This window comes from Pedobacter ginsengisoli (genome assembly GCF_002736205.1).
Classification (GTDB): domain Bacteria; phylum Bacteroidota; class Bacteroidia; order Sphingobacteriales; family Sphingobacteriaceae; genus Pedobacter; species Pedobacter ginsengisoli_A.
In genome coordinates this window covers 1,384,116-1,499,458 of the sequence record NZ_CP024091.1, presented here as the reverse complement: position 1 = coordinate 1,499,458, position 115,343 = coordinate 1,384,116, and the positions used below count along the sequence as shown (strand labels likewise).

97 protein-coding genes, 2 rRNA genes and 1 pseudogene (2 of these 100 cut by a window edge) are annotated in these 115,343 nt (G+C 37.3%); 37 read left to right on the top strand and 63 right to left on the bottom strand.

What is annotated here, in order from left to right:
- A pseudogene (locus CPT03_RS06130) lies at window positions 1-184 on the bottom strand (DUF4488 domain-containing protein) (its annotated part extends 161 nt beyond the left edge of the window); the annotation flags it as partial.
- 269 nt (window positions 185-453) lie between these two features.
- Here CPT03_RS06130 and CPT03_RS06125 point away from each other — a divergent pair.
- Both CPT03_RS06125 and CPT03_RS06120 read left to right on the top strand, forming a co-directional pair.
- Complete coding sequence (locus CPT03_RS06125; RefSeq protein WP_099438008.1) at window positions 454-1,296, top strand: hypothetical protein; 843 nt, start codon at window positions 454-456, stop codon at window positions 1,294-1,296.
- 96 nt (window positions 1,297-1,392) lie between these two features.
- Window positions 1,393-2,331 carry an alpha/beta fold hydrolase gene (locus CPT03_RS06120; RefSeq protein ID WP_099438007.1) on the top strand — a complete coding sequence of 313 codons (939 nt, stop codon included), beginning with the start codon at window positions 1,393-1,395 and terminating at the stop codon, window positions 2,329-2,331.
- Between the two features lie 7 nt (window positions 2,332-2,338).
- On the opposite strand, the gene CPT03_RS06115 is transcribed toward CPT03_RS06120, so the two are convergent.
- Window positions 2,339-4,027, bottom strand: a complete 1,689-nt coding sequence (locus CPT03_RS06115; RefSeq protein WP_099438006.1) for a serine hydrolase domain-containing protein — start codon at window positions 4,025-4,027, stop codon at window positions 2,339-2,341.
- 78 nt (window positions 4,028-4,105) lie between these two features.
- On the opposite strand from CPT03_RS06115, the gene CPT03_RS06110 reads away from it, so the two are divergent.
- Window positions 4,106-4,612: a GNAT family N-acetyltransferase gene (locus tag CPT03_RS06110; RefSeq protein ID WP_099438005.1), complete on the top strand. Its 507-nt coding sequence runs from the start codon at window positions 4,106-4,108 to the stop codon at window positions 4,610-4,612.
- A gap of 30 nt (window positions 4,613-4,642) precedes the next feature.
- Here the strand turns inward: CPT03_RS06110 and CPT03_RS06105 are convergent, their stop codons facing one another.
- Window positions 4,643-4,852, bottom strand: coding sequence for a hypothetical protein (locus CPT03_RS06105; RefSeq protein WP_157766367.1), 210 nt, complete (start codon window positions 4,850-4,852; stop codon window positions 4,643-4,645).
- Between the two features lie 215 nt (window positions 4,853-5,067).
- Here CPT03_RS06105 and CPT03_RS06100 point away from each other — a divergent pair, with 215 nt between their 5' ends.
- Window positions 5,068-11,229 (top strand): MG2 domain-containing protein, encoded by a 6,162-nt coding sequence (locus CPT03_RS06100; protein ID WP_172954143.1) that lies wholly within the window; start codon window positions 5,068-5,070, stop codon window positions 11,227-11,229.
- Between the two features lie 376 nt (window positions 11,230-11,605).
- Window positions 11,606-11,938: a TfoX/Sxy family protein gene (locus CPT03_RS06095; protein WP_099438002.1), complete on the top strand. Its 333-nt coding sequence runs from the start codon at window positions 11,606-11,608 to the stop codon at window positions 11,936-11,938.
- A 30-nt stretch (window positions 11,939-11,968) separates the two neighbouring features.
- Here CPT03_RS06095 and CPT03_RS06090 read toward each other — a convergent pair whose 3' ends face one another.
- Together CPT03_RS06090 and CPT03_RS06085 are read right to left on the bottom strand one after the other, a co-directional pair.
- Complete coding sequence (locus CPT03_RS06090) at window positions 11,969-12,376, bottom strand: VOC family protein (RefSeq protein ID WP_099438001.1); 408 nt, start codon at window positions 12,374-12,376, stop codon at window positions 11,969-11,971.
- 475 nt (window positions 12,377-12,851) lie between these two features.
- Window positions 12,852-13,172 carry a hypothetical protein gene (locus CPT03_RS06085; protein ID WP_099438000.1) on the bottom strand — a complete coding sequence of 107 codons (321 nt, stop codon included), beginning with the start codon at window positions 13,170-13,172 and terminating at the stop codon, window positions 12,852-12,854.
- Window positions 13,173-13,535: 363 nt separating this feature from the next.
- Between CPT03_RS06085 and CPT03_RS06080 the strand changes: the two genes are divergently transcribed.
- Both CPT03_RS06080 and CPT03_RS06075 read left to right on the top strand, forming a co-directional pair.
- On the top strand, window positions 13,536-14,342 hold the full coding sequence (locus tag CPT03_RS06080) for a sigma factor-like helix-turn-helix DNA-binding protein (protein ID WP_099437999.1): 807 nt from the start codon (window positions 13,536-13,538) through the stop codon (window positions 14,340-14,342).
- Window positions 14,342-15,439, top strand: a complete 1,098-nt coding sequence (locus CPT03_RS06075) for a hypothetical protein (protein WP_099441029.1) — start codon at window positions 14,342-14,344, stop codon at window positions 15,437-15,439. The genes CPT03_RS06080 and CPT03_RS06075 overlap by 1 nt, the downstream gene beginning before the upstream one ends.
- Window positions 15,440-16,334: 895 nt before the next feature.
- Here CPT03_RS06075 and CPT03_RS06070 read toward each other — a convergent pair.
- The 5 genes from CPT03_RS06070 to CPT03_RS06050 form a co-directional block, all read right to left on the bottom strand.
- Window positions 16,335-16,763, bottom strand: coding sequence for a hypothetical protein (locus CPT03_RS06070; RefSeq protein ID WP_099437998.1), 429 nt, complete (start codon window positions 16,761-16,763; stop codon window positions 16,335-16,337).
- Between the two features lie 10 nt (window positions 16,764-16,773).
- Window positions 16,774-17,628, bottom strand: coding sequence for a relaxase/mobilization nuclease domain-containing protein (locus CPT03_RS06065; RefSeq protein ID WP_099437997.1), 855 nt, complete (start codon window positions 17,626-17,628; stop codon window positions 16,774-16,776).
- Entirely contained in the window at window positions 17,625-18,002 is a 378-nt protein-coding gene (locus tag CPT03_RS06060) for a plasmid mobilization protein (protein WP_099437996.1), read from the bottom strand. Before CPT03_RS06060 ends, CPT03_RS06065 begins: the two co-directional genes overlap by 4 nt.
- 38 nt (window positions 18,003-18,040) lie before the next feature.
- Window positions 18,041-18,289 (bottom strand): DNA-binding protein, encoded by a 249-nt coding sequence (locus CPT03_RS06055; RefSeq protein WP_099437995.1) that lies wholly within the window; start codon window positions 18,287-18,289, stop codon window positions 18,041-18,043.
- A 102-nt stretch (window positions 18,290-18,391) separates the two neighbouring features.
- Entirely contained in the window at window positions 18,392-19,150 is a 759-nt protein-coding gene (locus CPT03_RS06050; protein WP_157766366.1) for a hypothetical protein, read from the bottom strand.
- Window positions 19,151-19,549: 399 nt separating this feature from the next.
- On the opposite strand from CPT03_RS06050, the gene CPT03_RS06045 reads away from it, so the two are divergent.
- A complete protein-coding gene (locus CPT03_RS06045) occupies window positions 19,550-20,002 on the top strand; it encodes a hypothetical protein (RefSeq protein WP_157766365.1) in 453 nt (150 codons plus the stop codon).
- On the opposite strand, the gene CPT03_RS06040 is transcribed toward CPT03_RS06045, so the two are convergent.
- The 3 genes from CPT03_RS06040 to CPT03_RS06030 all read right to left on the bottom strand — a co-directional run bounded on the left by CPT03_RS06040 (window position 19,995) and on the right by CPT03_RS06030 (window position 22,167).
- Window positions 19,995-20,426 (bottom strand): secondary thiamine-phosphate synthase enzyme YjbQ, encoded by a 432-nt coding sequence (locus CPT03_RS06040; RefSeq protein ID WP_099437992.1) that lies wholly within the window; start codon window positions 20,424-20,426, stop codon window positions 19,995-19,997. The genes CPT03_RS06045 and CPT03_RS06040 overlap by 8 nt on opposite strands.
- 92 nt (window positions 20,427-20,518) lie before the next feature.
- The gene (locus CPT03_RS06035; protein WP_099437991.1) at window positions 20,519-21,766 is read right to left on the bottom strand and encodes a hypothetical protein; all 1,248 of its coding nucleotides are present in this window, start codon (window positions 21,764-21,766) and stop codon (window positions 20,519-20,521) included.
- Between the two features lie 2 nt (window positions 21,767-21,768).
- Entirely contained in the window at window positions 21,769-22,167 is a 399-nt protein-coding gene (locus CPT03_RS06030; protein WP_099437990.1) for a hypothetical protein, read from the bottom strand.
- 329 nt (window positions 22,168-22,496) lie between these two features.
- Here CPT03_RS06030 and CPT03_RS06025 point away from each other — a divergent pair, with 329 nt between their 5' ends.
- Window positions 22,497-22,961 (top strand): DinB family protein, encoded by a 465-nt coding sequence (locus CPT03_RS06025; protein ID WP_157766364.1) that lies wholly within the window; start codon window positions 22,497-22,499, stop codon window positions 22,959-22,961.
- Window positions 22,962-23,068: 107 nt separating this feature from the next.
- On the opposite strand, the gene CPT03_RS06020 is transcribed toward CPT03_RS06025, so the two are convergent.
- Window positions 23,069-24,418: a sensor histidine kinase gene (locus tag CPT03_RS06020; protein ID WP_099437988.1), complete on the bottom strand. Its 1,350-nt coding sequence runs from the start codon at window positions 24,416-24,418 to the stop codon at window positions 23,069-23,071.
- Between the two features lie 257 nt (window positions 24,419-24,675).
- Between CPT03_RS06020 and CPT03_RS06015 the strand changes: the two genes are divergently transcribed.
- The gene (locus CPT03_RS06015) at window positions 24,676-25,263 is read left to right on the top strand and encodes a hypothetical protein (protein WP_099437987.1); all 588 of its coding nucleotides are present in this window, start codon (window positions 24,676-24,678) and stop codon (window positions 25,261-25,263) included.
- 41 nt (window positions 25,264-25,304) lie between these two features.
- Here the strand turns inward: CPT03_RS06015 and CPT03_RS06010 are convergent, their stop codons facing one another.
- Window positions 25,305-25,949 (bottom strand): hypothetical protein, encoded by a 645-nt coding sequence (locus CPT03_RS06010; RefSeq protein WP_099437986.1) that lies wholly within the window; start codon window positions 25,947-25,949, stop codon window positions 25,305-25,307.
- Between the two features lie 157 nt (window positions 25,950-26,106).
- Between CPT03_RS06010 and CPT03_RS06005 the strand changes: the two genes are divergently transcribed.
- On the top strand, window positions 26,107-28,959 hold the full coding sequence (locus CPT03_RS06005; protein WP_099437985.1) for a leucine-rich repeat domain-containing protein: 2,853 nt from the start codon (window positions 26,107-26,109) through the stop codon (window positions 28,957-28,959).
- Window positions 28,960-28,974: 15 nt separating this feature from the next.
- Here CPT03_RS06005 and CPT03_RS06000 read toward each other — a convergent pair whose 3' ends face one another.
- Window positions 28,975-29,475, bottom strand: a complete 501-nt coding sequence (locus tag CPT03_RS06000) for a hypothetical protein (protein ID WP_099437984.1) — start codon at window positions 29,473-29,475, stop codon at window positions 28,975-28,977.
- A 104-nt stretch (window positions 29,476-29,579) separates the two neighbouring features.
- Between CPT03_RS06000 and CPT03_RS05995 the strand changes: the two genes are divergently transcribed.
- On the top strand, window positions 29,580-30,080 hold the full coding sequence (locus tag CPT03_RS05995) for an RICIN domain-containing protein (RefSeq protein ID WP_099437983.1): 501 nt from the start codon (window positions 29,580-29,582) through the stop codon (window positions 30,078-30,080).
- A 34-nt stretch (window positions 30,081-30,114) separates the two neighbouring features.
- Here CPT03_RS05995 and CPT03_RS05990 read toward each other — a convergent pair whose 3' ends face one another.
- The 4 genes from CPT03_RS05990 to CPT03_RS05980 form a co-directional block, all read right to left on the bottom strand.
- Complete coding sequence (locus CPT03_RS05990) at window positions 30,115-30,720, bottom strand: helix-turn-helix domain-containing protein (RefSeq protein WP_099437982.1); 606 nt, start codon at window positions 30,718-30,720, stop codon at window positions 30,115-30,117.
- 141 nt (window positions 30,721-30,861) lie between these two features.
- Window positions 30,862-31,095 carry an SRPBCC family protein gene (locus CPT03_RS23045; RefSeq protein WP_245869987.1) on the bottom strand — a complete coding sequence of 78 codons (234 nt, stop codon included), beginning with the start codon at window positions 31,093-31,095 and terminating at the stop codon, window positions 30,862-30,864.
- A 16-nt stretch (window positions 31,096-31,111) separates the two neighbouring features.
- Window positions 31,112-31,312, bottom strand: a complete 201-nt coding sequence (locus CPT03_RS23040; protein ID WP_245869986.1) for a hypothetical protein — start codon at window positions 31,310-31,312, stop codon at window positions 31,112-31,114.
- A 213-nt stretch (window positions 31,313-31,525) separates the two neighbouring features.
- Complete coding sequence (locus tag CPT03_RS05980; RefSeq protein ID WP_099437981.1) at window positions 31,526-33,607, bottom strand: hypothetical protein; 2,082 nt, start codon at window positions 33,605-33,607, stop codon at window positions 31,526-31,528.
- A 177-nt stretch (window positions 33,608-33,784) separates the two neighbouring features.
- On the opposite strand from CPT03_RS05980, the gene CPT03_RS05975 reads away from it, so the two are divergent.
- Window positions 33,785-35,002, top strand: coding sequence for an FG-GAP repeat domain-containing protein (locus CPT03_RS05975; protein ID WP_099437980.1), 1,218 nt, complete (start codon window positions 33,785-33,787; stop codon window positions 35,000-35,002).
- 25 nt (window positions 35,003-35,027) lie between these two features.
- Window positions 35,028-35,387, top strand: a complete 360-nt coding sequence (locus tag CPT03_RS05970; protein WP_099437979.1) for a hypothetical protein — start codon at window positions 35,028-35,030, stop codon at window positions 35,385-35,387.
- Between the two features lie 17 nt (window positions 35,388-35,404).
- Here the strand turns inward: CPT03_RS05970 and CPT03_RS05965 are convergent, their stop codons facing one another.
- Window positions 35,405-38,671, bottom strand: a complete 3,267-nt coding sequence (locus CPT03_RS05965) for a glycosyl hydrolase (RefSeq protein ID WP_099437978.1) — start codon at window positions 38,669-38,671, stop codon at window positions 35,405-35,407.
- A 366-nt stretch (window positions 38,672-39,037) separates the two neighbouring features.
- Between CPT03_RS05965 and CPT03_RS05960 the strand changes: the two genes are divergently transcribed.
- Window positions 39,038-40,645 (top strand): discoidin domain-containing protein, encoded by a 1,608-nt coding sequence (locus CPT03_RS05960; RefSeq protein ID WP_099437977.1) that lies wholly within the window; start codon window positions 39,038-39,040, stop codon window positions 40,643-40,645.
- Between the two features lie 62 nt (window positions 40,646-40,707).
- Here the strand turns inward: CPT03_RS05960 and CPT03_RS05955 are convergent, their stop codons facing one another.
- Window positions 40,708-45,192: a beta-L-arabinofuranosidase domain-containing protein gene (locus CPT03_RS05955; RefSeq protein WP_099437976.1), complete on the bottom strand. Its 4,485-nt coding sequence runs from the start codon at window positions 45,190-45,192 to the stop codon at window positions 40,708-40,710.
- 129 nt (window positions 45,193-45,321) lie between these two features.
- On the opposite strand from CPT03_RS05955, the gene CPT03_RS05950 reads away from it, so the two are divergent.
- The 5 genes from CPT03_RS05950 to CPT03_RS05930 all read left to right on the top strand — a co-directional run bounded on the left by CPT03_RS05950 (window position 45,322) and on the right by CPT03_RS05930 (window position 48,919).
- Window positions 45,322-46,299: a GntR family transcriptional regulator gene (locus CPT03_RS05950; RefSeq protein WP_099437975.1), complete on the top strand. Its 978-nt coding sequence runs from the start codon at window positions 45,322-45,324 to the stop codon at window positions 46,297-46,299.
- Between the two features lie 59 nt (window positions 46,300-46,358).
- Window positions 46,359-46,712, top strand: coding sequence for a DUF6152 family protein (locus tag CPT03_RS05945; protein ID WP_099437974.1), 354 nt, complete (start codon window positions 46,359-46,361; stop codon window positions 46,710-46,712).
- A 2-nt stretch (window positions 46,713-46,714) separates the two neighbouring features.
- Window positions 46,715-47,200, top strand: a complete 486-nt coding sequence (locus CPT03_RS05940; protein ID WP_216641612.1) for a DUF6644 family protein — start codon at window positions 46,715-46,717, stop codon at window positions 47,198-47,200.
- A 117-nt stretch (window positions 47,201-47,317) separates the two neighbouring features.
- Window positions 47,318-47,905, top strand: a complete 588-nt coding sequence (locus CPT03_RS05935; protein WP_172954142.1) for a hypothetical protein — start codon at window positions 47,318-47,320, stop codon at window positions 47,903-47,905.
- 36 nt (window positions 47,906-47,941) lie between these two features.
- Entirely contained in the window at window positions 47,942-48,919 is a 978-nt protein-coding gene (locus tag CPT03_RS05930; protein ID WP_099437972.1) for a GlxA family transcriptional regulator, read from the top strand.
- A gap of 9 nt (window positions 48,920-48,928) precedes the next feature.
- Here CPT03_RS05930 and CPT03_RS05925 read toward each other — a convergent pair whose 3' ends face one another.
- From CPT03_RS05925 to CPT03_RS05915, 3 genes are all read right to left on the bottom strand, one after another.
- Window positions 48,929-49,990: a glycoside hydrolase family 5 protein gene (locus CPT03_RS05925; RefSeq protein ID WP_099437971.1), complete on the bottom strand. Its 1,062-nt coding sequence runs from the start codon at window positions 49,988-49,990 to the stop codon at window positions 48,929-48,931.
- A gap of 76 nt (window positions 49,991-50,066) precedes the next feature.
- Window positions 50,067-50,237: a PLDc N-terminal domain-containing protein gene (locus CPT03_RS23350; RefSeq protein WP_099437970.1), complete on the bottom strand. Its 171-nt coding sequence runs from the start codon at window positions 50,235-50,237 to the stop codon at window positions 50,067-50,069.
- A gap of 7 nt (window positions 50,238-50,244) precedes the next feature.
- The gene (locus CPT03_RS05915) at window positions 50,245-52,665 is read right to left on the bottom strand and encodes a DUF5916 domain-containing protein (RefSeq protein ID WP_099437969.1); all 2,421 of its coding nucleotides are present in this window, start codon (window positions 52,663-52,665) and stop codon (window positions 50,245-50,247) included.
- Between the two features lie 98 nt (window positions 52,666-52,763).
- Between CPT03_RS05915 and CPT03_RS05910 the strand changes: the two genes are divergently transcribed.
- Entirely contained in the window at window positions 52,764-53,525 is a 762-nt protein-coding gene (locus CPT03_RS05910; protein ID WP_099437968.1) for an alpha/beta hydrolase, read from the top strand.
- Between the two features lie 12 nt (window positions 53,526-53,537).
- Here CPT03_RS05910 and CPT03_RS05905 read toward each other — a convergent pair whose 3' ends face one another.
- A complete protein-coding gene (locus tag CPT03_RS05905) occupies window positions 53,538-54,566 on the bottom strand; it encodes a glycoside hydrolase family 18 protein (protein ID WP_099437967.1) in 1,029 nt (342 codons plus the stop codon).
- A gap of 46 nt (window positions 54,567-54,612) precedes the next feature.
- Window positions 54,613-55,338: a tetratricopeptide repeat protein gene (locus CPT03_RS05900; RefSeq protein WP_157766362.1), complete on the bottom strand. Its 726-nt coding sequence runs from the start codon at window positions 55,336-55,338 to the stop codon at window positions 54,613-54,615.
- Window positions 55,339-55,450: 112 nt separating this feature from the next.
- On the opposite strand from CPT03_RS05900, the gene CPT03_RS05895 reads away from it, so the two are divergent.
- Window positions 55,451-57,361 carry an ATP-dependent RecD-like DNA helicase gene (locus CPT03_RS05895; RefSeq protein WP_099437965.1) on the top strand — a complete coding sequence of 637 codons (1,911 nt, stop codon included), beginning with the start codon at window positions 55,451-55,453 and terminating at the stop codon, window positions 57,359-57,361.
- Between the two features lie 15 nt (window positions 57,362-57,376).
- Window positions 57,377-58,096: a DUF92 domain-containing protein gene (locus CPT03_RS05890; protein ID WP_099437964.1), complete on the top strand. Its 720-nt coding sequence runs from the start codon at window positions 57,377-57,379 to the stop codon at window positions 58,094-58,096.
- 5 nt (window positions 58,097-58,101) lie between these two features.
- On the opposite strand, the gene CPT03_RS05885 is transcribed toward CPT03_RS05890, so the two are convergent.
- Entirely contained in the window at window positions 58,102-59,469 is a 1,368-nt protein-coding gene (locus tag CPT03_RS05885; RefSeq protein ID WP_099437963.1) for a PhoPQ-activated pathogenicity-related family protein, read from the bottom strand.
- An 80-nt stretch (window positions 59,470-59,549) separates the two neighbouring features.
- On the opposite strand from CPT03_RS05885, the gene CPT03_RS05880 reads away from it, so the two are divergent.
- The gene (locus CPT03_RS05880) at window positions 59,550-59,930 is read left to right on the top strand and encodes an iron chaperone (protein ID WP_099441027.1); all 381 of its coding nucleotides are present in this window, start codon (window positions 59,550-59,552) and stop codon (window positions 59,928-59,930) included.
- Between the two features lie 7 nt (window positions 59,931-59,937).
- On the opposite strand, the gene CPT03_RS05875 is transcribed toward CPT03_RS05880, so the two are convergent.
- Entirely contained in the window at window positions 59,938-60,405 is a 468-nt protein-coding gene (locus tag CPT03_RS05875; RefSeq protein WP_099437962.1) for a hypothetical protein, read from the bottom strand.
- A gap of 173 nt (window positions 60,406-60,578) precedes the next feature.
- Between CPT03_RS05875 and CPT03_RS05870 the strand changes: the two genes are divergently transcribed.
- Window positions 60,579-60,788, top strand: coding sequence for a hypothetical protein (locus CPT03_RS05870; protein ID WP_099437961.1), 210 nt, complete (start codon window positions 60,579-60,581; stop codon window positions 60,786-60,788).
- A gap of 98 nt (window positions 60,789-60,886) precedes the next feature.
- Window positions 60,887-61,078: a cold-shock protein gene (locus tag CPT03_RS05865; protein WP_099437960.1), complete on the top strand. Its 192-nt coding sequence runs from the start codon at window positions 60,887-60,889 to the stop codon at window positions 61,076-61,078.
- A gap of 105 nt (window positions 61,079-61,183) precedes the next feature.
- Here the strand turns inward: CPT03_RS05865 and CPT03_RS05860 are convergent, their stop codons facing one another.
- The 9 genes from CPT03_RS05860 to CPT03_RS05820 form a co-directional block, all read right to left on the bottom strand.
- Complete coding sequence (locus tag CPT03_RS05860) at window positions 61,184-61,741, bottom strand: hypothetical protein (protein ID WP_099437959.1); 558 nt, start codon at window positions 61,739-61,741, stop codon at window positions 61,184-61,186.
- Between the two features lie 2 nt (window positions 61,742-61,743).
- Window positions 61,744-62,220: an RNA polymerase sigma factor gene (locus tag CPT03_RS05855; RefSeq protein WP_099437958.1), complete on the bottom strand. Its 477-nt coding sequence runs from the start codon at window positions 62,218-62,220 to the stop codon at window positions 61,744-61,746.
- A 72-nt stretch (window positions 62,221-62,292) separates the two neighbouring features.
- The gene (locus tag CPT03_RS05850; protein ID WP_099437957.1) at window positions 62,293-63,525 is read right to left on the bottom strand and encodes a glycosyl hydrolase family 8; all 1,233 of its coding nucleotides are present in this window, start codon (window positions 63,523-63,525) and stop codon (window positions 62,293-62,295) included.
- Between the two features lie 5 nt (window positions 63,526-63,530).
- Window positions 63,531-64,307: a hypothetical protein gene (locus CPT03_RS05845; RefSeq protein ID WP_099437956.1), complete on the bottom strand. Its 777-nt coding sequence runs from the start codon at window positions 64,305-64,307 to the stop codon at window positions 63,531-63,533.
- Between the two features lie 38 nt (window positions 64,308-64,345).
- The gene (locus CPT03_RS05840; RefSeq protein ID WP_099437955.1) at window positions 64,346-65,536 is read right to left on the bottom strand and encodes an FG-GAP repeat domain-containing protein; all 1,191 of its coding nucleotides are present in this window, start codon (window positions 65,534-65,536) and stop codon (window positions 64,346-64,348) included.
- A 31-nt stretch (window positions 65,537-65,567) separates the two neighbouring features.
- Entirely contained in the window at window positions 65,568-69,113 is a 3,546-nt protein-coding gene (locus tag CPT03_RS05835; RefSeq protein ID WP_099437954.1) for a PVC-type heme-binding CxxCH protein, read from the bottom strand.
- A 115-nt stretch (window positions 69,114-69,228) separates the two neighbouring features.
- Window positions 69,229-70,323, bottom strand: coding sequence for a hypothetical protein (locus CPT03_RS05830; protein WP_099437953.1), 1,095 nt, complete (start codon window positions 70,321-70,323; stop codon window positions 69,229-69,231).
- Window positions 70,324-70,369: 46 nt separating this feature from the next.
- Window positions 70,370-71,692, bottom strand: a complete 1,323-nt coding sequence (locus CPT03_RS05825; protein WP_099437952.1) for a vanadium-dependent haloperoxidase — start codon at window positions 71,690-71,692, stop codon at window positions 70,370-70,372.
- A gap of 16 nt (window positions 71,693-71,708) precedes the next feature.
- On the bottom strand, window positions 71,709-75,029 hold the full coding sequence (locus tag CPT03_RS05820) for a VCBS repeat-containing protein (RefSeq protein WP_099441026.1): 3,321 nt from the start codon (window positions 75,027-75,029) through the stop codon (window positions 71,709-71,711).
- 414 nt (window positions 75,030-75,443) lie between these two features.
- On the opposite strand from CPT03_RS05820, the gene CPT03_RS05815 reads away from it, so the two are divergent.
- Entirely contained in the window at window positions 75,444-76,499 is a 1,056-nt protein-coding gene (locus CPT03_RS05815; RefSeq protein ID WP_099441025.1) for an alpha-L-fucosidase, read from the top strand.
- 59 nt (window positions 76,500-76,558) lie between these two features.
- Here the strand turns inward: CPT03_RS05815 and CPT03_RS05810 are convergent, their stop codons facing one another.
- Complete coding sequence (locus CPT03_RS05810; protein ID WP_099437951.1) at window positions 76,559-77,572, bottom strand: zinc-binding alcohol dehydrogenase family protein; 1,014 nt, start codon at window positions 77,570-77,572, stop codon at window positions 76,559-76,561.
- Window positions 77,569-78,612: an aldo/keto reductase gene (locus CPT03_RS05805; protein ID WP_099437950.1), complete on the bottom strand. Its 1,044-nt coding sequence runs from the start codon at window positions 78,610-78,612 to the stop codon at window positions 77,569-77,571. The genes CPT03_RS05810 and CPT03_RS05805 overlap by 4 nt, the downstream gene beginning before the upstream one ends.
- Window positions 78,613-78,754: 142 nt before the next feature.
- Between CPT03_RS05805 and CPT03_RS05800 the strand changes: the two genes are divergently transcribed.
- Together CPT03_RS05800 and CPT03_RS05795 are read left to right on the top strand one after the other, a co-directional pair.
- On the top strand, window positions 78,755-79,624 hold the full coding sequence (locus CPT03_RS05800) for an AraC family transcriptional regulator (protein ID WP_099437949.1): 870 nt from the start codon (window positions 78,755-78,757) through the stop codon (window positions 79,622-79,624).
- 147 nt (window positions 79,625-79,771) lie between these two features.
- A complete protein-coding gene (locus tag CPT03_RS05795) occupies window positions 79,772-81,433 on the top strand; it encodes an alpha-L-fucosidase (protein WP_099437948.1) in 1,662 nt (553 codons plus the stop codon).
- Window positions 81,434-81,442: 9 nt separating this feature from the next.
- Here the strand turns inward: CPT03_RS05795 and CPT03_RS05790 are convergent, their stop codons facing one another.
- Complete coding sequence (locus tag CPT03_RS05790) at window positions 81,443-81,754, bottom strand: hypothetical protein (RefSeq protein WP_099437947.1); 312 nt, start codon at window positions 81,752-81,754, stop codon at window positions 81,443-81,445.
- Between the two features lie 124 nt (window positions 81,755-81,878).
- Between CPT03_RS05790 and CPT03_RS05785 the strand changes: the two genes are divergently transcribed.
- Window positions 81,879-83,783, top strand: coding sequence for a glycoside hydrolase family 172 protein (locus CPT03_RS05785; RefSeq protein ID WP_099437946.1), 1,905 nt, complete (start codon window positions 81,879-81,881; stop codon window positions 83,781-83,783).
- 74 nt (window positions 83,784-83,857) lie between these two features.
- Window positions 83,858-84,766 (top strand): SMP-30/gluconolactonase/LRE family protein, encoded by a 909-nt coding sequence (locus tag CPT03_RS05780; RefSeq protein WP_245869985.1) that lies wholly within the window; start codon window positions 83,858-83,860, stop codon window positions 84,764-84,766.
- Window positions 84,767-84,774: 8 nt separating this feature from the next.
- Here CPT03_RS05780 and CPT03_RS05775 read toward each other — a convergent pair whose 3' ends face one another.
- Window positions 84,775-85,536 (bottom strand): phosphatase PAP2 family protein, encoded by a 762-nt coding sequence (locus CPT03_RS05775; RefSeq protein WP_245869984.1) that lies wholly within the window; start codon window positions 85,534-85,536, stop codon window positions 84,775-84,777.
- Window positions 85,537-85,673: 137 nt separating this feature from the next.
- Here CPT03_RS05775 and CPT03_RS05770 point away from each other — a divergent pair, with 137 nt between their 5' ends.
- Window positions 85,674-86,384, top strand: coding sequence for a membrane or secreted protein (locus CPT03_RS05770; protein ID WP_099437944.1), 711 nt, complete (start codon window positions 85,674-85,676; stop codon window positions 86,382-86,384).
- A 1-nt stretch (window position 86,385) separates the two neighbouring features.
- Here CPT03_RS05770 and CPT03_RS05765 read toward each other — a convergent pair whose 3' ends face one another.
- Window positions 86,386-88,221: a PQQ-binding-like beta-propeller repeat protein gene (locus CPT03_RS05765; RefSeq protein ID WP_099437943.1), complete on the bottom strand. Its 1,836-nt coding sequence runs from the start codon at window positions 88,219-88,221 to the stop codon at window positions 86,386-86,388.
- A 137-nt stretch (window positions 88,222-88,358) separates the two neighbouring features.
- Between CPT03_RS05765 and CPT03_RS05760 the strand changes: the two genes are divergently transcribed.
- Window positions 88,359-89,441 carry a Gfo/Idh/MocA family protein gene (locus tag CPT03_RS05760; protein WP_099437942.1) on the top strand — a complete coding sequence of 361 codons (1,083 nt, stop codon included), beginning with the start codon at window positions 88,359-88,361 and terminating at the stop codon, window positions 89,439-89,441.
- A gap of 27 nt (window positions 89,442-89,468) precedes the next feature.
- Here CPT03_RS05760 and CPT03_RS05755 read toward each other — a convergent pair whose 3' ends face one another.
- Window positions 89,469-90,977 (bottom strand): bifunctional GNAT family N-acetyltransferase/carbon-nitrogen hydrolase family protein, encoded by a 1,509-nt coding sequence (locus CPT03_RS05755; protein WP_099437941.1) that lies wholly within the window; start codon window positions 90,975-90,977, stop codon window positions 89,469-89,471.
- A gap of 175 nt (window positions 90,978-91,152) precedes the next feature.
- Between CPT03_RS05755 and CPT03_RS05750 the strand changes: the two genes are divergently transcribed.
- Window positions 91,153-91,458 (top strand): hypothetical protein, encoded by a 306-nt coding sequence (locus CPT03_RS05750; protein ID WP_099437940.1) that lies wholly within the window; start codon window positions 91,153-91,155, stop codon window positions 91,456-91,458.
- On the top strand, window positions 91,455-92,111 hold the full coding sequence (locus CPT03_RS05745) for an ATP-binding cassette domain-containing protein (RefSeq protein WP_099437939.1): 657 nt from the start codon (window positions 91,455-91,457) through the stop codon (window positions 92,109-92,111). Before CPT03_RS05750 ends, CPT03_RS05745 begins: the two co-directional genes overlap by 4 nt.
- Window positions 92,112-92,132: 21 nt before the next feature.
- Here the strand turns inward: CPT03_RS05745 and CPT03_RS05740 are convergent, their stop codons facing one another.
- The 12 genes from CPT03_RS05740 to CPT03_RS05690 all read right to left on the bottom strand — a co-directional run bounded on the left by CPT03_RS05740 (window position 92,133) and on the right by CPT03_RS05690 (window position 104,985).
- The gene (locus CPT03_RS05740; protein ID WP_099437938.1) at window positions 92,133-94,691 is read right to left on the bottom strand and encodes a DUF5686 and carboxypeptidase-like regulatory domain-containing protein; all 2,559 of its coding nucleotides are present in this window, start codon (window positions 94,689-94,691) and stop codon (window positions 92,133-92,135) included.
- Window positions 94,692-94,874: 183 nt separating this feature from the next.
- The gene (locus CPT03_RS05735; RefSeq protein ID WP_099437937.1) at window positions 94,875-96,140 is read right to left on the bottom strand and encodes a sensor histidine kinase; all 1,266 of its coding nucleotides are present in this window, start codon (window positions 96,138-96,140) and stop codon (window positions 94,875-94,877) included.
- 5 nt (window positions 96,141-96,145) lie between these two features.
- Window positions 96,146-97,519 carry a sigma-54-dependent transcriptional regulator gene (locus tag CPT03_RS05730; protein ID WP_099437936.1) on the bottom strand — a complete coding sequence of 458 codons (1,374 nt, stop codon included), beginning with the start codon at window positions 97,517-97,519 and terminating at the stop codon, window positions 96,146-96,148.
- Window positions 97,520-97,539: 20 nt separating this feature from the next.
- On the bottom strand, window positions 97,540-98,724 hold the full coding sequence (locus CPT03_RS05725) for an ABC transporter permease (RefSeq protein ID WP_099437935.1): 1,185 nt from the start codon (window positions 98,722-98,724) through the stop codon (window positions 97,540-97,542).
- A gap of 32 nt (window positions 98,725-98,756) precedes the next feature.
- Window positions 98,757-99,992 (bottom strand): ABC transporter permease, encoded by a 1,236-nt coding sequence (locus tag CPT03_RS05720; protein WP_099437934.1) that lies wholly within the window; start codon window positions 99,990-99,992, stop codon window positions 98,757-98,759.
- Between the two features lie 20 nt (window positions 99,993-100,012).
- Window positions 100,013-100,678 (bottom strand): ABC transporter ATP-binding protein, encoded by a 666-nt coding sequence (locus tag CPT03_RS05715; protein WP_099437933.1) that lies wholly within the window; start codon window positions 100,676-100,678, stop codon window positions 100,013-100,015.
- Between the two features lie 23 nt (window positions 100,679-100,701).
- Window positions 100,702-102,192 (bottom strand): TolC family protein, encoded by a 1,491-nt coding sequence (locus tag CPT03_RS05710; RefSeq protein ID WP_216641611.1) that lies wholly within the window; start codon window positions 102,190-102,192, stop codon window positions 100,702-100,704.
- 10 nt (window positions 102,193-102,202) lie between these two features.
- Window positions 102,203-102,889: an efflux RND transporter periplasmic adaptor subunit gene (locus CPT03_RS22940; RefSeq protein WP_216641610.1), complete on the bottom strand. Its 687-nt coding sequence runs from the start codon at window positions 102,887-102,889 to the stop codon at window positions 102,203-102,205.
- 17 nt (window positions 102,890-102,906) lie between these two features.
- Window positions 102,907-103,449, bottom strand: coding sequence for an HlyD family efflux transporter periplasmic adaptor subunit (locus CPT03_RS22935; protein WP_216641609.1), 543 nt, complete (start codon window positions 103,447-103,449; stop codon window positions 102,907-102,909).
- Between the two features lie 143 nt (window positions 103,450-103,592).
- Complete coding sequence (locus CPT03_RS05700) at window positions 103,593-103,988, bottom strand: (deoxy)nucleoside triphosphate pyrophosphohydrolase (protein WP_099437932.1); 396 nt, start codon at window positions 103,986-103,988, stop codon at window positions 103,593-103,595.
- A 9-nt stretch (window positions 103,989-103,997) separates the two neighbouring features.
- Window positions 103,998-104,675 carry a pseudouridine synthase gene (locus tag CPT03_RS05695; protein WP_099437931.1) on the bottom strand — a complete coding sequence of 226 codons (678 nt, stop codon included), beginning with the start codon at window positions 104,673-104,675 and terminating at the stop codon, window positions 103,998-104,000.
- Between the two features lie 43 nt (window positions 104,676-104,718).
- Window positions 104,719-104,985: a hypothetical protein gene (locus tag CPT03_RS05690; RefSeq protein ID WP_099437930.1), complete on the bottom strand. Its 267-nt coding sequence runs from the start codon at window positions 104,983-104,985 to the stop codon at window positions 104,719-104,721.
- Window positions 104,986-105,280: 295 nt separating this feature from the next.
- On the opposite strand from CPT03_RS05690, the gene CPT03_RS05685 reads away from it, so the two are divergent.
- Window positions 105,281-106,141, top strand: a complete 861-nt coding sequence (locus tag CPT03_RS05685; protein WP_099437929.1) for an EamA family transporter — start codon at window positions 105,281-105,283, stop codon at window positions 106,139-106,141.
- Here CPT03_RS05685 and CPT03_RS05680 read toward each other — a convergent pair.
- On the bottom strand, window positions 106,138-106,383 hold the full coding sequence (locus CPT03_RS05680; RefSeq protein WP_099437928.1) for a hypothetical protein: 246 nt from the start codon (window positions 106,381-106,383) through the stop codon (window positions 106,138-106,140). The genes CPT03_RS05685 and CPT03_RS05680 overlap by 4 nt on opposite strands.
- Window positions 106,384-106,578: 195 nt before the next feature.
- Between CPT03_RS05680 and CPT03_RS05675 the strand changes: the two genes are divergently transcribed.
- Window positions 106,579-106,947: a glyoxalase superfamily protein gene (locus tag CPT03_RS05675; protein WP_099437927.1), complete on the top strand. Its 369-nt coding sequence runs from the start codon at window positions 106,579-106,581 to the stop codon at window positions 106,945-106,947.
- Window positions 106,948-106,949: 2 nt separating this feature from the next.
- Here the strand turns inward: CPT03_RS05675 and CPT03_RS05670 are convergent, their stop codons facing one another.
- The 6 genes from CPT03_RS05670 to CPT03_RS05645 form a co-directional block, all read right to left on the bottom strand.
- On the bottom strand, window positions 106,950-108,839 hold the full coding sequence (locus CPT03_RS05670; protein WP_245869983.1) for a M1 family metallopeptidase: 1,890 nt from the start codon (window positions 108,837-108,839) through the stop codon (window positions 106,950-106,952).
- Between the two features lie 22 nt (window positions 108,840-108,861).
- Entirely contained in the window at window positions 108,862-110,211 is a 1,350-nt protein-coding gene (locus tag CPT03_RS05665) for a PhoH family protein (protein WP_099437926.1), read from the bottom strand.
- Between the two features lie 221 nt (window positions 110,212-110,432).
- Complete coding sequence (locus tag CPT03_RS05660; RefSeq protein WP_099437925.1) at window positions 110,433-111,968, bottom strand: IS1182 family transposase; 1,536 nt, start codon at window positions 111,966-111,968, stop codon at window positions 110,433-110,435.
- 138 nt (window positions 111,969-112,106) lie between these two features.
- The gene (locus tag CPT03_RS05655; RefSeq protein WP_099437924.1) at window positions 112,107-112,748 is read right to left on the bottom strand and encodes an outer membrane beta-barrel protein; all 642 of its coding nucleotides are present in this window, start codon (window positions 112,746-112,748) and stop codon (window positions 112,107-112,109) included.
- Between the two features lie 293 nt (window positions 112,749-113,041).
- A 5S ribosomal RNA gene (rrf, locus tag CPT03_RS05650) occupies window positions 113,042-113,153 on the bottom strand.
- Between the two features lie 176 nt (window positions 113,154-113,329).
- Window positions 113,330-115,343: ribosomal RNA gene (locus CPT03_RS05645) — 23S ribosomal RNA — on the bottom strand; it runs 863 nt beyond the window's last position.

The following is a 115,343-nucleotide window of genomic DNA, read 5'->3' as shown; positions in this document are numbered from 1 at the left end:
CTTCGTTTTTAATTATTTCAGAATAGGTATCAGCATCGTTAACTACATAGTTACCCTTATGGTTTATTAAAGATCCAGATTGAGTAACACGCAGATTAAAAAACTTACCGCCAGCCTCAAAAACTTTTAATATTCCCGGAACTACTCCACGGGTTTCGGAATTGTTTGATGCCAATTGAGTTAGTTCCCAAACACCTTAAAACGAAGTAGAATTTGTGTTTTGCGCAGAAAGTTTGGTAAAAGAGAGAAATAGCAGTAAAGCAACTGTAAGGATCCTGAGCGTTAACTTTTTCATGATTAGTTGGTTACAACTCTAATATAACGAAATATAACCGAAGTTTAATGAATTGATTTTATAGCTACTTAAAATCAGCAAAAACAATATGAATCCTAATACTATATACTTAATTTTAATGAGGGTTATTTTTAAAAACATCCCTTACGCTTTGCGCTATGAAACTTAAAAACAAGCTATTCTTAAGTGCGTTATTGTATTTGCTTCTATTTCTCTCCTTTTCTAGTCATGCTCAAAATTTCAACATTTTGGTTAATCGGGCTGATTCGTTAAAGGCGCTAAAAGAAAATGAAAAGGCAATATTATTTTATAATCAAGCTATTGACTTGATTTTAAATAATAAAGAAGAAGTACACGATTATAAGTGGCATAATGTTTTAATAAACGCAGGGAATACCGCTTGGGAAATTGACAAAAAAACAAATAACCGGAGTTTCTTACCTCAAAAATATTGGGGAATGGCGTATGGGTCGCACGGCGAAAAATTAGCCGATAAAATTATTTTTTTAAAAGATTACGGTATAAAAGATATGATTATCTATTACTCATATGGAGGTATGATGAGTAATTATAACATCGGTGGTTGCTCCGATAACATTACCAAATACCTATTATGGCTAAAAGACAAAACAACTTACATACAACAATTTAGCGAATGTGACAGCTATAAGCCAATAGCAATTAAGGCATCTCCTATTCAAGAATTTTACTTAGTCAATAAAAACAAAATGGCTGTCGAAAAATTAAGCCGGGTACATGAGATGACAGATATGCCTATCTACGATCTGGATTTTGTAACTGATACCGGAACCTTTTTTAGAACTACTTTTCATCAATTTGACCTCGATATACCTGATAGTCCTGCTGGCTCTATCGAGAATTATCAAAGGAACATGACTACTCAACTAAGTAAGTTTATACCTATGATATGGCAAGCCGTTAGAAATTACAATAACACAATGCATTCTGGCAAAGAGCGAGGTTTAGTTGGAAGATTTTAACCTTAACTGTCGTATTTTGCCCCTATTATTGTCGTATATATACAGCAGTTGAAAAACATCTGGTTTCTAGATTTGTATTGTAAAAAACCTTACGATATGAAAAAGCACATAATAACTTATCTCGCAATTGCTACAATTATAGTGGCAGTTGCATCTTGCCAACCCTCCAGTAAAGACGGGCAAACCATTTCAAAAGAAGTAAAAGAAAATGGTGCCGACCAAAAAATTAAACCAGATGACAGCGGCTATGCAGATGTAAACGGATTAAAAATGTATTACGAAGTCTACGGAAGTGGTAAACCACTGGTATTGCTACATGGCTCATTTATGAATATCCCTTTAAACTGGTCGCACATTATACCCCAGTTTGCCAAAAACAGGAAAGTAATTGTGGCAGAAATGCAAGGTCATGGTCGTACAAAGGATATACCGAGAGAGTTTAGCTACGAAAATATGGCGGATGATGTTTCTGGCTTACTTAAGCACCTCAAAATAGATAGTGTAGACATTTTAGGATACAGCATGGGTGGCGGAGTGGCCTTTCAGGTTGCTGTGCGCCATCCTGAGCAGGTTCGACGACTTATAATTTTGTCGGGCACATATAAACATGATGGATGGTGGCCAGATGTAGAGGCAAGTTTTGCTACTATGACTGCAGATATGTTCAAAGGTTCTCCTATTGAAAAACAATATGACAGTCTGGGCAACGACCCTAAACTTTTTCCGCAGTATGTAAAAAAGGTTCTCAGTATAGATCTTAAGCCTTATGACTGGTCAAAAGAAGTAAAAAATATAAAAGCTCCAATATTTATGGCTATTGGTGATGCTGATGGAGTTCGACATGAACACGCATTAGAGCTATTTCGCGCCAAAGGCGGAGGCAAAATGGGTGATATACATGGGGTGCCTAAATCCCGACTAGCCATTATACCAGGCACAACCCATATTGGCATGATGCAACACATGAATTGGATAATACCAATGATCAATGACTTTCTTGATTCTGACCTTAAACCAACACCTCCAACATTTTAGGGGGGTGTTATATTTTATTAAACCTCAAATGCATTACCCTGCCATCATTGACTTCAAAACCTGCGATCTGATTTTTATTGTCACGTAATACCTTCAAATGACCCATCCACCAGAAATTACTGCGCAGATGATCCATTCCAATAAGCTGTAGCTTAGTATCCTCATACTTGCTATTGGTCAGTATCAAATCTTTACCTTTTAGCACAATACCATATTTACAATCCAGCTCAGGGCAATAATAAGTACCTGCGTAGGCTTGCAATTGCTTATCTGTAAGGTTGGCAGTTGGTGAATACTTTAACAAAGAACGTTTTCCGTCTGGCCACCATTGTTTTACCTGGGTTTCTTTGCTGCTTGCTATATCAAACAGAAACTTAACATTGGGCGCATCAGCTACCATAAAAGTATCTTTTCCCGCTTTTAACAAAAGATCGGTATGCCCATACCTTTCCCAATATAGTTTCTGATAGTCTAATTTAAAATTAAACTGGGTGCCATCATCAGCAATATAATTACCAGAGAATTTTGCAGCCCTTGCTACATCGTCTAAAACCGCCTTACTGGTGTCAATTACCAATGCAACAGTGTTATTTACTTTTTTGGTGATATCTTTAACAAAAAGACTAACTAATTCATCACCCTTTCGGCCGATATCAAAATCTCCAACATTGCTAAAAATAATAAAGCCCATTTTCAGATCAGGAAAGCTAGTCGCGAATGTTCTGTAGCCTGCATCGGCACCATTATGGGTGTACTGCCTCCAGCCTTTAAATTCTTTTACAACAATTCCCAATGCGTATGATGATTCTACACCATTGTTCAGCTTACCTTTTTGCGTCAATAATTTAATATCTTCTGCTGTACCCGCCTTAGGATTGTAAAAGTTTATCAACCATTTCGACAAATCATTCACATTGGTAAATAAACTGGTTGCTCCTACATTAGAATAAGATAAAACACTATTACCAAAACCACCACCCTCACGAGGAAAATATGAGTATGATCGGTTTTTCACCACCTCCGTGTAATCATCATGAAAGTGGGTATTGCTCATACCCAGAGGCTTAAAAATGAGAGAATCCGTAAACTGTCTAAGTGTTTTGCCCGTAACAGATTTTACAATTTCTGCCAGCATGGTAAAACCACTGTTTGAGTAAGTATAATGATCTCCAGGTTTAAAGTTTAACGCCCTTTGCTTACTAAGCAATTTAACAATATGCTCCTGTTTAATTACATCGTCAAGTCTGGTGCCCGATATCGCCAGCAATTGCCACTGATCTCTGACACCACTGGTATGATTTAGCAGGTGCCTGATCGTTATTTTTTCTTTCAGATCCGGGAACCAGGAAAGATACTTACGAACATCATCATCTAACTTTAGTTTTCCCTGTTGAGCCAGCAAAACAATTGCATAAGCAGTAAATTGCTTGGAAATAGATGCCATATGATAAATCGTTTCGGGCGTATTTGGTATTCCATACTCCATATTGGCCAAACCATAGCCTTTTGCATAAATCAGCGAATCATTACGCACAATTCCAATCACGCAACCTGGCGTGTTTGGTGTATTCCATTTCGCAAATAAACCGTCTACTTTTTTCATGACAGAATCTGGCAGTACCTGGGCACATACCCCTATTGAGGGTATCAGCGAGCATAAAAGCAAGACAATAAACTTCTTTTTGGAGATTTTCATGAGAGTTTGTAATTGGTAAGTCTAATATAAAATTTTCTGCACTTACATCTGGATATATTTAGTAAACTTTGCACCAATATGGAATACATTTTTAGAAAAGCAACGTTAAATGATTTACCGCAAATATGGGTGATCTTACAAAATGCAATTCAACGCAGAAAAGAAGATGGAAGTAACCAATGGCAGGACGGTTATCCAAATCCTCAAATTGTTGAAAAAGATATAGAACAAGATGCTGGATTTGTACTAGCCGATGGTGATAGCATAGCAGGATATTGCGCAATTCTAATCAATGATGAACCTGCATATGCAGAAATAAAAGGAAAATGGTTAACTGATGATAATTTTGTAGTTTTTCACAGAGTCGCAATTTCCGAAGATCATCTTAGGAAAGGACTGTCGGGTAAGATGCTGAACTATATAGAGGATTTTGCACGAAACAACAACATAAATAGCGTTAAAGCCGACACTAACTTTGATAATGGCGCAATGAAACATGTTTTTGAGAAAGCAGGATATGTGTATTGTGGCGAAGTATTTTTCAGAGGCAGTTCCAGATTGGCGTATGAAAAACTATTGACCTAACAGATTTTATTATCATTGAAAGATTATAGATTATAATTTTTCAATCTCCTCTATGGGAAGACCTGTTATTTCATCAATCTTCTCAATAGGAATATTGATGGAAATAAGTTTTATAGGAGTTTCACGCTTTTCTTCCAGTTTTCCTTCTAGCTTCCCCTTCAGCTCTCCCTCTTTCCTAATCGTTTCATCGTGACTATAATTATCCCTTGCAATTTTCAAACTTGCTTCATAAGCAGCCATTTCATCTGGGTTTAAATTGCTCACCCCTGTTAATTCAAATATGTTTCTGCAAAGCTAGCAAGAGCATTTATTTAATTATTAATTAAAACACAAATCAGTAAAATTAACTGTTTTGCTGACTTTTACATTTATAAAATATGGTAAAGGCGACCAGAATCTGCTCTCGCAAAATGCAATTCTGTACATTACCATCTTCTTGATTTTAAGTATGAAAAGTGAATTTCAAATTACTAAATTGCATAATACCAATTACCGTTTCTCATATGCGCCTTATCCTTGCCTGCACACTATTCACTTTTTTTAACACTTCAATTGCATTTGCGCAAACCAACCCTACCGATTCTGTTTGGACAAAAATTGAAACCTCAATAAAAACAAAAAATCAGCTGGAAGAAACACTAAATACTGTCAATAAGAAAAAGGAAGAGTCAATCCGAACCGGTAATAATATCGATTTAGCGCGATGCTGGTATTACACCATGCTTATTAAGGACTTAAAGACCGAGGATAGCTTGTACTTCAGGAATAGTGCTTTTATAGATAGTTTACTTTTCGACAAAAAATCATCGCCCTTGCTAAAAACTACTATGCACCTGATACAGGCACGTAGAATATTTTTATTTGAGCGCAGATACTTAAAATTTCGACCTAGTACTTTCGAAACAAAGAATCTTCAGGCCAATTACGGTGCTATGAATGTACCCCAACGCGACAGTTTAGTTAAATATCATTTCAAAGAAGCATTTCGGCTTAGCAGCTCAGCCATACCGAGTAAAAACACAGATATGTCGTGGCTCTCATCCAATGCCGAGAAATTACTATTCAAAGCCGATCTTCCAGACATAGCTCTTGCTGAGCGTATCGGGTTCGAAGCTGGAAAACCCAATACCCTTAAGCTGTCCGATCAAGATATTCATACACTCATAACATCTGAACCCAAAAGCTTCCAGTCTGCATTGCAATCTTCATTAGACACCGCCAAAATCCATTCAAATTTGATGGATATTTATGCACTTTGGATGCGTAAACACAACTCAAAACCTGAAGAACTGCAATATATTCAGATGCTGGCCAAATATTATCTCTATTCCAGGATGCCCAACTTGTTGTCAAACTCCTGGACAGCTTATCTTCAAAAAAACTTATCCTCTCCTTTCAATAGTATAAAGGCTACAGCAGCCTTTTATTTATTTCAGCAACAATACTATAATGGTATCAAATACGGACAAAAATTTGATATTCAATACAAAGGCAAGCTTAAGCAGGCAGTCCAATTGTATGAGCAACATCAAAACGTTTTAAATGAGGTTCCTCTCTATAAAAAAACATTAGAAAACTTACTTAAAAAGATTAAAAACCCAGAGATCAGGATTCAAGTTACAAATCTGCAGATGACTACTACACCAATCTTGCTCACTGTAAAATACCGGAGTGTACAAAAAATCCATTACCGTATCGTTAAAATTGGCGTCAAAGAAGAAATTTCAAGCTTAAAAAGAGAACGAATGGAGGTTCTGCTAAACCGTCCTGCAATCCGTGATTCCAGCTTCCTCTTACCTGCCGGAGCTGATGATTTCGACAAACATGCCCTTTACCTAAAGCTGGACAGTTTACCTCTGGGGCGCTATAATCTAGTTTTTTCACCTACTAAAATTAAAGACACAGCTAATCTGAGCCAGATGGAATACATTCAGTTTCAGATTTCTGACATTGCTGTTGTTAACACTAGGGATCAATTTATATTGTTAAACAGAAAAACGGGTTTCCCGATGAGCGGGGTGAAAGCAACAGAGCTTCTCCCTACTCACACAACTGAGCAAATTAGCTCTAATGCTAAAGGCTTTATACCCATAAAGTCGCGACCTGATTCTAAAGAATTTATGTTCATTTCTGGCAAAGATACCCTAATACATAACTTTAATAAAACGAAAGACAGATTGCCTCGTGAGATATATAATACGGAAGATTACGATGATCTGGAAGAGTTCTATGACAATCAGGCAAGATTACAAATTTATACCGACAGGGGAATTTATCGGCCGGGGCAGCGTTTACAATACAAAATCGTTATGCTTAGCAGAGATCCTTCAACAGGTGAAAACATCATCTTCAGTAAAGCAAACAAATATTTCAAGAACTGGCTGGCCCAAAATAAACCCATATTAAAATTAAAGGATCCTAATTACAGAACAGTTGATTCTGTAAAGCTTATCCCTGATAATTATGGTAGCTTTTCTGGTTCTTTCCTTATTCCAAAAAACGGAATGACCGGAAGATGGTTTATTGGTGGTGATGTAATAGATGGTGATAATGGTGATTTTAAGGTTGAGGAATACAAACGGCCTACAATGGAAATAACAATGGAAAAGCCTGCGGATGCCCCATTGCCAGGCGAGCCTTTTGAGGTAAAGATTAAAGTGAAATCACTGAGCGGTGCAGATCTTAACCATGTAAAAATTGCGTATCAGGTAATAAGAGAGTCTAATTACTTTGGAAATAATATATATATTAATCCCATAGTAACAGATACCCTTGGTTATACTGATGAAAAAGGCATGTTAGTGATAAAAGTAATTGATGTAAACCTACCAAAGAAAAACCTTAATAACCCTGATAAGGAATTGGTTATCAGCTACAGATTATCGGCAACGGCTACAGAAGCCACTGGCGAAAGCACCAGCCAGGAAAATACATTCTACACGTCTTCATGGCCTATTAATATTCAAATTCCTGCAGCAAATCAGTACGATAGAAAAAACCTACCAAAGCTAAACATCACTGCAAAAACAGAAAACAGCAAATTCAAAGTCAAGGAGGTTCATATCAGCATTTTTCAAAATATTGTTGTTCCCGATACCACTCGTAGCGAAACTATAGATCAATGGCTATATACTAAAGATCAATTAAAAGCATGGTTTCCAAATGAAGAATCCCTTCAAAAGACAAGATTGGAAAAGAAATTAGTTCTTGAAAAAACTATACCAATAGATAGTACAGTTCAATTTCAATTAGACAAAACATTACTCAAAGCTGGCGAGTATGAGTTCATAGCAACCTCAAGCCATTCCGGAGAATTATCAGGCCTTTATAGTTTCCGTTTTGACGTATTTGATACCGAACAAAGGGAAAATCCAGGTTATGCTGATGACTTTAATTACCTATCCCTCAATACAGCCAAACCGGGGGATAAACTGGATTACCAAACTGCTACTATAGACAGCGCTTATGTCATATACGGGCTAACATACTATGTTCGCCAGAAACAGAGTATTGTAGTAAAAACCACCTATCACACACAGTATCAAGCCAAGGGAATGCAGGTGTATAGTTTCACAGTACCAAAAGATGCATTAGAGTCAGTTGTTATAACAAAGGCTTATGTACTAAACAATAAATTGTACCGCGACGACCAAAACATCTATCTTGTTCCCCCTCCTTCAGCAAAACCCGAAATCATTATAGAAAAATACAGAAAAGTACTGGCTCCAGGTACAAAGGAAACTTTTATGGTATCGGTAAAAACAGACAAACAAAATATTGCAGCACAAATTATGACGGGCATGTATGATGCTGCATTAGACAAGCTTGCTGCTCATCAGTGGATCATACCTGGCAACCGTTATTTTAGCGGGCATCTACGTGATGGCTGGAGCCGAAGAATTAACGATGTCAACCACAATTATTACCCTTGGACACCTAATAAAGGTTTCAATAATCAAAACGAATTCATTGATGAATATGAAGCTGATGCTATGTTGCAACAACTAAGTGGCCGTGTAGCAGGATTGCCTATAACACCGATGAGCGATCTAGATTTTGAAGAAAAGCTGCTGCAAGGTAAAGTAGCTGGACTTAACATAGCTGATGTACCAAGATACGTTACTACCGGGAGTACAATTGTCGTAAAGGGCATAAACTCACTTGTTGAGAATGCGCAGCCTCTCATCATACTAGATGGTGTTCCGTATGCAGGCTCATTAAAGGATTTTGATGCGGCTTCAGCAACCGATGCTATGGTATTAAAAGGTGCCGATGCCACTGCTATCTATGGTTCAAAAGCTGCAAATGGCCTATTAATCATTAGCACCAAAGGGAAGATCGTACTTCCAGCTTCCCCGGAGCCACATCCAATGGTACGTAAAGATTTCAATGAAACGGCGTTCTTTTATCCAAAGCTATACGCTGATAAAAACGGACTGTACACCTTTAGCTTTACCATGCCTCAAACAGCCACTGCATGGAACTGGAAGCTTCTGGCACACACAAAAAGTGGCCTATTCGCCTATGCAGAGCGAAAACTAAATACGCGGTTAGACCTGATGGTTCAACCTAACATGCCACGACTATTATACCAGGGCGATGAAATAGTTCTAAAAAGCAGGATCAGTAATCTGGATAGTGCTGCAATGGATGTCAAATTTAGCTGTAAAATAGAGGATGCAGTTAGCGGTGAAGACTTAACAGCAAAAATACTCAAAGAGCCTGCCCTTAAAGTTATTAAAGTAGCGGGAAAGATAACTGAAACAGCAGGTTTTGCATTTAAAGTACCCGAAGATCAGTTGAACCCGTTGACAATTATAACTAATGTAAGCGGAGGCTCACTGGCCGATGCTGAAGAGCACACTTTACCGATACTACCTAAAAAGGTATTTATGCGCAAGCAGGTGCCCCTTGTGTTTTCAAGGAAAGACACTTTGGTGCAGGCACCCAAGCTACCAGATGATGCAGATTTGTATGGCCTTAGTCTCTATGTAGATAGTAAACCGCAGGCAGCATTAATCAACTCTTTACCATTTTTAGCTAATTATTCATTCAACTGTTCTGAACAGGTATTTAATAAGCTATACGCCCGGATAACCGCAAACCAGCTAATGCGTACTCAGCCTGAGCTTTCAAAATCATTTAAAATAGGTGCACAGCAGGTTTCAGACACTACTGAACGTAAACTTCCAGACGAACTGACTGAAGCGGCAATGCCTTGGTTGAATCTGGCAAATCAAACCACTAAACAGCAAAAGCAACTGTATCAGGTTCTTGATACCATCAGTAACAAGTCTATAATTTCCAGCCATTTAGAAAAGCTGTATGCTATGCAAGATTTCTATGGAGCGCTTCCGTGGTTTGAAGGTGGAAAAAGCAATATCTGGATATCCAATTATGTATTAAGGGGATTTGGTAAATTAAATCAGCAAGGATGGGAATCGAATGATTATCAAAAGCATTCAAATTTTATACGACGATTAATTTCATATATCGATTCGTCGTACATTACAAACAATACATATGATAACCTTTTTTGTACCTACTCGCGGTCATTCTGGAAAAAGCAATACCCCCTTAGTCCTGCTGTCATCAAAAAAATAAACGCGACTCTTGAACTTGCCGAAAAAGACATAAACAAGAGACGTTTATATGACCAGGCCTTATGGATCATTGTGTCATTAAAATATTCGACTCCAGATAATCAGATTTATAAAAAGGCTCTTGCTCAGCTTAGTAACATACAACAACGGGCAATAAACGACGAACGAAATGGAATGCGCTGGAAAGAAATTTCGGATGGTGATGATTTGAGCCATTCAAAAGAAGAAACCATTGCAATGCTTTATGAGGCCTTTACTGAGGCCGGGCAAAATACAAGGGTTGCTGATGGGTTAAGTAAATGGATGCTGTCGGCCAAGCAGGATTATAGTTGGCGCACAACCACAGGTACTGCGGCAGCTATCGATATGCTTAAGGAGTCCGCAATGATTAAAGCCAGTTTTGTATCCGATTCTGTTTCTGCTCATATTGCCGGCAAGCAGATGAGCAGCTCAAATGGTCTTTTAGCCGGACAACGCAACCAATTCATTAGCCTGAACAAAGTATCTCCAGTTACATTATCTGCAAACAATGCCGTTAGTGGCGGTATTACATGGCATTACTTCAGTACTGAAGCGCCAGCAGATGAGGCTAATAATAAGGTAAAACTGAAGAAAACTTTGTTTAGTTATGATAAGCAGAAGAACACCTGGACTCCACTTTCAGATAAACCTATCTTAAAATTAGGCGAAAGGATTAAAATTGTATTGACTATAGAAACAGCTGTGAACCTGCGCTTTGTACAACTGGAAGATAAGCGTGCAGGTGTATTTGAACCAGTAGATGCAAATAGTGGTCAACAATATCAAGACCGGATGCAATATTACCGGTCAGTAAGGGACACAGGTCAGCAGCTGTTTATGGATTTTTTACCTTCAGGAAGGTCCGACGTAAGCTATGAAGTAACTGTAACACAAGAAGGAACTTTTGAAAACGGAGCCGCTATGTTGCAATGCCTTTATAATCCGGGTGTAACTGCTTACAGTAACGCAATAACGGTTATTTCAAAACCTTAAGTTTTTTCATTTGAACAGAAGAGATTGTAAAGTTTATAATTTTTCGATCTCTTCTTTAGATAGACCTGTAGCCTTTTGTAATAAGTGTTATGGCAATTTCCAAATCTCCCTCATGCCTACTCTCTTTCCTAATCGTTTCATCGTGGCTATAATTATCCCTTGCGATTTTCAAACTTGCTTCATAAGCTGCCATCTCATATGGTTTTAAATTGCTCACCTCTTCTATTTTAAATATGTTTCAGCAAAGCTAGTATGAGCATATTTTTACTTTGATAAAATATGGTAATTCGTATACATATGATACATTGCAAAATGTAATTTCGTCCAAATGTTCATAAAAGAAACTATCTTCATATCAGCAAGTATGATATAAACCATGGCATCAGATCAGAAATTTGTTGACTTTATTGTTGACCAAATACAAGGAGCAGGAACAATCACCAGCAAGAAAATGTTTGGAGAATACGGCCTGTATGCAGATCAAAAAATCTTTGCATTGGTTTGCGACAACAAGCTATTTATTAAACCTACAGAAGCCGGAAGGCAATTTATAGGAAATGTTGTAGAAGCTCCACCCTATCCTGGAGCAAAACCCAGCTTTCTGATCGAAGAACAGCTGGAAGACAGAGAATGGTTGAGCGAACTGGTAAAAATTACTGCAGTAGCACTTCCAGAGCCTAAGCCTAAAACGGCTAAAACAAAAAAATAGCGCTGCCCACAATCGAGCAGCGATTATATATTATTTCATAGAATGAAAACCAATATGGTTACCCTCTGTATCTTCGGCAGCACAGCAAAAACCATATTCACCAAGCGACATTTTTTCAAAAACCACCTTGCCTCCTGCAGCCTCAACTCTTGAAAGCTCCACCGCGCAATCGTCGGCATGGAAATAAACAAATGTACCCCCTGGTCCCGGTTTGCTCATGTTAGATTTAACCAGAGTACCACTACTTCCAGTACCCATCATATCTGCCGGAAATGCCAGCATTTCAAAAAAGCAAGGGTCGTCTTTATCTACTTTCATAATATCAGGTGGAGGCAGTTCAACTAGTTCAACCTGCAATACCGTTTCGTAAAATTTCTTAGCTCTGGCCAAATCGTTTACACTGATTTCTGTCCAGACAAATGGATTTTTAGCTGTCATGATTCTAAGTTTTAAGAATGGATAATTTCCATTAACACTAAGTTCCTAAAATACCGCTTAGGTAATGAGGGGTAACTATGACAAATATCAGGGCAATTGTGCCAATATTTCAAAAATTTTGGGTTCGGTCAGGCCATTTCATATTAGGGAAATTATTAGAACACTGATTCTCGAACATACTATATCTCATGTGGTCCAGCCTGAGTCAAAGTACTAATTCCACAACTATCTTAAGACCATCGTCTTCCTTCCGTATTGGTCTTCTTTCGTTAACCAAATGGGACCACTAGGATAATACAAAATCAAATAGTTTTATTAATTGCATTGATATAAATTACACAACCGTTTTCCGCAAAAACTAGTATCAGGCTTTGGGAATCGTTCAGTCTAGGTTTAACAAGAACAGGTTTATTACTGGTGTTGTAACTTGTGTAGACACATAAGCGACTCCAGTTTAGAGAGACTTTACCCTATTTTAAGATTTATATCTATTTTTTTGAAACTCGATCTTAGAAATTATTTGCTTTTCTACCTCAGGTTGTATAACATTCAGAATGAGGTTCGGATCAATGTTAAAAATATAAGCCAATCTAAGAACTTCGGAAATAGTGAATTTTTCTGGATTAGAAAGCTTTATAGAATACCGTTCAGAATTAATTCCGAGCAACTTTATAATTTTGGTTGGATATAACTCAGAAATGTCGTACATCCTTTTTATTTTGCCAGTTTCGAATAATGCACCTACAGACGAAAGATCTTTTTCGGGTTCGTCCTTAACATTTTTCCATTCAGCCATATTATTATTTTGAATAGCTAAAATCGTTAATCGGAAACGCTAGGTTTTAAAAAAAGAACGATTAGTAATTAAAAAAGAATTAATCGTTTGTAATTTTATCCAATTTTAATTAAATTTGAGTAATGATTAAATAAAAAAATTATTTTTAGCGTTTACTTCAAAATATTAGAAGCATTCGCACTTTGAGTCTCGTCTTAGAAACCTGAGAATTTCATAGGATACGAGAGGTAAGTGTAGTGCTCACGTCATAGGCGTGGGCCTGCTTATCCGTATCCAAGGCTTCTCAGGGCCTCTAAGACGGCAAGTGGGTTTCACGCCTTGTATTTTCGTGATCTACAGACAGACTCGTATACTATACGAGATATGAGAAACAATAAGCTAACTAATGAACACCATTATTTCCACAAATTTAGCCAGGGTGATGAAAAAGGGTTGGAGTACTTTTATAATCGCCTCTATCCATCATTATTTCGCAAAAGACAGCGGTACATTAAGGATGAGGTCAACGCAGACTGCATCGTTAGCGAGGCCTTCCTTCGTCTTTGGCTAGTTAGGAACAGTATCCTCAACCCAACCCACATCGAAACCTTCTTGACTGAAACTACCATCCAAGCTTGCAAGGCCTACTACAAAACATCCAGTCACAATTTCCAGCGGAACATGCTCCGGCTTGATGAAATCGAAAACTACCAGGAATTCATAGGAGGTTATGATCCCGAAGAAGAATTGGATCCCGATGCCGTCATCTATCAGGAAGAACTTGATGAGCGCCTGAGGCTGCAATGGCAGCAAGTTGAAGCAGTCATTCCCAACCTCACCGAAAATCAGCAATTGTTTATCAAACTCTGCCTGAAATACGCCTTCAACTATGAGCGCATCGCCTGGCATATTGGTGGCATCTCTGACTATCAGGTAGCCAGAACGGTAGAAAAAACGCTGGAAACCTTAAAGTCCATTCTGACCAGTTCAGAAAAGCTGCAGGTCACGGGAAAAACCAGCAAGTTCAAATTCGAAGGTGACCTCTGCGAAGAGCAGTTCAGGATCCTGCACATGCGCTATGAACTCCAGTACAGCTTTGAAGAGATCGCCAGACAATTAAATTTAAGTCAGCAGCACATTCAGCAAAGCTTTGCACAGGCTTGTACCAAAATCAAAAGGCTAAAAAACTAATGGAAAAACAGACCATGATCCTAACCCGTAAGATTCAGCTGCTGATTGACTCCCAGGACAAGGAAGTCATCAAAGCAGCAAAAGATCAGCTCTATAGCTGGCAGCGGATATGTTTCCGTGCAGCCAATATGATCATGAGCCATCATTTCGTGCAGGAACAGGTTAAAGATTTCTTTTATTTAACCGAGGAAATCCAGCTTAAAATTGCTGACCAGAAGAAAGAAGAGAACGGAATTTTAAAATCCTCCAGGCAAAACACCACCTACAGGCTGTTATCTAACCACTTTAAGGGACAGATTCCAACAAACATGCTAAGTTACCTAAACAACACGCTGATTTCCACTTTCAACAAAGAAAAGCTGGCCTATTGGAAGGGTGAAAAGTCACTGAGGAATTATAAAAAGAATATTCCTTTACCTTTCGGGGCTGAAGTGATTTCAAAGCTTAGTCATGCGCCAGATGGACGGAACTTTTGCTTTAGGCTCTTTCAGATTCCCTTCAAAACCTATCTGGGTAAAGACAGATCAGATAAAAAGATCATGCTGAACAGGGTACTAAATGGCACCCTAAAACTCCGGTCTAGTCATATTCAGCTGGATCAGGGTAAAATCTACCTGCTGGCTGCCATTGAGACCGAAAAGGAACAGCATCATTTGGATACCTCTGTCATTGCCGAAGCTTCCTTATCTATTGGGCATCCCGTTACCGTTAAAATCGGCAGCCATGAACATACCATTGGCAACAAGGAAGAGTTCCTGCATCGCAGACTGGCCATACAAGCAGCGATCTACCGGGTAAAGAAAGCCGTTACCTTTAACCGGGGTGGTCATGGCAAAAAGCGAAAAAAGAAAAGTCTGGAAGATTATCAGCATCAGGAAAGAAAGTATATTGATTATAAGCTCCATGTATATAGCCGCATGCTGATAGACCTGTGTGTCAAGCATGAGGCAGCAACACTTATCCTGGTTAATCAGGAACTAAAAGAAGAAATCGCCAAGGATGATCCATTCTTGCTGCAGAACTGGAGTTATTATAGCCTCAAAGAAAAAATTGCGTATAAAGCGGACAGGGCAGGGATTCAACTGGTAGTGGAATAAGAGATATTTAGACAGGATCGTTCTTTGATAAGATTTAATGTTGGAGGCTGCTTGTACAGCCGTAGGGTGGGGCAATACTGCACCCACTGAATTGTTTTTCATTTCATTTTGAAAGCAATATACAATGCTCTATTGTAATTCCGTTACGTCAGGTAGGTGTTAAACATAAGACACTGAGGTCAGTCCTCTCATATTATCAGGGCTAGAATGGTAGGTTTGGTTTGAGAGATACGTCATCTGGGATGGCTTATCTTTTTGCGAATACCTCGGAATAACAGGCTGTTTGTATAGAAATAATGAGGCTGCTTTTACAGCCATAGGGTGAGGCAAAATGCACTCACTAAGTCTGTCCAGACGATACGATCGATGGCTCACTTGTATTATTAGAAATAGAATAGCAGGCTTCGCTTAAACTATATACCAATATGGGCGGCTTGTTATTTTTGAATAAAACGAAATAACATATTACTAATTCTAAAACAAGAGATTGCCGACCAATCTCTTGGTGGTCAAAACATATACACAAAATCCAACCGATGGTATCACCCCCCGGCTTACGTTAATGTGATTATTGAATTATAGATAAAGTAATTGAGGCCGCTTCTATAGCTATAGAGTAATGTAGAAATATACCCGCTAATATTCACAGCCTGACTAACATGAAAACTAAAATTGGTTGTATGAGTAGAGAGAACCGAGGCTGCCAGAATTGGCCTCATTTCAACTGCCCCCTAAATAAGTCGTAGATCGACAGCACGATAAACGGACAACTAACCCCTTAAACACCAAAGCAAAAGCCTCCGGTTTTTGCAGGCTGCAAATGCGGGCTGGTATTATCTCATATTTTCCATTTAATTTTCCACTTTCTGCAATTATATAATTCGTCTGCCCCTATTTAAATGCATCTGTTGATGAGCAGGTAAGTAAGTATCATAAACAGTGATCCCAATATTATCCAGACCAGCCCCCGCATCATCGCATGATAATATTCAGGTGCTCGTACCTGTTCCGGAAATAAAGTAAACCTGATCTGTCTGATGATTGGCTTTGGCCCTTTTTCTATCGCCTGATTAATCCCAACAAACCCTTTGATAATGGCGAGATTAACTTGAGAAAGATCTACTGGTGGTGCTTTGACTTCTATCGTTTCGTACTTATGCTCAAAACTGGCGATTAATTCTCTATTACCCTCGATTAAGGTTTTGAGCTGATTTTCATTTTCTGCCAAGTGCTCTTCCAGATCGCCTATTACTTTTTGCATTGTCTTGCCATTCTCCAGCAGCTCTTGCAAAATTTCCTTTAATGAAGTTTCATCTAAGTCCATAAGAATTGATTTAAATTGATCTCCCTTTAGTTTTTTTACCTGTTAATTTTTCTGATTTCGTCTGCTCCCTTAATCTCATTTGCTGCTGTTTTTCCTGCTGGGCAATCCTTCGCTGACGAATAAGTTGAGCATTGATATCTGCCAGGCTATACCCGACCTGGCTCCCATTGAACCTTACTTGTTGCTTGTCCGTGAAGGTGATGCCCCTGCCCAGATGTACGTGGTAGCCCCGTTCTTGCATTCTGATCTTTACCGTCTCGATGGTCCCGGATTCGCTGATCGCCCATACTAAGGTTTTCTTGAGCAATTCCTTTCTATGGTCTACCCTTTTACCTATAGCCATCCGCTCCCCGGATGCTAAAAAGCGGTTAGGACTTAAAACAGGAGTCAGTTTGTACCTCTTTTCCATATCGCGGCAAAATTGCGCCATTCGCTTATAGCTGTTGCTATCGTTGACCGTCTTACCATCATAACCAACCCGGTTCACCAAAATATGGATGTGCTCATGTACAGTATCCGCATGGGTAATGACGATAAACTGATTTTGATCAAATCCAAACTCTTCCGACATTGCTATGGCGATATCTACTTTTTGCTGTTTGGTCAGCAATGCAGCATCCGCATAGGCAAAGCTAAATGAAGCATGAAGCACAGGCTTTAACAGCTTTGGATTAAGACCCTGCACTTCTACCAGTTGCTTGGCGACCTGTTCCCTAGTGCCAAAGCACTTGTTATAATGAATCACTTCAGCCTGTTTTCTTGCCATTTCTTCCAGCTGAAGTTCCTCGCTCTCCTGTAAACGGCCCTCATGCAGGTAGCGAAGGCAACCCCGAAAATTTCTTCCTGTGGATATTTTCCCTATCATTTCAAATAAGCTTTTATTTCTTCTACCACCTGTTGAATTGCCCTCATTTCCTGATTGATCAAAACCCTGTCTATCAAGTTCAGATCTTCGGCTGAATTGCGTTTGCGGGCAATCGGGCTGAGGATGGCAGCGATGTGATAAAGTGTTCCGGTAAATTGAAGAACCTCTTTAGGAAGGGTCTTCAATTTTATCCTGACTGTTCCTTTTAAACCAAGCTCCCTGAGGTAGACTGAAACACTGGTGTTCACTTTTCTGGCGCAATCCTGAATCAGTTTCTTTTCAATGATATTACAGCTCACTGTTATATTAACATTCTTTTTTTGAGTTGCTTTGGGTCGTCCACTCTTCTTCCTATTATCACTTTGATTGATCATGGTAACTTCTATAATTGTTCAAGGATTTATGAATTCACTCATCTAATACATGGTGAGGCCTGCCAATAGAATATTTCACCTATCTTTTCATAGGCAAGCACACCTTTAATATGCAGATCCTGCAGCGTACCTGATAAAATCCTTAGCAGCTTTCTGACTTCTGAACTCAGAAGCCGAAGCCATTGTGTGCGGGTTACATCATCTGATTTGATGGTGTTTTTGATCTTCTCTATAAGCCCAGTCTTGAACGTTAAGGGCCGCTCTTCTGTTAAGGTTTTAATCTGCATAATTGCCGCTGCTTTTAAATTTACAGGGCAAATTTGAATAACAAAATGGCGAAACCAATGACCATCTGTTTAGTATGGTCATATGCAACTGATGAACCGTAGCTATTTTTTGTTTGGATCTACGGGTACGATTTTGAAAAATTTCTGTCCGGGCTTAATCTCGGTGCCTTTAGAGGTAACATCATCATTCTTACGCACGTAATAATTCCGGAGTGTTTCAACAGGGATATCGTCACCAGCATCAGAAAAATACTTCCCGATCATTCTTGGATAAACGATCTGATGATCACTCATTATTAACTTTCTGCCTGAGGGCAGTTCCAGTTTTTCAATCTGTTTGAGCAGATCGATGAAAGTAGCGACATAGCCCTCCTCGATCCTAATCTTTTCGCTGACTTCGAAGACCTTTAATTCATTCAGGCGAGCCTGAAGTTCTTCAATCAATTCCTTTTGTTTTTGTATTCTAATTTCTTTTTCTTCAATAACAAGATGGAATGGCCTTGCATCCCAGACATCTATACTCTTCAGGTACTTTTGAAACTGTTGAAGTTTTTCAATATTATTTCTGTGAATTGCGTGGCTCTGAGAAAAAGGATTCTGTATTTCATAATGTTTGATCCTATTCTGGACGATCTGCCATACGTGGCGAAAGAAATTCTCTTCGCTAGTGAGATCATTTTTTAGTGCATAGTTTAGGTGATAGCTGTAATAATCGACAAACTTCTTTTCATCCATACTGTAAATCTTCAGCACAAAGTGGTTGTCGTCATAATTGTGAGATAAGCCCATGAAAGTGCCCAGATCATATGGATTAGATGAAAATGAAAATGGTCTGCGAACTTTGAAGTAACTAGTTTTCATAAGTAAGATTCTGGTTAAGGCTAAAATAAGTTTTTTTAGAAAAAATCACTATTCGTCATGCCAATACCGACTTAGAGCATTCCTAATCCAGTGTCTAGCCAGATAAGATTAATCGGTTAGATGTCTTGCTATATCCTGTCATTAAAACAGCACATGGCCTAGGAGCCGCACCAATCATTACGAATCCCAAGCTTAAATTTTGATCAATAGCACGTTTTCCTGAACATCTGCATATTCAAAATTTTCTTTTAAATAAACACATCTAACCTAAACAATCCATACATTACGCCAATGCACTCGATAAAATTAAACTATAATAACAATTAATAAAATACCCCCTTGTGCTGTTTATTAAATAAGTACGCCGACAAGCATCCATTAGTGACTGGGGGCTAAGCCATGCCAAATTCAAAAAACTGTACAAAACACAATGCCTGCTGCAGGAGGGGAATTATTTATCTTATGTTTGTAATCTCCAATTCCAAAAAAAGGAGCTTACCCATGCGTCCAATTCATAAAAACTACAAAATAGCCGCCTACTTAATATTTGCAGCATCAGCAGTTACATTAGTAAATCATTTTCTTCATTATACTGAAAATATTACCGCAGGTACTCTAGCATTAGAAACAACGCTTTTAATTGCGGTTCTGGGGTATTTTGCAACTCTAGGCAAGGACTGGCTGAAGTGGTTTCTAACTTTTATTACCGTAATTAGTGCATTTGCATTACAGCCTATTTTAAATAATTTTGATACTTACCCTGTCTATGGTATACTAAGTGTTATTGCTTGTGCTCTACAGATTATAGCGATGCCTTTTTTGTTTTTGGCACCTAAGGAGGGTGCTAAATAAGCTTCTCGCCCCAAGCAGTTATAACCAGGGTTCTTTCACCTCCATAATCGCGATGCTCGCAAAGATATATGCCCTGCCAAATACCTAATGCAAACCTTGAGTTACGAATGGGTATAGTTACTGAGCTACCCAAAATTGAGGATTTTAAATGAGCAGGCATATCGTCAGAACCTTCATAGTCATGCTCATAATCCGGATCATCTTCCTGAACCGCCTTATTAAAGAAAGTTTCAAAATCTTTCCGGACTGTCGGATCCGCATTTTCATTAATAGTAAGGGAAGCAGAAGTATGTTGAATAAATACTTGGCAAATCCCGGTTTTTAATAATTTAATTTCTGGCAAGGCCCTTTCTACTTCATCAGTAATCAGATGAAACTCTCTTTTTCTTGCCCGAAGCTTTAATGTTGTTTGGAAGATTTCCATAAATTATGATTGCAAGTTAGCGCTAATATCACTATGTACAACAAATTTCAAATTGCTCTTGCAAGAAACTAATTCAATAATCGATAACAAAATCAATTGGAGGAAATTTTCTTTGCAGAACCAAATGAGCTAATAAAGTTCAAAGCTGCAATAAGATTACCTCCCTTACTGATAGCACCATCAAAGTTTCTTCCAAATGCGAAAGTTAACTTCTTATTCTTTCCAATATCATATTCCGTGTTAAAAACCAATCGCCATGAAGGATCTATGGTGCTACTGGTAAGGATACTTCTGTAAATTACTTCGGTGCTCAAAGCAAATCGTCCGTTAAAACCATTAAACAGAAGCTTACCACCTGCATCAAACGTCGAAACATCTTTGGTCTGGACAACATTACTGTCATCGGCAAATATTTTATCCGGCTGAAACAGATACCTGGCAATCCCCATTACGGTTATACCATGGTTTCCACTTTCAAAACCACCAGTAAGCCAGGCTCCCCCCTTGGTAACTGAGCTGTTGTTGAACCTGTCATCAGGAAAATCAAGCGTTAAACCTGCTGCAAAATCCAGAAAAGGTCCAACACGTTCAATTTTAAAGTCAGCAGCTATTTTCTTTGCCGCCTGAAATGCTTCTGTTCCTTCTAATTCCACATTTGCATCTTCGTTAATTTTGGTATTTAACTCAGCCAATCTAGCAATCAAACGAGTTCTTTCAATAGCTATGCGCTCATCTCCGGGTGGAAAAATCGTTGTTAGTTTACGCAAAGAATCCTGCACAAGCTTAACATTTTTTGTGAGCTCATGTTTTCCCTCGGCACTTAAATAGTTTTGCAACATTATTCTTTGTTGAATAACCAAATTATCATAAACACTCTGCGTCTGTTCAGAAAACTTAGGCCTTATAATAGAGAATTTGAAGCCCAGGCCAACTTTCGACTGGCGAAGACTATCTACATCTTCTTTCCCCTCTGGCCCCATATGAGTATACCCCATTGAGAAAGTAAAGCTTTGCCAAAAAACATGCTTAAAATCAGTTGCCTTAAACTGATCTAAAGTGATGAGCTTTTTCTGGAATAAATATACTGGCGCCAGTTCTACCGCATAACTATTGGGTAGAGCGGTAAAATTTTTGATTGAATTCTGTAATGAAAGCGCAAAAGCATTTACATCTGTCGGCCTGTCTATATCACTAGGGCTCAACCCCAATAAATTAAAGGCCGGCGAAGATGGTGCTTTTAGTACATCAAGATTCACCTTAGAGGTATCAATTTGCTCACTTTGCGCAAATAACCTGGAGGCACAGCCAAGGACAAGGAAAATGAATATTCTTGTTTTCATAACTATTTATAAAAAAAGATCTCGATTTTATAACCTACTGAATCACCCTGATTAATAACTTGTTTACTCAGCACATAGTGGTATGGATTTACACCACCTGTAATGGAGAAATCAATTCCTGTTCTGTCATGCTCTGTATTGACATCGGTAACAATAGTTGTGATGTTCAGGAACCTATTTACAATGGACTTGTTTCTGCCCACTGAAAAATCGGTTAAGGTACCTAAGTGCTCACTTATAAGTACCTCATCGTCAATTTTTATTGTTGAAATGGAGGCCTGACCAATATCACCGATAATTAAATCTATTTTTACCAATTTACTGGTATTGTTTACCTGATAAACATCAGTTAGTGATGTTTGAGACACTGCTTCTTTGAAGAGTAATTTGATATTTGCCATATAAAATTGCTTTAGTTATTTACCTGAAATTGCAGCTGATTGATCGATATTTACAGTTGGAGCTGGTTGTGGAGTGGCGCCGTGATACATTCTACTAAGAATTGGAGTAATGAGAATTATAACCAATACCGTCATTATGTAAATATTAGTTAAATATACTTTCTAATTAACTATAAAACAATACCCTTTAGTAGGTATTTCACTTCAAAAATTAACCAATAAAACATAATTTAACATAACACTTAAATTTGTGAGAAATTAATTTCACACATCCAGTATGTGATGAATTGAAATTGAAAACTTTTCAAAAAGATGATGGTTACCTTATTATGGAAGTAATAATCTCGTCATTACTGGAACTGCTTGATGAACTTTATGTTGGTCCGGCAAGTAACTACACCTGGGTGATAGATAGGTACCCTGGTCATGGTTTTACTAAAGCAATTGAGCAGATCGACGCCGAACAGGCTTCAATCCCTATTGTTGAAGGTGGATCAACCATTGCAGCACACACTGAACATTTAAGATGGAGTATTCGGGTTGCACTGGAGTTTTTTGATGGCAAAATGCCCGCTCCTGATTGGGCTGATAGCTGGAGAATCCACAAGGTAAATGATCAGGAATGGCAAAAGTTACAGCAAGACCTGTTTAGCGCCTATCAAGATCTGAGAACTGCAATTGAGGAAAGGAAAGACTGGACGGATCAGAAGTTTAGACAAGGTACATTGGCTTTGATTCCACATGCTGCATACCATCTGGGTGCGATTAAGCAGTTGATTATTGCAACGAGTTAGATGATAGCAACTCATCCCTCTGTGGTTCTCTACTGTGCTATTGCTGATGCCATTTAATTAGTTGTGAAGAGTTCAATTTCATAAGTGCAAACCTCTGAATTTTAAACCTAATTAACGGGAAGGAGGACTTTTATTTCTGTTGTAATATTTTCTATTGAGCTGATTGCGATGCTCCCGCGATGCAGGCGCACTATATTTAAGGAGAGCGGGAGGCCAATACCATATCCCTTAAAGTCCGACGTATTTGAAGCTCTATAAAAAGGTTCAAAAATATGTTGTACATCACCGGGAGGTATACCAATTCCTTGATCTTTTACAGCAATTGACAATATGTTTAGCTTACTTTCTAATGTTACGAAAACGGGTTTGTTGTTAGAATATTTGCAGGCATTACTTACAATGTTTGCTATAGCTAGCTTAAGTAAATTAATATTTGCTTTTATCGTTATCTGGTCTTCATCGGCTGGCAGTTTACTAAAATCGATTTCAATTTTACTTTCCGGATGCACCTGGGTAACTGTGCGCTTGATATCCCAAAGCAATTCATCAATTCTTACCAATTCCCAAGGGTGGTTTTTACCATTGAAGCCTGTTTGAGCCAACCCTAACAAACTTGTAAGGATATGCTCCAGTCGATCCGATTCGTCTTTTATTTTGGCAAGAGCCAAATAGCGATCCTGACCATCAGCGTCTGATTTCATTGCAAGTTCTACCTCGCCACTAATAATAGTAAGCGGTGTTCTTAATTCGTGTGATGCATTGCTGATAAAATTGTTCTGTGTTTCGAAAGCTGTCTCTAACCTGTTCAACATATTGTTAAAAGTTTGTGAGAGTTGAGCCATTTCATCAGTACCGTATACATCAAGCCTTAAGTGTAGGTTTTCTGCCTTTATTTTCTTTACACTTTTAATAATCTTTCTTAGGGGATTAAGCATGTAGTTGGAGAATTTCCAGCCAACTATAAAAGACATAATTATAGATAGAAAAAAACCGGCGATTAGCGTTTTCTGTAAATCCTTTAGTTCTCTAAACCCAAAAGGATCATTGGCCGAAACAATAATAATACGATCTTGTTGATTACCAGTAAAATATTTTCCAACATAAAAATGATTTTCTTTACGATAACGGGCTACATTAAGTTTCTTAATTTTATCGTAAAAACTTGATGGTAATTCGATGTCTAATTTTATATTATTAATGTCGCCTTTTTCAATAACATATTCTTTTTCATCCGGTAAACGCTCTAAATATTGATTACGGACTTTAGCATACATGTTGTCGTTTTTATCTTCGGCAAGTCTAATTTCCGCAGCTATGTTAACTCTGGCTTCTAGTCTTTTATAAAAATCTTCAAAAGCAAAATCGTTAGCAAAATACCATACAAAACCACTCAACAAGGAAATGATAATTGCGGATAAAATAGCGAAAAGAAGTGTTATTTTTCTTGCTATACTCATTATGTATCTTTAAGATTTTCTCATCTCTACAAAGATTCTAATATTTGGCAGTAATCAAAATATTGAGCCTCAAAACAGTAAAGCATACCTTTTTTTTAACATTAAAAAGACACATGGCGGTTACTTTTTAGCCTATAGCCTTGCTGATCACTTTTCTGAGAGAGTATTTGTTTAAGCGTTGGCATTGGACTGGTTAATCCAAACGCTGCCAAAATATCTTAAAAAACAATAGATTTATCACAAAACACCAACGATAAATGCTGAAATTAGAAATCAGACCTAACATATTAGATAGAAAAAGGAAATTGGTGATTAATCCTGATATGATCACCTACGATGATTCAGACTGGAAAGACGTTCCAAATACTATTTTTAATAAAGATGAGGTAGAAGGTTTAAGATTTGGTATAGAGCCTATTAAAGGTTATGCCTTTACCATTGGACGTAGATATTATATTGACATTAGGGGATTTGAAGATAAAGTAATAAAAATTCGCTTTACATCTCTGTGCAGCATCAGAAAAAAAGAACTGCATAAAAGATACGTTGATATTTTAAATGCTTTATTCAATACTCATCAGGAAAACATTATAAACAGATATATTGATTCTTTTAACAAAAACTCTTTTGTTGAGATTCTTGGGACAACTTTTAAGTCTGATACAGTAATACTCATCAAGGATCATGAAATTCCTTATACTGATTTAGGATTCAGAGAATATATAGGCTATTATGCTTTGTTTTCTAAAAGCAATCCAAAAATCTACAAGAGTTACAACTATCTTAAGGATTGGAACTCTGCGGTAGTTTATAGCATTTCCAAACTCTTATTAGCAGAGAGTTAAATAGATAAGCAGTAGAATATTTATATTTTGGTTAACCCAACTTACTCTTCTGATTTAATATTAACATCTGATCTTTCAAATACCACACTTATCATAATTAACACTACGTATGCTAAAAGCAACCCCCAATTGTTGGTAGGTAAAATATGGCTATTAGCCTCGCACATGGATGTTAAATCTGCTGTAAACATTAAAAAAAATACTTGTAAACATATTATTTCAACAACGCTGTACATGAAAAAGAATCCTAACAGATAGGTCATGGATTCGGGTTTCATGCTTTGAAAATACCGAAAGAAAAATAGTGGTAAACCAATACTAAATACACCTGTTGAAAACCACATAAAATACCAGGAATACATGCAATCTATACCCAGTAATGACTTCAATATCTCATGATATGCCATAACAGCTATTGCAGCTCCTATTGAAAACATACCTCCAACAATGCAGAATGCCACAGTAATTCCAGAAAAATAAAACTTGTTTCTCCGTTTCTGTTTTTCAAAAGCAGCCTTTTTTTCAGTGATTACCTGATTAATGTTTTCAGGTAACTCTACACCCCTGCTCCTTAGCTCGACTAGTGCAAGGTCAACAGCTTCGTCTGTATGTTTGTTGGGATTATTGACGTAATACATCAATTGCTGATCAGTTTTCTGAGAGAGTATTTTTTTGAGCGTTGGCATTTTAATGGTAAAAAACCATGTATCTCTGCGATACAAGGAATGGTCTGGTTAATCCAAATGTTACCAAAATATCTTAAAAAAACAATGGGTACCTCGACAAAATTACTCTACTTTTTTGATTAACTTTAATTAGCCAACTAACCAACCTGCTCTTATAATGAACGTTCAACGCTTAGCCTTATCTGTACTTCTTACTTCTGCATTGCTATTGTTTTTTAATATTCAAAACATAAAGGCTCAAACTGATTCAGTTCTTTTTTATAAGTACATTGAAAAGCCTGAATACGAGTTGAGTTTTTTAAACAAATTAACAAACCCTATTCCTGAACTTGATTATCAGCATATCAATTTAGATGGTGCAGCATTGCGATATTTAAACGAAGTAATAAGGAATCATAAACAGGCAAATGTAGTGAGCATTTTTTTTGCAGTTAATGATACTATCAACATTGCAAAAGTTTTTAGTTTACTACAGCAATTTCCAAACCTGGAAGCCCTAAGTTTTTATGATAATGGTCAGAATTCGATCAAAAGCAAATATCGGCTTCCTGAAGAGATACTGACGTTAAGTAACTTAAAATTCTTTAGTATAAGTGGCGCCGAGAACCTTGATGCTCACGACACATTTGATAAATTACACAAAATGCCCTCACTTAGAGGTGTGGATTTGCTTGAATATAAACAGAAAATCCCTGATAATTCGGTATTACCAAATCAAATCACTTTTGTAATGTTATCTACGCCACAGCTATTGAGCCTGGATATTGAGCATGCAGTTTGGCAAATGGCTAAAATTGAACAAAAAGGCGACATTGATTCCAAAGATGAAACACTTTTGGAAAAACTGGCGAAAATAAGCACATTGAAAATGCTAGATTTCAAGTTTTGTTATATTAAAGATGGTGCGGTTTTTAAAAAATTCAGTAAACTTAATAGCTTAAGAATTAATCCAATCTTAGCAAAAGATGCTGAATTTATTAAGTCGTTATCGGCTTTAACTGAGCTTAAAGAACTGGCTATTTATGGGCCATTTGATACCAGCCACACTTTTTCAGGTCTCGAAAAGCTAAAAAATCTGGAGTCGTTAAGCTTACGATGGATAACAAGATTTAAAAATCATCCGTATGAACTGATTGGTATTAGGGGGCTTACTAAGCTCCGTTCGTTGAATATACAAAGTTGCGATTTATCAGGTTGCCCTGATTTTTTCAAGCCGCTTGTGAAACTGGAATCTGTAATACTAAGATGGAACACCGAAAAGTGGACACAAAACAGTTCATTTAGCCTTCCTGCTAGTCTGTATCAACTACCTGAATTAAAAACGCTTATCATTTGGAAAACCATTTCTGATATGCCTCCACTCATAAATCTGCCAAAACTTCAGATACTCGACTTAAGCTATAACAATCTTCAGCGCATTCCTGAAGAAATAGCTAACATTAAAAACCTAAAAGCATTGTTAGTGAGCGGGAACCAGCTTAAAGATATATCCAAATTACGTTGGGCAAACTTAACAACGCTTGAAAGTCTAGATCTAAGTCAGAACCAAATCACCCAGTTTCCAGAAGGAGTTCAGTATCTCCACCGGTTAAAACATTTGTTTTTCTCAAGAAACAAAATCACCAGTTTCCCGGCTTTAGATATGGGAAAATACCAATTGAAAAAGCTGTCCGTTGATAATAACCCCTTACAGAATTTACCTGCAAATATTGATCGTTACCAAGACCTGCAAGAATTAAGTGCCAGTAAATGTGGTTTAGAGAGCCTACCTAACGGCATTGGCAACTTAAAGCAACTTGAGGACTTATATGTTGATGGTAATAACTTAAAAACTTTGCCTAAGGGTTTAGCAAACAATTTGAACCTGCATAATCTGAATTTAAATAATAATAGTAAAATGGACGAACAAAGCATTTGCAATGTTGTTTTTGCCAATGCTAAAAAACAGCCTTTAATTGTAAATTTGGCTAATACTGGACTAAAAATATTGCCTGCCGACGCGCCATGGGAGAAACTGGAATTGATACTGGATTTAAGTAATAACCAATTAAAAACCCTCCCTGTTGAAATGACTAAGATGAAGTGGTTCAATATTACCTTAAAAAATAATCCATTAGCCATTGATACAGGATTTATAAGTCGAGGAATTTTAAATGCTGCTGATGCAAAAATAGTATTTGAGGAACTCGGCTATAAGCCAACTGCATTAAAAGTAACTAATAGTGAGCTGGTTATTTCGATGAGTAATGCTGTTGCCTGGTTGTATGCCGACAGTTCTTTTAAAAAAGCAGTTGAATTTGCTAAAAAAGCAAAAGATTTGGATTCAGCAAATTACGAGAAAAATGTGTATTGGTTTGCCATTGGCATGTCTCGATATAAAACTAAGGACTATAAAAATGCAATAACTGATCTTAATAAGAACCTGGAAAATTCTATCTATAAAACCTGGTGGCATACATTAGGAGCAAAGCAAAATGAAGCAGCACTAGCTGAATCGTATCGAATACTTGGAGATAAAACTAAGGCTGCGGAAATCCATGCTTTATTTGCTAATAAAAATTCAAGGACAGAGAGTTTTCTAAATGCAGCGCTAAGCTATATGGAACTTGGTGAGCTTTCCCTAAGTAAAAGGTACTTTGATAGTGCAGTATCAAAATCAAGAGGTAACTATTTGAAATATCCGAACCTAAAGGATATCCATATTTACAATTATGCTGAAATTTTAATTATGGCAGAAAAACCTGACGAGGTACTAAATATGTTTAAATCAGAAGATCCTAAGATATTTAAATTTAATCTGGCTAATGCAGACTATCTGGAGACAATAGCTTTGTTAATGAAATACCCGGCTGATTACAAAAAGTTGAAAAACGATTATCTTAAAAAGCTTGAAAAAAATGGAAAAGTTACTGATTGGGATTACAGTAACTTTAACCGTTGGATTAAATATTCTAATCGATCTGAGAAAGAGAAGCAACAATTAAGCGAAATTGAAGTACTTAACAATTAGCTCATTATTTTGCCTTTACAAGTCAGTAACATAATATATCCTGGCGTACTTAGCAACATCACCTTGGTCCTTTTCAGCTTCTTTACTATCAATCAGCAGTTTATTAATATCGTACCTACCTTCGTTCAATACAAAACTAAGTTCATAAACTTTACTATCACCTAGTTTTAAAAGAATTTTTGAGCCTGATGCATTTGCTAAAAAATTAAGGCCTATCAATAACGAGTTGAAATTAAACTTTTCATCACCATAAGAAAATGGAGGTCTGATGCTAAACTTTACTGGAGTTTCTTTGCCATCCGCAGTTTTCTGGAATACTTTAATATCATCTTTTGAATAGGCACCAGCAATTTTGTCGCTCAACAGATCACTGCCTGTGCTGTTTTTTATAACCAGATTTATCTCAGGTTCAGTAATAGGTGAACAGGCGCAAAGCCCACCCCCACCAATGTTATTTTTTTTACATCCCAGACTAGCAATAAAGAGCACCGCGCAAATAAATAGAAACTTTTTCATAATGGTTATTAATTTAGATTTTACACTAAAACGTTCCTAAAGTGTAAAACGCTACTCCCTAAAAGTAAAATAATTAAGTACATTTATATTGTAAGTAACTTGATATGAAATTTATAGCAACTATACTTTTAATTTCCCTGTTTACCTATACCTCATATTCGCAGGAAATAAAAGGCGCTTATGCTATAAAGAATATTAAAACGGGGATGTTGCTTCGGGTTAAGGATGCCAGTGGTAAAAAGGGGACACCATTGGTTGCTTATGACCCTCAAAACTGGAAATGTACGACCTGGGATTTTCAACACAAAGGAGAAAACACTTATCAACTGAAAAATCTGTTCACTAAAAAGACTTTTCAACCACTTGGGGAAGCAAAAGATGCAGCGGTTTTAGAGGAACAACCTCTTGTTTTAGATGCTAAAAACCAGCAGTATGAGTTTATTAAAGTAAAAAAAGACATCTACCTCATCAGACTTAGAGATACAGATTTGTATCTTACCCCTGCAGACTCTGAAGGAAGCACCAACTCGGCCATTATATTGGCCAAGAAGAAGGATTTACCAATTCAGCAATGGAGCATTTACCTGCAAAATCCAACAATGTAAAATGCTCCATATAATAAAGGTCCAATTCAAACTTTTATCTTAAAAAGGGAATTGCAGGCTTGTAATATACTTTCTGAAAATTATAACTACGTATGGTGTTTACAATAATAAAAGCTAGATTAACTGAATATAAAATAGGAACCATCAGTATAAATGCTTCTATTGCTCCTAAATTGAAAACTTGAAACGCTCGAAATAATGAACCACCAATATGAAATATTTGAATAATCATAGGAAAAATAGTAAAGAACGAGGCTAATATGCACCATGATATTTGAAAGTTCAGTAACTTTTTACCCGTCTCATTTACATATTTAATTTTGTCTTTTTTTAACATCCACAACGCCAGTGGCACAACTATCCCTAATATAGGGAAGGCTATAAAACTTAGTGCTGAGAGGTTTAACACTACTAAAAACCCCCTATCTTCATTCTCTGCCCAATCTATCAATTCATCAGGAGAGATATTTAAAGCCTTAGCCAGGCGCTGTAAGGTATCGCCTCTCGCTTCCGTCTCTCCGCCCTCTATTCGTTGAATTGTTCTTAAGCTAAGTTGAGATACTTCAGCCAACTCTTCCTGACTCATGCCCTTACGGCTGCGCAATGCTTTAATCCTTTTTGCTAATTCTGTATTTTTCATTTTAGAACGTTTTATGTACATAGCAAAGGTATTGTTAAGGCTGAATTTGATTTACGACTTGTTTGCGACATATTTACGTCATACGTGTCTAATAGACTCCATTTACCTATTTTAAAGGTAATTATTGAAGAAGGAGCTGCATTATTGTTCGGCATGTTCTTTCAATGTTTTGTTCCTGTGAACAAGTAAGTCCGTTACGTATTTGTTAAGAAAGAGTACATTGGCCAATTTCCCTAAAACTCCCAGAGGAGATAAATAATTAAAAACATCTGTCATTAGTGTACCAGTTCCCTGAATTTCAAAAATATGCTCGTGTCTGAATGACTTAAAAGCTCCAAAAACCATTTCATCAACAAAATAATCAGGAGATTTCATTTCAATTATTTTAGAACTAAGCCTCTGCACAATTCCAAAATGCTTGGCTTCCCCATGTTACTGATTCATTCAATTCAATAAGACCGGATGTTTTACCTGCTATTGCCCTTTCATTGGTATGAGCAGTAGAGACCTGATGAAGATCAATGTTTCTGGCAAGGTCAAAGACTTTTGCCTGATCAGTATTTATAAAAGTTTCAATCCGGATAATTGGCATATACAAATTATACTACTTCTCTAGCCAACCTTCAATAATCTTCCAAGCCAAAATGAGGATAAAAACAATAATACCATAAAAGGGAGTGCGAAATACCCAATGTCTGTCGCTTGTAGGTATACGGTCTAGTTTTTTGAGCTCGTTAGGATCCATATAATAAAGATAAAATTACAATCAAAATATACTAGCTAAAATTCTTTAATTCAAAAAAACTCAAAGATTTTTGGTTGAACTGGCTACTTCAGCAATCAGTTCTTTATTCTTTTTGTCACGATTTTTTTCGGACAATCTCTTAATATATTCAGTAAAGGGGAAATCGAAACCAAAGCCAATAAAGCCACTTTTCCCTGAATCTCCTTTTCTTAAAATTGGAAATCCCGCCGTCACATTAAAATCTAGACTATTAAAAAAAGATATCCCAAGCCCTGTACCAATCATTGGTGCATTAAAATTTTTGGTAGTACCAGTGTTGAAAATATTGTATAGAATTCCTGAGCCATATACAATTGCATGCATGTTTGAAATTACTGGTTCTGAAGGAGTGGCGGTTTTCTTATATTTTGTACCTCCAATAGTGTAGGTTTCTCCCGGATTTCGAGTTTGCCAAAAACTTTTATCAAAAAATTTCCATTTAAATCCTATTTTTTCGCTTACAAAGCTGAAATTTGTAATCTTTGAGCCATCCTCTAACAGAAGTTCATTAGGAAAATACGTTGTATTAACTCCTACATTGAAAAGAACACTCCCTCTTCTTAGCTTATCTGACTTTACTGCACTTAGCCTAGATATCAGTGATTCTACATTTACACCGATGTATTCCTTTCCATTTGTATCTTTATAAACTGCAACAAAATCTCTGATGTAAGCATTTATAAAAACTAAAGCGTCTTTAATTCGTTCATTTGGAAATATGGTTTCTAAATCAGAAAGGAGTTTGACACTGTTTGAAAAAGTATTAGCTCTATCAAACTGATATGCAACAGATAAGATGGAGAGAAACTTTTCGATATTAGCACCAGAACCATGTGCCTTCAACATATTTGTATCATCATTAGCATAGGAAGCATATATGAATTTACAAATTTCTTCCAATCGCTGAACACTTTCGTCTGCCTTTGAATCCCATATACCTGCTGACCTAAGTTTGGGGATAATGTCAGCGTACAAGGTGTATACAACATCGGAGTTAATTCCCAATGCTTGAGAATCTGTAGAAACAGGGATTGAGCTTATACCGTTAAAATAAGATTCTGCCTTACTTGTATAGCTTTTAATCTGTTGTATTTCAGCTATTGCTTTATACAGACGATTGAACTTCGTCGTATCACTCGAATTCTGCATCAACTTTTGCATATTCGCAGTAATAATCTGTAAATCTGAATTTACATTTCCTATTTTGGTTTGTATATCTGCTACAGAGGTAATAACTGATGTTTTTCCAATATTCTTAAGCACATTATTCACATTTAACCTATAACTGTTTGCTCTTAAGCCATAATAAAGTAAACCAATCATATTGGTATATTGCGCTAAAGTAGCCTCCATCGACATATATATTCGCTTAGCAATAGCAAAGTCAGAAGGGCTTTCCAATTCTAGCTTTTTGTACTCATTAAGATACTCGTAAGATTGAGCATAGGATACCTGCATAATACCAAGCTCCTTAAGAGTCGCATTATTCCTGATGACTTCGCTGGACATATCAGCCATCAATGCAATCATTTTTGTTATATTAGGATTTAATGATACGTCTTCAGTCAATGTCGCTAATGGAGCTTCTTGTTTCAAAGATCTTAATCCTAGCTTTAAATCTGTAATTGTAAAATTTTTATTTGATGATATGGCTTTAATTGAATTGCATTGTGCCAGCGAATTGAAATCCGCCAGATATTCTGACTGTATTGTTCGGATATAATAATCGGCAAAAGCATAAGTAAATGTGATGTTAACTGTGTTTTCCAAGAGTTTTTTTGTAATTACATTAATATCGCGTTCAGAAACCACTCCCCTTATGATATTATCTGTAAATGAATAGAAAGCACCTCCAGCTGTATTGACCTTACTCAAGAACATATTCTGAACAAGTTTTAACCCTACCTCTTTTTGTTTTTCTGCAACGATTTGCATTATAAGTTCTGCATCCAATGTACCTTTGGCAAAGTTTAATCCATCGAGCCCAACTTGAAGAGTTGGTGCATTGTGCGTTAATTCAGTTTCAGTTTGCGCATAACCTGAGATTCCAAAGCTCAGCAAACCCAGCAGTGAGAATAGCTTAATTGTTTGTTTTAGTTTCATTTTAAGAGAGTAAGTCGTTATTTAGATGAAATTGAGAGATAAGCGAGAGAAACAGCACACATTACATCAGTTAAAATTAATAATTTTTCTTTAATTTCAAATAACTCTTCATTCTTCCAACATAACAGCTTATCTTGTAAACAAATAAGTATTGTTCCACCATAATACCTCTTGATTATGAAACTATACCTGTCTGCAAAACTCTGTGCCACTACCATCTTGTTAAGCTTTGCTACCAATTGCCATGTGTTTTCGCAAAACACTGAAACTAAGTATTTCAAAGACGTTACAACAACTCATTTACCAGTAGATCCAGAAGCTCATCCTTTGGATGTAGTACTTGTAGACGTGAATAAGGATGGGCATTTAGACGCTGTGTTGGCATTAGAAAACTTGCCGAACCGATTATACCTTAACGACGGTACAGGAAAGTTTACCTGGAAGAAGGGGGTTTTTGCAGAAAAATCGCACGATACCGAACACGTCCGTGCTGGTGATTTTGATAAAGATGGGAACCTGGACTTTGTATTTGTTGCCGAAGACGACCAAAACCATGAGTTTTACTTAGGGAATGGCGATGGAACTTTTAGAGATGTGAGTGATCGTTTGCCTGCAAAAAGTGAAGCAAATGGTCTTGACATTGGTGATGTAAATGGTGATGGACTACTTGATGTTGTTGTTGGAAATACAGGCCCTACGCCTTATAACTTTTTATGGCTCAACGATCCTAAAAAACCCGGCCATTTTATTGATTACACCAAGGAAGGTTTACCTGATATCCGTATTGAAACACAATCGGTTAAACTGGTTGACTTAAATAAAGACGGACACCTGGATTTAATTACTGGTAACGAGGTTCCTCCTAACCGTTTGTTCTTTAATGATGGAAAGGGTCATTTTACTGAGAAACCCGAAAAACTGGAACTGCTGGTTCCTTTACATACCAGAGAGGTTCTAGTTTTTGATGCAAATGGCGACAAGCACCTAGACATTCTGTTTCTTAACTTAACCAGCAATGGTGGTGCTTTTGAAAAAGACCCCACCGCTCGTTTGCTCATAAATGACGGTAAAGGAAACTTTAAAGACGAAACGGCAAAGCGTATTCCTAAGCAAGAATTCTCTACTTATTCAGGTGTAATTTTTGACTTTAACCACGACGGACATCCAGATATTATTTTAAGTGCACTTAAAATCCCTCCTTTTCAGCCTATGCAAGTTCAGGCATTGCAAAATGATGGTAAAGGGAACTTTAAATCGGTAACTAAGGATGTAATTCCTGAATCGACCGTTGGCAGAAGCTGGGGAATTGCCGTTGGTGATGTAAATAAAGACGGAAAACTTGATCTGTTTATTGGCCAATGGGGTACCCAAGCCCGGTTGGTTTTAGGGAAATAAAATATTTTTTTACTATCTTAGTATTATGCAATTTAGAAAAACGCTCCTCTATTTTGCATTCTGCAGCATATTTCTGGCAGGATGTATTAGCCCTACACCAGTTTCTTTAGCCGGCAAACAGTTCCGTTTAATTAGTCTTACTTTGAACAATACTGACCATTTGGAAACTACTTGCCTATTTAGTACAGATAAAGTTGAAATCTGGGAACATACTGATGCCAGAAAATGGTTTGCTAACCTTACTACTGGAGGTTATTCTATTAATAATAAGCATTTGAAATTACCCTTTGGGGAATTTGAGACAATCCGTGCAAAAGACGGATATTATCTATACGCTGAAGGTATTTTGAAATACAAATTGGTAATTAATAGTGGTACGTTGTAACACAAAGACATTATAAGCTACATCTCTTTTTGAGTTTCAAGTTTAACAGGTCCAAGCAAGCCCGAAACACGTAAAGCAGAGTCTTTTCCGGGGCCTGATATTGTCCACGTTTTGCGTTTATTTTCTGGTTGCCCTGCATCAAATACCAAACGATTGAACCAGGTGCTCGTTACTTGCACGTTCAACGTATTCTGTCCCTGTTTAACAAAATCCTTTAAACTTATACGGTATGGCGGAGCCCATAATTTACCCACCTCTTTACCATTTACGATTACAACCGCAGCCATATCAACTTTCCCTAAATCGAGAATATACTCCAGATCAGGTGCTGTTTTATTGATAGTGAATGTGGTTGTGTATGTTGCAGTACCCGAAAACGCTTTACCTTCTGCTGAAATATCAAGATCTTTCCATGGCTTTAGTTCGGTTATTTCCAAAGCTTCCGGAACACCCCAACCTTCTGGAAAGGTTAGCTTCCATGGCCCTGAAATTGGTAAGGCAGAAACTGTTTCAGTTGCTTTAAAGTTGGCTATGTTCTTTTCTTTTCTGAAAACAACAAAACATGAGCCTCCTTTTTCCAGATCAAGTTTAACACTTGTACGATCGGCATTGAACAGGCTTTCGGCTGGTCTGACTGTTCCACTTACCGGATCCCAGATTTCGACCTGTCCTTTTGCCCGGAAGCTCAATTCGCCACTAAATCCCTGACCTTTTGGTGCAGTCACGAAATACCAATCTGCCCCTTCTATACTTCGGTGCGACCACAAAGCATCACCTCCGGTAACGTCTGGTGTTATTTTTAATGCCTCCAATGCCTGATCTATAGTCATATCTGAGATGACATAACCTTTGCCTACTTTCTTTAAACCTTTGCCCTCTCCTCCCCATATATCCTTAACTGCAACATTAAAGCTTTGTTGTGCAGCTTTGCCATCTGTAAGGGTGGCTAACCCTACTGGAGCATTGCCTATAATAGTTGCTCCATTGCGCACTAGCGACCGTATTTTTAGTAGTGTTTGAGGCAACATGCGAGGCACATCTGGCAACCACAATACCCTGTAGCGGATGCCCTCTGGAGTTACGATCATACCATTTTCCACTTTCAATCTGTTCAACAGCACATCTGAATTACAATAGTCATATTTATATCCGTCCGGGAAAGTCGCGTTCTGGTTAGGTTTATGATTGGTCTCGTCGCCAAGATACCACAGCACATCAGATACTGGCTTTCCTCTTTCGAGCATATATGTGCAGCGCGATAAATAATCTGTGAAATCGGGCATGTATTGCCACCAGGTTTGTCCCCTTAGGAACGGCGTACCGATCCCTGCACCAAAAGAGCTACCCGGAGGAAGAAAAGGAGTTTGCGGGTTATGTGTATAGGTGTGAAATACATAATGACTAACGCCTTGCACACTGTTTATGTTGGCAACCTCTTTGAGCATATCAAGATGCTCATCCCAACTGAGCGAGATGTTTGTAAATGACTCTGCTGCTACACGTGGTTTACCGTACATTCTTGCAGCAGAGGCCGTTGGCTTAATTGGTTTGAAGTTTATAGAGCCGACAAATCCATCGCTCATTGGCTGCCAGAACTCGCACATGGGTACATCAGCAAATTTAAAATACTCCATAATATCGGCAGGCACAACATCGCCAGGACCTGTTTCGTAAGTAACTGATAGTCCATTCTCTTTTGCCAATGAGGCCATACGACCGTAATAATTATTGGTTAACAGATCATTAAGGGTTTTACGCCAATCGGTTAAAAAACGTGCTGTGGTTTCATGGTCTTTAATAACATAGCCGAATAATGCAGGTAGCCATTTACGAAGCTGATAATTGGAGATACGTTTAAATTCAGGTTCCATGTCCTGTGTCCAGCTTTGAGTATGACACTCCCAGCTATCGATAAGCATACCATTTAACAGACCACCAGCAAGTGGTCCGTTTGAAAGGCGCCCGATGTATCCTGCAAAATGTACATCAGCAGCCGATTTTGAGAACTTATTTGCCTCCCATCCGGTACCCTCAGCCGGTGCGGGTCCATTTTCCTTTCCGGAATTTACATGACCCAGGCGCAGGATTGTCCAATTGCCTTTAGGTGCCTGCCAGTTTAATTTTCCATCGGCAGTCATTTTATCTGAGATGTCAAGAATCTGATCCGCCTTAACGAAAGCTTCTGGCGATTGTTTAGGGTTTTGACCAGCACGTTCAAGACTTCTAAGTGTCCAGGCAGCTTCTGATTCCCAGTTGTTTTTGCGTGCAGCAGAAAACAGGCGAAGTGAACTAATGGTCATACCGTATTTATTGGAGATAGTAATTCGGTACTTTTTTACACCAGCAAGCTCAGAACAAGCCAGGGTAATGGGCAGCTCATCCTGCCAGTTTGATTGAGGCATCTCTGTGTGCAGAATATCTTTGGTTTTTCCATCAGATAAGATTCCTTGAATGGTTATGGTTACTCCAGGTTCGTAAGATTGACCATGATTGAAGCCCTGAACGCTCGAAAATTCTACACTGCGAAGTGCAACTGCGTCAGGAAATTCAACCTCTATCCAATAAGGCTTAGCAGGCTTGGCAGGTGGTAAATGAACAGACTCTTTTGCTTCTCCTGCAAAGTAGGGTTCCCATTTAAAATTAGTATTGCTATTAACTGATTTTGGTATCAAGGGTTTTCCGGTATCTCCGGTAGGGGTTGGAAAGGCGAGCACGGTAATATCTTGGTAGTCACGCCAGGCCTCGTTACTGGGTTGTGGTACTGGTAAAACTTGATTAATGGCCTTACCCCCAACTACATCAGTTCTGTTCCAGATCAGGTTACGCATGGCATTGGACGGTGTAATCCATGGTCCTCCGGAAGTAGCCCATCCCGGACAATTATTCATAGAAAACCTGAGGCCTAAACGACGGCATTCCTGAGCGGTATGCTTTACTGCATCGTCCCAATTGGGGCTAAGGCTCGTGATTTGAGGGCTTACCCCTGGCCAGGGCCCACCAAACTGACCGTGAAACAACTGGATTCCTGAAATTCCGGATTTTGCAATTGCTTCAAGATCTTTCGTAATTCCTTCTTTTGATACATTACCACCAATATAGTGAAACCAGGTTTCGGGATGATAAACTTTTGATGGTTTTAGAAAAGAGAGCACATCTTGATTGCCGAAAGCACGGTTAACTTCCTCTTGCGAGGGCACAAAAGGCACTTTAGCTAATTGAGCAGTCGCAGTAATTGAATAGGTGAATGACAGAAGAATTCCAAGAAGATATTTCACTTTGTGCATTAAGAATTGATTGGTTATACATTTGGTTACAGTAAAACCAAGATAAAAATCATTTATGTGATAACTGTCATGGCCTGTCGGTATATTCCTCTCACTTTGAGCTTTATCAAAATTTTACACAAACGTTTGCATATAATATTTGAACAGGAATCCATCTTTAATAAATCTGCAATAAAAAATTTCAGATCAGGAAAAGTTATTTATAAAACATATCCTTAAATTTCAATGAAATTGAGCAAATTTCAATCAAATATATGCCTTCAATGTGATAATCAAACGCTTGCGCAGCAGTTATAAAGAACTAGCTTACAACATTCCAGGATACTTGATTACTTTTTCATATCAATTCATCCTTAACCAAAATTTATGAAAAAAAGTAATCTTTTATTAGCGTGCATTTTTTGCACTACTCTCTTTACATTTTCATGTAAAAAGGCAGAAACCCCAGAATCAGACAAGAAAGATTTGTCGACTCATGACAGTACTGCAGAAATCATTACCCAAACCAGAAATGTAAACATTGTTTACTTTGTGCCCAGTGACCTCGATACTTTGGCAGGTTACCAAAAAAGATTGAGCGACCTTTTATTGTGGACCCAGGAGTGGTACAAACAGGAAATGAACCGCAATGGCTATGGCAATAAAACCTTTGGCCTCGCCAACAATGGATCGGGAGGTGTTAAGATCATTACCATTAGAGGTAGTTTACCTAAAAGCGGATATCCGTACTCTGGAGGCTCAGGAGCTGTGTCAAGTGAAGTAAATGCTTACTTTGCCGCCCATCCGGCAGACAATACCAGTGACCATACGCTGATTATTATACCAAGATATTCAATTGGTGCCAATGGCACTCCTAGCGGTGGCCCTTTTTATGGCACAGGCAGGTGGTGTTACGCACTTGACTATGAGGAGATGGACATACAAAATCTTGGCAAAAGCGACGCAGTTGGGAATAGATTTAGTGTTTGGTTTGGTGGCTTGGTACATGAATTAGGCCATGGACTAAACTTACCTCATAACAGACAAAAGGTTTCTGAAGATGCTACTCTTGGTATGGCTTTGATGTGGGCTGGTAATGGCACACTAGGTAAAAGCCCTACATTTTTAACCGCGGTTGATGCCGCAGTTTTAAATACCAACCAGGTATTTAATAATAATAGTAATACTTACTATGGCTCAGTAACCTCGAGCATTAATAAAATATACGCCAGCTACTCGAGCGCGCAGGCATCTATTATAGTATCTGGTAAGTTTACCTCAACCGGTAACGTAACCAGTATTCTTTATTTTAATGACCCTAATGTGAATAATGAAGGTACTGGTGTGAATCGTGACTATAATGCCATCGGCTGGGAATCAAAAAAAATAGGTACAGACAGCTTTAGAGTGGAAATGCCTATTGCCGACCTTGTAGAGAAGGCCGATGGGATTCCTTATGAATTAAAAGTTAAACTGGTACATGATAATGGTACTGTTACAGAGCAAATTTACTCATATACGTTCGCAGCCGGAGTTCCTGTTTTAAATTTTAGTACCAGAAACGAGCTTAGCAAAACCGGATGGAGCATTGCTACATTCAGTTCAGAAGAAACAAGTGGCGAGGGTGCAGTGAATGGTAGGGCAAGCAAACTGATTGATGGCAGCGGAAGCACTTACTGGCATTCACGCTGGTCAAGCTCTGCAACCTCTTACCCTCATAATGTAGTAATAGATCTGGGATCTTCTAAAACAGCTAATGGGCTTAGCTTAACCCAACGCAGTGGTTTGAGCCGTGCGGTTAAGAATTTTGAAGTTTTGACCAGTACAGATGGAATTAACTTTACATCAGTAAATAACTATGTTGCAGCAAATGCCGATGGCCCTCAATACTTTGATTTTGGAAGTGCAAAAACTTTCAGGTATCTGAAGGTTATCGCCAACTCTGCACATGATGGACTACAGTTTGCGGCTTTAGCCGAACTGGGATTATACTAATTAGGGAAATTAGTTAATTGCAACAAGCCTCCTGACCAATTGGTCAGGGGCTTGTTTCTGTTCTACCTGATAAATTTTAAAATGGTATAAGAATGTGCCGAAAAGTTATAAATCGGAGCATCACCAGTTAAAATTGCTTTAGAACCTACGGTTTTATGAAGTTCAGGTTCTGAAGGCATGTTCTTCGAATTAAGTTCACCTGCCAATACAAATACATCTGCCTCAGCATTTCTATCTTTAAACCCGCTCAGTTCAAGTGTTGTATTAATGCTTTCCGTGCCGGTATTAACTACGTGTAATATTAAGGTTTTTCCATCCTCGCTACGCGCTGCTGTTACATCAAGATTACCTTCTGTTTTACTTAAAACACGAAGAGGTAAATAATTTTCTGCCTGCATCTTTTGAGAATAGAACGGAGGCATACCCCATGTTTGGTGAGCCGTAAAAAAGATCTGACCCTGATCCCAATCGTTATCATTTTGAAGATAAGGCTGAAGTGCATTCGCAGGGCTTGAGGTAAGTACAAACTCATTATGCCTCCTGATGGCATTAAGGTTTGTAGCATGTCCTAAAGCACGCTGGATACCGTGTTTACTTCCGTTCTCTTCAAAAACTGCAACTTTCATTTTAGTTGCCGGATCCCATTGCTTAAACATACGCTGCATATCTGCAAGCTGCTTATCAGTATCTAAACCTGCTTTTGGATCATCGCCACCAACATGCAGATCCCAATAGTCGGCTTTGCCATTTAGTTCCCTGAATACATATTCCATATTAGGCGACTCTGGGCGCCACCAGGCTGCGTGCACAAATTTCAATGAACTATCTTTCTTTTTCATTGCATTATACAAGAGATTAAAACGGGTTACATATTCCTCATACGCCTTTCTGTTATCACCATTAAAGATAACCTCCTCATTTCCTATCTCTATATACTTTACACCATAAGGTTTAGGATGTCCATTTTTGGCTCGTTTAGCTCCCCATTCTGTATTAACGCTTCCATTTAAGTATTCAACCATATCGGATACATCCTCAGGAGTTTCATAGATATTTATAGCGAAGCATGGCGTTATTTTCGTTGCTTCACAGAACTTAAGGAACTCTTCTATTCCAAATCCATTGGTAGTGTACCAATTCCAGTGCCCGCGATATGGAGGGCGTTTATCTGGATCGCCGATCATTTTTTTAAACTTGTATTCGGGTGAGTTTACCATGGTTCCGGCATAACGCAGAAAGGTTAGCCCTTGATTAACCAGCATATTTCCAATATCGGCACGGATTGGCAAGCCTTTAAACTGATCCTTACCAGTCCCCATAAGTACTGCCTGATCTACCCAAAGTTTACCTTTTGAGGAAATGTAGATGGCGAGTCTGGCATTGATGTCAGTAGTATTAGCTGTCAGTGTAAACGGATATTTCTTCCAGTTAACACCAATACCACTTAATTTTTTGATTGCATATGTTTTGGTTCCATCGGCACTTTCGAGCGCAATAGTTACAGGGCCAGTTAGCTTTTCGGCTTTTAGGTATACCCTACCCTGGAAAGCCTGTCCGTTACGGACAGCGATACCCCAGCGATTTAAGCTTCTGTTAGCTATACCCGCTTTGCCAGAACCTGAAGCAAAGTTTATTACCTGCGAATTTTTCCCATTATAAGCTGAATTACTATCGAGTTCAAAACTGGCTTTTGCCTGTCCGGGATTGATGACATCCCAGTTATAGCTTACTTGCTCATTGCTTTGGTTTACTAATTTTAATGTTTCTGTTTTCCCGCTTTCCTGTAATGTAACGTTTCTGAACTCCATTGCCGATCTCCAGGTACGCAGTCCAATTTTTCCTTTAAGCAAAGGATTATGTTCATCTTTAAAGGAAAGTACTTGCTGGCCGTTAAGATATACCTCAATTAGCGACCCATTGAGTGTAACCCTAACCTTATTCCAGGCCTCTGGATCAAAATTGACCGCTGCATCCTTTAGTTGCTCAAAATTCTGCAGATGTTTGCCTATCATTATTTTTTTACCATCTCTGTTCAGGCTTATTTCATACCCATCAAAAGCATCATTACCTACACCTGCATTAGCTACGCGTACAAGTAGTGCACCACTCTCTCCTTTTCCTGTAAACCTGATTTCTGCTTCAACTGCCCCGTTTGTTAGTTCCTTTGGTTCATAGATCAACTTTGCACTTTGATCTGGCTCGACACCAATATAGTGCGAAGTGGTCATGAACACTTCACTATTTGTATTTCGGCCAGGGATAATAGTAACAGCCCCATCTTTAGCAGTCCAGTAACCAGTATACCTACGCCATTGGTTGTAATTTACACCAGCTGCAGGCTCTTCAAAACTTTCGCCGAATATGCGCTGGTCGTAAAAACCTCCATAGATTTCATGGTTTACATCTTCGATATTTGAACCGTAGATAAGTGAACTTAATTTATTCTGGATTTGGCCTGCATCGACCTTAATACGCGCCGTTTGAGGAAGTGGTAACCAAACTTTATAGCCTTTTGCTTCCCTGTTGCCAACAGCATAGTAAGGAATAGCAGTAAATGTTTTACCCGCAACAGTTTTACCGGTTATCACATTCACACCATTTAAAAAGTCATTTCTATGCTTCAATTGCAATGCAGTGGCTGTATCGACCTGTAGCTGTTCAACATTTCCATTATCAGCCGCTTCAACACTATAAACGATAGGTCCTGATGCAATAGCGATACTGTTTCTCAAATCTTTTACCTGAGTATTTGCTGTTACAAAACGAGGAGTCATGGGTAGTTGAAGTTCTACCTGGTCACCTTTTTTCCATTTACGATTAATTACAGCATAACCATTGTTAATTACGGCGTTAGCCACGCTCCCATTTACCATCAGTGTATATGACGAAGTCAGGTTAGATTTGTAAAGATCATAAGGATTCTCTTTGCCTCTGGCCCATCCTGGAATGCGCAAACTTAAACTGAATGCTGATTCTTTTTCAGGATCTACTTTTACAGTAATTTTTCCTTCCCATGGGTAATTGGTTTGCTGTGAAACAGCTACCAGGGTTTTATTAGTCAGGCGGATACTGGCATCGCTGCCAATAAACATGTTTACAAACAAATTATCGCCAGATGATGCATAAATATAATTTGGGAGTTCAGAAACCATTTTGAGGAACATTGGCGGACAGCATGGACACGAATGCCATGCCCATCTTGAATGGTCGTGTGCATTAAGTGGGTTTTGATAAGTATACTGGTCGCCAGATAATGACACTCCTGTGAGCACATTATTATATAGTACACGTTCAAACTCATCCATATATTTTCCGTTACCGGTTAGCTCGTTCATACGCTGACTAAAAAATCCGGCTCCTACCGCAGCACAGGTTTCAAGATACGCATCTGTAGGCAGGTAATAATCTGGCCCGAACTTCTCGTCATGAGCAATAGCACCAACACCTCCGGTTACGAACATACGGCGACCAACCATATTATCCCACAACTGATCTGCAGTTTGTATATATTGAGGATCATGACTTTCCAAAGCTACGGCCGTGATGCCTGTAGCCAGCAAAGTAGCACGAACCGCATGCCCCTCAATGGTTTTCTGTTTAAATACAGAAATAGAGTCCTGCGCATAATCGCCCCATGTAGGACGGGTAGCATTCGTAACTGTTCCTTCTTTATATTTTTGATCTTTAATCCACTTTTCGGCTTTATCATTACCCCAGGTTTGCCAGAGTGGATAACCTGTATTAACACCACGGTTCTCTATCCAGAACTTTGCAAGTTCGTAATAAGCCTTTTCGTTTACCGGGATACCTAATTTCTTTTTAAGAGCCGGATTTTCCTTATAAAGTTTATACAATTTTAAAACTGCCTCTTCAGGCCCCGAATGAGCAGGTACGATGTTCCTTTTAGGAACAGGTCCCATTAAGTTGCTCATGTAATCGGCAAACCTGGTAGCTACAATAAGCAGTTTGGTTTTGCCGGTAGCTTTGTAATAGTGAACTCCTGCTTCTATAAGCATACCTGCATTGTAAACATCGTGCTGATAACGCAGTAAACCTCCATTATCTCCCCAATGATGAGTCGGCTCCATAAGATCGGTATAAGTATTAATGTAGCCATCAGGATCGGCCTGCTGGGCAGCATAAATACGATCAATATAACCATCCAAACGTGCTTGCAGGACTGCATCTGGATGCTGAATATTCAGATCACCTATTCCGCGAATACTTTCATAGATCAGGCCATCAAACCATGGCAACCCTGCATGCCCTCCTTTCCCTTTTTTTCCGCCAGCTATCTTGTCAAAGTTTTCGAACACATTATTTTCTACCTGTTCTTTTGCAGGTAAGTGCTTTCCTTCGAATTTATTCAGCACATCATTAGCAGTTGTGGTTCTCCAAAGCTCAAATTTAGGGCTCCAGAAAGCATCGTTTATATTTGCTTTAAGGCTTTGAGTGAGCTGGTTATTTTGATTTACCCCAATGCTTTGTGCAAGGCTATCTGTAAAAAGAGCAGTGGTAATGCCAATACTTAGTAAGAAATACTTCATTGTGTGTGTGGTTAGGTGTCCAAATATATAAATATTTTACAACTGGTACGAACTGGTACGATTTTTTTATTTTTTATTTGTTATTTTTGAAACCATGAGTAAGTATATTTGCCAGCAATACATTGAAACGTGAAAGAAAATAAATCAAAATATAAGCTTGTAGTAAGCCATGTGATTGACAGGATAGCTACAGAGGAATACAAGAATGGGGACAGGATACCTTCCATCAACGATTTTAGAACTGAGTATAGCTTATCACGTGACACAGTTTTTACGGGCTTGCGCGAGCTTATGGCAAAAGGCATTATTGCATCAAACCATGGAGTTGGTTATTTTGTAAGGAGTACCAAAGTACAGTCAGGACATCATATATTTCTGCTTTTCAATGAGTTCAATGAATTTAAAGAAGATCTGTTTAATTCGTTTGCGGAATGGGCCGGAAGTGATGTAACGGTTGACCTCTACTTTCATAACTACAACAGAAAAGTTTTTGAAACACTGATAAATGATGCCAACAACAAGTATACAGACTATATCATCATGTCGGGAAAGTTCCAGGGAATTGAGCCTATTCTGGAATCTTTATCAGGCAGGGTATTTTTACTGGATCACTTTCATACTGAACTAAAGGGCAAATATTCTTCCGTTTCACAAAATTTTGAGACAGATACTTATGAGGCTTTGGTTTCCGGACTCCAGCTCATTAAAAAGTACAAGCGTATTTTTATGGTGCAGCAAGAAGAAAAAGAGCCCCTGGAAAGATATGATGGCCTTAAAGTTTTTTGTGAGCATAACGGATTTGATCATGATTATTTACCTGCTACATCTGGCAGAAAGATAAAGAAAGGTGACCTTTTTATTGTTGTAAGAGATAGAGATCTGGTGGATCTATTAAAACAAGCCGAACTCCAAAAGTTGTTACCAGGCAAAGATTTCGGTATCATATCATATAATGACACTCCACTAAAAGAGCTATTGTCGGGAGGAATTACAACGCTTTCTACCGATTTTAAACTTATGGGAAAAACGATGGCTGAGCTGATTAAAACAAAAGCAATTACCACGGTAGAGAATCCGTGGAGGCTTGAAGTTAGAAGTTCACTGTAAGATCTATTTGATCAAAGGATTATTTTTGGTATATTCAACCATCACTAAATCTGCAGGTTATGAATTATCTGAAAAATATTTCGTTGGCAATTTTCTGTTTGCTCTGCGTTTCGTTCACAGCTTTCCACCATGGTTGGGCTGATTATGATCAAAAAAAGGTACTAGATTTTAAAACCACAATAGAGGAATCAATATATGAAAATCCTCATGCCCTGGCTAAAGTAAAATATAGAAAACAACTATGGACAGTTTATTTAGCTCCTACCAGCCGCATGACAGATCGTGGGCTAACTGCAGATATGATAAAAAAAGGAACAGAAGTTAGGCTGGTTGCCTATCCTCATAAAACTAAAAAAGCAGAAATGCGGGCTGAAAGGATATTTGTAGACAGTGTAAAATACGAACTGAGGTAGCTGTGCTATACTTTATATCTGATCTGCTCAGTTGGCTAGAAAACACTGCCGTAGCTGCAGCTATTCGTCAATCCTTGTGGTTGTACCCAACTTTAGAAATTGTTCACATTACTGGAATTGTGATTTTAGTTGGCGCTGCATTTATGTTCGACCTACGCTTGCTAGGTTTTTCAAAAAGTCTCTCCATAATCCACTTATCCCGACATTTGCTTCCCTGGTCAAGAAGAGCATTGTTATTGGTTATCCCTTCCGGAATATTACTATTCATGACCAATTCAAAAGCCTTGGGCATTGACCCAACCTTTTGGCTAAAAATGTTTTTGCTGGTAATTGCAGCACTTAATGTCTTGGTATTTCATAAACTATTATTTAAGCCTGATTTTGACAATCAAACCCAGAAGCTTCCGTTTTCAACAAAAATATCAGCCCTTGTTTCGATCGGTGTATGGGTAGCGATTATTGCCTGCGGTCGTTTGTTGGCATATTAGAAGCTAAATCTAATTATATAACTCATGAAACTCCCCTTACTTATATCGTTTTGTATCCTCTTCATGTCCACTTTTGCTCAGAAGCAAGATACTACGTTTCTAAAACCCAGAAATCAAGTGGGACATGCTATATATATTGATCCTTCTCCAGACTCAGAGTATTATGAGAAAATAGCAGATATAAGCTATACTCTGAGCAACAAAGATTATAAAGAAAGTATGGAACGGCTAAACATTCACAAAAAGCCATTTAATCAGATTGACTTAACCGGAATTCCACGTAATTGGTGCTCACTTGAATTATATAAAGGTAAATATTATGTGTATGCCCCCTCTGAGTGGAGCTATACAAGAGTGTCACTTAATGATAGTACAGTAATCCAACAAGATATGGAAAGAAGTATTTCTCTTTTGGATGCTACCAGCAAAATAGATAAAAACTCCTATAAGTTTTTTAGAATAGAAGATTATACCAGTCAAAGAAATTCATTTACTATTCACATAATTGATGTAGAGCGCGGTATTGCAGTATTTGAGAATCTATTTAGCAATCCCTTCGGCAAACTCTTTTCTTTTAAATTGATGGTTGATATAAACAAAATAAAAGAATTTCATATTGTGGTGAATTATTCACCCCAGCATAGAGAACTTGAGTTTGTTTTCGACGAGCCTGATTTTGAAGAATTATTAAAGCATTTAAATTAAGGTTTGAATCTGGTATCTTTAATAAAAACTTTTACCATGAAATTAGTAACCATAGTTGTTCCCGAAGGCGATGTTAACCTTAGCAGCATAACGGGTTCCTTTGAAATTCTAACACGAGCAAACGATATTTGGCAAAAATTAGGCAATAAGCCGTTGATGGATGTCAGGATTGCCGGTTTTATACCTGAGTTAAAACTAGATGCAGGTTTTTTTTCTATAAACCCTGTAAATATTGATGATATAGAAAAAACTGACCTACTGATTATCCCTTCAGTTTCATATGATGCCGATTTACTGCAAAAGAATGATCAACTAATTAAGTGGATAAAGGAACAGTACCTTGGTGGTACCGAAGTTGCCTCGATGTGTTCAGGAGCATTTTTACTTGCTGCTACCGGATTACTGGATGGCAAGAGTTGCTGTACACACTGGAATTTAGCGCCAGATTTTAAGCGGCTGTTTCCAAATATTACGCTTCAAATTGATAAATTAATTACTGCTGAACGTGGCATTTATACTAATGGTGGCGGATATTCTTTTTTGAACCTGATACTTTTTTTGGTAGGTGAGTATTTTAACAGGGAGGTAGCAATTATCTGCTCTAAAATCTTTCAAATTGATATAGAAAGATCTTCGCAATCGCCTTTTCACATTTTCAGAACACAAAAGAACCATGGTGATGATCTTATCAGTAAAGCACAAACTTATATAGAAGAAAATTTAAGTGAGAAAATTTCCTTTGAGGAACTGGCATCAAAACTTGCCATTAGCCGAAGGAATTTTGACAGACGATTTATTAAGGCTGTTGGCAATACCCCTGTAGAATACTTACAACGCGTAAAAGTAGAGGTTGCAAAAAGCACCCTTGAAAAGGGTAAAAAGAGTATTTACGAAGTTATGAATGAAGTTGGTTATTCGGATGACAAAGCGTTTAGAGGAGTTTTCAAAAAAATAACTGGCTTATCTCCATTGGATTATAAAGCCAGGTATTTTAAGGAATCGGTTTTAGTTTAGCAACTTATGTTAGTACTGCTGAAGTAATTCAAGCATTTTACGATCTAGCTTATGGCCATTGTAGTCTTCATATGCTACATCTTGTCGTTCGCTATCAAGAATACCAAAACTACCGCGCAAATTCCATAAAGACCAACCCCAGCCGTTCTCTTTCCATATTTCGAGATTATCTTTCATCCATGAAAGCGAAACATCATGAGGTGTATGCTGGTATGCGCCCCACTCACCCACATGAACTCCCACACCCTGATCCATTAGACTTTTCCAGGGATCAAATATATCCCGTTTCAGCCGATCTTTGTCCCACTTATCATTACCGTCCGGATTTAAAGGCCAGGTTGGAACGTTCCAATCTGCCTTAACCCAGGATGCTTTATAATGACTTACCTGCATGGGACCATATCCTCTGGTACTTTGCCCAACATTTAAATCGGCCGCACCAAAAACAGGCTTAGTTCCATAATGAAGACCATCGATAACAATTAACCGATCCGGATCTTCCTGACGTATGGCATTAACAATTCGGGTAACCACCCTTACATAATCCGGCTCTTCAACATTTGAAGGTTCATTTATCAGGTCAAAGCTCAATTTCTTACTATTAATGCGCTTGTATCTTTTAGCAAAAGTTTGCCAATGGAAAGCAGCAGCTTCTAGTGCCTGATCATCTTTCCATAAATTAAGCGGTTCATTAGGTGGATTAACACAATAACCAGGAATCCGATGTAGATTGAGGTTAACATGAATTTTATATTTAATTCCGTACTCAATTGCCTGATCTATTTCTTTCAAAACATTTTCGTCCATTTGAAGCCAATTATCAGGTTTTGACCAGCAATGATATGACATTGGTAAGCGGGCAAAGTTAAAACCCCACTTAGCCATCATTTGAAAATCTGTTTTCTGAAAAGGCTGGTTATGATCTCCATTAAATTTCTCTAACAGATTAAAACCACGCCAAAGTGGTAATTTGTTTGGTACCGCTAAAGGACTAGATTTAACAAATGTAGGTGCCAGGATGCCTGCCACTGTTAAACCCACTCCCAATTGAAGGAATTTTCTTCTTTCCATTTAATTTTGAGATAGTTGAGGTTCGGTTACAGCCTTAAATATACCAACATTGAATGATATCCAGAAGATGTTTCACTTAATGTTTAGTAACAAATGTACTTCTTAAGTATAAGCAAGCCCCTACCGGAATTATAATAATTATGATGATCCAAAAGGCTTTTTCTACATAATTTATGGAGTTATTCTTAACGGCATGAATAATCCCATAAATTATGCAGAAAAGATAGAGTAATACTAAATAGATCATTATATTCTTACTTTCTTTTTTTACGAAGATTTAGATAATCAATATAGTATAAAATTTTTACAGATAAGCTTGTATTTTGCGGTGCGGAAAGGATATCCTCAAGATTTCTGTTATATCGCTTAGTATAAAAATCGTTATTGGTTTCAGCAGCCTGCTTATAGGATAGAGTAAGCTCACTTCCCGGTGCAAACTGCCAAACATAGATCAAATCAATATTAAAAACATTATAGTTCCTATCCATCCCGGTTAATGGAGCGCCCCCATAGGCAATTAAACCTCCATGATCTGTTAACAGATAAAACTCCTTGTTCCTCCTATCACTCCAATAATGTCGCAATACAACTGACACTCCCATTTTGTTACTGAAAGAATATTTTGCATCAAATGAATTTTCTACAGTATTCCTGTTATAACGGGAAAAAATTGCCTGATCTCCCTCTGCTTTTATCCAACTAACATAATTGTAGCTTGGGTTAAAATTCAAATCAAGGCCAAAAGCGATCCGGTCGTTTAATCTTAAATTCTGGAAAAAATAGAAATTATACTCCCTTCCATTAAAAAGCTCTTTTTTGAAGTACTTTACATTTCCTCCAAAGTTATATGCCTTTGCATTATTTGGATTTACATAAACGGATGCCCCAAACCTGGCAGGTGTTCTGTATAATTGTCCGTTTCTGGCTTCATAAAAATCATTCCCCTCTGGCCCATAGTCTAAATCCACTTCAACCGACCAAATGTTTTTAAATTGTAACCAAGCGCCGGTAACAATACCAAAACGCTGATAATCGCCAGGATTAACACGTCGGGAATATTCAAAATTTAACCAGCTTTCCAATTGATTGTACCATGAGGTTGGTTTATAATTGTTATATCCAAACCTTACAAACTGATCTAAAAAATTATTATTGGTAAAAAAGCCCATATCAGACTTGTCAAATTTGTCATCGGCATATACTTGACTATAGCTCCATCTAAAATTTCCACTTTGCTTACCGCCTTTAAATTCATAGTTAAAACCGGTTCTGCTGGCGGTTCCTTTTAGGTAGCTCATTTTACCAGCACCATTGAAGAAATAAACATTCTTTTTATCATTTAGGTTAAACAATAAAGCACTCACATTCGCGTCGTAGGCAGAGCCTTGCCTTAAAACATTGGTATTGATAAAAGTTGCCGAACTGTTGTTTTTTAAAGACTGATCGAATACTAGAATGTTATAATTGGTTAGCGGTTGAGTTTCAGATTCTCTTATGTTTCCTTGTTGGTCTTCAACCTCGGTTTGCATAGCTTTAGTTATAGCATTAAAAACACCTATACCAAGGCCTTTTGCAGTTCTACCAGAAATTTTTGTGGCATTTAGCACTTTGGCTTCACTTTGATCTTTAATGATAGTTTCGGAACTGTTTATATCAGAGCGATTATAGTATTTTGGAATAGAGCCAATTCGCTTCGAATAAAACAGGTCACCCTTATTAAACAGTTCAGTTCCTTCTGTAAAAAATTGTCGGTTTTCATTAAACTTAACTTCAAATGGTGTTAGGTTTAAAATTCTGTTATCAGATTGTACCTGACCAAAATCAGGCACTAAGGTCATATCCAAGGTAAAGCTATTATTAATGCCATACTTAACATCCATACCGCCATTAAAACGAGCAGTTGTGTTTTTTACGCCTGGAATATTAGCAGGATAATGATTTATATAAGCAGACAGATAAGGTGAAAATGATAATCGTAATGGTGGTTTTATGTCTTTAACTCCAATCCAAAGCCCCTCCTGATTAATAAAACCGTTTACATTGGGATTAACAAAATTCCAAAATGTTTGAACGTTTTTGCGCTGGATTCGGCGACTGAAGTTCAGTCCCCAATTCTGAATGTCCTTGGCAGAAAAACGCAAAGCAGAATAAGGGATTTTCATTTCGGCAGTCCAACCTTTGTCGTCAATTTTAACTGCACTTTCCCAAACAGCATTCCAATTAGAATCTTCATCACCAATTTGTGAATATTTTGCATCAAACTGAACTCCGGCAGCAGTAACAAAAAAGCCATTTCCATTCATCTTATCATAGAAGGGATCGAAAATGATAGAGATAAAATCGGCATTCCCAATATTGTCACGCGAAACCAATTCGTGAGAAACACTATCTGGATGATCATACATTCGGGCATAGACATAAATTGCTGCGTCATCATATATTACCTTCATTTCTGTACGCTTATCTTTCCCCTCTACTCTGCCCGGCACAGGTCTGATCTCAAAAAAATCGGTAGCAACAGGAACATCAATCCAACATTGATCATCAAGAATACCATCTATTTTGGGGCTTTCAGCAGCTCTTACTGCCTGCAATTTCTTTTGTACCGCAGGGTCCTGAGCCTTACAAACGCAGGTGTATATTAACAAAAGAAACAGGAATAGGTATTGTCTCATTGATGTGGTTCTTGTTCATAAGACACCATCATATTACATATGTTGCACTATTATCTAATATTACTATATTTAGTAAATACTAAACCCACCTGCAGACCATGTTCCTATTCATCAAAAAACTCATCATACCAGCTGTTTGCTTTATCGGCTTATTCATTTCCAATTGCTCATTAGCTCAGGAAAAACCTGTATACGTAATTGTTCACGGGGCATGGGGAGGTAGCTGGGCTTTTAAGAATGTAGATGAAATAATGTCTAATCATGGCAATGTTATCTACAGGCCAAGTTTAACCGGTCAGGGCGACCGAGTTCATTTAAGTTCTCCAGATGTTGACCTAAACACCCATATTAAGGATGTAGTTAATTTAATACTTTATGAAAATATTAAAAATGTAATACTGGTAGGTCATAGTTATGGCGGCATGGTAATTACAGGAGTGGCCGATAGTATTCCGGAACGAATTAAAAAACTGGTTTATCTTGATGCCATTTTACCTAATGATGGAGAAAGCTTAGCTACTTCAAGGGAAGGTGGAGCTAAAAACATCCAGCTTGCATCAACAAATGGTTTTATGGTGCCAAGCTGGGTTAAACCAAATCAGCAGGCACCAAAAGATGTACCACAGTCTATTAAAACCTTCACCCAGCCTGTTTCCAGAAAAAATCCGGTAGCTTTAAAATTGCCCGCCACTTACATATTAACCGTTGAAGAAGGTAAAAAACCTGAACAAGATGATTTTTATACTTATGGCGAAAGGGCCAAAAAAAGAGGTTATAAATATCTGATATTTAAATCAGATCACAATCCGCAGTTCAACAAGTCAGCTGAACTTTCCGATTTACTTGAAAAAGAAAAATAGTATAATTCTGAACTATTTCTTATAAACCCCAGAATATACTGCTTTCCTTAATTCTCCATCTTCTGTATCTGCTGTGTAGTCCCAGTACATAGCACCAAGCATCCCCTTTTCAAGCAGGTAAGTACATTTTACAGCAATAGATTGGGGTGTCTCGTAAGTTAGTACAAACTCGCCGGCATCGTTTACCAAATAAGGAGCTTTAGCTACATCATCCCATTTCTTTGTATAACCACTTAGTTTTACAATATCTTTATAATCTATATACCAGGCTATATCGCCTTTGCCATGTCCATAAAATGGAATTCCAAGAACAAGTTTATTGGCAGGAATTCCTGCATTCAAATGAGCCGTAACACCTTCATCTACACTGATGTCTTTGGTATATTGTGAATGGTAAAGTCCGGCATGATGATTTGGAGGAGTTCCCATATCATAAGTCATCACGTTTACAAAATCTACTATTGGGGTTATAGCCTTAAAATCTATATACTTTGCATTTGAAACAGATGCCAGAGTTAGTAATTTTTTCTTACCAATCTTATTCCGGATCTGGGACATCAGTAAAGTATAGTTTTTGGTATCATCCGGAGAAGAAGATATCCCGGCTTCGGAACTTGTAGGATATTCCCAATCAATGTCTATACCATCCAGGTTAAATGTTTTTACTATTCGTTGGCAATCATCAACAAATTTGCCTCTATTTTCATCAGATGCGGCCATTTCGCTAAACCTGCCACTTTTCCACCCCCCTATAGACAACAACACTTTGAGTTGTGGATATTTAGATTTTAATGCAACTATATCTTTCAAACGGCCTTCATTTTCAATAGTAACGCCATCAAATGTTTTATTTACATGCCCAAAAGCATAATTGATATGCGTAACAAGTTTAGGATCTGGCAAGGTTTTACCCCAGGAAGTTACGTAAGCTACAATTACTTTATTGCTTGCATTCTTTTTAGGTGTTTCTTTTTGCTGTGCCAGGGCTGTTGTTAACATGCCGGTAAGTAGAATACCAAAAATAGAATAAATAAGTTTCATCGTTCGGTTGGTTTAGGTGTCTAAATTTAGAAAAAATGGTCGTGTTTTATGGACAAAGCTTTTTAAGTGCTTCGGTATAATCTTTTGTGATGGGTCTACCACCAAGTGATTTGCATTCATTATAATACTTTAAAGCATTTTTACAATCTTGCTTCATAAAATAAACTACAGATAATTTGAATACAGTATTTTGATTTGCAGGATCTATTTTATACGATTGGTTTAATAAATCTATAGCAGTCGACAAATCCTTTGAATCATTATTTGCAGGATATTTGGCATAATATATTGTAGCCTTATCAGTAAGTAAATTTGAGCTGTTAGGATTCAGAACAAGCCCTTCATTCAACTGCTCCATTGCCTTTTCATGATCTCCAAGGGTAAAATAAACTGCTGAAAATCCCCAGAAAGCATTTTCATTTTTAGGTTCTAATAGCCAGGCCTGATTAAACCGGTACATCGCTGTTTTAAGATCGCCTTTATAAAGATAATCAAAGCCTAATTTTACAACTTCCTCTGATGCTTTATGATGATCGCCATGTTGTTTCAGGCAATCATCAATAAATTTCCGATCTGCCTGCTTCTGCGATTCTGATTTAACTGCATTACCAAACTTAGGGCTAAGTCTAATATTTGTTTCTGCCTCCTTCTTCCAATCCTGATAACTGATTGCCTTGCCAGGTAGTTCTGAATTGGCATTTGCAGGCTGCTGCGCATAATTACATGAAATAATTGATATAGAAATTAATGAAGCTATTATAAATCGTTTCATAAAATGCGTTAATTGGTTATTTAACAAATATATTATTTTTGATAACAACCGGAACAAATAATACATTTCAACATTCGGCGGAACCCGAGAAAATTTCAATTAAATTTGCTCTATGAGTAATGACGGTTCTTCTAATTCAATTTTTGACAAAGTTTTATCTTTTATTGACTATACCAATCAGAATATCTTTTTGACAGGGAAGGCTGGAACAGGAAAAACCACCTTACTTAAGCGAATTAAGGAAAGCAGCTCAAAAAAAATGGCAGTTGTGGCCCCTACCGGAGTTGCAGCAATGAATGCTAAGGGAACAACCATAAATTCTTTTTTTCAACTGCCACCTGGCTCTTTCTTCCCTGGCGACATTAGCTTAGAAAACTTGCAATCGGGAATATTATCTATTCAATCTATGGTTTCTGATTTAAGTTATACCAGAGAAAAATTGAATCTTTTTAATGAGTTGGAGCTACTTGTTATTGATGAGGTATCAATGGTACGTTGTGATTTACTGGATGTGATTGATGCCATTCTTAGATCAGTAAGAAAAAACACAATTCCTTTTGGTGGTGTTCAACTCCTTTTAATTGGTGATTTATATCAGCTACCACCAGTTACCAAAAGAGAAGACTGGGCATTTTTAAGCAAAGCCTACCCTTCTCCATACTTTTTTGATGCACTTGTAGTACGCAGAAACCCACTTTTACAGATAGAACTTACCACTGTATTTAGACAAACTGAACCTGAATTTATCAATATTCTAAATGACATAAGGAACAATCAGATCAGTGAAAGTAGTTTGGATCTGTTAAACAAAAGATTTGAACCTCAATTCAAATCTACTGAAGATTTGAACCCCATTATCATTACCTCCCATAATGCCGAAGCAAATACCATTAACAAGGAAAAATTAGAAGAGCTTGAGGGCAATGAATATACCTTTGAAGGAGAAATAAGTGGCGAGTTTAGAGATATGGGATTGCAAGCTGAGCAAACTTTAAAACTTAAAGAAGGTGCCCAGATTATGTTCATAAAAAATGATACGGGCGATAATCGAAAGTACTACAACGGAAAAATTGGGAAGGTTAAATCTGTTAAGGATGGAGAAATCTACATCTCTTTTCCACAGGAAGATGATTTGCTATTAGAAAAAACTTCATGGCAATCTTTTGAATATAAAGCTGATCCGGAACAAGACATTATACAACAACAGGTTGGTGAGTTTTCACAATATCCTATTAAATTAGCCTGGGCTGTTACCATTCATAAAAGTCAGGGATTAACATTTGATAACGCCATAATAGATGCCGGGAAGTCATTTGTTGCCGGCCAGGTATATGTTGCTTTAAGCCGCGTTAGAACCTTAAACGGGCTTATTTTAAAATCCAGAATTAGCACTGAAAGTTTAAGATCAAATACTGAGGTGATTAATTATATGAACCCTTCAGGCGAGGGTGATTTAGCTGACATTTTAATTACTGAGCAAGAAAAATTCATACTTCAGATGGTGTTAAACCACTTTTCTCTAAACCGTGTACTTATCGGATTGGAAACTATCAGCTCTAATGCTGAGATTGTTAAATCACACCTTCCAGAATTTAAATCTCTGCTTGTACAATTGGATAAATCGGTTAGAGACCTTATGGCCCTATCAGATAAATTCCAAAATCAGGTAAAGCAACTGCATAAACAGACTGGCTTTAAAGATCAGCAAGTGTTTCAAGCAAGAATTGAATCAGCATTAGCTTATTTTGGTAAAGAAATAACAATACAGCTACTAAACCCTGTAAACAAAAACATTAGAATTAAACCAAAAAACAAAATTCAACAGCAAATACAGCACTTATTGCAAAAATACAGGCAAATAATTGAAGCCAGGGTTTCGCAAATGCAATTTGCTTCGGGCTTACTAAAAGAGACTATAAAACCAGAAGATTATACTGCCTGGATTGTTAAACATAAAACTAAACCCCAAAGTAAACCAGGCTCATCTGCTACAGAGCCGGTTGTTACATTACAACTATTCTAAATTTCGGTAAAACTAATGCCTATAACATTATCTCCCAACTTATTTATTATTGTGGTATTACTAATTGCCATGATGGTAATATGCGTGTGGGCAAGAAAATTAACTGTGCCTGCATCACTTACTGCTGGTTTAATTGGTTTATTTGTATTTGCAGCATTTGGAGAAACCGGCATTTTAATGCTTGTTACCTTTTTCATTCTCGGTGTATTGGCAACAGCCCATAAAAAACAACTTAAAGCAAGGTATCATCCTGAAATTACGTATAGCATGGGTAGAAATGCCGGACAAGTATTTGCAAATGGTGGTGTTGCCGGCTTATTGGCTATTTTAGCTTTAGTAGATCATCATCATTCAGATTTATATATTTTAATGGTGGCCGCAAGCCTTGCATCTGCACTTGCCGACACCCTATCTTCTGAACTGGGAATGGTATACGGACGCAGATTTTATAACATTCTGACTTTTAAAAAGGATGCCAATGGCCTGGATGGAGTTATAAGTTTAGAAGGAACACTTATAGGCGCTTGTGGCGCATGCGTAATAGCCTTAATTTATACAGGATTTGATAAAAAAAGTCTTTTGGTTATTGCCGCAGGAATAATTGGGAACATTACAGATTCCTTACTTGGCGCTACGCTTGAACGTAAAAGCTATTTGAACAATGACATGGTAAATTTCCTGAATACACTTGTAGCCTCCCTATTTGGGATGATGTTTTATTACTTAAGTAAATAAACTAGTTACAAAAGTTCCTTATCATTTACCATAAATACCCGTGTACTTTCCACATACTGCCCACCTTTAGAGTCCTTGTACTTCAAATCGACATAAAATGCCTTGTAACCCGAATTCGGATATGTTTCAAATGCATTTATTTCAGATTTAGGTTTAACATCCAGTTTTCTCGACTCCCATTTATCATTTCTAAAATCCAGATCAGGCGAATCTGCATACCACAATGTAACATCAATTAACTTATCTGCAGTGGTTTTAATACTAACCTTAACTCCCTTATTACTTTGAGAAGATTTCCATGTACATACCGGATATGATGATTTAGACATAGTAAGTCCAAAGAATGAACTTAAGGTAGTCATGGCCTCCTTACCATCACCCAACCCATGGCCCACATTTGGGATATAATGAATTAAGTTTTGTCCCGGAATACTGTCGTAATAGTTTTTTATATTGTCAATTGGCCAATATTCATCATTAGTGCCCATTAAAATCATTTTTGGCATTGTTAGTGACTTACGATAAGCATAAGGATCAATCATAGTTGTTAAATTATTGGTACTTCCGGTACCCAGATCCTGAACAAGGCCAAGTTTAACATAATCCTCTATCTGAATGCTGTAATCTTTCCAAACTTTTATTTGATAGTTCATACTTACAGGCATATTCAGCATATCAATAACCATAGGAGCAATTGCAGTTACACGCTTATCAACAGCGCCGGTAAGCCATGTTGTCCAGCCACGTTTTGATGCTCCTGATACAACAAATCTATTGATGGTATGATGCAATTTTTGTTTTGAGAATTCCTGAACAGCATCCATCGCACTTTTTGCCGACTTAACCATAGGAAATAGCAATGGCCAGCTGTAGTCGCCATCTTTCTTAAAATTGTGAAGTGTATAAGATATTAAAGCATCTTCAGTTAAATTGTTATAAAGAGGCTGATTTGGAGTTTGCTTCAGTACGGCTACTACAGCCCTATTTTCTCTTGCTATTTCACCAAAAGTTTTAATCAGGCCATCCCCCTTTTGGCTCCAGTTTGGCAGCCCTTCTTTATCTACGCTGCCGCCTGTAATAAACAGTAAAGCTCCATCATATTTATTTTCTTTTGGAACCATTATGCTAAGCTGATGTGTCCAGGTGTATTCTCTCCACTTTTGCGAAGTAAGTAAAATGGTAAATACAGTAACATCATCAAGATCATAAGAATCCTTCAACTCCCATTTAAAGGTGTTATCAGCATTATTCAGATAATGAGATAAAGCAGTGGTGGGAGTTATAACAGTTAACGATGTTGTAGTCTGAGCTTGAACAAGCAAAGTTATCAAGCACAATATAAGCGTAGTAGCTGCACCTAATTTTCGAACCATTTCTTTTTTAAGAACTAATATAGCAAATATTTGACGACAAACTTTTATTTGTATTTTTGATTAGACACATGCCTTATGTTATGATAAAAAACGATAAACCGACAACAATTGATGACTATATTTCAGCTTTTCCTGATGAGGTACAGCATGTTTTACAAGAGTTTAGAAAAATAGTAAACGATGTGGCACCCGATGCTGAAGAAAAAATCAGTTATGGCATTCCAACATTATTTTTAAATGGCAATTTAGTGCATTTTGGAGGCTACAAGAATCACATTGGTTTTTATCCCGGTCCAGGTGGAATAACCGAGTTTAAAGATCAGCTATCTGGTTACGAATTATCCAAGGGAACTATAAAATTTCCACTAAACAAACCACTCCCGGTAGAAATAATTTCTAGAATAACAGCATACCGGGCAATTGAAAACAGGAAAAAAACTTCCTTAAAGAAACAAAAATAAATACAGTTTATTTAACAGGCTGAGCAAGTGGATAACCTTTGTTAATCCATTCTGTTTTTAAATTGACTGTTAAATTTAACAAATATGCTTTGGTAAACTTTTGATCATTTAATGCTTTAAAAGCGGGTCTGATATTTGGGCATTTATCCATTGGGCAGCAGCCACAATACACCACAATCGTTTCATTTTTTGGAAGTCCCTTTAATACCTTGCTTAACTTTTCAACGTTTTGCTTTTCGCTGGCAGCTCCAAGATGGGTAGCGCCCTTTATATCTTCAACAACACCGATATTATAAATACGGATTTTCTGTCCTTTTTCAATCATTTTTGCTAAAACAGAAGGTTCCATAAGTTGATTTTTGGTCCATGGATTACTCTGTAACTTAGCAGAAGGAAGTTGTTGTGCATTAGAAGTATTTACCCTAGCTACAAAAAATAATACAATAGCAACTGTTTTTAGAAATAGGTTATTCATGAGTTTGAAATTATTGCGGCAATTTAATCATAAAGGCTGTAAACTTTGCGAATACAAGCTCTATAACATTACTTTGTTACGTAAGCTGATTTTAAAAAGATTACTAATCAGCTAATTTATATTCAAACTTTTGATCTGCTGGTCTGTTGTATAACGGACAAATAAAACTAGCCATGAATAAAACAATAGCATTAGTAATGATAATTTTGGGTGTTGTTATGCTGATTTGGACAGGATTTACATATACAAAAAAAGAAAAAATTATAGATGCAGGCCCTATTCAGGTATCAGCCGATAAAGAAAAAAGTGTTAACTGGCCTCCTTATGTTGGAGGTATTATTTTAGTGGCAGGGGTAGCTATTCTGCTAACTTCAAAAAAGTAAAAATAGCTACTTTAAAATTTTATTGCCATAATATTGCAATATCTTACTGTTTTTCAATAAATTAAAATTACCTTTGGAAATAATTTAATTACAATATAATGCAACAAGGAACAGTAAAGTTTTTCAATGAAACAAAAGGTTTTGGATTTATCGTACCAGCTAATGGTGATGCTGAAATCTTTGTACACGCCTCAGGCTTAATTGATAGAATTCGTGAGAATGATTCAGTTAGCTACGACGTTGAGCAAGGTAAAAAAGGCTTAAACGCAATTAATGTTAAAATTAGTTAATCAACTCATTTTATAAATTAAAAAGGGTTAATCATCTTTAAATAAGATAATTAACCCTTTTCTTTTTACTCCCGTTTAAGACGATTCTTTATACCCCTTGTTCTATTAATTACTGCCTTCAGAAGTAAAATCTTTAATCGTCGTGGTAAGAATCTTAAGTCTTTTTGCCCATAACTGGGATAGCCAGCCTAACTGAATCAAAAATATAATAATCACTACAGCCAATAAAATGTATTTGCTTGTGGTCAAGCTGATATTGTAGGTAAAAAAAGTTAGAAAACCTGTCATAAGGATAATTCTGGAAAGTACTGAAACCACAGCGTAAGCCCTTACCTTAGATAGATATCTTTCTAAAGAAGATACAATTGTACTCCCGTTAACGAGATATTTCGCAAAACTATAGCCAGAAACATTGTGAATAAGAGCAAATAACATAGATACAATAAGTAATATGTTTATTAAAAGAGGTTTCTGATCACCATCAAACATGGTGTAATAACAAACAAGAAATGCACACCAGCCTACAATCTCTATTGCAAACTGTTTTCGAATATCTTTTAGTACCGGGTGCTTACTTTCTATAAGCATAGCACTAAGTTCGTTATTAGTTTTAACCGGTGTTTGGATAGCATTCCAGGCGGATTTTAGTTGATCGAGTTCCATATTTACCTGATTATAAGTTTTTGAATTTTTAGTTTAATTCTATTGAGTTTAACTCCTAAATTATTTTCATTTATACCAATTATTTCCGCGATCTGCTTGTAACTAAGCTCATCAAGGTAAAGGGTAATTATGGCCTTTTCACTTTCATTTAGTTGCTTTAATACAGCAAATAGCCTTTCTTGTCGAATCTGATATTCATCACTCTCTTCAAAATAAGGCAGCTCTGGTAATTCTGGTCGATATTCAACATTAAGTTTCTTTTTTCGGAATGAGGCAATCGCAGTATTAAGTGCAATACGATACATCCAGGTGCTTATCTTTGCTTCACCTTTATAAGAGGCAAAAGACTTCCATAATTGATAGGCAATTTCCTGAAAAAGATCTTCGCGATCTTCTTTACTATCTCGGTATAGTCTGCAAATTTTGTGAATAATACCTTGATGCTCATGAATTAGCTGTACAAAGGATTGCTCACGCATAGATTATTAATTAAGTACATATTTTTCTGATTTCTTAATAGGTTGCAGAAACCAGAAAAAACTTACAATGATTTAAGGTAACCACCAGTTTCCTGAAGCAGTAATCATACATAACATGGTAATGGAATCGCCAAAGTAGCTTTTGTTGTTTTTAACAGCATTATCCCAAAGTTTGTTTAACCATTGCTGATTCTTTGAATCAATCATAGCACTGACCATAAATGGAGATTGATAGGTAAGGTCCTGATAGTTTCTGCCATCCATCATTTTACCATCCAACTGGTATCCTGAACGAATACGGCCAGGATCATCAGACGTTTCATTTCTAATCCATGAGTTTAAAGTGGTAAGTTGATTTTTTAGAGTAGTATTGCCCGTAGTTAAATAATCGGTTGCCAGCCTCCAGGGGGTTCGGGCAGCATTGTAAGAGTAACAACCATCAGTAGGTGCTTCTAATAATTTACCCACTGCAGGAATAAAATTTCCACTCTTGTATTCAGCAAAATCAGGAAGTAGACCGGTTTGACTACTAAATTTATTAAATATGTGATTAACTATGCCGTACGAATTTTGGATTACTGTATCCCATACCTCATCTCCCGTAAATTTTTTATATGATTTAATATGCTGAAACATAAAATCAGATGGTCTGGTTCCATCTGTACTTCGGGATCCTTCCTCTCCTGCCCAATCTCCCATTTTTAAAGTTTTATATTTAGCGTGTATAATCGATGCTTTCAAAGCATTAATAATTGAAATTGCCTCGGCTTTATAATTTATTTTTCCACTGCTGCCCCACTGTTTATCAGCCAATAATAATGCATAGGCAATATCCATGTCGCCATCAGTCGCACAGCTACGCCCTACAGACACAACCTTACCATCTTTTATCGCCTGCTGCCAATTCATTAATTTTGAATTGCCATTACTTGGGTGAGCTTTAAAAAAATGGAACATTCCATCGAAATAGTCCCTGGCCTTAGAATCGGCTCCGGCCATATAAGCCAGAGTAACCATTCCATAGCCATGGGCCTCAGAACAGGTAACTGCCCCACTTTGCTGGTACTTTATATAGTATTGTCCTTTTTCACCAATATCTTCAGTCAAATAGTTTTTCTTCCAACGTTGATAAACAAAAATTACATCGGCATCCAACTGAGCCTGAGTTTTATGGTTTGGCTTAATTGTTCCTTTAGTATATGCTGCATGCTGAGGGAAAGGCTTTTTATCATTAAACATTCTACCTTCACTTCTAAAAGGATTAAATATGATCAGGAAATAAAAAAAAGGAAGTATTATTTTCATTTATATTAATACATGTCGTATTCAAAAGTATATTTATAGGTACCCACGTTTTGACCTGATGCATCGCTGTATTCGGTTAATAACGTTTTTGGGAAATCATCATCATCATAAGTATAGGTATTTAACTGACGGAGTTCAGAACCATTGGGATATTTTATAATTGCCTTAAGTAATTCATTAGCCGAAAACCTATCAAAATTTTCAATACTATTTAAGTATTTCAATCTTGAATTAAAATACATGTTTTTTTTCGAGCCAAATATCGACTCTTTAGTTGTAAATATATCTGTTTGACTATCTGATCCCACAAGATTATCACCAGAATACCTAAAAAATCGTTTTTGTGCAACAACACCAGATTCATTGACGTGAACTTCCGTAATCTTATCACCCGTGTAAATATTCCCGGTAGTTCTCTGCGACTTTAATTCCCCCTTCGTATAAAATTTGCTGAATATTTGCTTGGGTCTTCCATCTGCATAAGTGAATTCGTAATTATTTTTGTCATTGCCAGACTTTGTTTCTATACTAAATAGCTCATCACCATGGTAGGTATAAGTTGTAAGTACAGTTCCACCTCTGCTAATTGTACTTATCCTTTTTTTTTCATCATATGAATATATGGTAAATGTTGTAGTTGGTTTTGGATATCCACTTACTTCTATTATTCTTGATAATAATTTAACGCGAACTACTTCCGGATCTTCAGATCCAGATTTCTTTTTACAACCTGAGAGTAATAAAGATAGCGCAACAATCAGGAGCGTCAATTGCTTTTTCATTATTTAAACATTTGGTTATCATAAATATACAAAAAAAGCTAGTTCTTTATTTGCTCAAAATAGAATACTCCTTTCTTATTTCCTATAACAATATCCATAAGCTTATCCTTATTCATGTCTTGCGTTATCACTTGCAAGCCTATTCCCGAATTGTCATCAATCTGATGTGCAATCCAAGATGGTACTTTTCCTGGTTTATATTCAAACCAGTATAAAACAGCTGGCTCTTCTTCCCCTGGATCATGCCCATTATGTGCATAAAAACGTTTACCAGTTACCAGATCAGGATGCCCATCTTTGTTTACATCGACCATTGCAAGACCATGTGTTTGCGAAAAAGTTTTCAAAATCTCATGACGCTTCCAATCTATATTTCCCTGGTCATCTTTTACCTGTTCATGCCACCAGATGCCGTAATTATGGGACGAAGCGCTCACAACATCAATGTCACCATCCCCATCTAAATCCATAGCATACATTTGTGAACAGTCATCACCGAAATTAGCAGGGTGCCATGTCCAATTAGTTTGTGTACGATCTTCAGGTGCTTCCCACCACCCGCTCTTAATAAATACATCAGATCGACCATCTTTATTGATATCCCCATAGCCCAAACCGTGTGTAAATTGATGCGTGCCTCTATCCTTTACATCGCTAATTACATTGACTGTCCATGCAGTATCCCCCTTCATAGAAGGAGCTTTTAACCAAATCATCTTGTTCCCCTTAGAATCTGCACATAATAAATCAATCCTTCCATCTCCATCAACGTCGACAAAGGCAGGCGACTCATTCCCTACTGATGAATATAGTGCATGCATTTTCCAATGTCCTTCTTTGTTCTTAGGGTTTTCATACCATACAGCAGGTTCACCGGGAAAATCAACACGAATGACATCCAACCAACCATCTAGATTTACGTCCATTGCGTAATTAAGAAATGAATTACTATAAGAATCTCTCCAGTTAAACTTTTTGGGCGCGTCAAGTTCATGTCGCTTCCAATCTGGTGCTTCAAACCAGTAAGGTCCTGCAACAATATCCATTTTACCATCTTTGTTTATATCACCTACTGCTGTTCCCTCAGTAACAAACTCATCTATTAAAATGTGCTTTTTAAACTGTATCAGCTTTACATTTTTATTTTTAACCTGTGCTGATCCAGTATTGTTAAGTAGTGACATACAAACAACTAAACATGCAATTAGTGGTCTTTTTACGTTCTTCATTTTTATCTTGTTATTGTGGATAATTCATCATCTATTCTTTGACACTTAACAAATACTTAAGCAATGCATCAAAATCTTTTTTGGCAATGGTTTTACTAAATTGATCAGGCATTAATGTGTATCTGGAAGGTTTTCTCTCTTTAATTTCATTTTTAGGAACAGAAAATTCTTGACCACCAGGGTTTGCAAACACCAATACTTCACCCTCTTCTCTGCGATACAAACCGGTTAATACTTTTCCGTTGGCTAAAACAATATTATATGTTCTAAAAGCCTGTGAAATGTTCCGATTTGGATCTAATACCTTTTCTGTCAAGGCTTTTTGCCCCCAGTTCCCAATACCATCAAGCTGCGGACCTATCATGCCCCCATTTCCTTTTATCTGGTGGCACATGCTACAATTCTGTATGAACATTGCTTTACCAGATTCAACAGTTACAGCCGCAGGATCAAATGCTGACAAACGGGATGCTATCAACTGTTTCCGCGCTTCGCTTTCCGAAGACTGGCCTAAGCTCATTTGATCTAATTTCTGCTGTTGTTTTGGGCTAATATTTGCAGCAAACCCCTCTTTTACCGGCAATTCAGATAAAAGATCAAATTTCACATCACCCTGTTTAACAGATGTCAAAAGGTAATCAATACCTTTTTCAGAGTTGGCAAGTATAGTTGCGATTGCCAGCTGTAAGCTGCGCTGGCTTCCCTCAAAACCTTTTTGTAATAAGGCATGTCGACTTACAGAATTATCCTGAGCAATTACCTGAGCAATCTTTTCTTTTAATAACTGACTCTCATCAAGACTCAAAAATATCTCGGAGATTAGTGCTTTATGCTTGGCAGCGTTTAAGTTCATTAAAGCCATGGAAGCCGCAGCCCGAGTCTTATAATCGGCCCAGCGCGCCTTTGCTAACATTTCCATTTCTGGTTCTAACTCATATACCTTGTAATCGTTTACAATTTCAGCCGCCAACGTATAGCGCGCAGCTGTTTCTGCTACCCCTTTATCAGGAATATCTAAAACAGCAGGCATTAATCCTCCAATACCAACAGATCCGGTCTTGGTACTATCCACAACTTCAATAAATGCCAGTTGTCCCTTATAAGGCTCTAAATTGAATTTGACTGATTTCATAAGTTCTTTAGCTTCCATTTTTTCATGAAATACCGCACGATAAGAGGCAATTATCTTTTTAGATTTAGCCAAACGAATTCGAACAGCATTTTTTGAAATACCTATTTTGGATTCCGTGTTATGTACATCGTTATCAAATACACTAAGCGCTAAAGATGAGGGTAACACAAAATCAGGAGAAACCAATATACCAGTCGGAGGATAACCATTAATCTCACTCCAGATTACTTTAAGAGTAGGCAACTCGGCAATAATTGCATGATTTATCGTTGACCATGGATTTACCGGATCACCGGTTTGCTCTAGTGGCTTATTACTCCACATACTAGACATAGCTAAGCTATTTTTTAATGATTTTTCTGCCAGACTGATTCCCCAGCTTTTCATTGAGGGGGTTAATTTTCCTCCCCCTTGTCGTAAACCCTGCTGCATGGTATTAAACAACACATACTGCACATCAAGATCATTAGAAAACTTTTTCTGGATAAACTCAATAGGTTTCTTCAAGTTTTCGGCATCCATATAACGACCAATATATTCTAAATTAGAAAGTAGTTCATTGTTCGATAAATTGTGGTTTTGCAGATACGTCATTGCAAATAGTGCGGCTTCTTTAGATGGCACATCAAGAATAACTTTGATCAATACTTTTAACTGTTCCTCATTCCAATTCTGAGCAAGAACACTTTTCATTACTTCAGTATGCTTTAAATTATCTCGTATGGCTAATAGAACAGTGTATTTTAAATGACTATCCTGTTCACCAGAGCCAGTGTAAACCGGCAGTAAAGCCTTAATAGCTGCAGCTTTTGGATATTTACCCAACACTTCTGCGGCAACGCGTTGTACATGTGTATTTGTATCTTTTAACGCATTTAATGCCTTTTGCTGATATTTTAATGAAATTGCTGTTTTCTCAGCAAGTATTCTATATGCATGCACTCTAATTACTGGATCGTTATGATTGAGTGCTTTGTCTAAAACTCCATCCTGCAAAGCCTTTAAACGAAACAAAATCCACAAAGCCTGTACATAAGACCTTGAATCGGTTTTGGATGATTTAAGTTTAACAGTTAACTGATCAGCTGCCTTTTCACCATAACCTTCAACAATTTGATTAGCAATCATCATCCTTAGATTAAGTTGAGGATGGTTTAAGTTTTTAATCAGTTCAACAAGGCTTGCTTTTGACCAATCTTTAAGCTTATTATCTTTATGTTTTTTATCCCCTTTATAAGTAATTTTCCAGATCCGTCCACTTTGACGGTCTCTCAGAGGGTGATCCAGAGGTACTTCATAATGCCCAATAATACGGTTATAGAAATCAGCAATATATAAAGCGCCATCAGGTCCTGTTTTAATGTTAACTGGCCTGAACCAGGGGTCAGAACTGATTAAGAAATCTTCCTGACGTTTCGCTTCCGGAGATGAGCCTGCAAAGGACATTGTATTTCTATTGATCCTGCAGGTAACCACATCTCCTGAATAAAAACTGTTTCGGTATTCTTCCGGGAATTGTTCTCCAGAATAGTAGACTAAACCAGATAGCGCTGTTGACCCAAGCTCGTAACTCATCATTTCAGGAGCAAAACCCATTGCTGGTGACTTCTTCCCAAAATGAGGATACTCAGCTCCTCTAATCAATTGATAAATTGGTTTAGAATGACAATCAACTGAATATAAATAACCCCATTCATCGAAAGTATAGCCAAATGGGTTAACACGACCATAGGAGGTTTGCTCCACCCTGCTCCCATCAGGCCGAAAACGAAATGTGTTTCCTGAAACCATCCTAATGGAATCACCATCAGTACCTGCAATTGTTGAAGTATTGGTAAAACCATGGCAAGCGTAGATCCATCCATCGAAACCTCTTATAAAGTTATTAACCATCCCATGCGTATCCTGGTGACCAAATTCACCTAAGATTACTTTTTTTTTATCTGATTTCCAATCTCCATTGGTATCGGTAAACTGGTAAATATTTGGGATACTAAATGCAATAGCGCCTTTGCGAACCGGGATTAAACCAATTGGGATGTTTAGATTTTCTGCAAATGGGATAAATTTATCTGCCTTACCATCTCCATCTGAATCTTCCAGTATGGTTATTTTATCATGACCTTTTGCGGGAGCTGCCGCCATAGGATATTCAGATGATTGGGTGACCCATAGCCTGCCTTTTTCATCAAACTCCATGTTGATTGGTTTTCCTATGTCTGGTTCAGATGCATACAGTGTAATTTCGAACCCCGGAGGTAGTTTAAATCCCGCTCGTTCCTGTTCAGGTGTCTGAAATTCAGTAGTACGGATATGCTCTGCAAACTGCTTTTGGTCAGGGTTGGTTATTCCCTTAACATTCCCCTGACTTGTCTTTTTTGACATGTTGCACCCAGAAGAAGCAAGCAGAATACAGAACATTAAAATGCTCTGTTTCAGTTTCATTTGTGTTTAGTTTCCTTCAAATTACAATTATATATTCATTTACCAAATACATAGAAATAAAAAAGCTGTCCATAAAGCACAATTGTGCTTTATGGACAGCTTCCTAATCAAATTATTACAGTCTGAAGGAAATCCCTAAGTTAACTGAGTAATCAGCAAAGGCTGCGTCTCCGTTTACAAAGGTCGTTCCGGTTGAACGTGCCCTATCAGTAACACTTTGAGTTCTTTTTCTGTAAACCGCAGCTGGCACTGATGCATATATATTTATCTTGCTAAGCTGGTAAGTAAGACTAGGCTCAACAGAAATGACATAGCCTGGTCTGCGAAAATCACCACTTCCTCCAATAACATCGTGGATTGGAATACCTTCAATTCGTCCACCTGCAGAAATAACTAATTTATCTAAGGCGTAGTTAGCTCCAAGTCTGGCCATAAATTGGTCTGGAACACTGCTAATTGCCTCATTAGCTAAAGAAGGGCTCACCAATTCACGATAGGTTCTGACGCCGTTATTTTGACGTGGATTGCTTAAATAAAACGCATTGGCATATAAGCCCAGATTATGCTTAATATTAGCAAATGAATTAATTTCAAGTGTAAGTCCGGTTCCTCCATCACCTAATTGAATAGACTGATCTACAGTACGTAGTTCTGGTTTTCTGCCAGGGCCTACATTTTGCCAATAATCCTGATAATCATAATCACCGGTCGCAAATTTAATTCCAAGACCTAGCTGAACATTTGCTTTCGGACTTGTAGCTGGATTGAAGAGCCAGCGATAAGCAGCAACTCTGATGTCACCTAAGCCAAATGAATGCATGCTATGTCTCTCATTACTTAGATCTGGTGGTGGGTTGTGCTCATATTTAGAAGATCTGGCATTGGAAATAACCGGTATATCTATCATTGCAGACCAACGGCTATTAAAAACCCTAATCAGAGATAGATCAGTAGCAAACTGATGGTTGATTACTTCATTTCCATTTTTAATTCGTTCTTTTTGATAAACATCGCCCTTGAAATGTTTATTTGACATGAAATATCGGGTGTTCATATTTAGCACCCAACTGCCGCCATCAGCACTAAGCGAGCTATCTGGGTGTTCTGTCATAGCACATATCCCCCCCGTGCTTCGGATGGCTACACATCCCTGGGAAAAAACTTTAGCAGAGATTAAAAGAATAGAGAGCGTGGTAAAAATTTTCTTCATAATTTGATTTTGGTTATATATTTAGTTTGTTTGGTTGGTTTATTTTTTAAGATTGTTGTTTGGCTTTCAACTTAGAGATCAGTAATTCCCCTACACCAAAGCCTGTAGTCATTCCATTTTCTATGGCATCCATAAAATGAATCCCTCCCCAATACCTGCTTAATGCAGCCTCTTCTGCGGCATTTTTAAATGAGGTAAATTTTCTTGATGGCAAACCATATTTCTCTTCAACATTATCTGTATAATGATAGTTATCACCGAAATAGTGAGTTAGTATAACAGAAGAGGTACTGGATGCACAAGAATGTCCACTCAAATATTCGGGAAAAGGCGGAGTTTGCAATAAAGGCTTCCATTTAGGATCAATATAGGTCCTTATTGCAGTTTCCGGGCGTATTCTATTACTTCTAAATTTTTCGTCCCAGCAACTAATAAAGCTATCAGTTAATCCTGCAGCAACCATTGTATACACTTGATATGTTTTAGAAAAATTAAATTTAGATTGCTGGCATGCTATACCGGCTATACCCATCCAATGTGCCCCCGGAGATATCTTTTTCATTCCGGTTAGCAAATGTCCATCGCTTTTTAATGCAAATGGATTGCAGTCCCAAAATGCGGCAATGGCTCTGTGTTCTGGTGTTAGACCAGCTCCACCTACAACATAATTATCTAGCATTAATTTATAAAATGCCGATTTTTTATCTTTAGAAAACGGAACAGGAGGCGCAGGTTTAAATTGAGAACAGGAATCTAAAGCAAAAGGCCTAATGGTATTAAAATATGGTTCAACAGGGGCAAAATAACCAGGTGGGGTTGGGTACCAGCTGCCCTCTTTATTTAGAGGTGTATAACGAGGATAGTTACTGATCTTATTATACTTATCAGCTTTTGCGTACTTTAATATCTGCTTACTTATCTGCTGAGCGTATAATTTAGAATTCTGGACAACATCATCAGAGAATCCTACTTTTTTGCAGGAATCTAAAAATGATTGCTCGTATTTTTCCAATAAACTACCAGAAGGCTGCATTTTCTTTGCTGTAGCAATTGTAGCAAGGATGGCACTGAGCTGGTAAGAATATTTCCCGGGAACCGACGGTTTTACTATCTCAGGGTAATCATTTAATATCCCCTTCATTGAAACACAATTGGAATCATTTTGCACCACAACCTCATAACCGGCAAGGTTTGCATAAGCAAAAAATCTGGCTGCAAGTGGAGGGTTTGTTACGTCATGAATCATAAGTTCGGTCATTTCATCAACAACCTTAGCAATATCTTTATTGCTTAATTCGGGTGATTTTTCATTGCTGTGGCATGCAGCTAAACATATTACACACAAACTAAAAAACAATAGTTTTCTCATATCTTTAATAATGGTTCTATTTTCCTTTTAACTGATAGGCCTTTGGCCCTTGCTGATTAATTCCAAAAACAATTGTATTGTTAATCTCAATTGCGCTTCTGACATCCCCTTGTAATTTAAAGCCCGATTTATATTGAGGTATATAATTAAAATTGCCTTTACCGTTACCTTTTAGCAGGAGTCCATAATTGGCATCGTATTTTCCGAAGCGAAGTCTGGCTTGATTCATGTTGCCACACAATAACAGATCTTTATGGCCATCGGCATCATAATCAACTGCAGTAATAGTATAAACAGGAGCCATTTGTACTTCCAGAGGCAAATCTTTTTCATGAAAACGCCCATCTGTTCTACTTTGAAAATATGTAGTTTTCAGACTGTTTGCTTTTAAATATTTAGCGCCCTTTAATTCATCTGATGTAAATACATCTTTTAAAGTTGCGTCAGCATAACTTGCATAATTGGGGAACCGTGGTCTCATGATGCTCATCTGGTCTAATAATTCATCTCTGGTTATGTATGGAAAGCTTTTACCCATCATATAAAAACATAGAATAGGATCAATAGCACCATTGTCATCAAAGTCTTTGTAATACATTTCAGCAGGTTCTTTATCACTAACCTTGCACTGGCTATTTAGGCCCAGATTACCAACAATCAGGTCGGGCTTGCCATCCTCGTTAAGGTCTGCAACCAGAAGTTTATTCCACCAACCACTATATTCTTTATCAAAATAGTTTTTCGTTTTGTTAACTAATTTACCATCAGTATTAATGAAAACACTTACTGGCATCCATTCTCCAACAGTAACCAGATCAGGCTTCTTATCTCCATTTAAATCTATCCATGCAGCATCTGTAATCATCCCCATTTGATTTAAATCAGAACAAACAACACTCATTTGATCTTTAAAATGACCCTTACCGTCGTTAATTAACAGGTAACTTTTAGGTGCTTCCGGATAAAGCCCGGGAATAACCCTCCCTCCCACAAAAATATCCAAATGTCCATCTCCATTAAAGTCAGCAACACGGGCACAACTTTTACTTACATGCATTTCGGGTAATGTGCCGGTTGATTTTAAGAGATTTCCTTTCCCGTCGTTAAGGTACAAGCGATCTTGCAATAATGGGTCTGTAGGCATAAAACCATGATAGCCACCGCTTACGACATATAAATCAATAAAACCATCGCCATTAGCATCAAAGAATATTGCATCAGCATCTTCACTCTCCTTATCACCTTCAAATGGTTTTTGATTTTTAATGAACTTGCCGTTTTTTTGCTGAATGTATAATGCGCCGGGCTCATTCTTGTTCCCTCCAACATACACATCTTCTAAACCATCCTTATTAACATCACCTTTTACCATACATGGGCCAACAAATGATTGTGGGTTGGTCATTAAAGGCTGTCTCTTAAAATCGTTAATGCCATTTTTGCTTTTAACAAACTCCAGGGGCGATGGAACTTCTTTAAATATTGCAGGTTTTAAAGCAGGCGGACGGTTATTTTCTAACGCATCTTTTTCATTTAAAGGTACTAACTGATCCGGTTTAACATTAGTGAGCACTTGTTTTTTTCCACTTTGCCATACTACAGAAATCGAGTCTATTTTATTCTTATTGCCCAATCCAAAATGTAAAATTGAAGATACTCTGGATAAATAACCTCTTGAAGGCATCTGCTCTAATGATTGTAGTTTAGAATCACTGTAAACGGTAACCTTTGCACCTATACCTTCTGTATTTTGTTTTAGTCCGGTTAATTTTACTTTTAGATAATGACTGGTCGAATCTCCCTTGTTCTGATAAATGAAGGCTGGTTTATTTATATTGTTAATTATCAGGTCCAGATCCCCATCATTATCAAGGTCAGCATATGCTGCCCCACTACTATTTGAAGGAATATCAATACCCCAATCAAAAGATCTATTTGCAAAAGTAAATCCTTGCTTATTTTTATAGATATAGTTCTTTACATCAGATGAGGGTAAATTATTTAACATATCTAAAATATGTCTGGGTTCAACATCGCCGTTTATGCTGTTAAAATAATTTGCATTATACTTTACCACATCCATATTGGTAAAATCATGCAGGTAACCATTGGTTACAAAAAGATCTTTCCATCCATCGTTATCAAAGTCGGCAAATAAAGGCGCCCAACTCCAGTCGGTATTTGATACACCTGCCAACTGCCCAACCTCACTAAATGTTCCGTTGCCATTATTAATATGCAGCATGTTACGCATATATTGATAGTAGAGGCCATTTCGCAGATTCAAATCAAAGAATTCATAGTTATCAAATCCCTGAAGTAATTTTTGGCGACGGTTATCTTCGGGAATCATATCAAGGGTATAGATATCTATCAACCCATCATTATTTATATCTACCACGGCATTTCCCATTGAATACATAGAAATATGGCGAAGATTGGATGTTAGCTGATCGGTGAACGTTCCGTCTTTGTTATTGATATATAGTCTGTCCTGAATGGAATAATCATTTGAAACATAGATATCCGGCCATCCATCCCCATTTACGTCAGAAGTAGCTGCTGCCAATCCGTACGACAATACTGAACTATGCAATCCTGCTTTAAGGGTCACATCTTTAAAATGGCCTCCCTCATTTTTATATAGCTTGGTTCCCGACATACTATCCGCAGTTTTTTGAAGTTCCTGAATGGTTACATCATCAAGCTCAGTAAGTACTCTGATATTTTCATTTACCAGTAACATGTCCAGATCACCATCCTTATCATAATCAAAGAAATAAGATTGTGTGCTATAAGCAGAATCTGCCAGTCCATAAATTTCGGCCTCTTCCTTAAACTGAGGAATACCCTTTTCTGTTGCTCCCTTATTGACAAAGAGTTGGTTTTTTCTGTTTCCACCCGGATACTTCCCTGAATAGCATATGTAGATATCTAATAGTCCATCACCATTAATGTCAACCATATTGATACCATTTTTCCATCCTTCTAACCTTCCCTTAACACCTGCAATCTCTGTAACGTCCACAAACTTCATATTACCTTTATTTAGGTAAAGCTTATTTGACGTCATGTTACCGCCAAAATATATATCCTCAAGGCCATCATTATTTAGATCTCCTATAGAAACACCAGAACCATTATAAAATGCCGGATAATTAAAAACGTTTCGCTCAAAAGTTTCCTTTATATTATTTGCAAAAAGGATATTGGTTTGTGCAGAATCCAATAATTTAAATAAGGGGTTTTCGGGTACAGCATTCGCAGCATCTTTTGTTGATTGCTTACAAGCCGAGAACATTAAAATAAAAATAACTGAGTAGTAAAGTCTCTTCATATTTTCGTGATCAGGGTGTACCACGAAATGCATGGACATGCCAAAGACATATAATGTTTCATACAATTACACATGGTTATAACTTGGTTTAGTTTGGTTTATTGCCCAACAAAATTAACTCACACTACAGGTAGTTGCACGCATAGAGGAAAATCGTTATAGCTTTAATAAAGTTATAATATTTATATATTACTTTGTAATAAAATTAATACTTTATTATAAATAACTGAATAATAGACCATTAAAATAATGTAACGCAATAATCACATAAAAATATTTCTATTTTTCTAACACAAACGTTTGCGCAGTTTTAGAAACTCAAAAAGCATTGGCCAGCCAAATTACTTCCCTATCTTCAATTCATTAAGCCTTTGGCATAATGAATATGAGAATAAATCAAATATTAAACACCAAATGAAAAAAAACATTCTATTAACGTTGGTATTGCTTGCAATAGTAAAATTATCTTCAGCTCAGGAAGGGATTACAGAGCCCATTCCTTCTTTAAAACCCGGCAAATATCAGTTAGAACAAATAAACCGTAAATACGGTATGTTTATTCATTTTGGTATAAATACTTTTCATGACCAGGAATGGACAGATGGGACTTTACCCCCAACTTCGTACAATCCATCGTCAATTGATGCAGAACAGTGGGTTAAAACCGCCAGGGATGCAGGAATGAAATATGTGATACTAATTACCAAACACCATGATGGCTTTTGTCTTTGGGATAGTAAGTATACTACTTATGATGTGAGCAGTTCCTCGAATAAAACAAATGTTGTTGAAGCTGTTGCAAAAGCATGTAAAAAGTACAACGTAGGGCTAGGATTATACTACTCTTTATGGGACAGACATGAGAATGCCAAAACTGAGGATACAACTCTGGATAAAGCATATAACGATTATATGGTTAAGCAAATTAATGAGTTAATAGACATAACCCAGAAAACAAAAACTAAAATTGTAGAGTTTTGGTTTGACGGAGGCTGGGAAAAACAAAACAAGAGGTGGCCTGCTGCTGAACTTTATAAAGCAATAAAATCAAGGGAACCGCAATGTCAGATAGGGATTAACTGGTCTATCGGCGCACCTGAAAATGATGATAAACATGTGGTTTTACCGGATCAGCAAAAAGAAGGTTACCCAATCAGGTACTTCCCGAGTGATTTTAGATTAGGTGACCCGTACCTTCCTGCCACACCTGATCCAAAAATATTTTCGCACAATAATGAACGCTATTATATGCCTTGGGAATCTACTATATGCATTAGTTCAAAATGGTTTTACAACACAAAAGATACTACTTACAAATCTGTAGAAAAGCTGCTTGAAGATTATAAAATAGCAACAGCTCAAAATAATATCTTAATCTTAAACACACCACCTAATAGAGAAGGAAAAATAAGACAAAAAGATATTGAATTATTAATGGAGTTAAAGAAAGCTATTTCTAAATCGAAATAATTTCAATTATTTAATGCATTGCCTTGTTGGATAAAACTTAGGCAATGCATTTTTCATTTCTAGAGTTCGATAACCGCTTTCACCAAACCGTTTTCAAAGATTTTAAGATCCAAAAAAGTATCTTTTACCTCTTCAAATTTCAATTTATGTGTGATGTAATTTATTGGCTTTACGCGACCATCTTTTATGCATGATATTACATGTTCAAAATCAGCTGGCAATGCATTCCGGCTGCTTAACAATGTAGCTTCTCTTTTATGAAATTCAGGATGGCTAAAACTTATAGACTGCTTTTGCAGGCCTATAAGAACGAAACGGGCTCCATGAGCCATATACTGAAATGCATTATTTATAGCGTTTAGATTTCCTGTACAATCAATTACAACCGTAGGCATATCACCATTGGTTATTTCTTTTAATCGACCAGATACATCTTCTGTTGCGGCATTTATAATATGTTTAACTCGCAACTTATCCTTGCAGAATTCTAAACGCTGCATATTGGTATCTAAAGCAATTACCTCTGCACCGCCTATTCCGGCAAAGTCCATCGTTCCTAAACCTATTGGGCCGGCTCCCACAACAAGAACAAATTCACCTGGCTGAACATTTGCCCTTCTAATACCGTGGGCTCCAATAGCCAGAGGCTCAACCAAAACCAACTCATCTTCATTTAAACCTTCACCAGCAATTATTGAATAATCAGGAACAAGAATATATTCACTCATTGCTCCATCAATATGCACTCCACATACCTGCATTGCTTCGCAGCAATTTGTTTTGCCATTACGACAGGCAATACAATGTCCGCAATAAAAATAAGGACTTATTGTTACCTTGTCTCCTATTTTAAATTTAGTATTGGTTGCTGTTTCAGCAATTTCGGCCGCAATTTCATGACCTAATATTCTTGGGTAATTAAAAAACGGCTGAACCCCCTGATAAGCATGATAATCTGTACCACAAATACCTACCGCTTTAACCTTAAGCTTAGTAAATCCTTCTTTCAGAACGGGCTGTTCCTTATCTATATATTCAAACTCCCCCGGAGTATTACAAACTAGTACTTTCATCTAATTACAGGTATCGATATCAATTGTTCTTCTTGCATTGCTTTCCAAAAACCTTCTGGAATTGTTTTATTTATCATCATTATATTCTCTTTTATCTTTTCAGGCCGGGTTGTATTTAAGGCAATGCTGCTTACTCCCGGGATATTAAAACCAAAATCAAAACAGATTTCGGCCGGCTTTACATTGAATTTACTACACAAAGAAAAAAAATTATCTCTCCATTCATAAAGCGCCCTGCCCTGCTCTGTACTTTTATCTACTCTCTGATAATTATAAAAATCGCTACCTACTAAAAAACCACCATTAAATACAGCAGAATTAATAACCTGAATATTTTTGTCGTTTAAATTAGCAATAAACCGAACCAAATCTTCCGGATGCGACTTTACGGTTAAGCTATTGGCAATCATTACCCAATCTAATTCTACATCGGCTGAAACACGTTCAATCACTTTCCAGTTTTTTGCACCAATACCTATCGAAGTTACTACTTTTTGTCTTTTTAATTCTGCAAGTGCCCTGTAAGCCTCCAGGATATCTCGGTACCTTTGTTCTTCTTCTATCTTATCCTTTGCCATTCCTAAATATTCATCAGGATCATGTACAGAGACCATCTTTGCCGAATAAATACCTAAAATCTTATTCCCCTGATCAAAGCATTTCACAATGCCATCGTAGCTAATTTGCTGAACTGCATCATTTTTCAAATCCATCCAGACATCCTTTTCAAATGTTGGCTCTTGAGTTAACAATTCTGTTTGGTACCAGCCAAGTTTATTACATATCACTACATCATCAGGGTGAATGTTCAAATCTGACAGACTTTTACCCAGAACTTCCAATGCCAGGCCGGCACCGTACTTACCTGCTGTATCAAATAATGCTTTACCAAAAGAATGCTCGATGCATTCCCTTATAATATTCCGTTTAGTTTCGTAATCTATGGATTGGTATAAATTACCCAAACTACTTGTTCCAAATATTATTGGTGGCAACTGAATGCCAATATTCTCTCCTTTTTCTTTTTTTACAGATAACATCAAATAAGTTTATAACTGATTGTATAAAGGAAGCGCGTTTTAAAATAGAAAATATGATGCTTTTATCCATTTATTAAGTTATTTTAACATAAATATTCTTTATATGATTTTTTAAGGCATATTTTATTTATAATAGCAAAAGATGAAACCTCAACTCTTAAAAATTCCGAATAGTGCAGATCATTCTTTCAGCGTACGGAAAGATATGATTCCGAATATAAATAACAGATGGCATTACCATACTGAAATAGAATTGATCTGCTTTCATAAGGGTACGGGCACTCAATTTGTTGGCGACAATATTAAAAGGTTTGCTCCCGGAGACATTGTTTTGGTGGGGAGTGATTTGCCTCATTACTGGAAATATGACTCCCTTTATTTTGACGATTCGGGATCAAAGGAGCCATACTCAACCGTAATTCATTTTTACGATAACTTTATCGGTGAGCGGTTTCTTCATCTTCCTGAAACCAAACCGATCAAGAATATCCTTGAAAAAGCTAAAAGAGGAATTTTAATAAAGGAAAAAAATGCGGAAGAAATAGCAGTACATATTGAGAAAATATACCAAAGCACAGGAATTACTAAAATAATAAATCTATTAGAGTGTTTAATGGCTATAGCCAATCTTCCACAAATTGCCTTATTATCTTCTATCGGTTTTAAATATGATTACAGAGAATCTGAAAATGAGCGGATGAACAACATTTACAATTTTGCATTAAACAATTTCAGAAAAAAAATCCAGCTTGAAGAAATAGCAGCTGTTGCAGATTTGGTTCCAAATTCCTTTTGTCGTTATTTTAAAACCCGAACAGGGAAAACTTTTTCTAAATTTCTTGTTGATATTAGAATTGGCTACTCCTGCAAGTTAATTCTAGAAAACAAAATGGATATTAAACAAATATGCTTTGAATCAGGATTTAATAACTTTGCTTCTTTTCATAAGAGTTTTAAAGCGATAACGGGTAAAACTCCTAAAATTTATCGTCAAAGCCATATGCTCGCTTAATGAATTTTAACTCCAATAAAATCAAAATCTATATAAAATGTTAAAATCACTTAATAAGTAGTTAATAATCTGATTTTTGAAGTGACTATTTCACATTTCTTTGAGGAAACCAATTATACTTAACATTCCTTAATAGATAAAATCAGTATGAAAAGAAGAACTTTAGTAAAAGGCCTGGCAACTGCTATTCCATCTTTATTATTATCTAAAGCTATCGCTTTACCAGCCTATTTTTTGGATCCTGAAGGATCGAAAGAATATATTAAAGTCCCTTTTTCACCTACATGGGACTCACTAAAAAACTATAAGGTACCTGAATGGTATAAGGATGCTAAGTTTGGCATATGGGCACACTGGGGGCCTCAATGTGAGCCAGAACGTGGCGATTGGTATGCAAGGGGCATGTATGAGGAAGGGAGTGACCAATATAAATATCATGTTGAAAAGTATGGCCATCCTTCAAAATTTGGTTTTAAAGATGTAATAAATAAATGGAAAGCGGAAAACTGGGATCCTGATCATTTAGTTGGCCTTTACAAAAAAGCCGGGGCAGAGTATTTTGTAGCGCTTGCTAACCATCACGATAACTTTGATTTATATAATAGTAAGTATCAGGAGTGGAATTCAGTAAAGATGGGTCCTAAAAAAGATATAATAGGTGGATGGGCGAAAGCCGCGAAAAAACACAATATACATTTTGGTGTAAGTGTGCATGCAGCTCATGCCTGGAGTTGGTTTGAAACTTCGCAAAGATCTGATAAAAAAGGCCCGATGGCAGGTATTCCTTATGATGGAAAAATTACCAAAGCAGATGGTAAAGGAAAATGGTGGGATGGTGAGGATCCACAAAGCTTATATGCTCAGAATCATCCTTTAAGTGAAGATAGTGAGAATAATGGTGCTATACACAGACAATGGAATTGGGGAAATGGGGTAGCTAAACCAACTGACGCATATATAGAAAAATTCTACCAGCGAACCATTGATCTGATCGACAAATATGAACCTGAATTGGTTTACTTTGACGATACAGCTTTGCCTTTATGGCCTATAAGTGATGCTGGTTTGCGCATTGCCGCGCATTTGTATAATCGCAGCATTAAGAAGAACGGAGCTTTAAAGGCTGTGCTAAATGGCAAAATATTAGATGAAGAACAGCGCAAATGCATGGTGTGGGACATTGAGCGCGGGCAAAGTAACGAAATAGAACCATACACATGGCAAACTGATACTTGCATCGGTTCATGGCATTATGATAGACGCATCTTTGATAATCATCATTACAAAAGTTCAAAAACAGTAATTCATACACTTGCCGACGTAGTAAGTAAAAACGGGAACCTCTTATTAAGTATTCCGGTAAGGGGTGATGGAACTATTGACGCTGATGAATTGAAAGTTGTGGAAGAGATTGGACAATGGATGAAAGTTAACAAGGAATGTATTTATGGAACGCGCCCATGGAAGATATATGGCGAAGGACCGGCTACTGAAAATATGGCTCCCCTTACAGCTCAAGGATTTAATGAAGGCAAAGGAAAGCCCTTTGTAGCTCAAGATATTAGGTTTACAACTAAGGGTGCTGTTTTATATGCTATTCCGATGGGGTGGCCTGAGAATGGAAAAATAACGATCAAAAGCCTTGCAAAAGGAAATGCTTCTTTGTATCCTTCTAAAATCAAAAGCATGGAGTTGCTAGGGGTCGGTCCTATTACAGATTTTAAACAAGACGAAACAGGGCTTACAGTAACCTTACCTGCTAAACAGCCAGCACTCAGTTATGCATTTGCATTAAAAATAACAAACTAATATACCATGCTATTTTCCATGAAAACTATTAAGAGTTGAGCTTTTCCATTTGATATAACCTAGTAAAGCACACTGATCAGCAACTATGGTTTCTATTTTTAAGGGAACATCATTTACGATTTTCCAACGGATACTATATTTGTTATTGTAACCCATATAGATAACCAGATCTTCAAACATAGGCTCGGCAGTTTCGAGTTCTTTAAGGTGTATTTCCTTCAGTTCTGTTGCTAAACGACGTAATCTTTCATTCATCACTTTAGCCAACGGTGCTGCAGGGATAGCTTCGGGTTCAATAATGGGGAGTACAGTAACAGTCATAACAAATCAGAAATACTACAAATATTAGCAAATATAAAGATATTATCATTGGTATCTGCATTAAAGTGTTCTATTCATGCAATATTTAAAAAAATATTACATGATAAATATTTAAATTGAGCGGATGAAACGAACCTATATATGCTTATTACTGTGTAGCCTTGCTATTAAAACCATAGCTCAGAATGTTCAGATAAATACAACAACCGAGTTAAATAAACTGAATTCGATAGAAAACCTACCAAAGTATTGGGAAGAAACTAAAATTATACAATTCTCATCTTACGATACAACTGGAAACAATGATGATGGTTTTAGTGGTAAATATTCATTTATCCGTAAAAATGCCGACAGCTCTTTAGTAATATTTGAAGCTAAAGGCAATGGCGTGATCAACAGGATATGGACTCCAACACCAAACAATGAAATTCTTGACTTTTATTTTGGTGGAGCAAAAAAGCCGAGCTATTCCATTCGTTTTTCAGATTTATTCTCAGGCAAGGTTTTTCCATTTATTTCACCATTAACAGGCAATGAACTTGGAGGCTATTTTTGCTACTTCCCTATTTCTTTTAAAGACGGTTGCAAAATCGTTTCTAGAGGTAAAAAAATGGAATTCTATCAAATTCAATATAGAAGTTACCCCAAGAAATATCAGGTGAAAAATTTCGACCCGCTGCTTACTGAGCAAGAAAAACTGGCTTTAACTAAGGTTAGTGAAGACTGGAGAAATGTTACGAAACCTGAAGGTAAGCTGATTCATACTGAAGGAATGTTAAGTACTGAAAAGCCAGTAACCATAGCAGATATAAACCAAGGAGGAAGGATAACCGGAATAAAAATACATCATGCAGATTCTTTCAGAGGTCTAAACAAAAACGTTTTAATTAAAATAAGTTGGGATGATGAACAGCCATCAGTATTTATGCCGGTGGCCGATTTTTTCGGATATGCTTTTGGAAAAGAATCCATGCAGAGTTTGCTTCTTGGCTCTGCAGATAATGCAAATTATTGTTACTTTCCGATGCCTTTTAATGGAAAGGCAAAAATAGAACTTTTACAAATTCAGGGTGCATCTGGCACCACCCCAAGCCCAATAAAAATAGAAGCAGATGTGTTTTTTGACAACAGAAAATATGAACCTTTAAAAGAAGGTAAATTTTACGCCTTTTGGAATCCAGATAAAAATACCCAACCAGGTAAACCTCATCTTTTCTTAGAAGGCAAAGGTAAAGGGCACTACGTTGGAACAATTTTACAGGCACAAGGGCTTAATCCGGGAATGACATTATTCTTTGAGGGAGATGATGTGACACGCATTGATGGCGAGATGAGAATGCACGGGACTGGCTCGGAAGATTACTTTAACGGCGGCTGGTATGCACTACTTGACCGATGGGATAGAAAAATGAGCTTACCACTTCATGGCTCTCTTGATTATTCTTTACCATATGCAAGAACCGGAGGTTACAGGTTATTCATATCTGATAAAATGCCTTTTGAAAGAGAAATTACCCATACCATTGAACACGGCCCCGAAAACAACAATAAGCCTGGTGACTATACTTCTGTTGCATTCTATTACGCAAACAAACAAGTTCATAACAGTGTTATCTTACCAAATAAAGATCTAACCACTGTATATATACCAGATACGCTTATGGTTTATCCTCAATTAATGCAATATACTATTGGGGGTGCAGTAAAAATAGACGGAAACATCTTGCATTCCACCAATGGCGGACAAGTAAAGATAGATCTTAGTGAACTTCCAAAAGGCCACTACAAATTGTATGCTGACATGGAAAAATCTGATGATGGTGCTGAAATTACCATATGGCAAAGGCAAAAATTAGTAAGTGACCCTATTTCTTTCTATGCCGATAAACGTACATCTTATCCAAACTCCTATTTCTGCGATATCAATCTGGATGATTTTAAAAATGCAATAACCATACATTTTAAGCGAGACGACAAAAAATCTATTGTCAACCTACATAGATTGAAATTAATTCGCCAAAAAAATTAACCAACAAACTTATTCTATACCTCTATATGGTCAAAGAGACCATAAACATATTATCAACGCACAAACAAATGAACATGAAAATTAAACATTTTAGTATCCTTGCCTTTCTCCTCTCCGTTTCATCATCTACCCTATTCGCACAAAATCTAACCTCACATCCAAGCAATCTATTTGCAGCGGACGATGCTAAACTTGTATCATCTGATTTCAGTTTTACAGAGGGTTGCTCTGTTGATAAAAAGGGAAATGTATTTTTTACAGATCAGCCCAATGATAAAATATGGAAATATGACACAGACGGAAAACTTTCCATTTTCCTGGATAAAACAGGCAGAGCCAATGGCACGTACTTCGACAAAAAAGGAAACCTAATTACCTGTGCAGATGAAAAAGGGCAATTATGGTCAGTAAGCCCATCGGGAAAAGTAAAGGTTCTAATTAATAATTTTAATGGTAAGCAATTTAATGGGCCTAATGATATTTGGATTCACCCAAACGGAGATCTTTATTTCACGGATCCTTATTATCAACGTGATTACTGGCAAAGAACAGCTCCGGATTTAAGTGAGAATGACGTTTATTATCTGCCTAAAGGAAGTAAAAAGATAAAAGTTGCTGCCAGTGGCTTGGTTAAACCAAATGGTATTGTAGGCACACCTGATGGTAAATATTTATATGTATCTGATATTAATGCAGGGAAAACTTATAAATATGCCATCGAAAAAAATGGTGAGTTAACAGAAAAACAATTGATTATCAGTAAAGGATCTGACGGAATGACTCTTGATGAAAAGGGTAATATTTACCTTACTTTAGGGCAAGGTGTTTTTATATACAATCCTGGAGGAGAACTGATTGCTGAACTAAAGATAAAAGACGGACCAAGCAATGTATGTTTTGCAGGAAAGGACAAGAACATATTATTTATTACTGCTCGTAAAACTATATATACACTTCCAATGAAAGTTAAAGGAGTAGAATAAATATGATTCTAAAATGTTCCACTTAATGAAAAACCTACAGTTTGTTGCTGATAATATGGTGCAGCTGTATAATTAAAATTCCCCTTTCCAGTAAGTAGTTTTTTCAGTTTAGGATATAAATAGTATGATAATTTAGTAGAAAGAATACCAAAGCCGGCACCTGCAACAACATCACTAACCCAGTGCTTATTGTTATAAGTTCTTAATATCCCTGTTGCAGTTGCCACCGTATAACCTGCAAAACCATACCATGGAGATACATCCCTATATTCTTGTTTTAAGAATTCGGCCGCAGCAAATGCATTAGCAGTATGACCAGAAGGGAATGATGTGTATCCAGAGCTGTTAGGCCTCAGTCTGTGTGTAGATTTCTTTAAAACTGTTACTGTGCCCCCCATAATTGCGGATGATAATACATACAAGCCGGTTGCATCAAGTAATGAATGTTTCCCCTTTATACCTAATAAATTAAGCCCGTAAACCGCAGTAGCAGGAGCAAATTGCATGTAATCATCTGCATGAGCAGCAAATAGAGGATGATCTTCCTGCAGCTCATTTTTCGTAGTATAATCAAGTCGTCTGATCACATTATCGCCGGTTAATGATACCACCCCATAACCAATAAATACTGCCGGGATAATAAAAGCGCTTGCTTTGGGTTTATAATCATCTCTGCTATTAATTTCTCTCTGTATTGTATCTTGCACCTGGGCAAAAATAAGTTGTGGCATTATTAACAATACCATTACAATTAATAGTTTCCTATACATCTTTTTTACAATTATAATCCACTCCTGATAAGATCAAACCAAAGGTGAAATGAAATTCTGAAGAAATACTGTAGATAAAACAAAAAACCATAGAATGTTTTTTATCTTTATTTCAATCACTTATAAACTAAACTATTATGAAAAGGCACATCATCTTATTAGTACTTGCTATCAGTGTTTCATTAACCTCTGTACAGGCCCAAACTGGTCTCCTTAACGGAGCATGGGAATTCAGTAATGGAGCAGACCAACATCAACTTTTTTTTGAAGATGGGTATTTTATACATACCATACATCAGGCAGATAAATTCATCATGTCTCGCGGAGGAAGCTATGAAGTAAGTAACGGAACCATTAAGGGAAAAGTTTTTTTTAATAGTTCAGACTCATCTAATGTAGGTGGAGAATTAAGTGTTCCCTATGAAGTTTCTGGTGATAAACTATCAATGGATGTGCCGGATGGAAATGTTAGCTTTAACCGTGTAGATGATGGCAAAGCACCACTTGCTGGTGTGTGGAGAATAACAGGCAGAATGCAGGAAGACGGTAAGGTTGCAGATATTCATCAGACTGGTTCCCGACAAACTTACAAAATGCTTACAGGAAAGAAATTTCAATGGGTGGCTATTGATCCTGAGAAAAAGGAATTCTCAGGTACCGGAGGTGGTTCCTATACTTTTAAAGATGGAAAATATACAGAGCAAATAGAGTTTTTCTCAAGAGATAACAGTCGTGTTGGTGTTTCATTGGTTTTTGATGGCAAGCTACAGGATGGCAAATGGCACCACAGTGGATTAAGCAGTAAAGGCACTAAAATCTATGAAATATGGAGTAAGGTTGATGAATAAATTACTTAATAGTAAGTAATGTTACAACACCATCCATTGTTGCCAGTAACACAGATTTTTTATTAATAACATTTACTGTGTTTACCATAGAGTTATCAACCTTATGGGCCCAAACAGTTTTCTGAATATACGGATCAAATGCATAAACCACTCCGTTTCTGGTTCCAAAGAAAACCTGCTTGTCTTTTGCAATTAGCATAGACGGTGTATGCTCATATCCGAAACCCATATTTAAACGCCAGAGAATACCAGGGTCTGTAGTTTGTGTCCGATATGCCACCACCTCATCATTCATTGTTTTACCAAAAATAAGCGCCCCATCTTCAGACATTCCAATTGATTCCCTAACCGTTGCTTCCTTATTCCTCCAAAGAACACTGCCATTATTAACATCAAGAGCAGTAAGCACTCTATCGGGTGCAGCAAAGTAAACTACGCCATCCTTTGCAACCGGAGTACACATTGCAGGAGAAAACATTCGATTAGCACTCCCATTGTTCCATTTCCATAGCAATTTACCATTATTTTCGTCTAAAGCATACAGATGACGCCCCCAGGAGCCAAAAAACACCTTGCCCTGATATATTAAAGGTTTACCCACAATTGCACCCTCGATCCCATCAAAGGTCCAGATTTGTTTACCGGTTTTAATGTCAATGGCTCTAAAATTATGATCACTTCCGCCTATATAAACAACTTTTCCATCAACTAAGGGTGTTCCTAAAACAGAGGCGTTAGTTTTAATCTTCCAGATTTCCTTTCCACTATTAAGATCCAAACCGTAAATAAAACCATCTCCAGAACCCAATACAACAATCTTTCCTGCAATTGCAGGAGAAGAATAAATAGCACCTCCTGTTTTAAATCCCCACTTTTTACTGCCATCTTTTATTGACAAAGCTTCTACCTCACCTATGCTATTTCCAAAAACTACCAGCTTTTTATCGGCTGCCGGCGTTAACACTACATTTGCACTTGCATGGTAAGTCCATGCGCTTTTAACTTGGGAATATGTATTGTTGATCTCGTAGGACGGCCTTACTATTTTACTGCTGCTATTAGCAACAAATGTACCCAAAGGGATGCTGCGCCAGCTAGGCTCCAATAATGACCCAGGCTTTTTAACAGCAAACAAAGCAGAGTCGCCTCTCATAGTAACCACATTATATCCTCCAATACTATCTTTAGCACGCAAATTAGAGCGGCCCATTGTTGCAGGTACACCTTCAAAATCCATTGCCTGATTGGCATGACCATGACCACAAATTGCATATTGAATATTGTATTTTTTAATCCTGTCTGTTGCTTCATACCAATTATCCAGGCTATTATCTATCGGATAATGATTAATAAATACAATTGGCATATCTGCTGGTGTTTTCTTTAAAACTCCGTCTAGCCAAACTACAGCGTCTCTTGGAATGTGTCCATCGGACATCCTAACATATGGACCGGATGCGCATGCTATAAATCTGAAACCATTATGATCGAAGGTAAATTTATCATCACCAAATTCACGGATAAAGTCTACACCTCCTGACTCTGACCAACCTGTATCATGATTGCCGGGAATAACATACCAAGGCTTTTTTAGTCCACTTAAAATCTCCTTGGCAAGCTTAATTTCAGCCTTAGTTCCCATCTCGGTAACATCACCTGTAACAATAACAAAATCAAGATCATTCTGTAGATTAATATCATTTACTGTTCTTCTCAAATCCTCCTCACCAGTTTCAGTTCCAACATGTGTATCTGTAACAAAGGCATACTTAAAGGCCTGGGCATCTACATTTAAAAAGGAAACTAAAAGAACTATAAAAACAATAATACTCTTCATATCATAACAAATTTAAAGCAACTCAATTTACATTTTTCAAATCACTTGACCTGATTTGTTACAAGAATATCTCAATTATAGCGTCAATAATTCATAAATTGCTTTTCGGTTAATAAAGAATATTTAAGAGTTATTTTATGCAAAAGTTCATTACAATTGCCCTGCTGGCATTTTTTTCTTTACAGATTAAAGCACAATCCAAATTAAATGTTGTATTAGCTGGCCTTAGCCACGATCACGTAAACCTGATAATGGATAGCTACAAAAAAGGCGAAGTAAACATTATTGGAATTGCGGAAGAAAACCCGGTTTTGGTAGAAAGATATAAAACCCGGTTTAAACTGGCCGATTCAGTATTCTTTACCGATTTAAAAGAACTGTTGAAACATCGTAAACCTGATGCAGTACTTGCTTATAATGCCATTGAGGATCATTTAATGGTTGTAGAGGCAGCCGCTCCGCTGGGTATTTCAGTTATGGTGGAAAAACCTTTAGCAGTATCGGTAAAACATGCTGAACGTATGACCGCTCTTGCCAAGCAATATAAAATCCATTTATTAACCAATTATGAAACCACCTGGTATCCAAGCAATCAGGAAGCCTACAAGCGAATTAAACAAAATAATGCTATTGGCGACATTAGAAAAATAGTTGCACATGATGGTCATCAGGGACCTAAAGAAATTGGTGTAAGCAAAGAGTTTTTAAACTGGCTTACCGATCCAAAAAAGAATGGTGGCGGTGCAATTATAGATTTTGGCTGCTATGGTGCAAACCTTATGACCTGGTTAATGAACGGCAAAGCCCCTATTTCGGTTACCGCGATAACACATCAAATAAAAAAAGATGTATATCCTAATGTTGACGATGATGCTACAATATTACTGGAATATCCGACGGCAACCGGCATAATTGAAGCATCATGGAACTGGCCATTTAGCATTAAAGACATGGAAGTATTTGGAAAGACGGGATACATACAAGCAGTAAACTCAAATACACTTCGTACCAAGGAAGAGAGAACCAGCTATCAGGTTGAAGAAGTAAAATCCCTGGCGCCGGTTTACAGCAACCACCTCAATTATCTTGCTGCACTGCTAAAAAATGAAATTAAATCCGAAAATGATCTATCATCACTAAGTAATAACGTTATTGTGGTAAAAATATTGGAGGCAGCTAAGCGATCTGCTAAAGAAGGACGCAAGATACTTATTGATTGAGCAAATTCTTAAGGGACCTTTACAGATCTATTTAAGTAAACGAACTTCATAAAGATCATTCCTTCTGTCTTTAAGTATTCTAACAGTGCCAAAATGATGAATTTCATCAAGTAGGTGAAGATCAACATCTACTACCAACATCATTTCTGTATTTGGTGTTGCTTCAGCTTTAACTGCATTTGTAGGAAAAGCAAAGTCTGAAGGTGTAAATACAGCAGATTGCGCAAACTGAATATCCATATTGTTTACTTTAGGTAAATTACCCACACACCCTGCAATAGCCACGTAGCATTCGTTTTCTATTGCTCTTGCTTGTGCACATCGTCTTACTCTGGTGTATCCATTTTGAGTATCTGTAAGAAATGGAACAAATAATATTTGCATCCCCTGATCGGCATATATGCGGCTTAACTCAGGAAATTCGACATCATAACAAATCAAGATTCCTACTTTTCCGCAGTCGGTATCAAATACCTGGATTTTATCGCCCCCAACCATACCATAATATTTCTGTTCATTCGGAGTAATATGTATCTTCCTGTATTCTTCTGTTTTTCCATTTCTGTGGCAAAGGTATGTGGCATTGTATAGCTTATTGTCGTCCAATATTGGCATACTGCCCGAAATGATATTCACATTGTACGATACAGCATATTCCTGAATTTTAACAACAATCTCTTCCGTAAGTTCTGCGAGTTTACGCATCGCCTCCATTTCAGGCAAGTGATTATATGGTTGCAGAAGCGGTGTGTTAAAAAGCTCCGGGAACATGATAAAATCAGATTTATAACCGCTAACAGCATCTACAAAGAACTCTACCTGCTCATAAAAAGCATCCATGGTAGGAAAAAGACGCATTTGCCATTGAACCAAACCGATACGAATAGTTTTAGCAGATCTCGCCGAGGCATCAACTCCCTGATAATAAATATTATTCCACTCAATTAGCGTAGCAAACTCTTTAGATTCATGATCGCCTGGCAGGTAGTTTTTTAATACCTTTCTAACGTGAAAGTCATTAGACAGTTGAAACGTTAGAGTTGAATCATATAGCTCTTTGGCTTTTACTTTATCAATATATTGTCTGGGGCTCAAAGTATCAGCATGTTCATGATAACCGGGGATCCGTCCGCCAGCAATTATACTCTTTAAATTTAAGCTTTCACAAAGTTCCTTTCTTGCTTCATAAAGCCTGCGGCCTAAACGCAAACCGCGATATTCAGGCGAAACAAAAATTTCTATTCCATACAATGTATCACCATTTGGATCATGGGTAGAAAATGTATACCTCCCAGTTATCATTTGATAGGTATGTTTATCTCCGTACTCATCATAGTCTACTATAATAGATAATGAACAGGCCACTACTTTCTCATCAACAGCAATACACAACTGGCCTTCAGGAAATAATTTTAATAGTTTAGCAATCGTTTGTTTGCTCCATATTTGCCCTCCAAGTGTATCATAAGCCTGTTCCATTGATTCCTTAAGGTCGTTGTAATCTTCAAGCGTCAATTTTCTAATTTCTATATTCATGGGTACGTGTTCTTATACTTGCTTATGTACATAAATAGTGCCTGAAATTGTATGATGGAACACAATTACCTATGTCAAAAAGTCGTATTCCTGGAACTTATTATTATATTTAACAAGGTGTTATAAATTGATTTTAAAGCAGTTATTTCGCCAAATCATGCAATAAAAAGATAATATGTTAAAGATTAAAACATTAAGACTGATGTTTACTTTTTACATGAGCTATTTCACAACGGCTTTTGTATTAACACTGGTCTCAGCATACATGCTGTTTAAACTTGGCGCAGAAGCTTTCACTTTAATATTTTGGTTTAAAATGGTTAGCTATGGCATAATTATCTATTATATAAATAATTACAAAAGCAAAGAATTCTATTACTATCAAAACTTAGGCATACCTAAGCTTACTTTATGGATAGGAACCCTAACCTTCGATTTTATCATTTTTATTGCCCTTTTAATTTATTCTGTATCTAAATGATCCATAAACTTGAAGCCGATAGCATATTCCTTGAGTTTGGTTCAAGAAGGATCTTATCTGATATTTATTTAAAGTGTGAAACAGGCAAAATAACTGGTTTGCTCGGCAGAAATGGAAATGGTAAAACATGCTTAATGAACATTATTTATGGCAATTTAAGCGCTAACAGTAAATCCATTCGCTTTGACGATTTAACGGTTCAGGCAGCCTATAAGAGGCCTGATTTACTACTGTATCTTCCTCAGTTTAATTTCATACCACAAACTTTAACTTTAAAAAGAGTATTCGACGACTTTGATCTGGACTTTTTTGAATTCGAAAACCGCTTCCCGGATTTTAAATCGAGCCATAAAAGCTCCTTAAAAAGTTTATCTGGTGGCAACCGAAGATTAGTTGAAGTATATCTTGTATTAAAGGCTAAATCTAAATTCGCCATGCTTGATGAACCGTTTTCTCATTTAAGCCCAATAATGATTCAAGCTATTACGGAACTGATGAATGAGGAAAAACATCGTAAGGGATTACTCGTTACTGACCATATGTTTAGAAACATAATTGACATCAGCGACGATCTTTACGTTTTAACCGGAGGAAAAACCCATCTAACAAAAGCGGTAGAAGAACTTGAATTTTTGGGTTACGCAAAAACATAACCCTACATACTTAAAGGTATATTAGAAATCGAACTTTACCCTTGCACGAATTCCCCACTCAGAAACATTTGGATTATCCAGGTAAGTGAAGCGTTTTACAAGATCAACTCTAAGTAATTTAAAGATATTTCCTATACCAACACTACCCTCAATATAAGGATCTCTGCTTAGTGAATTTGTTATAGGTACTCCATCCTGATTAAGCACAAACTGCATTGCATTGTTATTAACTGCAGGATTATTTTCATTTCTTAAGCCTCCGTACAATGCCTTAAACGACATTACCTCTCTTAGCTTCAGTTTTTTTAATAAAGGCACTTTATTAAAAAAGAAACCATTAAAATTCTGATCTATATTGATACTTGCATAATGGTCGCTGACAAACTCCAGAAAGTTCATGAGGTTGTACGATTGCAATTGATAAGCATAAGTTTGATTTGCCCTGTGAATAGATAACAATGGGAAAGGTACCTTGCCAGCAATGTAAGCGCCTTCAAGTGTTACATCTGTGTATCCAAGTTGCGACAGATAAAAACGTTTATCAATACTTCCCATGAAATTATGATAGTTATATTCACCTCCCAAAACTCCTTTTATACCTGCAGTGTATCTGAAATTAAATATAGGGTACTTGTCTACAAGAGGGGTACGGTAAACCTTGCCCTGATAAAATTTTTCATGTGGTGCATACCTTAACTGAACAGATATTTCTGATGTTCTTATAGAGTTTGTTTTAATTAAACTATTCTCACTTGAATTGGCAAAATACAAAGAACCGGCTGGAGTTTGATTCCATTTACGTAACCCGAGACTATAGGAGAAGTGATTTTCAAATTCATGTACATAATCTAATCTATAAAAATCATTATACAACATCATGTCATTCTCTCCCCTTTTAAACGACAACAAGAAATTATCTTCTTGTACAAACTGAAGTTCCTGACCTGGTATTTTCGTATCTCTTTGGAAACTTGCTCTCAAATAGTTCTGCGGAAATGCATATATAGATTTATTGTTTAATGAATAAGTTCCACTTAAAAAGTACTTCCATTTGGTATCATTAAAACCATATGCCGCATACGTTTCAAAGTAATAACGTTTACTAAGTGCGGTGGTGGTTCTGCCTCCTAAACGCAGGCGAAACCCTTCTACACTATTAAAGCTATAAAAAGTATTTACTGGTCCCATCTCAAAAGGCCCAAAATCTTTATAACCGGCAAAGAAAAGAGTCACTACATCCATTGTTCTCTTAAAAGATGGAATAGTTTGTAGTGTATCTAAATTACTGTAAACTTTTAAATTTGTAGGACTAAGGGCTTCAGGACGATTATTGGCCCAAAATTCTTCTGATCTTTTACCTGCATCAGCCACAACTACCGGCACTGCAGACCCATAATATGTTGTATCAGGATGTGGTTTATTAATCTGATAGTCTTTAAAGTTCACAGTTCTTTCGCCAGTAAATCCAGTACCGCCTTTTTTACTTAGGCCAAAGTCAACAATCAGGTTACTTTTACTCAGATGGTAGCGCTTGTCAGGATTCTGCTCAAAATCTAGCTTTGCTTCTAATGCCCTCACAAAATTCAAATTGATATCCTTATTTACAGTAAGATATGCATTCTGAACAGCATAATTTCCATCAAGTGTGATGTAAAGCTTACCTTCAAATAAAAGGTCAGTGTTATTTCTTGGCATGAAAGAAAGCTCTACCAGTTTTGGATTATGATTTTGAATGGTGTCTGTTATAAAGAACTTATAGAACGTAGGTGCGCCATCGGCAATTGGACTTAGCAATTGATTACTTACTACCGAAATATTGTTGTCGTAGATATCTATATCTTGATACATCCTATCGAAATAGGTAGTTAAACCCTGATTATCGATAAAACGTTCATCAAAATTAACCCGCTTATCAGCTACAATAATGGTCTTAAGTTTTTCGGGACTTTTACGAAAGTAATTATCAGAAAGTTTCTCTTGCTGAAACACAGGAAGCATGGTTTTGCCACCTATTTTAGTAGAATCCTGTTCTTGAAACAAAAATTTATAATTACGGAATATCCTCTTATTTTTAAACTTATCAGAAAGATTACTCATAGAGAACATCATTCGTTCGTACTTCTTATATTCAACAAAATCGTAATGATCCATTCGGTTCTTTGATTTGTTGGCAATAACGTTTCTAATAAGCTCAACAGCAGGATTATCTTTATTCTTATATTTTGGCCTTTTACTTGCGGTAATTACAACTTCGTCCATTTGAGTTGTTTCGCTGGGTAACTCAACATTTACTATTTGTTCTTTCCCCGGAGTAATAGTTTTTATAACTGATTTATAACCAACATAACTGAATTTAATTTGTGTATGGTTATCATTAATAGTGATACTGTATTTGCCATCAGCATCCGTTCTGCCACCTTTTTCTGTACCGGTAATTAGAAATGATACATATGGTAAAGTTTCTTTAGTTGTGGCGTCTGTTACAGTACCGTTTACAACAGTTTGCTGCGCATTTGAAGCAAAAGCAAATGTTAATAGTAAAATAACAACTCCTATGTATTTAAAATATTGATGTTTCATTATGTACTTTTTTACCATAATCCCGATACAATCATGGTATCTACCAGATCTACTACTCAGGATGCCGGCAAAGGTACATCTCAACTTTTGAATATTATACTAAAATAGTCAGGATAAAGTCTCGAACTAAATGTTATGACATCAAAATGAAAAAGCAAAATAAGAAAGCATGTAAATTATTGATTAACTGAGCTGAATAACAAAATCCGTTTGCCCCTCAATTACCGTTTTTAATGAAAATGAGAAACCATGATTAAGTAATATTTCTCTGACTAGCGTCAGGCCAATACCCTGCCCATCCTTTTTAGTGCTAAAAAACGGGCTAAATAGTTGTTCATTTAAATCTTCCGATATACCCCTGCCATTATCGCTAATTTCAAGCCTCTTTTGTTTAGTATTAACGCTAAATTTCACAATTCCCTTCCCATCAATAGCTTCTATTGCATTCTTAACAATGTTGATCAGTACTTGTTCCAATTGTTGAAAGTCAGCCAAAATGTAAAATGGAGCGTCAGGCAAGTCAAATTCAAAGCTCACACCATTTTCCTTTGCTTTGATACCCATAAAATTCGAGACAGAATAGATTAAAGCCGTAAGATCAACCTGCAGTTTGTTTACAGGCATTAGCTTTACCAGATCTGCAAAATTTCTCATGAACAGGTTCAGGTTCTGATTTCTGGCAACTGCCACATGCATTGCATTTTTTAATGAAGATTTATCCGGTGAAGTCCACATATCGCCTGTATCCAAAGCCATATTTATAATGGAATTCACCGGGCCTACAGTATTATTTACTTCATGCGCCATCATTCTGATCACTTTGCCATAAGCATTCTTTTCTGCCTCAAATATTTCGGCAGTTACCTCTTCAATCATCACAAACATCCGGGGAAATCCTCTATCTATAAAGTGAGATTTCTGAACTTTATAGGCATGTAAACTTCCAATTCTTATCGTTTTGGGCTCACCTGGCTTAAGGGGTTCAAACTGGGCTAAAAGTACCTCAGGATTAACACCAAGTATCTCTTCGGCTTTTGGGTTAATCTGTTTTAAATTGCCATCATAATCAAGTATAACGATACCTGTAGGCGAAGTATGAATCAATTTTTCAAGAAAAAAGTGCTGTTCTTCCTGTTTTGTTCTTTCTTCTCTCAAAGCATCCATCATTTGATTGTATACATCTATTAATTCATCCGTTTCTTTCTTTCCTGTAGGTAAAAACTTAACATTAAAATCGCGATCATTAATAGCATTAATTCCCTCTTTTAGATAAACCAAAGGTTCTACAAGCTGTTTATAAAGCCCTATTGATATCACAACAGAAGCAATAACTAATACCTCAGAAATAATAAAAATTATCTTATTGCTCTCCAAAACAAGATAGCTCAATCCTAAAAAGACAAGATGAAGAACAACAATAAAGAGGATATACTTGGTCTTTAACTTCATTCAGTTTAATCTTCGGCTTCATTAAATGGAATCTGATACTTCTCAAGTCTACGGTATAGTGAATTTCTTGTTATCCCAAGAGATGCAGCGGCTTTGGTAATCTTATTTTGATGAAAGCTCATCGCTCTTTTTACCATTTCAACCTCCATCTGTTCAAGTGTAATACTGCCTACACCAGGCATTTGCACATCCACTTTTTTTGAGGGTGACAGCTCTAATTGGGTTTTAAAATCATCTATACCCAGTTCATTATTTTTACTCACTAAAATAGTCCGTTCAACCAGATTTTTCAATTGCCTTATATTTCCGGGCAGTTCTAATTGCTGAAGCCACTTCATTGCCATGGCAGATATTGACAACAATGGTCTGTTGTAAATTTCTTTAAGATTGTTAATAAAGAAATTAACCAATAACGGGATATCACCTGATCGTTCACGTAAAGGAGGTAAATATATGGTGATCAGGTTGATGCGATACAACAAATCCTCTCTGAAAGTGCCCGCACCGACCATCTCATTTAAATTTTTATTAGTTGCACACACCACCCTGACATCCACAGTTTTACTCCGGCTGCTCCCTAATACTTCATATGTCCTGTCTTGCAATACTCTTAGCAATTTAACCTGACTGCTGGCTTCGAGCTCTCCTATTTCATCCAAAAAAATAGTTCCTTTGTTAGACATTTCAAACCTACCCGTTCTATCAAATCTTGCATCTGTAAATGCCCCTCTTACATGACCGAACATTTCACTTTCAAACAATGATGATGATATTCCTCCAAGGTTAACTTTTACAAATGGCTTATTCCTGCGCAAACTATTTTCATGTATTGCTTCAGCAATCAGTTCCTTTCCTGTTCCGCTTTCTCCCAAAATAAGTACTGATGCATCAGTTGATGCTACCTGTCCTATCGTTTCAAGTATAGCCAGCATCTGAGGATCTTCGGCAATAATTTGTTTAAAACCATATTGTTTATCCAGCTGTATACGACTACTATTCTTTGACTTAGTAATATTTAACTCAAGTAATGTTTTAACTGACTGTAAAACATGTTCATTATTCCATGGCTTATTTATAAAATCATTCGCACCAAGTTTCATACCCTGAACCGCAAGCTGAATACTTGCCCAACCGGTAATCAAAATCACCGGGACACCCGCATTCAGCAACCTGATATTCCTCAGCAGCTCCATTCCCTCTCTTCCTGAAGTATCTATAGAAAAATTAAGGTCAAGAATGATGAGACTAGGTGCCTGTTCACTGATGATACTCAGTGCATCATCTCCATTTTCAGCAGTAAGCACCTTATTGCCGGCATTCTCAAGGAGCAATGCCAGCGAGGTTCTTACAGCGATATCGTCATCTACAATCAAGATCATATACAAAGTTAATATAGTTATTATTCTTCATGCAATGCAATTGCAGGATGTATGGCTGCTGCCTGTCTTCCTGGGTATAGAGAACATAAAATAACCAGTATATAAATGAAGAGTACAGACAATAAAAGGGCAATCAAATATACTGCTGACGGTAAATCAAATACATTCAGCAATGGGAACTGGATTGCAAAAAAAGACCCAAGTATGAGCGATAATGTAGCTAAAAATAAAGATTCAGTAACGAGTTGTGAGGCTACAGATGACCCGCTGGCACCAATTGCCCTACGCAGACCGATCTCTCCCCTACGCTGATTGATATTATACCAGAGTACACCAAATAAGCCCAGTGCCACATTGATGATCAGGAACCCAGCAATAGTACTACAGATAACAACCGGAATAACGGTATCCGCATTTTTAGATTCCCGTAGATTGGTCAGGTGACTAATCCCAATATTTGAATTAGGAATACTCTTTGCCATCAGTTTAGATAAACTGCTTTCAAAGACAGCATCTGCATTATCCGTAACCTTAATCAGGATGACACTAATCCATTCGTACGAAGCCGAATCAAGCATTTTATACATACCCGGTCCGGCAGGATAGTAATCACCACCTGTTTTAATATCTTCAATTACCCCAACGATCTTTGATTTATTCTTGTCCTCGTCGTCGCCAATGAGCTTGCCCACGGCCGGCTGAGTACCAAACATATTTTCCTTTAATGTAGCATTGATCACAATCAGATTGCTTTTCATAATGCCATCTTCTTTATTGAACCATCTTCCTTCCACCATTTTTGCAGACAGCGCTTTATCATAGTTCTGGTCTACCTGAAAATAATTGATGCGGTTGTATTTTTTTCCCTGGTAAGTAAAACCTGAAGTGGAATTACTGTTTGCGTACGGAAAATTACTGCCGGTAAACGACACTTCCTTAATTTGCGGCAAAGCACTAAGGGTTGATCTTACCTGGCCAAAGAATGTTGCCAACGTATCTTTATCCTTTGTTTTTAACGGATTACTATAGTATATAGCCCAAACCTTTTCGTACTCAAAACCAGTTGGCTTTCTGTAATTGAGGTAGTAATATACCAGCATAGAAGATATGGAAAAAATAACCAGAAAGGAGACCAAAATCTCGGAAAGGAACAGGATATTTTGCTTCCTTTTGTTCCATATCAACTTAAATAAATGTCTGAACATGATAATGTCTTGTTATATAAATAAAAACATAATTAATTGACCTTCAACGCTGCCACCACATTGAGCCTTGACATGCGCCAGGCTGGATATACACCAGACATCAGTCCGAATATAAGACAGAGCCCCAGCCCAATGGACAGGACGGTGAAATTGAGTGAACCTTCAAAATCCGGCGTAAAGCCCGACTGGTTGAAAACATAAATGGCAATAAACGAAAAGACCACCCCAAGAATTCCTCCAAGTAGGGTAAGGATAATATTTTCAATCAGGAATTGATAAACCAGCGTCTTTGAAGATGCCCCAAAAGCCTTCCTTACACCAATCTCTGAAGATCTTTCCATGATCCGTGTAATATTGATATTTACCAGATTAATGGTTGGCAGAAGCATAAATAACAGCACCACGCCACTTAAAATGGCTGTCATTTTCCCAAAACCAGCTGAATCATCATTACCAAATAAATTACGTGAAAGGCCCTCCATGGCACCGTCTGCATGGGCATACAGCTTATCATAATCCTTTTCGCGGGGAACTTTGCTTAGCATCTTTTCATATTCCGAACGCATTGCGGGCAAGTCTGCTTTAGATTTACCAACCAGTGCAACTCCAAAATTACCCATCAGCCCCTGATCCTCATTCTTCGTTTTGGAAACTGTGTAAGGCAGATATATATCACCAAAGAAATTTCTGTTGGTTCTTGGCACCCCTTTTACAACTCCTATTACACGGTAATTCACATTGTCCAGTTCAATATATTTGCCCACCACCTTAGCTGCATCACCAAAATAACTCTTCTTTGTCCGCTCAGAAATTACAGCAACAAACTCCGCATTGTCGATCTGTTGGCGGGTATATGGCTTACCTTCTAAAAACTTATACTCAGTCGCCTCCCAGTATACATCATTAGTAAATTTAAATTCAAGGCTGATCTTCTTGTTATTGACATAAGAATTTGCACTGTTTCCAAAAGAATAAAAGGCGATTTTATCAGGAACTTTAAGTGTTGATACATAACGCTTGATGAAATAGAGCGAAAGTGAACTGCTGTTTATCCAGCCTTCCTTAGAGTTCTTTTTGGTCATCCTGGTCACAAAAAGCATCTGATCCCTTTTATAATCCGGATAAGAAGCGCTTAATATATTATCAACAAGAGCTGTTGAGGTCATCAGAATGGTGAGTGTGAAACTGATCCCGAACAAACTGATAAAGGTGAAAAACTTTCTGCGGAGTAATACCGCTATGGCTATTTTAAAATAATTTTTAAGCATAAAACAGATGGTTAAAGGAATTACAGAACTTGTGAGCCATCAAACAACCGTACCAGACGGTGAGTTTTATGTGCCATATTTTCATCGTGAGTAACCATTACTATAGTGGTGCCATCATTCTTGTTCAGGTTAATCAGAATATCCATAATCTCATTTCCCATGGCACTATCCAGGTTACCAGTTGGCTCATCAGCCAATATAATTTGTGGCCTTCCTACAATAGCTCTTGCAATTGCTACACGCTGGCGCTGCCCTCCGCTAAGCTGCGTTGGAAAATGATTAATTCTATTGCTCAATCCTACCTTTGCCAAAGCTTCAGTAGCCAGTTCTCTACGCTCTTTAGCAGATCCCGTACGGTAAAGCAATGGAAGTTCCACGTTATCCAGAACTTGTAAATCATTTATAAGGTGGTAGCTCTGAAATATAAATCCAAGTTTCTGATTTCTGAATTTAGCCAGTTGCTGGTCTGAGAACTTCGTAATATCCTCACCAGCAATTTTAATATTACCCCTAGATGGTTCATCAAGTAAACCCATAATGTTAAGTAGCGTGCTTTTACCACATCCCGAAGGCCCCATTATTGACAGGAACTCTCCTTTTTCAATATCAAGACTTATGTCATTTATTGCCAGCGTTTCAACAGTGTCGGTGCGATACACCTTTTCAATATTTTGTAAACGTATCATAATGTATAATTAGTGATTAAGATTTATTTATAGATTATTTTTTCATTCTTTTCAAAGTCGTATAGCGACAAATACCTTAGCTGATAATATGCTCCCCAAAAATCTCTTAACGATGCTACATAATCTCTTTTTGCTCTGTCACTTTCCTGAAAGGCTATACTCAGATCAGTAATACTCAGGTTGCCCAAAACATAGCGCTCACTCGCAATCTGATATTTCTCAGAAGCAATCTTATCTGCCTGAGCGGTTAATTCCAGCTGCTCTTTCATCATATTAAATAGTGTTACCTGCGTTACTATCTGTTGTTTAAAGGTCTGCTTATCCTGCTCCACTTCGTAAATGGTAAATTGTTGATTGGCTTCCGCTGTTTTAGTTCTTGATTTAGATCTTCCCCAATCAAGAACCGGGATGGCCAGCTGCAATTGTACAGATTGCTGACTTTTAGGCGAACGGTAAACATCCAATATATTATTGCCTGCATTAGAAAACCCCAGATTGGCTTTTAATGTAGCAGTAAGGCCATTTTCTCCTTTAGCTTTAGCAACATCTCGTTTGGCTTCAGCAATACGTCTAACAAAGGCAATGGCATCAGATCGATTTTCAAAAGCTTCTATTAAAACTTTTTCTGATGATATTGTAACGTCTCTTACAGCCTCTGGCATTGTCAGCACAATCCTGTCATCACCTTCTATCCCAGCATAACTCCTTAGGGTCAATGTTGCAATTTCCATGTCTCTTTTAGCCGTTCCTACAGCTTTTTTAGCATTCACTTGCTCAAGTTGCAACTGTAATATCTCATTTTTAGAGATTTTTCCTAATTCAAACTTAGTGTTGGCAATGTTTAAAATGTTGCCCGTGTTAGTATAATTAGTTTCTGCAATATGAAGGTTTACCTGAGCAAGTAACAGATCAAAGAAATACCCCGTAACTGTAACAGAAATTTGCTCCTGAGATTCAATGTAGGCCTGTTTACTCTCATTATATTTTAATGGTGCTATTCTTTTATCCCACTTTAAGCTATTAAACTGCAATAAAGGTTGTATATATCCAATGCCGTAAGGTGTTCCATTATACAATACATTATCTCTGTCAAAATCTGTAAAACGTTGCAACTGGGTGGTACCATAAATAGTACCTCCTGTTGCTGCCAAACTCTGGCTAAAATCGAGCGTCAGTGATGAATTATCATTTCTTATGGGCTGAAAAATTACAGTTCCATTAGGCTGCAGTACCTGCGAATATGTTTTATTGTATCCTGGTAAAATACCACTTAGCGCCAGTTGAGGCTGGTAATTAGACTTAAATGTCCGCCATTCCCAATACTTGGTCTCTTTTACTGTAGTTGCTTGTTTAGCAGCTATAGAATTGGCTTTAGCTTTTTCAACTACTTCATTTAATGTCAATTTTAAAGTATCTGTACCGTTTTTAGTAGCAGTAATGACTGAATTTTCAATACCATTGCCCCAAACATCAAAGCAACATATGATCATTATGATTGTAAAACTGATTTTCATGTGCTTATGATCATTTAGTGATTGAGATTTCTTTTGAATATGCATACTTGCTCATATCAGATGTAATTACCGTTTCACCGGCTTTTATGCCATTAATGATCTCTACATAATCAAAATTGCTTAGTCCGGTCTTTACATTTCGTCGCACTGCTTTTCCATTACTCAACACAAAAACCTCTTGCTCATTTGAGCCTTTAAAAGCTGGCCCATTACTTACTCTAAGTACCTTACTCCTGGTCTCTGTAATTACAAAAACATCAACTTTCATATTTGGTCTAAGCAGTTTATTATTCTTTTCCTCAAGTTGAATTTCAAATGAAACAATTGAGTTGTTTACTGCCGGAGAAATACTTGCAATAGATCCTCTAAGCTGAGTATCATTTATTCTGATAATTACCGGCATGCTATTGTGAAGTTGATCAAGCATATTTTCCGAAATACTTCCTGCTATCTTGTAACTACTTAAATTTGCAATTCTGGCTAATGATTCGCCTTCTTTTATACTAGCTCCAATGTTTTTATTCACCCAGGTTACTACGCCTTCACGGGTGGCAATTACATTTGCCAGATCAAGCTTACGCTTTAAGGCTATGAGATCACTTTTTTGAATAGCTAAAGCTAGCTCGGCTTCTCTAATCTCTATTTTCATGGTTTGCTGCTTGTTTTTAATCTCATTTTCAAGCTGCTGCTTTTCCAATTCTGCTACTTTTAAATTTAACTGAGCCTGCTCAATATCTTCCTTGGTTCCCCTCCGGCTTTATATAGCCTTTGGGCACTAGATACTGCATCTTTAAAATTTGCAATTCGAAGCTGTTTAATGTTGTTGTTCGAGTTGATATCATAAAAGGTTTTCTCCAGATCAAGCTTTAATTTCCTTATTTCGTTTTCTTTAGATTCAATCTGGAACTTAAGTTTTTCAAAGTCCGTTTCGGCAGATGATTTATCAAGGGTAAGAATAGATTGTCCAGCCCTTACCTTTGTTCCTGCGTCCATAACTACATTCCTTACGGCAGCGTTTATTGGGCTGGTTAATACCTCTTCAAATTCGGGAAGCACTTCTCCAGTTGCGTTTATTGTATTTTCTATATCGCCTGTTTCAGCAACTGATGTAGTGAATTCAGCAGAAGCAATTGAGGGCCTAATGAAGGCGCGTAAAGCAAATACTCCACTCACCAAAATCCCTAGTATTAGGAATACAATTATCCTTGTTTTCTTTTTCCTCTTTGCAGTAACTTCTTCTTCAATTGATTTGTCCATCGGTTGTTTATTTTGACAAAGCTTTACAAGCCGAATACCAAACTTAAATAACTACAAAACAGATAGTTACAAAAACAAAAGCCAATAAAAATGCCCGATATCAAATTAAACGTTCGATATCGGGCGTTTTTAGGTATTGCTCGTTAATGGGTATCTAAAGAATTTAAATAATTTTCAGCGATAGGTATATCTGCTTCTGCCCAATCTTGCTCTAAAAGTTCCATCGCATCTAACCATTTATATGAAGCATGTTCTCTTAGTTCAATAGAGCCTCCAATAACTTTACAAACAAATGGGATCAAATTAATTGAAAACTCAACATAGTGGTGAATGTTAGCTGGCATTTCAGAAAGAATTCTGATATCTAAATTTAACTCCTCTTTTATTTCTCGTACAAGGCATTCAGAAGGTGTTTCACCTTCTTCAATTTTTCCTCCCGGAAATTCAACCTTCAAAGGTAATTTCATTGATGCACTGCGCTGAGTAACCAATACTTTATTAGCATCATCAACTATTATAGCACAAGTAACATTAATCATAATTATCTTTTACCATTTCATTAATTCCATCACTCTCATAAACTCAGCTTGAAGAGGGGCCTTAAGGTGAATTTCCTCATTAGTTACTGGGTGTTTAAATATAAGTTCTGATGCATGCAGTAACATTGTTGTCATTTCCCATTGTTCTTTAAACAGTCTATTTTGCTTATTACAACCATGCTTACGGTCGCCAATAATAGGATAAAAAATATGTGCAAAGTGCTTTCTTAGCTGATGCATTCTTCCTGTTGTTGGTGTAGCCTCCACCAAAGAATATCTGGAGGTACTATGTTTCCCAAAAGCAACATCCAACTCGGCCCTTTTTAAAGTTATAAAGGCAGTAAAAGCATCCTGAATAGTTCCATTCTCCTTAGCAAGCGGATAATCTATATCCAGACTATCAGGAGCATATCCCCTAACAACAGCAAGATATTTCTTTTGAACCAAACCATTTTGAAATTGCTGATGCATCGCTATCTCAATATCCTTTTCAAACGCAAACAATAGCAAACCGCCTGTTTTCCTGTCCAAACGATGAACCGGACTTACATGCCTGTTAATCTGGTCTCTTAAAAGCTGTAATGCAAATTCTTTCGCATCATTAGCAATCGACGAGCGGTGTACAAGCAAGCCATGAGGTTTATTAATCGCAATTAAATGGTCATCCTGATATACAATTTCTAGCATTTAAACTTTTTTTGGCGAAGATAACCTTTTAAAGCTTCCTGTTCTATTTGGAAGTAACTTCTTCTACTTCTATTAACTCCGGACCATTTTCAATTGGATAACCATCAATCTTGGTTCCTTTTAAAGTAACCTCTTTATCTACATAAGCATTTAAATCAACCTTACCGCTTTTTAATGCATAGGTTTTGGCATCAGCTGTTAAAATATGCGTACCATACTGGAATGTCGTCATCCCTAACTTTTCAATTTTACCACTTAACTTAACTAAGCCTTTACTACCTGCCTGCTTAGCTATGTTGCAGCTTACCATGGCAAATCCAATCAACAATAGGAATAATAATTTTTTTATAACCTTAAGACGCTAAAATTTTTAATTATGCTACAAAAAGCAATAATTAAAGATACTGAAATGTAGGGATGCAATGTTTAACATTTCTTAACATTTGCCTTTAATAATCCGCCTTATATTTGTGGTATAAATATTTGGTTAGTATTTATAGTTTAGGTTTAGTTGATAAATAAAAAGGCACCGATGGATTTCGGTGCCTTTTTATTTATCCATAATTCTTAAATTTGCGTGCTCTTCCTTAGGTTATCCAATATTCATGAGCACCAATAATAAATTAATAAATATCCCACCACTTCCTGCCGTATTGTTATCCATAGTTAGTGTACAAGGTGGGGCTGCAATAGCCAAGGGTTTATTTCCCGCACTTGGGGCAACTGGTACTGCTTCCGTGAGAATTGGCTTATCTGCAATTATTTTATTAGGAGCTTACAGGCCAAATTTAAAGCTACTTACAGCAAAACAATGGAAAGCTGTTATCCCTTATGGCATATCGCTTGGCTTAATGAATGTTATTTTCTATATGGCCATAGAAAGAATTCCTTTGGGTTTAGGCGTAACACTCGAATTTATTGGACCTCTCTTATTAGCAGTACGCGGGTCTAAGAGAGTATTAGATTTCTTTTGGGTATTATTAGCGGCTATTGGTATAGCTTTTATAGCCCCCTGGAATGAAAAGGGTATTGATTTAATTGGTGCATCACTTGCACTATTAGCCGGTGGTTTTTGGGCAGGTTACATCATTCTGGGTGGACGAATAGCTAAAATTATGGATGGAGAACAAGCTGTAGCGGTAGGTATGATATTCGCGGCCATTGTAGTGGTTCCCTTTGGTTTTGTAGGTGGTGGTTTAGGCAATTTTATCCCTATTATGATTTTAAGCGGTAGTGCGCTGGCATTATTATCAAGCGCCATTCCATTTACTTTGGAAATTGGTGCACTTAAAAAATTACCAGCGCGTACTTTTAGCATTTTAATGAGCTTAGAACCTGCAGCTGCAGCATTATGCGGGATAGTGTTTTTAAGTGAACATTTGACCCTACTTCAATGGCTTGCAGTATCATTTGTAGTCATGGCAAGTCTTGGTGCAACCCTAACAAAAGGAAAAAAGAACCTTTAACTTGCCATTGGGATACTACTTTTAGAAACTACCATTACGATAAGAGACCTTTGCTGCTCATCGCGAAAATTGATCAAAAAATTCTTATTACCGTTGTTCTTGATCAGACTGGTTAGTTTTGGAAACATCACTGCCAATGATTCTACCTGCTTAATATCGTCGCTATCTACAATAAGAAACCGAGAAGAAGCATCATTCTTAATATGCTCTATATTTTGGTGAAAAGGGTGTAAAGAATCCATGATATGATTGAGTTAAGTTGATTAATAAACTGTTAGTTTATATAACGAGATTAATCGTTATTCCGCTACAATTAGCTTCAACTATATTCAATTTTGTTTTAGACAATTACATTTTTAAATTATTCCGTACTTTGTAGTTATAAATTATAATGAACAGATGATTTAGTTAATGCTTTCCAAAACAATATATGTATAATGACTAAGATAATTCCCATTTTCAGAGCCTTTGATTATGCAAAGGCAATAGAATTTTATGTAGAATGGCTGGAAGCCAAAATCGTATTCGAACATCGTCCAGAAGCTAGTCCTTTCTATATTAGAGTAGCCATTCAAGATGTTGAAATAGATTTATCAGAGCACCATGGCGATTCCTCACCAGGTGCCAAAATTTCTATCCAAAACTTTAAAGGGCTTCAAAGCTTTCACAGTTTATTGATCAGTAAATCTTATAAATACATGAATCCCGGACTGGAACATTCAGAATGGCAGGCAAATACTCTAGAAATGACTGTTATTGATCCCTTTTACAACAAAATAATTTTTGAAGAACACCTGATCAAATAATTTTACTTTAAAAGTTTATCTATAGCCATGTAAGTCATAGGATGATAGTTAGGTCGGGCTTTTTTGTAAATCTCTTTAGCTCTTTTTAAACCTTCAGGGGTTTTCATCATTTCCTTATACAAAGGAATAATATGCCACATTCTTCCATTTTCTATTAAATAATCTTCTATTCTTTTATCGGCAACGGTATAGTGGTTACCAATAGCCATAGTGTACCATAACAACTGAATATCAGTATTATTAGAGCCGGTAAAATTAAATTGTTCATCTAAAAATTTCATTTGTTCAACTGATAATTTTTTTGGCAAATAAGTGATAAAAAACTTCTTCTCATTACTGGTTACAATTTCTCTTTTCAGCATAGATGTATCAAAAGGCAATCCCTTTGTGGCAGAAACTACAAGACCATCAATTTTCCATAGCTTTCCTCCCTTACTTAACAAATCTTTAGAATAAGCAATATTTGATGGTATTCCTGGTCCATAAACCCAATCATTTATACGGATTTTCTTCTCAAGGTCAGAATTACCCTTAATTAGATTTTCATTCAAATACAATAAAAACTGTTCTGTAGAAACAGATTGGAAAGCATGGCTATCAAAATAACCTCTCAAAAAAACATCAAATTTCTCCCTACCTACTGCTTCTTCAATTGTACGCAAAAAGAAATAGCCCTTTTCATAAGCAATGTCATTAGTTCCTTCGTCCGGATTTCGTCCTGTATAATCAGTTTTCAAATAAGTATCCTTACTTGTATCTCCCATTTCCTTAACTGCATCTTCCAAAGCCTTTTTTGCAAATTCTTCTTGTATCTGAGCTTCAGTCTTACCAAAAATCGCTTCATCTATCCTTCTTTCAAAGTAATTCGTAAACCCTTCATTAAGCCAGAAATCATTCCATGTAGCGTTTGTAACCAAATTACCACTCCAACTGTGTGCCAATTCATGGCTAATTATACTCACCAAAGATCTGTCGCCAGCTATAACTGTAGGAGTAATGAATGTTAAATTGGGATTTTCCATACCTCCAAACGGAAAACTTGGAGGCAGCACCAATAAATCATACCTGCCCCATCTGTATGGGCCATACAGCTTTTCAGCAGCATTTACCATTTTACCCATGTCGGCAAATTCATAAACAGCATTTGCCAATACCGATGGCTCAGCATATATTCCTGTACGTTTATCAACGGCTTTGAATTCGATATCACCAACAGCCAACGCCAGCAGATAAGAAGGAATAGGATGAATCTGCTTAAAATGATAAATACCCTTACTGTTTTTTACCTCAGGATTTTCTGCACTCATTAAAGCGAGCAAATCATTTGGAACTGAAACGGTTGCATTGTATGTAAACCTTATACCTGGACTATCCTGACAAGGAATCCAACTGCGGGCAGCGATGCTTTCTGACTGTGTAAATAAATAAGGACGCTTTTTACCTGCTGTTTGATGCGGATTTAGCCACTGCAAAGCACTTGCTTGTGCATTGGTTGTATAATAAATGGTTATCAACTTTGTTTCAGGGGTAATAACCACTTTTAGTGGCCTTCCTAAAAACTCCTTCTCCTCGCCATAGGTAAATGTGGTTTCCTTTTCTTCTGCACCAAGAGTGATTTTTGATATATTAAGTTGACCATCATCAAAAATAATCTCATTTGATTTAGCCTTATTGTTTATTTTCCAAACTGCCTTTCCACTAATCTGTTGATTCTCAAAATTAACCTTTATATCCAGATCCAGATGTTCAACTACAGCTATAGCTGGTTTTGAAAAAGAATGCGGGTCTTCAACAAGCTGACTTGCAGCTTGTTCTTTTTGTTTACAGGACAACATCATCAGAAATGGAATGAACAAGATTAAATTCTTTATCAGAACAGTTTTTTTAAACATAATCGCTAGTTTATTATTCAAATTATAATAAGTCGTTTGCAAGATTTGCCAGTTCGCTACGTTCACCCTTATCCAACGTAATGTGTGCGTATAGCGGGTGGTTCTTTGCATTTTCTATCAGGTAAGATAACCCATTACTCTCGGCATCAAGATAAGGTGTATCTATTTGATAAATATCACCTGTAAATATGATCTTGGTATCTTCCCCAGCCCGCGAAATTATAGTTTTAATTTCATGTGGAGTTAAGTTTTGTGCTTCATCAACAATAAAAAAGATCTTAGAAAGCGTTCTTCCCCTAATATAAGCAAGCGGAGTAATTACAATTTTACCTGTAGTTACAAACTCATCTATCCTTCCCTGCATCTTTAAATCGTGATTATACTGTTCTTTAATGAACCTCAGATTATCCCATATTGGGGCCATATAAGGATCTATCTTCGATTTTGCGTCTCCTGGTAAAAATCCTATATCCTTATTACTTAATGGAATAATTGGCCTTGTTACATAGATTTGCCTGTAATCTTTCCGCTGTTCCAATGCACTTGCAATGGCAAGAAGTGTTTTTCCAGTACCTGCCTTACCCTGAATGGTTACCAGTTTAATTTCCGGATTTAGTAAAGCATGCACAGCAAAAGATTGCTCATGATTTCGCGGTGAAATATTAAATATTTTCTTTGAACTAACCGGATATAAACGCTGTGTAGTGGAATCAAACCAGGCTGTAGCAGTTTTCCTGCTGTTTTTTAGTATACAAAAATGATTTGGAGATTGAGGTGCAATATCCAGTAACTCAGTGCTAATACTACCTTCTGTTTTAAGCTCAGCAAAAAGTTGCTCCGGAACTTTAGAAAGAACTGTTTTCCCGGTATAAAGTTCATCTACATTTTTGATCTTTCCTGTTTCGTAATCTTCAGCATAAAGTTCCAACGATTTTGCTTTTAAACGCAGGCATATATCTTTTGATACGAGTATTACCTTTTTCTCCGGAAACTCTTGCTTTAAACTTAAAGCAGCATTTAGAATACGATGATCAAACTTTCCTGCACCAAAAATAGCTTCTGCATCTGCATGATCGGGCTTATTATCCATTACCACTTTAAATCGGCCACTTTTGCTGCCGTTTAAAGGAATCCACTGGTTGATAATTTTATTACCTGATGCATTATCCATAAGCCTAATAAAACTTCTCGCTTCAGCATTCCTTGTTTCATTACCATTCTTCATGTTATCAAGCTCTTCTAAAACCTGAATTGGTATAGCTACATCATGCTCCTGGAAATTATTGAAAGCATTATGATCGTATAAAATAACAGAAGTATCGAGAACAAAGATCTTCTTCTGTAACGAAGGGTTTTTAGCAGTTTTACTCATGACACCTAAATTTAGCGATTTTTACGCTTGATACGAAATTGAATAAACAACCAATAAATACTTAAAATTCTAAATATAATTGTGAAAAATATGAGGCTGTCTCAAATAAATGAGGCAGCCTTATTTTGTTAAAAACAATTTTTGCTTGGTGTTCGGTTGCTAATGGGTTGCTTTTGTTACTTCATCTTATTTTGGGATAAAAATATCAAAAGCAGCTCTTTTTAAGCTGCTTTTTTCCTGATATTTTGTGCTATTGCTAATAATCCCCATTCTATTGCTACTTTTTCCTTACCGCGGAGCATAAATCTGCGGAACCCATGGTTCTGTTTAATATTTCCGAAAACTGGCTCTACATCATGACATCGCTGCTTTCGTTTTTCGATGCCTTCTTCACTGTTGAGTAGCTCATAGGCTAGCTCTTTGTGCTTCTCCAGATTCTCGTTAATTTCTATAATCCTATTTCCTTTAGATTTATGACAGGCACCGTTTAACGGACAGTTGCTACAGTTTTTTGCCTGGTATTTTTTACTGGTCTGCTTAAAGCCTGTTGTCGTTATCCGCTTAGCATTCCCTATATAATCCATCTGCTGACCCATTGGGCAGATATAACAGTCTTTTTCATGATTATAAAACAACTTCTGAGCACTAAAGACTTTGTTGTTATTATACTTTTCGCTCTGTTGTTTATCGAACATACCATATTTAACATAGGCCTCAATATCCTTAGCTTTTAGGAGCTCATAATTCTCTTCGCTTCCATAACCTGCATCGGCTGTAAGTGTTTTTAAAGTTTTACCAAAACTGGCCTGGTGCTGATTGATGTGTGCTGCTAATGTTGTGGTATCTGTAGGGTTTGGATGAATGGTGTAGTTGACGATAAACTGGTTGGAAGTAGAGATCTGCACATTGTAACCCGCTTTGAGCTGCCCATTTTTCATGTGGTCTTCTTTCATCCGCATAAATGTAGCATCGGGATCTGTCTTGCTATAACTGTTTCTTCCACCCAAAATTGCTTCTTTATTTTCATATTCAGCTAGCTTTTTAGGATATTCTTTACTTGCATACTTGAGTTTGTTTTTGACTTTTTTGTCAACCTCTGGCTTATCTGCAAGTACTGCATTTAATGTGTCCACCGTATCTTGTACCCGCTCAGGATTGATATCAGTAAAATCTGGTGGTTCAGGTAGATTGTCTTCTGCTTTGGCTACACTTTGGGCATATTGCCAAATTTCACGCAAAGCCTTCTTCATCTTTTCCTTATTGGTTTGGATAGCCTTTTTCCATACGAATGTGTATTTGTTGGCATTGGCTTCTATCTTAGTTCCATCAGTATATACCTCTTCAATACTCAATAAACCCTCACCAGCAAGTAAACGCACAACTTCTTCAAATACACTGCGAAGTGATTCCTTTAAACGTACCCCACGAAATCGGTTGATGGTATTGTGGTCGGGATAGCTCATCCCACTCAGCCACATAAAATTGATGTTTTCTTTGCAGGCGGTTTCTAGCTTTCTACTACTATATACATTACTTACATAACCATAAACAAGTACTTTTAAGAGCATCTGAGGATGATAACTCGAAGTACCCTTGTCTTGATAAGCATCCAGAAGCCCCTGGATGTTGATGCGGTTGATAATATCATTTACGATCCTTACCGGGTGCTTCTTGCCCACCAACTCATCTAAGGTAGGTGGAAAGGCCATGATCTGGTCCTGATAGTAAGGCTTAAAAACAGGTCTTTTTGATGACATAAATCTCAATTATTAACACTTAAATATCTGAAATTCAATTGATTAAAACAAATTTATCCCGTTCAAATTTATGCTTTTTAATCAACAAAAAGAGGATGCCTTTTTGAGACATCCTCAATTTGATATAAAATTTAAGCTTTAGAATAGCAAATATATTTTAAAGCCGAGGTTGTTGAAAGCTCCGCTAGTACTCAAATTAAAAAGGGTATAACTATTTTCATAGCTACTTTGACCACCATTATTATTTCCTTTTTGCTTATCGACTGTGTAGAATGCATTTGCTGATAACAAACTTGATTCAATGGCAAATCTTTTAGAAAAAAACCATGTTAAACCACCATCTACACCAACCGAATATCGATCAGTTATCCTGTCCTCATAATTTGGGTCGGCATTATCAGTTTTCGTATAACCATAGCCCAATGAACCACCAGCAAAAGCGTATAGCTTTTTAACCAATGGATAATACTGCTGATAATTTATACCAGCTCCATAACTTTTTGACTTTGATCCTGAAACATTCGCTACATATTGGTAATCTTGGTTTCCATAACTGACATCAAGACCTAATTTGGTATTATCCTTTATAAATAATCCGTAGCTCAAAGTGAAATTGTTCGTTTTTGTTTTGTCAATATCAGTAGCGCCGGCTCCATTTCTGACCTTAGACTTACTTGTTTGTGAAGTAATACCAAAACCTAAAGCACTGGTACCTTTTGTTTGGGCATACCCGCATAGGGAAGCCAATACTGCTACTGCAGTTAATAGTTTCTTTTTCATATTGTGTGTGTTTAAGTACTAAACCTAATTATTTATATTGTCATTGTGAAATATTTATTTTCACAATTTGTAACATAATTAAGATAATCATCAATAACACTTTCTAAAAACTATTGCTTGATAAAGAGAGAATAAGAAATTTTATAATAAAGCCCTAAAGGTTTTACAGAAACCATCGTAAACATCAAGCTATGATAAACATCATCCACAGTTAAAGCTCAAGTTTAGTTAACCAGGAAGGTTATAAACGCCAAAAACCCTGTAATTTAACATTACAGGGTTTTGGATTTAAGATTTGGCACCGACCTACTCTCCCACGTGTTACCGCAGTACCATCGGCTCTGGTGGGCTTAACTTCTCTGTTCGGAATGGGAAGAGGTGGACACCACCGATATAGGCACCTAAATATTTTTAATTGTAAGTATAGTAGTTAGATTGTAGTAGTTAGTATCCAGAGCTGAACCTGTTCGCCTGAGCCAACATCATCTCTAACTACTAAGTACTCCATACTAAGTACCACTCTACAAATGACATATTATTGAAAGAAGTTAAGTTTTGAAGAACAAACAACAGTTTACTGCTCTTGAAAGCTTCGGATTATTAGTATTACTCGACTTTGATGTCACCATCTTTACATCTGTAACCTATCAACGTAGTAGTCTGCTACGGTCCTATATGGAATTCTCATCTCGTGGCTAGTTTCGCACTTAGATGCTTTCAGCGCTTATCTATTCCCAGCGTAGCTACTCTGCAATGCCCCTGGCGGAACAACAGATTCACTAGAGGCTAGTCCAACCCGGTCCTCTCGTACTAAGGTCAGCCCCACTCAAAATTCCAACGCCCACAACAGATAGGGACCGAACTGTCTCGCGACGTTCTGAACCCAGCTCGCGTGCCACTTTAATCGGCGAACAGCCGAACCCTTGGGACCTTCTCCAGCCCCAGGATGTGACGAGCCGACATCGAGGTGCCAAACCTCCCCGTCGATATGAGCTCTTGGGGGAGATCAGCCTGTTATCCCCAGCGTACCTTTTATCCTTTGAGCGATGGCCCTTCCATGCAGAACCACCGGATCACTATATCCGTCTTTCGACCCTGATCGACTTGTTTGTCTCACAGTCAAGCAAGCTTATGCTATTGCACTCCTCATACGGTTACCAAGCGTATTGAGCTTACCTTTGAAAGCCTCCGTTACCTTTTTGGAGGCGACCACCCCAGTCAAACTACCCATCAAACAATGTCCTCCGCTTGGCGGAGTTAGACACCGAATACAGAAAGGGTGGTATTTCAACGTTGACTCCACGACGCCTGGCGACGCCGCTTCATAGTCTCCCACCTATCCTACACATCCTGTATCCAATGTCAATGTTAAATTGTAGTGAAGGTGCATGGGGTCTTTCCGTCCCGTTGCGGGTACCCGGCGTCTTCACCGGGACCACAATTTCACCGAGCTCATGGCTGAGACAGCGCCCAGATCGTTACACCATTCGTGCAGGTCGGAACTTACCCGACAAGGAATTTCGCTACCTTAGGACCGTTATAGTTACGGCCGCCGTTTACTGGGGCTTCGATTCAATGCTTCGCCTTACGACTGACATCCCCTCTTAACCTTCCAGCACCGGGCAGGTGTCAGGCCTTATACTTCATCTTTCGATTTTGCAAAGCCATGTGTTTTTGTTAAACAGTCGCCTGGGCCTTTTCACTGCGGCTGATATTGCTACCAGCGCCCCTTCTCCCGAAGTTACAGGGCCATTTTGCCGAGTTCCTTAGCCATGATTCACTCGAGCACCTTAGAATTCTCTTCCCGGATACCTGTGTCGGTTTGCGGTACGGGTTTTTATAACCTGAAGCTTAGCGGTTTTTCTTGGAAGTCTGATTACCTGCACTATCCACGCCCCCGAAGGTTTGCGGTACTATCAGCGTTCAGCTACACCGGCGGATTTGCCTACCGGTACAATACCTACAGCCTTCAACGATCTATTCCGTCAGATCGCGGCAGTGTCACTACTCCGTCCCCACATCGCAGTTATAAAAAGTACGGGAATATTAACCCGTTGTCCATCGAATTTCCCTTTCGGGTTCTCCTTAGGCCCCGACTAACCCTGATCCGATTAGCGTTGATCAGGAAACCTTATCCTTTCGGTGGGCGGGTTTCTCGCCCGCCTTATCGTTACTTATGCCTACATTTGCTTTTCCAGAAGCTCCACCACAACTTACGTCATAGCTTCGCTGCCGCTGGAATGCTCCCCTACCGTAATATTAATATTACCCATAGCTTCGGTGTACAATTTTATGCCCGTTTATTATCCATGCCCGATCGCTCGACTAGTGAGCTGTTACGCACTCTTTAAATGAATGGCTGCTTCCAAGCCAACATCCTAGCTGTCTATGCAATCGGACCTCGTTAGTTCAACTTAACTGTAACTTGGGGACCTTAGCTGATGGTCTGGGTTCTTTCCCTCTCGGCGCGTGACCTTAGCACCCCGCGCCTCACTGCCGTGTATATTAAATAGCATTCGGAGTTTGTCTGGATTTGGTAGGATTTGACTCCCCCGCACCCAATCAGTAGCTCTACCTCTATTTAACTTCACCACG

What these genes read in the sequence shown, in the direction of transcription:
- CPT03_RS05885 (WP_099437963.1), bottom strand. Translation starts at nt 59,469, where the DNA reads ATGGTTCGAAAATTAGGTGCAGCTACTACGCTTATATTGTGCTTGATA.
- CPT03_RS06075 (WP_099441029.1), top strand. Translation starts at nt 14,342, where the DNA reads ATGGAAAAACAGACCATGATCCTAACCCGTAAGATTCAGCTGCTGATT.
- CPT03_RS05665 (WP_099437926.1), bottom strand. Translation starts at nt 110,211, where the DNA reads ATGAGTAAAACTGCTAAAAACCCTTCGTTACAGAAGAAGATCTTTGTT.
- CPT03_RS05975 (WP_099437980.1), top strand. Translation starts at nt 33,785, where the DNA reads ATGAAACTATACCTGTCTGCAAAACTCTGTGCCACTACCATCTTGTTA.
- CPT03_RS05840 (WP_099437955.1), bottom strand. Translation starts at nt 65,536, where the DNA reads ATGAAGAACGTAAAAAGACCACTAATTGCATGTTTAGTTGTTTGTATG.
- CPT03_RS06010 (WP_099437986.1), bottom strand. Translation starts at nt 25,949, where the DNA reads ATGCCAACGCTCAAAAAAATACTCTCTCAGAAAACTGATCAGCAATTG.
- CPT03_RS05905 (WP_099437967.1), bottom strand. Translation starts at nt 54,566, where the DNA reads ATGAAACTTATTTATTCTATTTTTGGTATTCTACTTACCGGCATGTTA.
- CPT03_RS05980 (WP_099437981.1), bottom strand. Translation starts at nt 33,607, where the DNA reads ATGAAACTAAAACAAACAATTAAGCTATTCTCACTGCTGGGTTTGCTG.
- CPT03_RS06000 (WP_099437984.1), bottom strand. Translation starts at nt 29,475, where the DNA reads ATGAAAAAGTTTCTATTTATTTGCGCGGTGCTCTTTATTGCTAGTCTG.
- CPT03_RS05725 (WP_099437935.1), bottom strand. Translation starts at nt 98,724, where the DNA reads ATGTTCAGACATTTATTTAAGTTGATATGGAACAAAAGGAAGCAAAAT.
- CPT03_RS06070 (WP_099437998.1), bottom strand. Translation starts at nt 16,763, where the DNA reads ATGGACTTAGATGAAACTTCATTAAAGGAAATTTTGCAAGAGCTGCTG.
- CPT03_RS05710 (WP_216641611.1), bottom strand. Translation starts at nt 102,192, where the DNA reads ATGAAAATCAGTTTTACAATCATAATGATCATATGTTGCTTTGATGTT.
- CPT03_RS06050 (WP_157766366.1), bottom strand. Translation starts at nt 19,150, where the DNA reads ATGAAAACTAGTTACTTCAAAGTTCGCAGACCATTTTCATTTTCATCT.
- CPT03_RS06035 (WP_099437991.1), bottom strand. Translation starts at nt 21,766, where the DNA reads ATGAAAACAAGAATATTCATTTTCCTTGTCCTTGGCTGTGCCTCCAGG.
- CPT03_RS05955 (WP_099437976.1), bottom strand. Translation starts at nt 45,192, where the DNA reads ATGAAGTATTTCTTACTAAGTATTGGCATTACCACTGCTCTTTTTACA.
- CPT03_RS05800 (WP_099437949.1), top strand. Translation starts at nt 78,755, where the DNA reads ATGAAACCTCAACTCTTAAAAATTCCGAATAGTGCAGATCATTCTTTC.
- CPT03_RS05795 (WP_099437948.1), top strand. Translation starts at nt 79,772, where the DNA reads ATGAAAAGAAGAACTTTAGTAAAAGGCCTGGCAACTGCTATTCCATCT.
- CPT03_RS05880 (WP_099441027.1), top strand. Translation starts at nt 59,550, where the DNA reads ATGATAAAAAACGATAAACCGACAACAATTGATGACTATATTTCAGCT.
- CPT03_RS05695 (WP_099437931.1), bottom strand. Translation starts at nt 104,675, where the DNA reads ATGCTAGAAATTGTATATCAGGATGACCATTTAATTGCGATTAATAAA.
- CPT03_RS05895 (WP_099437965.1), top strand. Translation starts at nt 55,451, where the DNA reads ATGAGTAATGACGGTTCTTCTAATTCAATTTTTGACAAAGTTTTATCT.
- CPT03_RS05925 (WP_099437971.1), bottom strand. Translation starts at nt 49,990, where the DNA reads ATGGAAAGAAGAAAATTCCTTCAATTGGGAGTGGGTTTAACAGTGGCA.
- CPT03_RS05750 (WP_099437940.1), top strand. Translation starts at nt 91,153, where the DNA reads ATGTTAAAGATTAAAACATTAAGACTGATGTTTACTTTTTACATGAGC.
- CPT03_RS05910 (WP_099437968.1), top strand. Translation starts at nt 52,764, where the DNA reads ATGTTCCTATTCATCAAAAAACTCATCATACCAGCTGTTTGCTTTATC.
- CPT03_RS06065 (WP_099437997.1), bottom strand. Translation starts at nt 17,628, where the DNA reads ATGATAGGGAAAATATCCACAGGAAGAAATTTTCGGGGTTGCCTTCGC.
- CPT03_RS06080 (WP_099437999.1), top strand. Translation starts at nt 13,536, where the DNA reads ATGAGAAACAATAAGCTAACTAATGAACACCATTATTTCCACAAATTT.
- CPT03_RS05995 (WP_099437983.1), top strand. Translation starts at nt 29,580, where the DNA reads ATGAAATTTATAGCAACTATACTTTTAATTTCCCTGTTTACCTATACC.
- CPT03_RS05860 (WP_099437959.1), bottom strand. Translation starts at nt 61,741, where the DNA reads ATGGAACTCGATCAACTAAAATCCGCCTGGAATGCTATCCAAACACCG.
- CPT03_RS05970 (WP_099437979.1), top strand. Translation starts at nt 35,028, where the DNA reads ATGCAATTTAGAAAAACGCTCCTCTATTTTGCATTCTGCAGCATATTT.
- CPT03_RS06095 (WP_099438002.1), top strand. Translation starts at nt 11,606, where the DNA reads ATGGCATCAGATCAGAAATTTGTTGACTTTATTGTTGACCAAATACAA.
- CPT03_RS06090 (WP_099438001.1), bottom strand. Translation starts at nt 12,376, where the DNA reads ATGACAGCTAAAAATCCATTTGTCTGGACAGAAATCAGTGTAAACGAT.
- CPT03_RS05945 (WP_099437974.1), top strand. Translation starts at nt 46,359, where the DNA reads ATGAATTATCTGAAAAATATTTCGTTGGCAATTTTCTGTTTGCTCTGC.
- CPT03_RS23350 (WP_099437970.1), bottom strand. Translation starts at nt 50,237, where the DNA reads ATGATCTATTTAGTATTACTCTATCTTTTCTGCATAATTTATGGGATT.
- CPT03_RS06040 (WP_099437992.1), bottom strand. Translation starts at nt 20,426, where the DNA reads ATGGAAATCTTCCAAACAACATTAAAGCTTCGGGCAAGAAAAAGAGAG.
- CPT03_RS06125 (WP_099438008.1), top strand. Translation starts at nt 454, where the DNA reads ATGAAACTTAAAAACAAGCTATTCTTAAGTGCGTTATTGTATTTGCTT.
- CPT03_RS05680 (WP_099437928.1), bottom strand. Translation starts at nt 106,383, where the DNA reads ATGGATTCTTTACACCCTTTTCACCAAAATATAGAGCATATTAAGAAT.
- CPT03_RS05675 (WP_099437927.1), top strand. Translation starts at nt 106,579, where the DNA reads ATGACTAAGATAATTCCCATTTTCAGAGCCTTTGATTATGCAAAGGCA.
- CPT03_RS05850 (WP_099437957.1), bottom strand. Translation starts at nt 63,525, where the DNA reads ATGAAAATAATACTTCCTTTTTTTTATTTCCTGATCATATTTAATCCT.
- CPT03_RS05745 (WP_099437939.1), top strand. Translation starts at nt 91,455, where the DNA reads ATGATCCATAAACTTGAAGCCGATAGCATATTCCTTGAGTTTGGTTCA.
- CPT03_RS05960 (WP_099437977.1), top strand. Translation starts at nt 39,038, where the DNA reads ATGAAAAAAAGTAATCTTTTATTAGCGTGCATTTTTTGCACTACTCTC.
- CPT03_RS05825 (WP_099437952.1), bottom strand. Translation starts at nt 71,692, where the DNA reads ATGAGAAAACTATTGTTTTTTAGTTTGTGTGTAATATGTTTAGCTGCA.
- CPT03_RS05820 (WP_099441026.1), bottom strand. Translation starts at nt 75,029, where the DNA reads ATGAAGAGACTTTACTACTCAGTTATTTTTATTTTAATGTTCTCGGCT.
- CPT03_RS05655 (WP_099437924.1), bottom strand. Translation starts at nt 112,748, where the DNA reads ATGAAAAAGAAACTATTAACTGCAGTAGCAGTATTGGCTTCCCTATGC.
- CPT03_RS05670 (WP_245869983.1), bottom strand. Translation starts at nt 108,839, where the DNA reads ATGTTTAAAAAAACTGTTCTGATAAAGAATTTAATCTTGTTCATTCCA.
- CPT03_RS05740 (WP_099437938.1), bottom strand. Translation starts at nt 94,691, where the DNA reads ATGAAACATCAATATTTTAAATACATAGGAGTTGTTATTTTACTATTA.
- CPT03_RS05930 (WP_099437972.1), top strand. Translation starts at nt 47,942, where the DNA reads ATGAAATTAGTAACCATAGTTGTTCCCGAAGGCGATGTTAACCTTAGC.
- CPT03_RS05965 (WP_099437978.1), bottom strand. Translation starts at nt 38,671, where the DNA reads ATGCACAAAGTGAAATATCTTCTTGGAATTCTTCTGTCATTCACCTAT.
- CPT03_RS05900 (WP_157766362.1), bottom strand. Translation starts at nt 55,338, where the DNA reads ATGAAACGATTTATAATAGCTTCATTAATTTCTATATCAATTATTTCA.
- CPT03_RS05765 (WP_099437943.1), bottom strand. Translation starts at nt 88,221, where the DNA reads ATGAAGAGTATTATTGTTTTTATAGTTCTTTTAGTTTCCTTTTTAAAT.
- CPT03_RS05760 (WP_099437942.1), top strand. Translation starts at nt 88,359, where the DNA reads ATGCAAAAGTTCATTACAATTGCCCTGCTGGCATTTTTTTCTTTACAG.
- CPT03_RS05855 (WP_099437958.1), bottom strand. Translation starts at nt 62,220, where the DNA reads ATGCGTGAGCAATCCTTTGTACAGCTAATTCATGAGCATCAAGGTATT.
- CPT03_RS06025 (WP_157766364.1), top strand. Translation starts at nt 22,497, where the DNA reads ATGGAAGTAATAATCTCGTCATTACTGGAACTGCTTGATGAACTTTAT.
- CPT03_RS22935 (WP_216641609.1), bottom strand. Translation starts at nt 103,449, where the DNA reads ATGGACAAATCAATTGAAGAAGAAGTTACTGCAAAGAGGAAAAAGAAA.
- CPT03_RS05870 (WP_099437961.1), top strand. Translation starts at nt 60,579, where the DNA reads ATGAATAAAACAATAGCATTAGTAATGATAATTTTGGGTGTTGTTATG.
- CPT03_RS05735 (WP_099437937.1), bottom strand. Translation starts at nt 96,140, where the DNA reads ATGAAGTTAAAGACCAAGTATATCCTCTTTATTGTTGTTCTTCATCTT.
- CPT03_RS05660 (WP_099437925.1), bottom strand. Translation starts at nt 111,968, where the DNA reads ATGTCATCAAAAAGACCTGTTTTTAAGCCTTACTATCAGGACCAGATC.
- CPT03_RS23040 (WP_245869986.1), bottom strand. Translation starts at nt 31,312, where the DNA reads ATGCCAATTATCCGGATTGAAACTTTTATAAATACTGATCAGGCAAAA.
- CPT03_RS06105 (WP_157766367.1), bottom strand. Translation starts at nt 4,852, where the DNA reads ATGGCTGCTTATGAAGCAAGTTTGAAAATTGCAAGGGATAATTATAGT.
- CPT03_RS06055 (WP_099437995.1), bottom strand. Translation starts at nt 18,289, where the DNA reads ATGCAGATTAAAACCTTAACAGAAGAGCGGCCCTTAACGTTCAAGACT.
- CPT03_RS06110 (WP_099438005.1), top strand. Translation starts at nt 4,106, where the DNA reads ATGGAATACATTTTTAGAAAAGCAACGTTAAATGATTTACCGCAAATA.
- CPT03_RS05730 (WP_099437936.1), bottom strand. Translation starts at nt 97,519, where the DNA reads ATGATCTTGATTGTAGATGACGATATCGCTGTAAGAACCTCGCTGGCA.
- CPT03_RS05915 (WP_099437969.1), bottom strand. Translation starts at nt 52,665, where the DNA reads ATGAGACAATACCTATTCCTGTTTCTTTTGTTAATATACACCTGCGTT.
- CPT03_RS05810 (WP_099437951.1), bottom strand. Translation starts at nt 77,572, where the DNA reads ATGAAAGTACTAGTTTGTAATACTCCGGGGGAGTTTGAATATATAGAT.
- CPT03_RS05785 (WP_099437946.1), top strand. Translation starts at nt 81,879, where the DNA reads ATGAAACGAACCTATATATGCTTATTACTGTGTAGCCTTGCTATTAAA.
- CPT03_RS05845 (WP_099437956.1), bottom strand. Translation starts at nt 64,307, where the DNA reads ATGAAAAAGCAATTGACGCTCCTGATTGTTGCGCTATCTTTATTACTC.
- CPT03_RS05700 (WP_099437932.1), bottom strand. Translation starts at nt 103,988, where the DNA reads ATGATTAATGTTACTTGTGCTATAATAGTTGATGATGCTAATAAAGTA.
- CPT03_RS05990 (WP_099437982.1), bottom strand. Translation starts at nt 30,720, where the DNA reads ATGAAAAATACAGAATTAGCAAAAAGGATTAAAGCATTGCGCAGCCGT.
- CPT03_RS05720 (WP_099437934.1), bottom strand. Translation starts at nt 99,992, where the DNA reads ATGCTTAAAAATTATTTTAAAATAGCCATAGCGGTATTACTCCGCAGA.
- CPT03_RS06045 (WP_157766365.1), top strand. Translation starts at nt 19,550, where the DNA reads ATGCCAAATTCAAAAAACTGTACAAAACACAATGCCTGCTGCAGGAGG.
- CPT03_RS06060 (WP_099437996.1), bottom strand. Translation starts at nt 18,002, where the DNA reads ATGATCAATCAAAGTGATAATAGGAAGAAGAGTGGACGACCCAAAGCA.
- CPT03_RS05890 (WP_099437964.1), top strand. Translation starts at nt 57,377, where the DNA reads ATGCCTATAACATTATCTCCCAACTTATTTATTATTGTGGTATTACTA.
- CPT03_RS05755 (WP_099437941.1), bottom strand. Translation starts at nt 90,977, where the DNA reads ATGAATATAGAAATTAGAAAATTGACGCTTGAAGATTACAACGACCTT.
- CPT03_RS05835 (WP_099437954.1), bottom strand. Translation starts at nt 69,113, where the DNA reads ATGAAACTGAAACAGAGCATTTTAATGTTCTGTATTCTGCTTGCTTCT.
- CPT03_RS05770 (WP_099437944.1), top strand. Translation starts at nt 85,674, where the DNA reads ATGAAAAGGCACATCATCTTATTAGTACTTGCTATCAGTGTTTCATTA.
- CPT03_RS05815 (WP_099441025.1), top strand. Translation starts at nt 75,444, where the DNA reads ATGAAAAAAAACATTCTATTAACGTTGGTATTGCTTGCAATAGTAAAA.
- CPT03_RS23045 (WP_245869987.1), bottom strand. Translation starts at nt 31,095, where the DNA reads ATGAAATCTCCTGATTATTTTGTTGATGAAATGGTTTTTGGAGCTTTT.
- CPT03_RS05690 (WP_099437930.1), bottom strand. Translation starts at nt 104,985, where the DNA reads ATGGTAAGCTGCAACATAGCTAAGCAGGCAGGTAGTAAAGGCTTAGTT.
- CPT03_RS06030 (WP_099437990.1), bottom strand. Translation starts at nt 22,167, where the DNA reads ATGGCAAATATCAAATTACTCTTCAAAGAAGCAGTGTCTCAAACATCA.
- CPT03_RS06120 (WP_099438007.1), top strand. Translation starts at nt 1,393, where the DNA reads ATGAAAAAGCACATAATAACTTATCTCGCAATTGCTACAATTATAGTG.
- CPT03_RS06115 (WP_099438006.1), bottom strand. Translation starts at nt 4,027, where the DNA reads ATGAAAATCTCCAAAAAGAAGTTTATTGTCTTGCTTTTATGCTCGCTG.
- CPT03_RS05865 (WP_099437960.1), top strand. Translation starts at nt 60,887, where the DNA reads ATGCAACAAGGAACAGTAAAGTTTTTCAATGAAACAAAAGGTTTTGGA.
- CPT03_RS06005 (WP_099437985.1), top strand. Translation starts at nt 26,107, where the DNA reads ATGAACGTTCAACGCTTAGCCTTATCTGTACTTCTTACTTCTGCATTG.
- CPT03_RS05805 (WP_099437950.1), bottom strand. Translation starts at nt 78,612, where the DNA reads ATGTTATCTGTAAAAAAAGAAAAAGGAGAGAATATTGGCATTCAGTTG.
- CPT03_RS06085 (WP_099438000.1), bottom strand. Translation starts at nt 13,172, where the DNA reads ATGGCTGAATGGAAAAATGTTAAGGACGAACCCGAAAAAGATCTTTCG.
- CPT03_RS05715 (WP_099437933.1), bottom strand. Translation starts at nt 100,678, where the DNA reads ATGATACGTTTACAAAATATTGAAAAGGTGTATCGCACCGACACTGTT.
- CPT03_RS05875 (WP_099437962.1), bottom strand. Translation starts at nt 60,405, where the DNA reads ATGAATAACCTATTTCTAAAAACAGTTGCTATTGTATTATTTTTTGTA.
- CPT03_RS05780 (WP_245869985.1), top strand. Translation starts at nt 83,858, where the DNA reads ATGAAAATTAAACATTTTAGTATCCTTGCCTTTCTCCTCTCCGTTTCA.
- CPT03_RS06015 (WP_099437987.1), top strand. Translation starts at nt 24,676, where the DNA reads ATGCTGAAATTAGAAATCAGACCTAACATATTAGATAGAAAAAGGAAA.
- CPT03_RS06020 (WP_099437988.1), bottom strand. Translation starts at nt 24,418, where the DNA reads ATGAGTATAGCAAGAAAAATAACACTTCTTTTCGCTATTTTATCCGCA.
- CPT03_RS05685 (WP_099437929.1), top strand. Translation starts at nt 105,281, where the DNA reads ATGAGCACCAATAATAAATTAATAAATATCCCACCACTTCCTGCCGTA.
- CPT03_RS05790 (WP_099437947.1), bottom strand. Translation starts at nt 81,754, where the DNA reads ATGACTGTTACTGTACTCCCCATTATTGAACCCGAAGCTATCCCTGCA.
- CPT03_RS05775 (WP_245869984.1), bottom strand. Translation starts at nt 85,536, where the DNA reads ATGTATAGGAAACTATTAATTGTAATGGTATTGTTAATAATGCCACAA.
- CPT03_RS05830 (WP_099437953.1), bottom strand. Translation starts at nt 70,323, where the DNA reads ATGAAGAAAATTTTTACCACGCTCTCTATTCTTTTAATCTCTGCTAAA.